Here is a 115,343-nt window from a genome sequence, read left to right on the forward strand (position 1 = left end):
CTCCGAACCCGTGCGCAGCGCGGGGAACAGCGCCGCGATGGCCGGCGCCCGCAGCTTGGCGGCCTTGGTGATCGCGACGAAGTTGGTGACCAGGTTGGTCATCGGGTCTTCGGTGTCGCGCACGATGCCGCCGAGGGTGGCGAGCTGACCGGGTCCGAGGTCGAGGAACGTGCGCACCTCCTGGTCCGCGGCGGTCAACTGCTGGAACAGGGCGCTCGAACCGGTGGTCAGGGTGGTCAGGTCCGGCTGCGCGTGCGCCGTCGTGTCGGCGATCACCTGGAGGTTCTCGATGAGCCGGCGAGTCTGCGGCAGCAGGTCGGTCAACCCGGCCATGGCCCGGCTGATGCCGGAGATCATGTTGCGCAACCGGTCCGGGCCACCGGCCAGCGCCCGGTCCAGCTCGTCGACGATCACGTTGAGCCGCGCCGGATTCATTCCGCCGATCAGCCCGCTCATGCTGCCGAGCACCGACTGCACCGTCACCGGCGCCGTCGTCCGGGCGCGCTCGACCACCGCGCCGTCGCCGAGAAACGGCCCGCTGTCCACGTCCGGCCGGAAGTCGAGATACTGCTCCCCCGCGGCGGAGAGCCGGCCGACAGCGACCGTGCCGCCCACCGGAATCCGCGCCGACTTGTCGATTTCGGCGATCGCCGCGATGCCGTCGCCGGAGATCCGCACATCGCGCACCCGGCCGACCCGGGTGCCGCGGAACGTGACGTCGTTGTTCGCCGCCAGGCCACCGGAATTCGCGAGTTCCACCCGCACCGTGTACGTGTTCGGCAGCAGATTGATGCGGAGCACGTTGGCGCCGAGATAGGACGCCCCGAGCACGAGCACCACGATCAGGCCGATATTGGCCACCGCGATCCGGTGCCGGACCAGCCATTGCCACAACGGAGGATTCATCGCCCACCGCCCTGCAACCGGCCGATGACCTTCTCGATGACCTGCGCGAGGCTGCCGATAAAGGCTGGTACGTCACCGATTTCGGGCGGCCGGCTGCCCTTCGGGTCGGTCAGCGCGCCGACACTGAGGTAGGACACGGTGGCCGCGACCGCGAGCACCGGGCCGTCGAGACTGGCCGAGATCGACGGGTAGATGGCGTGCAGCCCGTCCAGCGCTCCCGCGAGATCGTCACCCATTTGGGCGAATCCGGACATCAGCCGCTGAATGCTGTCGAACAGGCTGAGGAAGTCCGGGCCGGTGGTATCGGTGAAGTCGCCGAGCGCGGCCATGGTCACCGAGACCTTGGCGATGAGATCGGCGATGGCCCTGTTGTTTTCGGCGACCAGGCCGATCAGTGGCGGGAAGGTGTCTGCCGCCGCACCCAATTCGGCCTTGCGCCTGGCCAATTCGCCGGTGAGCGTATTCAGCCCGGAAAGCACGCCGTCCACGTCGGCCGTGCGCCGGTTGAGTGCGGCGAGCACGTCGGTCATCTCGGTGATCAGATGCGACAGCTCGGGCGCGCGCCCGGCGAACATGGAGTTCATCTCGGCGGTGATCCGCGCCGCCTGGTTGAGACCACCTCCGTTGAGCAGCAACGAGACCGACATCATCAGCTGCTCCACCGACGCACCGGTCGCAGTGTGGTCGGGCGCGATGGTGTCGCCCGGGCGCAGCAGTTCGGCGCTGTCCTGCTTCGCGGGCAGGGTCATCGCGACGAACATGTCGCCGAGCGGGGTGGCCTGGCGCAGTTCGGCGGTGGTGCCGCGGGGCAGCTGGATGTCCTGGCGGATCTGCATTTCCACGTCGGCGAGGAAATCGGTGGTGCTGATCCCGGAGACGGTGCCGATGTCGGTGCCGCCGATCTTGACGTGCGCGTTCGCCGGCAGGTTGAGCGCGTCCTTGAACACCGCGTGCAGCGGGTAGCCGGGTCCGCCGATACCGGGTTTGGGCAACGGGACGTTGTCCACCGTTACCGCGCAACCGGACGTCGCGCCGATGGCCGCGGCCACGGCCACGGTGAACAGCATCGCGCGACGATTCCGCGGGGGGCGGTGGGCCGGTATTCGCGTCCTCATTTGGTCAGTCCGAGCAGTGCGGCGGTCAGGCCGAAGTCCGGACCGAAGTCCTGGATCTTGCCGGTCCGGCAGCCGTCCAGGCGCATCTGCACCCGTTCGCAGAACACCGACAGCGCCTCGCCGTCGAGGACCGACTTGTCCAGTAGCCCGTGCAGTCGCAGCGCGCGGTGTTCGCGGCTGGTCGCGTTGGCGAGGTTCTGGAAGAACAGCGGTGTGACGTCGGCGATTTCGGTGACCGATCGCGCATTGGCCCGCATCTGGCTGGTCAGGGTGGTGAATCTGGTCAGCGCGCCGAGTAACTGCTCACGGTTGGCGCCGACCACGGTGGATGTGTTGGTGACGAAGTCGTTGAGCTGGGTCAGCACCGCCTGTAACCCGGGCGCCTGCTCCCCCATCAGCTGCACCATCTCGGTGAGCCGGCCGCTGAAATCGCGCACCGTCTGGTCGTTCTCGGCGATGATCTGGGTGATCTCGTTGAGTTTCACGATGGTGTTGGAGATCTGGTCGCCGTTGGCCAGGCTCACCTCGAACGCCGAGGACATCGCGTCGAGCGTCTCGCGCAGCTTGTCGCCGTTGCCGTCGAGCAGCGGGAAGAGCACGCGACTGGCCATCGGCCCGGACTCGTTGTCCCCCTTCAGCGCTCGGCCGAGCTGATCGAAGTTGTCCAGGATGCGATCGAGTTCGACCGGGGTGCGGGTGTGTTCGAGCGGGATGTGCGCGCCGTCGGCCAGCACCGGGCCGTTGCCGTCGTAGGCGGGCGCGAGTTCGACGTGCCGGTTGGTGATCAGCTGCGGCGACACCAGTGCGGCGATCGCACCGGCGGGCACCTTGACGTTCTTGTCGATGGACATGGTGACCTCGACATAGCTGCCCCTGGCGGTCACCGTGTCGACCTTGCCCACCGGGACGCCGAGGACCGCGACGTCGTTGCCCGCGTACAGGCCGGCCACATTCTCGAAATCGGCGCTGATCCGCAGGTGTTCACCCAGGTATTCGGCCGGTAGCGTGCTCAGGCTGTCCGGCAGCAACGAGCAACCGGAGGCCACCGCGGCGACCCAGCACAACGCGGCGGTCTTGAGCAAAGTACCTATTTTCATCAGTTGCACCCCTGTACCGCACCGGCGAAACACAGCCAGTTGTCCGGGAAGATCCACGGTGCCCACACGTCGCCGTAGGGGCCGTTGCCGAGCGCGTTGTTGAACTGCCGCAGGGCCACCGGCATGATTTCGTAGAGCGAGTCGAGATTGTCCTTGTTCTTCTCCAGGCCCTCGGACATGGTGTTCAAGCTCTGGATCATCGGGCCGAGCTGATCGTTGTTCTCCAGGCCCATCTGCTGCAGCAGCCGGGACAGCTCGGCGACGTTGTCCAGCAACGACTTCAGCATGTTCTGCCGTTGCGCGACCGCGGTGCCGATGGCCTCGCCGCGGGTCAGCAGCAGCAACACGCTGTTGCGATTGTCGGACACCAGTTGCGACACCTGATCCATGCTCTTCAACAGCACATCGACCTCGTCGCGACGGTCGTTGATCACCTTGGCGAGTGCGCCGACGCTGTTCAGCGCCTCGACGGTGAGCTGCGGCGAGTCACCCATCTGCCGGCTGAGCAGATCCAGCGCCTGACGCAGCTTCGCCGGATCGATGCGTTCGATGCGTTCGAACGAGGACTTGTACACCGGATCCTGGATCACCTTGCCGAGGTTGTACGGCACCGAGGTGTTCGGCAGCGCGATCCGGTTGCCCGGCAACCCTTTTCCATTACCCGGCACCAATTCGACATGCAGCTTGCCGAGAATCGTGGTCATCTTGATCGCCGCGTGCGCGTCCGGCCCGAGTCGCAGATCTCGGCGAACCCGCAGGTCGACAACGACTTTCGCGCCGTCCAGCCGCACCGCGCGCACCGTGCCCACCTCGATGCCCGACACGTCCACCGACGCGCCCGCGCGCAGCCCGGCCGCCTGGGCGAACTCTGCCTGAATCGTCTTGTCCCCCAGTCGAGCCTGCGACAGCGCGCTGGACCCGACCAGCAGCAGCACCACCGAGCCCGCCGCAAGCAGGCCCAGCCACAGCAGCCGGTTCCGCGGCACTCGAACCCGCCCGAACAGGGACCGCGCTCGTGTCATCACCGGCATACCTCCGATTGCGAATTGCCGCCGACCTGCGAGAACAGTCCGGGTGGCAGCAGCACACCCCACAGCGAGACATCCAGGCGGCAGATGTAGGCGTTGCCGTAGGCGCCATAGCTGGTGAACCGGGCGATGCCGTTGAGCAGGCTCGGCAGCTCGACCGCCGCCTGATCCAGCGACGCGCCGTTGAGCAGCAGCAGCGCCACCCCGCTCGTCGCATCATTCTGTGCGCGAGCGATATTCGGTTTCACCTGGCCGATCAGTCGCGCCAGCGAGTCGGTCGAGGTGGCCACCTGAGCGACCGACCCCTTCAGCGATTCGCCTTGTGCGTACAGCGACTCGACCAGCGAACGTGCCTGGGTGATCAGCGTTTCCAGCTCGCCGCTGCGATGCGCCAGCCCGGCGATGACGCTACTCAGATTGCTGATCACGTCGCCGAGAATCCGGTCGCGCTGGCCGAAGGTTCCCGCGAGTTCGGCGGCCTGGGTGATCAACGCGCTGAGCGAGACGTTGTTGCCCTGCAGGGCCTGGATCAAGGTCTCCGACAGCGAGTTGATCTGATCCGGTTGCAGCACGCTGAACAGCGGCTCGAACCCGGACAGCAGCGCGGACACGTCGAAGGAGGGTTCGGTGCGCTCGAGCGGTATCGCCGAACCGGCCGCGACCACCTGACCGTTTCCCGCACCGGGCACCAGCGCGATATAGCGCTGCCCGATCAGGTTCTGGTAGCGCACCAAGGCCTTCGTGGCGGTGGTGAGGTGCTGCCTGCGCTGGATGCGGAACTCGACGCGCGCGCGATAGTCACCGTCGAAGTCGATCGCGTCCACCCGCCCGACCCGCACGCCTGCCATCCGGATGTCGTCACCGACGCGCAGGCCGAGGACATCGGAAAAGGTGGCGGAGTACGAGTCGGTATCGCCGGTGACCGAACGCTGCAGGGTGGACCAGATCGTGTAGGTCAGCACGATCGCGACGACCGCGAACAGGCTGAACCCGATCAGTGCCCTTCTCGATTTCATGATCAGCGACCGCCCTTGTCCGCCGGGGTCACCGAGCCGCCGGCCAGCAGCGGCGACAGCAGCAGATACTGCGCGGCGGTCGGCCTGCCGCCGAGGATCGCCGCTACCGCATCCGGACCACGTAATCCGCTGGGCGCTACCGCGTCCGGTTTCGGATCCCTAGCCGCGGCCGGTGCGGTGAGGCCCGGGATCATCGGAATCCCCGGAATGGCCGGCAGTGTGGGCACCACCGGCGCCGGTCCCGCCGACTCCAGCCACTTCGGCGTCAGCTGTGACGGAAACTCTTGTGGTGGTGCGGTTTCCGGAACCGAGGAGCCGCCACAGCGCGGCCCGGCCATACTGCCGTAATGCGGGCAGTCCGCGGCGGTGTACTGCTGGAACGGGGTGAAGGACACGTCCATCTTCCAGACCATCTGGCGGCTCGGCCCGAAGCCGAATACCGAGCGCAAGTTCTGTAGCGCAACATTGAGGTTGGCCGCCGTCTGCTGCAAGGCCCGCGGGTCCTCGGCCAGGCTGCCGAAGAGTTCGTCGAGGCCGGAGACCACGTCCTTGCCCGCGTCGGGATTGCGGGCGAACAGCGAATTCACCGAGTCGACCGCACCACTCGCGTTGGTCAGCAGCGCGACCAGCCGGTCCCGGCGTTCGGTGAGCGTGCGGGCGGTGGTCACCGACTCCGACAGCACCCCGACCAGATCGGGCGCGGACGCGCTCAATGCCGTCGCGGCCCGGCCGAGATTGCCGAGCAGGTCGCCGATCCCCGGAATGGCATGCATCTGGGTGAGCCAGAGATCCAGGCGTTCGATGGTGGATCCGGGCACACGCACGGACGGATCGAGCGCGTCGGCGAGCGTCGCGAGCACCCGGCCGAGCTTCTCCGGCTGAATGTGGTCGAGCACGTCGCGCAATACGCTGAGCGTGGTCTGCAACTGGACCGTGCCCTCGCTGGTGTCCTCGGGGATTTCCGCACCGGCGCGCAACGTCCGGGTGCTCGGCCCGCTGTCGACGAGTTCGATCGCGGTCACACCGAAGATGTTGTTCGGGATGACCCTGGCCGTGACCGCCGCCGGAATCATCGCCGCGACAGCCGGTTTCAGATCGATCTCGGCGCGCTGACGCTCACCCTTGGCCACCACCTGCACGTCGGCCACCGAACCGACGATCATGCCGCGGAACTTCACGTCGGCGTGTTCGGGCAGTCCGTCACCGGTGCTGGTGAGCAGCGCGACCACGCCCACCTTGTCCTCGAACCGGCCGGTGTAGCGCAGCCCGAGCAGCAACAGCAGCAGCAACAGCACCGTGGTGAGCGCGAGGCCGGCCAGCGAGAGCCGGCGTCCGCTCGGCCCGCGGCCACTGGGATCGATGATCATGCGGGCCCCCTATCCCGAGATCCGGAAGCCGGGGTCGATGCCCCAGATCGCCAGCGTGAGAAACAGATTCGCGAACACCATGACGACGATCACCATCTTGATCGCGCGCCCTGCCGCCTGCCCGACCCCTTCCGGGCCGCCGGTGGCGACGTATCCGTAGTAGCACTGGAGGAAGGTCGAAATCATCACGAACACAACCACTTTGAGAACAGAATAGAAAACATCCGTACCGTTGAGGAATTGGAAGAAATAGTGATCGTAGGTGCCCGCCGAGGTGCCGCCGAGGAACAGCACCGACAGCTTGGTCATCAGGTACGCGACGGCGAGCCCGACGCTGTAGAGCGGGACGATGGTCAGCGTCGCGGCGATCATCCTGGTCGTGATCAGGTACGGAAGCGGCCGGATGGCAATGGATTCCAGCGCGTCGATCTCCTCGGAGATCCGCATCGCACCGAGTTGCGCGGTGAATCGGCAACCGGCCTGGATCGCGAACGCCAGAGTCGCCAGGATCGGGCCGATTTCGCGGGTGGTGGCGAATCCGGAGATGGCGCCGGTCAGCGGGTTCATCGTGAGCAGGTTCAGCGCGGTGTAGGACTCCATGCCCACGGTGATCCCACCGAACCCGCACAGGATGATCACCACGCCGACGGTGCCGCCGCCGACGATCAGTGACCCGTTGCCCCAGCCCACGTCCGCGGTGAGCCGCAGTACCTCTTTGCGATAGTGCCTGAGCGCGAACGGTATCGCCGCGATCGCCGCGACGAAGGTGATGGCCTGGTGACCGAGCCGCTGATTGGCCCGCACCGGTCCGCGGACGGCGCCGCCGACGACCTTGAACGGCTGCAACGCCGGTGGCGTATAGCGCGAGCCCATGTCAGAGCACCTTCGCCGGGAACAGGGTGTTGTACACCTGGGTGATGATGATGTTGGTGGCGAACAGCATCAGCGCCGAATTGACCACCGCCGCGTTCACCGAATTAGCCACGCCGCCGGGCCCGCCCCTGGTGTGCAGGCCGATGTCACAGGCGATGATCGCGGTGAGCGCACCGAAGATCGCGGCCTTCACCAACGCGACGATCAGGTCGTTCGCGACGGCGAACGAGGCGAACGTGCTGATGAACGTGCCCGACGTGCCGCCCTGCGCGTAGACATTGAACAGATAGCCGGTGGCGAAGCCGACGAACACCACGAAACCGCACAGCAGCATGCTCACCAGCACCGCGGCCGCGAGCCGCGGCGCGACCAGTCTGCGGATCGGATCCACGCCCATCACCATCATGGCGTCGATCTCCTCCCTGATCGTGCGCGAACCGAGGTCGGCGCAGATGGCCGAGCCGACCGCACCGGCGATCATCAGCGAGGTGACCAGCGGCGCACCTTGCCGAATGATGCCGAGACCGCTGACCGCGCCGATGAAGGTGGTCGCGCCGACCTGACTCACCAACGCGCCCAGCTGGATCGAGACCACGACCGCCACCGGGATCGCGACGAACACCGTCGGCGCGGCGGAGACGCTGGCCATGAACGCGCACTGCTTGACGAATTCCTGGAACGGGAACCGGCGGGTGAGGATCGCGCGCAGCATCTCCAGCACAGCGTCGCGGCCCAGCTTCACCTGCCTGCCCAGCGTCTCCAGCGACCGCTGCGGATGCCGCTGCCACAGGCCCCTGAGGTCGTCGACGGCCCGCTCCAGGTCGGTCCGCTGCGGTGGTCGTTCTGTTGTGGTCACTCGTTACCGCCTCTCCGGGTCACGCGGCGCCGCTCAATTGCCGCTCGAGCAGCACGAGGAGATAGCCGACGACGGCCACGCCGGCCACCACGGTGCTCAGCACGGCCAGCCACAGGCCGAAGCGCAGCACCGGGTTGACCCGCGTGCGTCCACCCAGGACCTTGACGCCGATCACCACGATGTCTATGAGCCAGACCACGATCATCATCAGGTCATGCACACATTCGCGAAGGTGAGCACGGGCCAGCAGACGATCGACCCCAGGAACGAGACCACCACGTCGATGCCGTGCATGCCGCGTAGGTGGCTGGTGTGCGTGAGTGTCCAGATGACACCGATCAGCCCGTACGGGATGCCGAGAATGATCAGCGTCCCGAGGAACTCCGAGACCTTCATCTCGTAGCTGAATATCCGATCCAGCCGCTTGAGCATGCGCGTCCTTTCGCGTGCCGGTCGCACCGACCGGACGCCCACGGCAGGCCCCGAACCGGGATCCGCCGTTGGATCCTTCCCGGACACCTCACGGTCCGGCATGGGCCAGTATGTTACGCACGATTCCGCACATTGCGGAACCCTTTCGCGTACATTCGCAGCCAGAAAGCCAGGAATATTCGCATGCTGAACCGCCCGTTGACGCGGAGGTTCCGCCGGACTTAAGTTATCAATAGTTCACAGTTTGTTCACGCCCAGCGGAGTCGATTCCGGACCCGAAAGGACTCCCCTATGACCGCCGCCGCTCGCCCCTCGCCACCGGCCGTCCCGCTGTCCAAGGACCAGACCCGGATCCACATCGGCACCGCGCACCGCCCGATCACCAAACGCGCGATCAAGCTGACCGACGCGCTGGACTTCTGGTCCTTCGCGGGCGCGGCGGCCAATGTCGCGATGCAGATGGCCCGGCCCGGCGTCGGCTACGGCGTCGCGGAAAGCAAGGTCGAGTCCGGATCCCTGATGCGGCATCCGTGGAAGCGCGCCCGCACCACGACGCAGTACCTGGCCGTCGCCATTCTCGGCACCGACGAGGAGCGCCTCGCCTATCGCGAGGCGGTGAATGTCGCACACCGGCAGGTACATTCGGCGCCGGGCGCACCGGTGAGGTACAACGCGTTCGACCGAGATCTCCAGTTGTGGGTCGCCGCTTGCCTGTACATCGGCTTCGAGGACACCTACCAACTGCTGCAAGGCCGGATGAGCGACGAGCAGGCCGAGGCGTTCTACGTGTCGTCCTCGACCCTGGGCACCACCTTGCAGGTGACCGAGGAGATGTGGCCCGCCACCCGGGCGGAATTCGATCGATATTGGAACGATGCCTGCGCGCAGGTCTCGATCGACGAGTTCGTCGGCGGCTACCTCGACGATCTGCTGAACCTGCGGATGATCCACTGGTATCTGCGGCTGCCGTTCCGAAACCTGTTGAAGTTCCTCACGATCGGGTTTCTCGCGCCGGTATTCCGCGAGCAGCTGCGGGTCGAATGGACCGCCGCCGATCAGCGGCGCTTCGAGCACCTGTTCCTGTTCGTCGCCTTCGTGAACCGGTTCATCCCGCGCTTCCTGCGGCACTGCGGAACCCACAGCTTGATGGCGGATGTCCGACGCCGAATTCGCAAGCAGCAGAACCTCGTCTGAGCGGCATGACACCGCCGTCCGGACGCTGGGCGCCCGGACGGCGGAGACCCCTCGAGGAAAGCCCTACGGGCACAGTGCGTGGCTGAGCATGCCGATCAGGTCGGGCATCGTATCCACCGATTCGGTGAACGTGTAGGTGACCGCGCGCCCCTCCGGCGTCGCGCCGGCGATCGCGTTGTAACCGTAGATACCACCGGAATGCCCGAAATATTCTGCGCCGCAAGACAATGTGGTGTGACCGAGACCCAGCCCGTAGTACATTTTCATGCCCTCGTCCATCAGCACACCGTCGCGCATCTCGCGCAGCTCGGCGTCGGGGACCACCCGGCCGGCGAGCAATGCCGAGTAGAAGCGGTTCAGGTCCGAGCCGGTGGTGACCAGCGCACCGGCCGCCCAGGGCACCGACGGCTCGATCCGCGTCACGTCGGTGAGCGAACCATTCACCACCGCATAGCCTTTCGGATGCGGCCCGCGGATATCCCGATCGCCCGGTGCGGGTAGGTATGTGTCGGCCAGCCGCTGCGGTCGCAGAATGCGCCGGTTCAGCTCATCGGCATATGGTGCGCCAGTGACCTTTTCGACGAGCATGGCCGCGACGTAGTAGTTGGTGTTGCGGTATTCGAAGCGCGCGCCCGGGGCGAAGTCGGCGGGCTGGAGCAGCCCGATGGCCATCACCTCGGCCGGCGTCATGATCCGGTTCTCCAGCGCCGCCTGATACTCGTCGATCCGTGGATCCTTGGTGATCTCCGGCAATCCGCTCTGATGCCGCAGGATCTGCCGCACGGAGATAGCCCGCCCGTCGATCCCCGCGCCCCGCAGCAGGCCGGGCAGGTAGGTCTCGACCGGCTCGTCCAGCCGCACCTTGCCCTCCGCGACGAGCTGCAAGACGATCGCGCTGGTGAAGGTCTTCGAGATGCTGCCGACCCGGACGCGCTGCGGCGGATCGGTGGGAATCTTCGCGCCGGTGGCGATATCGGCGACCCCACTGGTGAGCACGACGGTCTTGCCGTTGTCGGTGACGGTGGCGATCGCCCCGGTGACCCCGGTCGCCACGACGGCGTCGATATCGGCCTGCACGGCGCGAATCCGGTTGTCCGGCATGCCGGAAGGGGCGTTCGACTCCCGGCTCGACGTGCACCCCGCGAGCAGGGCGACCGCGCAGACGGCGACGATGATCGGGGCGAATCGCATAGCCGAAACGCTATTGAGCAGGCCGCCGAGCCACATCGGGGACACACCCCGAGATTTCCCCTGATCTCACCTCCCCTTCAAGGATGAGGCATCCGCCGCACTTGCGCTGGAGCGCACTCCAACTTCTAAGGTCGTGCCATGACCAGCACACAGGACTCCACCGGCCACAACGATCGTTACGAGCGCGGCCTCGCGCTGCTCCGGCAAATCGGCGGGCAGGAGCGTCCGGCCGTGCTGGACAGTCTGGCCGATATCGCTCCGGACCTGGGCCGCCTCACCGTCGAGTTCGGCTACGGCGACATCCTCTCGCGTCCCGGACTGACCCTGCGCCAGCGCCAGCTCGCCACCGTGGGCGCGTTGGCCGCGCTCGGCAATGCCGCGCCGCAGCTGCGGTTCCACATCGACGGGGCGCTCAATGTCGGCGCGACCCGCACCGAGATCGTCGAGGTCATGGTGCACGCGAGCGTCTACGCGGGTTTCCCGGCCGCGCTCAACGGCCTGACCGCCGCCAAGGAGGTGTTCGCCACCCGGACCGACCTGCCCGCCGAACCCGCCCCGGCCGGCACGCCGGACGGTGACCGATTCGAGCGCGGATCAGCCAAGCTGGCCGAGGTCGACGGGCATGCGGGCGAACAGGTGATCGCCGCGTTGCAGGACATCGCCCCGGACTTCGCCCGCATCGTGATCGAGTTCTCCTTCGGGGACATCTACTCCCGGCCCGGCTTGGATCTGCGGACCCGCGAGATCGTGACGGTGGCCATGTGCACCGCCCTCGGCGTCGCGCCCCAGCTCGGTGTGCACATCCACGGCCTGCTGAATGTCGGCGGCACCGAGACCGAGGTCGTCGAGGTGCTGATCCAGATGGCCGGGTATGCCGGATTCCCGGCCGCGCTCAACGGAATCGCGGTGGCACGCGCGGTCTTCGCCGAGCGCAATAGCCATCAGAATTCCGATGTCTGATATCGGCGATCCCATTGGCCACGCTACGGAGACGGTCCTACTGTCGATGACATGGCGAAACTACTTTTTGTCCTGACCGGCGCCGACACCTGGACCCTGGCCGACGGCACCCCGCATCCCACCGGCTTCTGGGCCGAGGAGTTCGCCGTGCCCTACGAGGCGGCGAAGGCCGCGGGCCACGAGATCGTGGTCGCCACCCCCGGCGGCGTCGTGCCGCCGGTCGACCAGGGCAGCCTGGCGCCCGACGTCAACGGCGGCCAGGAGGGCGCGGACCAGCGGGCGGCGGTCTTGGCCGCCAGCACGGAATTGCAGCACCCGATCGCACTGTCCGAGGTCGACCTCGACGACTACGCCGCGGTCTTCTACCCCGGCGGCCACGGGCCGATGGAAGATCTCGCGGTGAACCCCGAGTCCGGCGAACTCCTCACCGCCGCACTGCAATCCGGAAAACCGCTGGCGATCGTCTGCCACGGCCCCGCCGCACTGCTGGCCGCGGTCGGTCCCGACGGCGGCAATGCCTTCGCGGGCTACACCCTCACCGGTTTCACCAACGTGGAGGAGCAGCAGGCCGGACTGGCCGACCGGGCCAAATGGCTGCTGCAGGACCGGCTCGTCGAGTTCGGCGCCGACTTCCAGGAGGGCGAGCCGTGGGCGCCCAAGGTCGTGGTCGACCGCAACCTGATCACCGGGCAGAATCCGGCATCGTCGGCGCAGGTGGCCGCGGAACTGCTGCGCGCGATCGGCTGACCTTTCCTGCGAGCTCGTCCGTTGTCGCGTAATTCCACTCCGGAAGGAACCGAACCCATGAGCACCAACGTCCACGCACGGCCCGCCGAAGCGTCCGGCACCTTCGCACTCGGCGGTGACCTGCCCGTCCACCGGCTCGGTTACGGAGCGATGCAGCTCACCGGACCCGGCGTCTGGGGTGACCCCAAGGATCCCGACGAGGCGGTCCGGGTGCTGCGCCGGGCCGTCGAGCTCGGCATCAACTTCATCGATACCGCCGACTCCTACGGCCCGTTCGTCAGCGAACTGCTCATCCGGAAGGCGTTGCACCCCTACGCCGATGACCTGGTGATCGCGACCAAGGGCGGGTTCACCCGCAGCGGCCCCGGCGACTGGCGCGCGGTCGGCAGGCCCGAATACCTGCGCCAGCAAACCGAACTCAGCCTGCGCCACCTCGGCGTCGAGCAGATCGGTCTCTACCAGTTGCACCGCATCGACCCGCAGGTGCCGCTGGCCGACCAGCTCGGCGAGCTCGTACTGCTGCAGCAGGAGGGCAAGATCCGCCACATCGGGGTATCCCAGGTGAGCGTCGAACAGCTGCGACAGGCCCGCGAGATCGCCACCATCGTCTCGGTGCAGAACCTCTACAACCTGACCAACCGGACCGACGAGGACGTGCTCGACTACGCCGAGCGGGAGAACATCGCGTTCATCCCGTGGTTCCCCATCGCCACCGGCGAACTTGCCAAGCCGGGTGGACCGCTGGACGCGATCGCGAAGGAACACGGCGCGACCCCGGCCCAGCTCGCCCTCGCCTGGCTGCTGCGCCGTTCGCCGGTGATGCTGCCCATCCCGGGCACCTCCAGCGTGGCCCACCTCGAGGAGAACACCGAGGGCGCGCGGATCACGCTCACCGACAAGGAGTTCGAGGCGCTGTCCGCGGCGGCCTGAATCGGCCACCGAACGAGGCGGGCCCGGCTGCGGTCGGGCCCGCCTCGTTCACTTCTCGGCGGCCCGGCGACAGCAGTAGGCCGACGCGCCGAGGTACTGGTGACAACGGGCGCCGTGACCGCCGTGCACGGTGAGGATGAACCGCGCTCGGTCGTAGCTGAGACCCACCGGATCCTGTGTGCAGTCGCGACTCTGTACCAGCCACAATTCTCGAACATCCGAGTGCAATACGTCCATTGTTCACCTCCGAGTAAAGTCAGTGCACCCGGCGCCTGAGCGCCCCACGGAATCACCGCTCGACACGGATGGATCGGGCCGTGTCGGGACCGTGCGTCGGATTCCGGAATGCCGGCGCCCCGGTAAGGGTTTGGGCAGAACCCCGGCGCCGGGTGCTGATTCAGCGTGCATGTTGCGATTCGGTGGATAACAGACCCGAATGCGGTAATTGCGGGTAGTTTCCGTTTGTATCAGCCTGGTGCGAGGAAGCAGGACCTATGGTTGAGATCGACTGGACGGGCGAGGATGTCCGTGCGCTTCGCGCCGCGATGCGGCGAAGTCGGTACGAATTCGCACGTCTGGTGGGCGTCACCCCGCGCACCGTGGTCTTGTGGGAAAACGGCCGGACAACCCGGATGCATGCCGCAAGCCAACGTCTGCTCGACCAGGTCGTGTCAGAAGCCGATCCGGTCGTCGTCGCACGATTCGAGCGTGCCGTCACCGCGGGCCGGGACCCTGGCTTCGACCTCGAAGCCACCGACTCGGCGCCCGAGACGGAAACCCAGCTCGGTAGGGACATCGGGCTCGACAAGGAAGTCGAGGATGACGACGTGAGAAGGCGAGAGTTATTGGCCTGCATCGGGGTCGGCCTAACCGGCACGGCCGCCGACCTGGTCGCGGGCGAGCCGGAGAAGATGCTGGCCACCCTGGATGCCGGGTCTATCAGCGAGCGCAGGCTTGGGCTGCTGGAGCAATCGGCCGAGGCGCTCGGCAAGCGGGTGGTGCAGGTGCCGCCGCACGAGCTGCTGCACACCACACTCGAGCAATTCCGCACTGTCCGTGGCACTCTCGCGCAGCGGCAGGCCACCCACCATCAGGTCCGGCTGGTCCGCACCGCGGGCAGGCTGGCCAACGTGGTCGGCGAAATCCTGTTCAACGAAGGACATTTGGGCCAGGCCAGGATGTGGTACGCCACCGCGATCCACGCCGCGCAAGATATAGGCGATCGCTATTCCGAGGATATCGCGCTGGCCGGTCTCGCATATCTTCCGACATATAGCGACAAACCGGCGGAGGTCTTGAGCCTCCTCGACGGACGTCTCGAAGAAAATCCGGCGCACGGTCCCGCCGCCGCCTGGCTGTGGGGAATGGCCGCACGGGCGCACGCCAGCCTGGGAAATGCTGTCCAGTTTGCCCGGTGTATCGAGAAATCCGGACGCGCATTGGAAAATGTTGGGCCCGAAGAGCTTACGATTGGGATCTTTTCCTATAGACCGGAAAAACTTGCTTTTTATCAGGCGATAGGCAACTCCAATCTCGGCCGGGCGGCGGAAACCGCCAAGGCCGCGGCGCGCGCGCTCAGCCTGTACGACCCACAGGAAACAATGGAGCCCGCGCTCGTCCGGTTCGAGCATGCCACCGCGTTGCTGAGTGCCGGCGAGATCGACGAGGCGTGTTCCATTGCGACACAAGCGATCACCAGCAATCACACATACATCGGGCTGACCGTCACCAAGCGGGCGAGCAAGTTCGACGCGGCACTCACCGGCTTTCGCGGTCGCGCGGTCACGGAGTGGCGCCAGCATGCCCGCGCGGTCATCGAGTCGGCGCGAACCAAGGCATAGCGGACCGGCGCCGCTGTGCCGCTAGGCCTTCGCGGCGTCCTGCGGGTGCTGACGGTGCATCACTCGATCCAGCCAGCCGCTGATCTGTTGCGTCTGTGCGGGTGTCGGCCGTCCGCCCGCCCAGCGACGGGCCGCTTCGATCAACGTCTCCGGCAGCGTGGGGGTGATCCGTTGATTCGTCATAGGTCCATGATGCACTGGGGCGCAGCGAAGTACGAGTAGGGGGCGGGGCGCGGCGGTCAGCAGGGGGGATGTGGACCGACGCGCCCCGCGCATACAGGTGGATTTGGGCGGTTGTCCGGAACCTCAGGGACTTTCGTTGGACATGGCCTCGATGAGTGACTTGGGTCGCATATCGAGCCAATGCGTTTCGACGTAGTGCAGACAGGCCTTACGCGCGGCGGCGCCGTAGGCGATGGTCCAGCCGCCCGGTACGGCGGCGAAGATCGGCCAGAGCGAGTGCTCGCCCTCGTCGTTGATCAGGACGTAGAACTGTGCGCCGTCGTCGTCGAAAGGGTTGTTCATCGGGGTTTCCTTCTTCCTGGTTGGGTCAGGTATGAGGGGCTCAGGTGCGGTCGGCACGCTCCAGGAGGGCGGTGAGGACGTGGCCGATCCTGGCCAGCGCCGACTCGGTGGTCATCCGCCAGTGCGAGGTATGCACGGCGTGGTTGTGCACGGTGCCGTCGACGGCATCCGCCCAGGTTGCGGCCCCGGTTGCACCGGTGGGATCGTCCAGGGCCGCGGTGAAATACCGGAGATCGCCCTTGTAGGGGCGGGGTCGGTAACGCGTGATCAGGTCCACTGCGCGGGTGCCGGCGTCCAGCACCCGGGCGAGGCGGTCGGCGCCGAACGAGGCGAACGGCTCGGGCAGTTCGGTCAGCCGGCGCGTCAATCGGGGTAGATCCAGGTCGGTTTCGCCGCTGTGGTCGCCCAGCAGCCCGCCGAGCAGGTCCGCCACCGGGACGGTCGCGGACTCGTCCACCGTGACCTGCCGCGAGCTGTCCAGCATGGCCAGCAGCGCGACATGCTGGCCGGCGTCCTGCAATTGGACCGCGATCGCGTGCGCGAGCACGCCGCCGAGCGACCAGCCGAGCAGGTGGTACGGACCCTCCGGCTGCACGGCCCGGATCTCCCGCACGTACCGCGCCGCCCAGTCCTCGATCGACTCCGGCAGCGGCGCCGCGGAACTCAGCGCGGGCGACTGGATCCCGTACACGCCGCGCTCCGGGTCGATGTGGGCGGCGAGGCCGGCGAACGACCACGCGACGCCGCCCGCCGGATGCACGCAGAACAGCGGCTCCCGGCAGCCACCGGCCCGCAAGGGCAACAGCACGTCGAACGCCGCCGCCGCGTCGACCCGCCCACGGCCGGACCGATGCTGGGCCAGCTGGGCCACCAGCGCGCCCGGTGTCGGCGCGGAGAACAGCCAGACCACCGGAATGGGCTCGGCGAGTGCCGCGCTCAGCCGGGCGGCCAGGCGGGTGGCGAGCAGCGAATTGCCGCCGTGTTCGAAGAAGTTGTCGTCCAGGCCGATCCGGTCGGCGCCGAGCACCTCGGCGAAGCAGGCACAGCACTGCCGCTCCAGTTCCGTCGCGGGGGCGCGGAACTCGTGGGTGCGCGGCTCCAGCGCGGGCAGCGCGGCCCGATCGACCTTGCCGTTCGCGTTGCGCGGCAGCGTGTCCAATTGCCGCAGCACCGCGGGCACCATGTAGCTGGGTAGCAGGTCCGCCACCGCAGCGCGCAGAACGTCCGTATCGACCGGCTCGGTGGCGGTGAAATACCCGGCCAGCATCGCGTTCTCGTCGCCGGCGTGCTGCGCGACCACGATCGCCTCGGACACCGCGGGCCGCGAGCGCAGGGCGTGCTCGATCTCGGCGAGTTCGATGCGGTAGCCGCGGACCTTCACCTGGAAGTCACGGCGCTCGACGTATTCGAGGTTCCCGTCGGCGCCCCAGCGCACCAGATCACCGGTGCGGTACAACCGGTTACCGTGCGCGCCGAACGGGTCCGCCACGAAACGCTCGGCGGTCAATTCGGGCCTGCCGTGATAGCCGCGGGCCAATTGTGCGCCGCCGAGGTACAGCTCGCCGGTGACGCCGGCCGGGACCGGGTGCAGCCGGTCGTCGAGCACGTAGACGCGGCTGCCGGATTCCGGTGTGCCGATGGGCACCACCGTGTGCAGCGTCCCGGGGACGGTCCGGTAGCGGGTGACCGAGACCGCGGCCTCGGTCGGCCCGTACAGGTTGTCGATCCGGGCGCCGGTCCGGCCGCGCACCTGGTGGACCGTGGTCGCCGGCAGTGGTTCACCGATGACGAGCAGCCAGCGCAGCGAGCCGGGCAGTCGGTCGTCCGCGGCGTCGCCGAGCATGGCCAGTAGCGACGGCACCAGCGTGACGGTGGTGACCGAGGCACGCCGGATCAGGTCGAGGACCCGCGCCGGGTCGCGCTGCGCGGCACCGGGGGCGAGCACGATTCTGGCGCCGGTCCGTGGCGCCCACCACAATTCCCAGATCGACAGGTCGAAGGCGGCCGAGGTCATCAGCAAGGTGGCGTCATCGGCGCCGAGGACATACTCCGATTGCAGCCAATCCAGCTGATGGGCGACGGCGGCGTGCGGAACGGCCACGCCCTTCGGGGTTCCGGTGGAGCCGGAGGTGAAGATCAGGTACGCGGTGTTCGCCGGTGACAGTGGCGCCGAGCGCTCACTGCCTTGCACCGGTCGTGCCTCTATGGACGGATCGATGTTCGAGATATCCAGCACCACAGCGTGATTCGTCACCGTGACCGGCAGCATCGGATGCGCCGCCGAGGTGAGCACCAGCTCCGGGCCCGCGGCGGTGAGTATTCGCACGGTGCGGTCCAGCGGGTGGTCCGGGTCGAGCGGCAGGTACGCGCCGCCCGCCGTGACCACCGCGTACATCGCGACGAGCAGATCGATGCTGCGCGGGATGGCCAGGGCGACAACCGATTCCGGTGCGACGCCGCGGTCGATCAGCACCCGTGCCAACCGGTTGACCCGCGCACCGAATTCGCCGTAGGTGAGGGTCACGGCGCCATCGACGATCGCCACCGCGTCCGGCGTCCGGGCGACCTGCGCCTCGAAACCGGAGGTCAGTGTGGCCGTATCGAATTCACGTCCGGATCGATTCCATGCGACCAGCATGCGCTCGGACTCCGCCCGGTCGAGCAGAGCGAGATCGCCGACCGGCAACCGCGGATCAGCACAGACCGCACCGAGCACTCGTTGCAGCCGGCCCGCGAATCCGGCGACGGTGCTCTCGTCGAACAGTGCGGTCGCGTAGCTGATCGAAGCCGCCATCCCGGTCGGCACACCCTCGTCGTCGTAGCGGTCGGTGACCACCAGATGCAGATCGAATTGCGCGACCTCGGAATCGAAATCCGCAGCGGTGGCGGTCAATCCGTCCAACGCGAAGTCGGCGCCCGCCTGATTGTGGAAGGAGAAGCCGACCTGGAACAGCGGATGCCGGGCCGTCGACCGCTCCGGGTTCAGCACCTCCACCAGCCGCTCGAACGGGACGTCGGCGTGTGCGAACGCGGCGACATCGGCGGCCCGCACCTGCTCGAGCAGGTCGGTGAACCCGGCGGCCGCGTCGACCCGCGCCCGCAGCACCAGCGTGTTCACGAACATGCCGACCACGTCGTCGAGTTCGGCGGCACCGCGCCCGGCGACCGGCGTGCCGACCGCGATGTCCGTGCTGCCGGACAGCCGCGCGAGCAGCACCGCGAACGCGGCGTGCACCACCATGAACAGGGTGGCCCCGGCCGCCCGGCCGAGCGCGACCAGATCGGCGTGCGCCTCGGCGTCGATGGCGAAGTCGACATGGCCGCCGCGGGTGGCCACGATGGCGGGCCGTGGCCGGTCGGTGGGCAGGGTCAGCTGAGCGGGCAGCCCGGCCAGGGTGCGGGTCCAGAACCGGAGTTGGCGCGAGACCAGCGAATCCGGGTCGTCCTCGGTGCCGAGCAACTCGCGTTGCCACCGGCTGTAGTCGGCGTACTGAACCGGCAACGGGGCCCATTCGGGCGCGCGACCTCGCCTGCGCGCGGCATAGGCGACCATCACGTCCCTGGCCAGCGGCGCCAGCGACGACCCGTCCGCGGCGATGTGGTGCACGACGACCACCAGCACGTGTTCGCGCGCCACCGCGGCCGCGGCGACCGGCACGAACAGCCGGGCGCGCACTGGAACCGCTTCGGCGACATCGAATCCACCGCCGACGAAGTCCGCGACCGCGGCGGCGAGATCGTCGGCGGGAACGGCGATGGGCGCGAGCACCGGTGTGCCCGACTCCCCCGCCGGGAGCACCAGTTGCACCGGGCCCGACTCACGCTGCGGGTAGACGGTGCGCAACACCTCGTGCCGCTCGACCACGTCCGCGATCGCGGCATTCAGCGCGGCGACATCGAGTTCACCGGTCAAGCGGACAGCGAGCGGAATGTTGTAGGCCGTCGATTGCCGATCGAGACGATTGAGGAACCACATGCGCTGCTGGGCCAGCGACAGGGGCACCGGTCCGGTGTCCGCGCGCCGCGCGAGCACCGGACCGGACCGCGCCGCGCCGGACGCCGCCGCGGCGAGCGCGCCGACGGTCGGATGCTCGAACACCAGCCGCACCCCGACACCGACCGCGAGCCGGTTGCCGAGCCGCGCGGCGACCTGCGTCGCGGTCAGCGAGTTGCCGCCGAGTGCGAAGAAGTCGTCGTCGAGCCCGATCGGGGTGGCGAGGCCGAGCACGTCGGCGATGACCTCGGCGACGGCCTGCTCGGCGGTGGTCCGCGGCGCGCGGAACGCGGCCACCCGGAATTCCGGAGCGGGCAAGGCCTGCCGATCGAGCTTGCCGACCGGGGTCAACGGCAACTCATCGAGCACCATGACAGCGGCGGGCACCATGTAGGGCGCCAGCGAACGAGCGGCATGGGCACGCAGCTCTTCGGCATCGATCCCGCGACCGACCACATACGAAACCAGCGATGTCACACCCGAGGCCTCCGTGTGCCCCAGGGTCACCGCCGCCTCGACCGAGGCATGAGTCGCGAGAACGGCATCGATCTCGCCGAGTTCGATGCGCAACCCACGTACCTTCACTTGCTGATCCGAGCGTCCAACGTAGTGGACCGCGCCTGTCGTGGTCCACCGCACCAGATCGCCGGCGCGATAGAGCCGCCCGCCCGCCGGACCGTAGGGGTCGGCGATGAACCGCTCGGCCGAAAGACCAGGCCGTGAATGATAACCCCTGGCCAGACCGGGTCCGCGCAGGTACAGCTCGCCGGTGACCCCGACCGGCACCGGTTGCAGCCGGGCGTCGAGGATCACCGCCGACATGCCGTGGATCGGCGTGCCCATGTCGAACGGATCGTCCGGGCGCAGACGCGCGCTGATCGTGGCGATGATCGTCGTCTCGGTCGGGCCGTAGGTGTTGTAGAAGGCGCGGCCGATTCCCCAGCGCCGCACCGTATCCGGGCCGTAGGACTCGCCGCCGACGGTCAGGTGCCGCAGGTCGGGCAGCTCGGCCGGGTCCAGGGTACGCACCACCGCGGGGGTGAGGAAGGCGTGCGACACCCGCTGCTCGCGCAGCAGGGTGGTCAGTTCGGCACCGCCGTAGACGCTGGCCGGTGCGATCACCAGCGCGGCGCCCGCCGACAGCGCCAGCAGCAGTTCGAGCATGGACGCGTCGAAGCTCGGTGAGGCGACGTGCAGGATGCGGGCGCCCGCGGTGATCACGTACCGATCGCGCTGGGCGCGGGCCACTCCGGCGAGGCCGGCGTGGGTCGCGAGCACGCCCTTGGGGGTTCCGGTCGAGCCGGAGGTGTAGATCATCCAGGCCGGATTGTGCACGCGGACCGGGCGGATCAGCTCGTCCGCGGCGATCGGGGTCGCGCTGGTGTGCCGCAGCCGCACCGCGGTCGCGGGTGCGTCGAGGACCAGCCATTCGACGTCGGCCGGCAGCATCCGGTGCGAACGGCTCGTGGTCAGCCCGAGGGCGGCGGCGGAATCCGACAGCATGTGGGTGATGCGCTCGGCCGGGTAGGTCGGATCGACGGGGACGAAGGCGGCGCCCGTCTTGGCGACCGCCCAGACCGCGAGCAGGGACTCGACCGAGCGCTCGATGGCGATGGCGACCACGTCCTCGGCGCCGATGCCATGACCGATCAGCATCCTGGCCAGGCGGGCGGATTGTTCGTCCAGTGCGCGGTAGGTGAGGCTGCGCTCGGCCGAGATCAGCGCGGTAGCAGCGGGATTCATGGCCACGGCGGCGGTCATCAGCTCGGCCAAGGTGCGCGGTTCGACGGGGTGCGCACCGCGCCGGGCGAGCAGTTCGCTGCGTTCTGCCGGGGCGAGCAGGTCCGCGGCGCCGATCGGGCGGTCCGGGTCGGCGGTGAGTGCGCCGAGGAGGCGACCGAACCGGCGGAGCACGCTCGCGGCGGTGACTTCGTCGAACAGATCGGTGGCGTAATCGAGTTCGACGGCGAGGTGGCCGTCGGCATCGGGCTCGGCGGCGACGGTGAACTGGAGATCGAAGCGGGCCACCGGCTCGTCGAATTCCACGGCGGTGAGCGCCAATCCGGGCACCGTGACGGTGCCGGCACCGGTGTCGAGGTAGCTCAGCGCGACGGTGAACAGCGGATGCCGGGCCGGGGAGCGTTCGATGCCGAGCTCGTCGACCACCCGGTCGAACGGCACGGTCGCGTTGCCCAACGCGGCCAAGTCGGCGGTCCTGGTCTGGGTGATCAGGTCGGTGAACGATCGGCCGAGGTCCGGCTGGGTGCGCAGGACGACGGTGTTCACGAACATGCCGACCAGGTCGTCGAGGGCCGCTTCGTCGCGGCCGGCCACCGGGGTACCGATGGCGATGTCGGTGGTACCGGACAGCCGGGCCAACAGCACCGCCAAGGCGGCGTGCACCACCATGAAAGGAGTCGCGCTGTGCTGCCACGCAAGTCGGGCTATGCGCGCGGCGACCTCGCCGCCGATCCGTGCACGCACGCTCGCTCCACGCTCGGTCGCGACCGCGGGACGTGGCCGGTCCGTCGGCAGCGCCAGTTCCGCCGGGAGGTCGCGCAGCGTCTCCGTCCAGTACGAGAGTTGTTCGGATGCAACGGATTCCAGAGCACCGGTCTGCCACAGCGCGTAGTCGGCGTACTGAGCGGGCAGGTCCGGCCAAGGCGGTGCCGCATCCAGTACGCGAGAGTTATAGGCACACAACAGGTCTCGCAGAAGCGGGCTGATCGAAGAGCCGTCAGCGGCGATGTGGTGCAGCACCACGACCAGCACCTGCTCGGCGTCGTGCACCCGCAGCAGCACCGCACGCACCGGCACCTGCGTGGTGACGTCGAAACCGGCGACCAGGAATTCGGCGATCCGCTCGGTTACGGGACGCCCCCCGAGGTCTTCGAGCGCGAGCGGGATCGGCGCCGGTTCGGCGGGCAGGATCACCTGGTGGCCGCTTCCGGTCGCGTCGACGGGATAGACCGTGCGCAATACCTCGTGCCGGGCAACGACATCCGCGAACGCGGCGCGCAGAGCGGCCACATCGAGCTCGCCTTCGATGCGCATCGCCAGGGGGATGTTGTGGGTGGCCGACGCGGGGTCGAGCCGGTTGAGGAACCACATGCCGCGCTGCACCGGCGCCAGCGGAATGACTCCCGGACGCGGACCCGCGATCAGCGGCACCGACTGTTCCAGCGCGGCAGCGTCATTCGTGATCCACCCGGCGAGGGCGCGCACGGTCGGTGCCTCGAATACCAGCCGGACCGGAACGCGACGGCCGAGCCGGGCGCCGAGCCGGGCCGTCACCCGGGTGGCGGTCAGGGAGTTGCCGCCGAGGTCGAAGAAGCTGTCGTCGGCGCCGATCGGCCCGCTCCCGAGCACTGTGCCGAAGGCGTCGGCGACCAGACGTTCGGCCGGGGTGACCGGAGCACGGAAGGCTGCTCGACCGGACACGGGTTCCGGCAGCGCCTTTCGATCCAGCTTTCCGGAGGCGTTGAGCGGGAACGCCGCCAGCACCACGAAGGCCGACGGAACCATGTAGGACGGCAGGTTCTCGCCTGCCGCGCGCCGCAATTCGTCCTCGGCAACCGCATGCCGCGCGGTGACGTAGCCGACCAGCTGGTCACCGGTGCGGGTGGCGACAACCGCGGCGGCGGCCTGGGTCACACCGGGCACAGCGGCCAAGACCGCTTCGATCTCGCCCGGCTCCAGTCGTTGCCCACGGAACTTCACCTGGAAGTCCGTGCGGCCCAAGTACATCAGCTCCGCGGTATCGCCGTCCGCCGCCCAGCGCACCAGGTCGCCGGTGCGGTACATGCGCTCCCCCGGCACGCCGAAGGGGTTGGCCACGAACCGGTCCGCCGTCAGGTCGGGCCGGCCGTGGTACCCGCGGGCCAGCTGCGTACCGGCGAGGTATAGCTCGCCGGCGACGCCGGGCAGGGTCGGGCGCAGCCGCGAATCCAGCACATAGACCCGGCTGTTCCACTCCGGGTTGCCGATCGGCAGGACCGGGCCGCCGACGTCGCCGGTGACGTCGCGGTAGGTGATGCTCACCGCCGCCTCGGTCGGGCCGTACAGGTTGTGCAGCCGGGCCCGGCTGACGGCGCCGAAGGCCCGCACCGTCTCGGCGGGCAGTGCCTCGCCGATCACGAAGACGGTGCGCAGCGAGGCGAGAGCCGCACGCTGCCCGGCGGTTTCGACATGTCCGGCGAACACGCTGAGCAGCGAGGGCACGAAGTCGGTGAGGGTGACGCCGGTGGCCTCGATGACCTCGGTCAGGTAACCGGGATCGCGGTGGCCGTCCGGCGCGGCGAGCACCAGGGCTGCGCCGATGCGCAGGGGCAGGAAGTATCCCCAGAGTGATACGTCGAAGGTGGTGGCCGTCTTCTGCAGGTACACGTCGTCGGCGGTCAGCCGATACTCCGACTGCATCCAGGTCATCTGGTTGACGATCGCGGCGTGGGAAACGCTGACGCCCTTCGGTTTTCCGGTGGAACCGGAGGTGAAGATCACGTACGCCGGGTGCTGCGGGTGGATCGGTGAGCGGCGCTCGTGCACGGCGATCGGGTCATCCGGATAGCCGTCGAGGGTGAGTTCATCGATGCGCGTGATCGGGCCGGCGTAGTCGAGGCCGACCCGCTCGGCCGAGGTGGTGAGCAGCGCCGCCGGTTGCGCGGTGTCGAGGAGGTGCGCGATCCGGCGCGCCGGATGGTCCGGGTCGATCGGCACGTAGGCGCCGCCCGCCTTGAGCACCGCGTACATGGCGACGACGAGGTCCACCGAACGCCGGATCGCCAGCGCCACCAGCGATTCCGGGCCGATGCCCGCGGCGATCAGGTGCCGGGCCAGCTGATTGGTCCGACGGTCCAGCTCGCCGTAGGTCATCGTCGTCGCGGCGGCGCCGTCGTCCGGGACGAAGATCAGTGCCGGCTCGTCCGGTGTCGCCGCGGCCTGCGCCTCGAATTCGTCGAGCAGCATTTCCGCGAGGCAGGCGGTGTGCGCGGAGTCGTTCCACTCGGTCACCACTCGATGCAGTTCGCCGGCGCCGAACAGGTCGATGTCGCCGACCAGCTGTTCCGGATCGGCGGTCACGGCGTCGAGCAGGCGGCGGAACCGGGACCCGAAGGTCGTCACGGTACTTTCATCGAAAAGGTCTGTGGCGTAGGTGAACCGGACCGAATTGCCGGTGACGGTCAGTTGAAGATCGAAGGGCGTTGTCTGGTAGTCCAACTCGTACTCGGCGACGGCGACGCCCGCCATATCGAGGTCGACGTGGGCGAGGTTCTGGAAGAACAGCGCGACCTGGAAGAGCGGATGCCGCGCCGCGGACCGCGGCGGATCGAGCACCTCGACCAGCCGCTCGAACGGCACCTCCGCGTGCGCGAAGGCCTCGAGGTCGGTGTCACGCACTCGCCGTAGCACCTCGGCGAACGCGTCGGCCCCGGCGACCTCGGCGCGCAGCACCAGGGTGTTGACGAACATGCCGACCAGGTCATCGAGCGCGGCGTCGCCGCGGCCCGCGATCGGCACGCCGATGACGATGTCGCCGGTACCGGACAGCCGGGCCAGCACCGTGGCGAGGGCGGCATGCACGACCATGAACGGGGTCGCGTCATAGCGCGCCGCGACAGTGGTAATAGCCTCGCGGACAGCAGTATTCAGCTCTATCGTGGTGCTGGACGCGGCGTGCGTGGCGATCGCCGGACGCGGCCGGTCAGTAGGTAGATCGAGTTGCACGGGCAAGGCCCGCAGCGTTTCCTGCCAGTAGCTCAGTTGGCGCGCGATCACCGATTCCGAATCCGTCTCGGCGCCGAGCACTTCGCGCTGCCACAGCGCGTAATCGGCGTACTGCACCGTCAATTCGGTCCAGGCGGGTGCGGTTCTGGTGGCGCGCGCCGCGTAGGCGGTGGCGATGTCGCGGGCCAGCGGCGCCATCGAGAAGCCGTCGGCCGCGATGTGATGCACGACGAGCGCGAGCAGGTGCGCACGATCCGACAACCGGACAACTCCGATACGCAACGGCACTTCGCTCGTCACGTCGAACGGCGTGGCGACGAACTCCGGCAAGGCGGCGGCCGAATCGAGCGATTGCAGCGACGGCACCTGGCCGGGTTCGAGTATCCGCTGGTAACCGGTGCCGTCGTGGTCCGGGTAGACCGTACGCAGGGTCTCGTGCCTGCCGACCACGTCGGCGACGGCGGCGGCGAGCGTATTCAGGTCGAGGTACCCGGTGAGCCGGACCACCACCGGGATGTTGTGCACGGTGCCGGTGGGATCGAAACGGTTGAGGAACCACATGCGCTGCTGGGCCGGTGACAGCGGTACCCGCTCGGGACGCGGGCGTGCGGTGAGCGGCGGCCTGCCGCCGGTGCCGATCTGCCGAGCCGCCCGCGCCGCCAGCCCGGCGACCGTCGGCGCCTCGAACAGCATCCGCACCGGGATCTCGGCGTCGAAGGCGGCGCCGAGCCGGGCCGCGACCTGCGTCCCGATCAGGGAATTGCCGCCGAGGGCGAAGAAGTCGTCGTCGGCCCCGACCTGGTCGAGGCCGAGCAGCTCGCCGATGATGCCGGCGACCGCGCGTTCGGTGCCGGTGGCCGGTGCGCGATAGGCGGTCGCCTCGAAGACGGGGGCGGGTAGCGCTTTGCGGTCGATCTTGCCGGACGTGTTGAGCGGCAACGCATCCAGCGACATGATCGCCGAAGGCACCATGTACGGGGGCAATTGCGCGCTCAGCGCGGACCGGACCCCGTCGATGTCCAGCGAATGCCCGCCGGCGGCTACCACGTACGCCACCAGCCGGTCACCGAGCCGGTCCTCGGAGTGCACCACCACGACCGCCTGCGCGATCGAATCCACCGTGGTCAGCGCGGACTCGATCTCGCCGAGCTCGATGCGCAGACCACGCAGCTTCACCTGGAAGTCGGTGCGGCCCAGGTACTCCACCTCGCCGTCGGCGTTCCACTTGACCAGATCGCCGGTGCGATACATCCGCTCACCACCGGCGAACGGATTCGCGACGAACCGGTCCGCGGTCAGATCCGGCCGCGCGAGATAGCCGAGTGCCAATTGCGCACCCGCCAGATACAACTCCCCAGGAACCCCGGCCGGGACCGGTCGCATCCGCGAATCCAGCACCAGCAACCGGGTATTGAACACCGGCCTGCCGATCGGCACGCAGACCACATCGGCCGCGGTCACCTCGTGGAAGGTGACGTCGACGGTGGCCTCCGTCGGTCCGTACAGGTTGTGCACCCGCGCTCCGATCACCTCACGCGCCCGCTGCGCGGCCAGCGCGGGCAATGCCTCACCGGAGGCGAATACGTTGCGGAGCGTAATGCACTCGTTTGCCCTTCGCTCGACAATGAACATCGACAACATGGCGGGCACGAAATGGGCCGTGGTCACCCCCTCTTCGATGATCAAGCGGGCTAGATAAGCCGGGTCGCGATGCCCGTCCGGGCGTGCGACGACCAGGCGCGCACCGACCTGCAAGGGCCAGAAGAACTCCCACACCGACACGTCGAAAGTAGCCGGGGTCTTCTGTAGAACCGCGTCGCCGGCGGTGAGGCGGTAGGTCTGCTGCATCCAGTGCAGCCGGTTCACGACGGCGGCGTGCGGCACGGCGACACCCTTGGGGCGGCCGGTCGAGCCGGAGGTGAACAGGACATAGGCGATGTGCGCCGCGGTGAGCACGCCGACGCGGTCCAGGTCGGTCAGCGGGGTCGGCGCGTAGCCGGTCAAGTCCAACCGGTCGATGCGGAACTGGCGGGCCGCGACACCGTCCAGGTCCAGGCCGGAGGTGAGCACGCAGACCGGCCTGGCTGTCCCGAGCACATGGTCGATGCGGTCGGCCGGATGGTCGGGATCGAGCGGCACGTAGGCGCCGCCGGCCACGGTGACCGCGTACATGCCGGTGATCAGATCGATCGAGCGCCGCATACCCAGCGCGACAAAGGAGTCCGGGCCGACACCCTGATCCACGAGCCACCTGGCCAGGCGGTGCACCTTCGCGGCGAAGTCCGCGTACGACAGGCTCGTTCCGTCGAAGGTGAGCGCTGTCGCCTCCGGCGTACTGACTACCTGCTCTTCGAACAGGGAGACCAGTGTCGTTCCGGCCCGCATCGGATGCGTGGTGTCGTTCCACTGATTCAGCACCAGCGCACGCTCTGCGGCGTCCAGCAGCTCGATATCGCCGAGGGCGAGGGACGGGTTCGTGGAAACCGTTTCGAGTACACGCACGAACCGGGCCGCGAACGACTCGACCGTGCGCCGGTCGAACAGGTCTGTCGCATAGCGCAGTACGCCCCGCAGCGCGGCGCCCGTATCGGAAACGTATTCGGCGAGTTCGAGGCTCAGATCGAACTGCGCGATCCGACTGTCGATCGGATACGCCGACACGTCGAGTCCGGGCAGTCGCAGGACGGTGTCGTCCCGGTGCTCGAAGGTGAGCAGAGCCTGCACGATCGGGGATTGAGATTGTGCGCGTATCGGGTTCAGCTCTTCTACGAGTCGCTCGAAGGGCAGATCGGCATGGGCGAACGCGCGGACGTCGGCGTCGCGCACCTCGCTCAGGAGTTCGGCGAAAGTCATGTCCGGTGCTACGCGGGAACGCAAGACAAGAGTGTTCACGAACATGCCGACCAGGTCGTCCAATGCCGCTTCGGAACGTCCCGCGATGGGAGTGCCGATGGCGACGTCGTCCACCCGGGCAAGCCTGGCCAGCAACGTGGCGAAGGCGGCGTGAATCACCATGAACGACGAAACGCCATGTCTGCGGGCCAGGCCCGCGATCGCTCCGGTCAGCTCGGCGGACACGGCGAAGTCGATGGCGGCGCCGCGTCCGGAGGCGACCGGCGGCCGCGGACGGTCGGCGGGCAGCTCGAGCACCGGGGCGAGTCCGGCGAGTTCCGTGCGCCAGTGGGCGATCTGCGCGGCCAGCACCGATTCCGGGTCGTCGGCCGCCCCGAGCACCTCGTGCTGCCACAACGTGAAGTCCGCGTACTGAACGGAGAGCGGTCGCCACTGCGGGGTAGCGCCCGTGGTCCGCGCGGTGTAGGCAACCATGAGATCCCGCGCGAGCGGCGCGGTCGAGACGCCGTCCGCGGCGATGTGATGCACCACGACGACGAGCACGTGGTCGTCTGGCGCGACGCAGAACAGGCCGGCCCGCACCGGCATTGCGGTGCGCAGATCGAACCCGGCGGCGGTCACCGCCAATACCGCTGATGGGAGGTCTATTTCGGTCACATCGACGGGACACAGGTCGAGGGGGGTCACCTCGTCGCCGGACCGGACCACCTGTTTCGGCCCCAGCTGATCCGACGGAAATACGGTGCGCAGAGATTCGTGCCGGTCGATGACGTCACGCAGCGCTGTCCGCAACGCGTCCGTATCCAGCGCGCCGGTCAGCCTGATGGTGATCGGGATGTTGTAGACGGCGGATTCCGGATCGAGCCGATTCAACAGCCACATTCGAGTCTGCGCGAGCGACAGGGGAATACGACTCGGACGCTCCCGGACTGTCAGTACCGGCCGCGGCGGGCCGGTCGGCTGAGCGGAATCCACGACCCGCGTGGCGAGTTCGGCTACCGTCGGCGCTTCGAACACCGCACGCACGGTCAGCGCGCAGCCGAACGCCGCGTTCACCCTGGCGACCAGCCGCATGGCGAGCAACGAATTGCCGCCGCGAGCGAAGAAATCGTCGTCCGCACCGACCAGGTTGCCGGTTATCCCGACCAGATCCGTGATCAGGGCGGCGAGCACCGATTCGACGCCCTCGCGTGGCGCGCGGAATCCCGTTGTCATGCCGGCGAATTCGACGGCGGGCAACGCGGTGCGGTCGAGTTTGCCGACGGTGGTCAGCGGCATCTCGTCGAGGATGACCAGATGCGCGGGAACCATGTACGCGGGCAGCCGATCCCGCAGGTCGTCGAGCACCGCTTCGGGCTTCAACTCGGCGCCGGTGGCATATCCGACCAGGCATTCGTATCCGGCCGTGTCCCGGGCGAGCAGCACGGCGGCGTTCGCGACGCCCGCCGTCCCGGCCAGGGCGGCCTCGATCTCGCCCAGCTCGATCCGCTGGCCGCGCAGCTTGATCTGGAAATCGTTGCGCCCCAGATACACCAGGTCACCGTTGCGGTTCCAGCGCACCAGATCACCGGTGCGGTACATCAGCCGCCCCGGCACGCCGAACGGGTCGGCGATGAACCGTTCCGCGGTCAGTCCGGGCCGCCCCTGGTACCCGCGCGCCAGTTGGTCACCCGCGAGGTACAGCTCACCGGTGACCCCGATCGGCACCGGTCGCAGCCGGGCGTCCAGCACGTACGCGCGGGTGTTCCAGCATGGTCGGCCGATGGCCACGTCCAGGCCGGATTCGGCATCGGCGTCGGCGAACTCGTGGAAGACGGCCGAGATCGCCGCCTCGGTCGGCCCGTAGGCGTTGTGCACCGCACCGCCGAGGATGGATCGGAGCTCCGCGAGCAGATCCGGGGTAAGCGCCTCGCCGCCGCAGTGCAGGTGCCGGAGTGAGCGCAACGCGTCGCCCATCCCCTCGCCGATCAGCGCGGCGAGCACCGACGGAACGTATTCGGCGATGGTGATGCCGTACGTGCGGAGCAGGCCGGCGAGGTAGGCCAGGTCGAGATGCCCACTGGGACGGGCGATTACCAGCGGGGCCCCGACGGCGATCGGCAGGAAGCATTCCCAGACCGACACGTCGAAGGTCAGCGGGGCGCGTTGCAGGATCCGGTCGGCGGCAGTCACCTCGTAGCGGAATTCCAGCCAGCGCAGCTGATTCATGATGGCGCGGTGGGTGACGGCGACGCCCTTCGGGCGGCCCGTGGATCCCGAGGTGAACAGCACGTAGGCCGTATTGTCCTGGCGCAGCGGCATTCTCCGCTGCGCGTCGGTGACCGGAGCGGCCGAGAATTCGCCGAGCGGAAGCTCCGCGAGGTCGACGACGCGCACCCCGTCGAGCTCCGGCAGCTCGGCGCCGCCCGCCGTCAGCACCAATGCCGGTGCCGCGCTGTCGATGACCTGTGCGATGCGATCGGCGGGGTGTGCGGGATCGATCGGCAGGTACGCGCCGCCCGCCCGCACGATCGCGAACATCGTCACGAGCATGTCGACCGAGCGCAGGGTCGCGAGGCCGACGATCGTCTCCGGGCCGACGCCTGCCGAAATGAGCCAGCGGGCAAGGCGATTGACCCGGGACTCGAGTTCGGCATAGGTCACCGCGGCGTCCTCGAAATACACGCCGATCTCGTCGCCGCTCGCCCGGACCCGGGTGGTGAGCAGATCGTCGAGCGTCTCCGGCGACAGCGCCCGGGCGGTGGCGTTGCGATCGCACAGCAGCAGGCCGCGTTCGGCACTCGACATCAGGTCGACATTCGCGACCAGCGTTCGCGGGTCGCGTACCAGCGCACGCAGCACGCGTTCGAAGGCGGCGAGGTAGTCCCGCACGGTCTGCTCGTCGAACAGGTCGAGTGCGTAGTGCAGGTGAACATCGATGCCCGCGGGCGCGCCGTTCGCGTCGTAGCGATCGGTCAGCGTCCAGTCCAGGTCCAGGTGGATCGGCGCCGGGCCGACCTCGAGTGCGGCGATGGTCAGCCGGTGCAGCTGGAAGTCGGGGTCGGCCTGGTTCTGCAAGGTCAGCGCGACCTGGTAGAGCGGTGAGTGCGCTTGCGAACGAACGGGATTCAGCGCGTCGACGAGTTGCTCGAACGGCACCATCGCATGGTCGAAGGCGGCGAGGTCGGCCGCGCGTACGGCGGCCAGCAGCTCGGCCAGAGTCGCGTCCGGTCGAATCTCGGTGCGCAGCACGAGGGTGTTGACGAACATGCCTACGAGTTCGTCGAGGGCGGCGTCACCGCGACCCGCGACGGGAGCACCGATCACGATGTCGGTGGTCGCGGCGAAGCGACTGAGCACCACCGACAGCGCGGCGTGCAGCACCATGAACGGCGTCACGCGGTGTGCCTCGGCCAAATCTCGAATCCCCTGGTGCAGAGCGGGATCCAGGCAATCGATGACGGCGGCACCGCGATTGGTGGCGACCGCGGGCCGCGGCCGGTCCGACGGCAAGGGCAGCACCTCGGGGATGCCCGCGAGCCGGCCCGTCCAGTAGTCCAGCTGACGCGACAGCACAGAGCGCCGGTCGTCGATCGAGCCGAGCACCGTCCGCTGCCAGACCGCGAAGTCGGCGTACTGCACCGGAAGCGGACTCCACGCCGGCGCCGTGTCCGCGCAGCGCGCGACATACGCCGCGGCCAGATCGCGGGTCAACGGCGCGAAGGACCAGCCGTCGGCGGCGATGTGATGGACGACGAACAGCAAGACGTGTACCCGGCCGCCCGGCAGCCCGGGAGATTCGCCATTGTCCAAGCACAGCAGGCGAACTCGCAGCGGCACCGCGGCGGTGACGTCGAACCCGCTCGCCGCCGCGGCGCCGATCAGGTCGGGTAGCTCGGCGGGGTGCACCGGGCGGGCCACCAGGTCGACCAGCTTCGTCTCCGCCGGCAGCACCACCTGGGTTGCGGCACCGTCTTGTTCGGGATAGATCGTGCGCAGCGTCTCGTGCCGGGCGATCACGTCGGCGATCGCCGCCTCCAGGGCCGCGACGTTGAGGGCGCCGGTGAGCCGCAGCGCGAAGGGAATGTTGTAGCCGCTGCCGGTGGTGTCGAATCGGTTGAGGAACCACATGCGCTGCTGGGCGATCGACAGCGGAATCGGGTCGGGACGTTCCTGCGCCGTGAGCGGCGGCAGGACAGTGGGTTCGCCGTCCGCCGATCGGCCGACGGTGAGCCGGCGCGCCAATTCACGCACGGTGGGTGCGTCGAAGATCGTGCGCACCGCAACGGCGGTGCCCGTCGCCTTCCCGAGGCGGGCGGCGAGTTGGGTGGCGATCAGCGAGTTTCCGCCGAGGGCGAAGAAGTCATCGCCGGCGCCGACGCGATCGGCGCCGAGCAGCGCGGTAAATGTCTCGGCGACAAGGGATTCCGCGACCCCGGCCGGTTCCTCGTACTCGGTGGGCGCGAAGACCGGTGCGGGCAATGCCTTTCGATCCAGCTTGCCGGAGGCATTGACCGGAAGCCGGTCGAGCAGCACGAAGGCGTGCGGCACCAGGTAACCCGGTAGTCGCTTCGCCAATTCGGCACGTAGCCGATCGCTGTCGAGCGCGCCCTCCGCCACCAGGTAGGCCACCAGTTGATCACCATTCGAGTGGTCGTCTCGAACCAGCACCACGGCTTGGGCGACGGCGGGCAGGGACAGCAGCGCCGATTCGATCTCGCCGAGCTCGATCCGCAGCCCGCGGATCTTCACTTGGAAGTCGGTGCGGCCCAGGAACTCCAGTTCACCGGCCGGCGTCCAGGCCACGAGGTCGCCGGTGCGATACATGCGGCCGCCCGCAGCATCGAACAGGTCGGCCACGAACCGGTCCGCGGTCAGATCCGCACGGCCCCAATAGCCGCGAGCCAACTGCGCCCCCGCCAGATACAGCTCTCCCGGCACGCCCACCGGCACGGGGCGCAGCCGTGCGTCGAGCACATACATCCGGGTGTTCCAGATCGGCGCACCCATCGGCACCGTGTGCGTGTCGGCGTCGGTGACCTCATGGAAGGTCACCTCGACCGCCGCCTCGGTGGGCCCGTACCCGTTGTGCACCCGGGCGCCGGTCAGCTCGCGCGCCCGCTGCGCGGTGATCGCCGGCAGGGCTTCTCCGGAACAGAACACGTCGCGCAGCGTGGGCACCTCGATCTCGTCCGCGACAAACACCGCCAGCATCGATGGCACGAAGTGCGCGGCGGTGACGCCCTCGCGGCGCATCAGCGCACCGAGATAGGCGGGGTCCTGATGACCGTCCGGCTTCGCGAGCACCAGCCGCGCGCCGACCTGCAACGGCCAGAAGAACTCCGGCACCGACACGTCGAAGGTGGCGGGGGTCTTCTGCACCAGCACATCGCCGGCGTCGAGCGCGACATAGGCGGACTGCATCCACCGAAGCCGGTTCACGATGCCCGCGTGGCTCATCGCCACACCCTTCGGCCGTCCGGTCGAGCCGGACGTGAACAGGACGTACGCGATGTTCGCGGGACGCAGCGGCGCCCGCCGGTCCGCATCGGTCAGCGGTGCGTCCGAGTAGCCGGACACGTCGAGTCGATCGATACGCTGCTGCGCTACCGCGAGATTCAGATCTGCGCCGGCGGTGAGCACGCACAGCGGGGCGGCGGTGTCGAGGATGTGTTCGATGCGCTCGACCGGGTGGTCCGGATCGAGCGGCAGATAGCCGCCGCCGGCGGTGATGACGGCGTACATGCCGACGACCAGGTCGATCGAGCGCCGCATCCCCAGCGCGACAAGCGAATCCGGGCCGGCTCCCTGCCCGACGAGCCAGCGCGCCAGCCGATTCACCCGGCCCGCAAGCTCGGCGTAGGACAGACTCGTGCCCTCGAAGATGAGCGCGACGGCCTCGGGCGTGCGAGCTACCTGATCCGCGAATAGCGCAGCGAGAGTGAATGTCTCGTCAATGTCCTGTGTGGTGTCATTCCACCGGCGCAGTACGAGTTCACGTTCGGTGTCCGCGAGCAGTTCGACGTCGCCGATCTTCTGCTCCGAGTCCGCCGCCGCGGCGTCGAGCATCCGCTGAAAACGGGCCACGAACGATTCGGCGGTCGCCGGGTCGAACAGATCGGTGGCGTAGCGCAGACTGCTGGAGAGCGTCGAGCCGTCCGGTTGCTCGTTGACCACCAGGTGCAGGTCGAATTTCGCGCCACCGTCCTCGACCTCGACCGGCTCGATCGCGAGCCACGGCACCTCCAGCGCGCCGGCGCGCAGCGCCGGCTGAGCCGCACCGAAGCTGAACATCACCTGGAAGAGCGGATGCGCGCCGGTGCGGCGGTCGACCGCCATGGCGTCGACCAACTGCTCGAAGGGCAGGTCGGCGTTGGCGAACGCGGCCAGATCGGCATCCCGTGTGCGTCGGACCAGGTCACTGAACGAGGAGTCCGCGGCCACGGGCGTCCGCAGCGTCAGCGTGTTGACGAACATCCCTATGAGCGCGTCGAGTTCGCGTTCACCGCGCCCGCTGATGGGCGAACCGATCACGATGTCGTCGCTGCCGCTCAGCCGGGCGAGCGTCGCCGCGAACGCGGCATGCAGCACCATGAACAACGTCGCGCCGCAGCGCTGCGCGATGGCGCGCAGACCCGAGACCACCGCGGGCTCGATGGTGAAGTCCACCGCGGAACCGTGATTCGACGGCGCCGCCGGTCGCGGACGATCGGTCGGCAAGCCGGTCTGTGCCGGTGCGCCGTCGAGCACGTCCCGCCAGAACCGCAGCTGCTGATAGGCCGGATCACCCGGGATGTCCGGCTCGCCGAGCAATTCCCGGTGCCACAGGCTGTAATCCGCGTATTGCACCGCCAGCTCCGCCCAATCCGGCGCGTGGCCGGTCGATCGGGCGAGATAGGCGCGCACCAGATCGGCAACCAGCGGCGGCATCGACAGCGCGTCGGCGGCGATGTGGTGCACCACGAACACGAGCACGTACTCGTCGCCGATGACGTCGCGGGCGTCCTCGGCTCGGTCCACCAGCAAAAGCGCTACCCGAGCGGGTAGTTCGGTGGTGACGTCGAATCCCGCGCCGGCGATCGCGGCGACGGCCGACCCGACCTGAGACCGCTCGACCGGAACCGGCGTGAGCGCGAGACCGATATCCGCACCGTCCAGAATCAGTTGGTAGGGGCTGGTTTCGGTCTCCGGGTACAGCGTGCGCAACGATTCGTGCCGGACCAGCACATCGGTGACCGCACGCTCCAGCGCGGCGACATCGAGCCGGCCGGTGAGCCGGAGCACGACCGGCAGGTTGTAGACGCCGGACGAACCATCCTGATGCTCCAGGCGATTGAGGAACCACAACCGTTGCTGCGCGGGCGACAGCGGAATGCGCTCCGGCCGATTCCGCCGCGTCAGCGCCGGCCGGAGCGCCCCGGCGGTGCTCAACGCATCGACGGCCGCCGAGAACCCCTCCACTGCGGGAGCTTCGAACAAGGCGCGCAGGGGAACTCGAACGCCGATCGCCTCGCCCACCCGCGCCGTCACCTGAGTCGCGTCCAGCGAACTGCCACCGAGCGCGAAGAAGTCGTCGTCCAGACCGACCCGGTCGACGTGCAGCACCTCGGCGAATACGGCGGCGACCAACCGCTGCGCCGCGTCGACCGGAGCGCGGAATCGCTCGACCGCCGGCACCGGAACGGGCAATGCCGCACGGTTCAGCTTGCCGCTGCTCCCCAGCGGGAACTCGGTCAGCTCGACGAGCGCCGTCGGCACCATGTAGGCGGGAAGTCGCTGTGCCACAGCCGCTTTGAGTACCGCCGGGTCCAGCTCGGTGCCTGGCGCTCGGACCACGTAGCCCGCCAGGAAGTCGCCGGAGGCACCGGTGACCAGCCGCGCGGCGGCCTGGCCCACTTCGGGCGACGCCAGCAGCGCCGTCTCGATCTCGGCGAGTTCGACGCGCTGGCCGCGGAACTTCACCTGGAAGTCCGTGCGGCCCAGGTAGACCAGCTCACCGTCGTGGCTCCACCGCACCAGGTCGCCGGTGCGGTACATGCGTTCGCCGCTGTTCCCGAGGGGATTCGCGACGAAGCGATCCGCGGTCAGATCGACCCGGCCGTGATAGCCGCGCGCCAGCTGGTTTCCGGCCAGGTACAGCTCGCCCGGTACGCCGATGGCCACCGGCCGCATGCGGTCGTCCAGCACGAATACCTGGGAGTTCCACTCCGGCTCCCCGATCGGCACGATGCCGGTGTCGTCGGTCGTCACCTCGCGGTAGGTGATCGACACCGCCGCCTCGGTGGGTCCGTATAGGTTGTGCAGCCCGGCGTCGCTCACCGCTCGGAACGCCGCCACCGTCTCCGGCGGAAGCGCCTCGCCGATGACGAAAACGTCGCGGAGGGAGTCGAGTTCGCCGGACGCGGCGTGCGCCGCGAAGACGGAAAGCATGGCGGGAACGAAGTCGGTGAGCGTGACGCCATGGTGCGCAATGGTTTCCGCGAGGTAGCGCGGATCGCGGTGCCCGTCGGGCGCGGCGAGCAGCAATGTGGCGCCGGCGCGCAACGGCAGGAAGTATCCCCAGACGGACACGTCGAAGGTGGTTGCGGTCTTCTGCAGGTAGATATCGCCCGTGCGCGGGCGATATTCGGCGTGCATCCAGGCCAGCTGATTGGCGATGGCGCGGTGACTGACCGACACGCCCTTGGGTTTGCCGGTCGAGCCGGACGTGAAAATGACATACGCGGAGTGTTCCGGATGCAACGTGGCGAGCCGCTCACGCTCGCTGATCTTGGCGGCGGAGTACGCCGACAGCTCCAGTTCATCGACGCGGAGCACGGCTACCGTGACGGGAACCGTTGCCGGACGCACAAATCCGGCGGCACGCGTGGTCAGTACGGAGTGCGGACGCGCCGTGTCGAGAATGTGCCCGATCCGCTCGGCCGGATGCGCGGGGTCCACCGGGACATACGCCCCGCCGGCCCGCGCCACCGCGTACATGGCGACGACCAGCTCGATCGAGCGTGGCATCGCCAGCACCACCAGCGATTCCGGGCCCACGCCGGAATCGATGAGCATCCTGGCCATGCGGTTGGCCTGATCGGACAGCTCGGTATAGGTCAGCTGCACCGAATCCGCTTTCACGGCTATGGCATTCGGGGTGCGCCGAACCTGATTGTCGAATCCCTCGTGCAGGAAACGGTCGGGGACCTTGTGACCGCTGGCATTCCAGCTCGCGGTGACATAGTCGAATTCGCCCGCGTCGAGCAGGGTGATGTCGCCGATCGGAAGCTGCGGCTCCGCCACGGCCGCGTGCAGCAATCGCACCAGCTTGGCCGCGAACCCGCGTACCGTCGGCGCGTCGAACAGATCTGTCGCGTAGGTGAATTCGGCGCGGTACGCCGGGCCGGACTCCGAGATCGTCAGTTGCAGGTCGAATTTGGCGAAGCCGGGATCGAAGTCGACCGGATCGGTGCTCAGGTCCGGCAGATCAGGAAGGACCGGCCCTAGGTTCTGCATGAACAATGCCACCTGGAACAGCGGATGCCTGGCCTGGGATCGGGCCGGATTCAACACCTCGACCAGACGCTCGAACGGAAGGTCGGCGTGCGCGAACGCACGGAGGTCCCGTTCGCGGGCATGCGCGACCAGTTCGGCGAACGTGGCCGCGCCGCTGACCTCGGTGCGCAGCACGAGCGTGTTGACGAACATGCCGACCAGGTCGTCCAGCGCGGCGTCGCCGCGCCCCGCTACCGGCGTGCCGATCGCGATGTCGGTCGTACCCGACAGCCGGGCCAGCAGCGCGGCCAGCGCGGCGTGCAGGACCATGAACGGTGTCGCGTGACAGCGGGCAGCGACCTCGTCGATGGCCGCGCGCAGCTCAGCGTCGAGCCGGAACTCATGGGTCGCGCCGCGGTAGGACGCGTGCCCGGGTCGCGGCCGATCGGCGGGCAGATCCAATTGTGCGGGGAGGTCGGCCAATTCGGTCCGCCAGAACGCCAGCTGGCGGGTCGCCACCGACTCCGGGTCGGTCTCGTCGCCCAGCACGCGCTGCTGCCAGAGCGCGTAGTCCGCGTACTGCACCGCGAGCGGGGCCCAGCCGGGGGCGCGTCCGGCGCGGCGCGCGGCATACGCGATACCGAGGTCACGCACCAGCGGACCCAGCGAGACGCCGTCGGCGGCGATGTGATGCACGACCAGCACCAGCGTGTGATCCGCGGTGCCACACCGCAGGAGGCGCACGCGAACCGGGACCTCCTCGGCGACATCGAACCCCTGGGACGCGGCCAGCAGAACCGCGGCCGCCAGCTCGTGCTCTGGTACCTCCGACGGTGTCAGGTCGAACACCGCGTGCACCCGGCGGATCAACTGTGCGGGACCGGCCACCGTGTGCGGGTAGACGGTGCGCAGGACTTCGTGCCGCGCGACGAGATCGGTGATCGCCGCGGAGAGTGCGGCAACGTCGAGCTCACCGCGCAGCCGCAAAGCCACCGGGATGTTGTCCACTGCGGTGGTGTCGAAGGCGCGGGCCGATTCCGCGTCGGTGCCGAATCGGTTCAGGAACCACATGCGCCGTTGCGGCGGCGACAGCGGAATATGGTCCGGCCGTGGCCCGGCCACCAGCGCAGGGCGATCGGCGCCGGGCTGTGCCGATGCCGCGATCGCGCCCGCCGTCGGCCGATCGAAGAAATCTCGGACGTCGATGGTCACGCCGAGCGCGGCCGAGATGCGAGCGACGGCCCGCGTGGCGATGAGCGAATTACCGCCGAGGGCAAAGAAATCGTCGTCGACGCCGATCCGGTCGAGGCCGAGCAGGCCGGCGAAGATCTCGGCCACCGCCGCCTCCGCGGCCGTCTCCGGGGCGCGGTAAAGCGCGGTGCCGGAACCGAATTCAGGCTCCGGCAGCGCACGACGGTCCAGCTTGCCGTTGACGTTCAGCGGCATCGCGTCCAGCACGGTGACCAGCGACGGCACCATGTACTCCGGCAGGTCCCGCCGCACCGTGGTCAGCACCGCCGCCGAATCGAGGACACCGCTGCCGGTCACGTAACCGACCAGATGATCGCCGCTGTGCTGCCGGTGCAGCACAACCGCCGCCTGCCGCACCCCCGGGTGCCGCAGCAGTGCCGCCTCGACCTCGCCCAGCTCGATCCGCAGACCGTGCAGCTTCACCTGGAAGTCGCTGCGGCCCAGATACTCCAGTTCATCCGGTCCGCCGTCGCGACCGGCCACCCAGCGCACGAGATCGCCGGTCCGGTAGATGCGCTCCCCCGGCGGCCCGTCCGGCCCGGCGACGAACCGCTCGGCCGTCAAGCCGGGCCGGGCGACGTAGCCGCGCGCCAGTTGCACACCGGCGAGGTAGAGCTCGCCGACCACGCCGGTGGGCACCGGACGCAGATTGTCGTCGAGCACGAGCAGGTCGGTGTCGTCGGCGGGTGTCCCGATCGGCACGCTGGTCACGTCGGCGCCGGTGACCTCGTGTGCGGTCACATCGACCGCGGCTTCGGTGGGTCCGTACAGGTTGTGCAGCGTCGCGCCGCTGATATCGCGGAACGCGGCGGCGGTCGCCGCCGGAAGGGCCTCGCCGGAGGCGAAGACCAAGCGCAGTACATCCGCCGCCGCGGCCGCAGCCGGCGCACCGGCGAACACCGCCAGCATCGACGGCACGAAATGAGCGACGGTGACCCGGCTTTCGACGATGATCCGGGCGAGGTCCGCGGGGTTGCGATGCGCGTCCGGCGCGGCGATGACCAGCCGGGCGCCGATATGCAACGGCCAGAAGAACTCCCACACCGACACATCGAAGGTGAACGGTGTCTTCTGCAGGACGACATCATCGGCCCGCAGCCGGTATCGGCGCTGCCGCCAGTGCAGGTTGGCCAGGATCGACCGGTGCGAGACGGCTACACCCTTCGGACGGCCGGTCGAGCCGGAGGTGAAGATGACGTACGCGGTGTTGTCCGCGCTCAGCCCCGCGGCGGACGCGGTGGGCGATTCGCTCGTGGTACTGGTGAATTCGTCGATGTCGAGGGTCGCGACCGCACCCAACTCCGGCCGGTCGCGGGTCGTAGTGAGCACCAGCACCGGGCGCGCGACCTCGAGCACGTAGGCGATCCGCTCGGCGGGGTGGCCGGGATCGAGCGGCACATAGGCACCGCCCGCCTTCAGGATCGCCAACATGCCGATCAGGAGGTCGAACGAGCGATGAACGGCCAACCCCACCAGTGCTTCCGGGCCGACGCCCAGCGAAATCAGGTGGTGCGCGAGCGCATTCGCCCTGCCGTCGAACTCGGCATAGGTCAGGGTCGCGCCGGCGTATTCGAGCGCCACCGCGTCCGGAGTGCTGCGCACCTGCCGCTCGAACTCGCTGACCAGAGTCTCGACCGGCGGCAGCTCGACGGACAGCACGCTCCGGGCCGCGGCCAGCGCGTCGTCCAGCAGCTCGGTCAACACCGTGCCCAGCGCCCCGTCGGCCGATTCGAGCAGCGCGGGCAGCCGACTCGACACCACGACCGGCACCAGCGCCGCCGGACCCAGTCCGTCGCCCATGGCCCCGCTCAGCAGCGCCAACTCGTTGGCGAGCGCCTCGTAGGTGACGGTCGTGCCGTCGTGCCGCAATGCGACGCGCTCCGGGTCGAGTCCGGCGACGGTCTCGATCAGCATGGGCAGGTCGTCGACTCCGTACATCAGCTGTTTCCTTCCGAATCGACCACCGACGCCGAGTCGGCGAGCACCCGCGCCTCGACGGGCAGGGTCCGCAGCAAGGCCGCGAGACCACCGCCGCCGAGGGCGGCGAGAATGCCGGGGATCAACCCGGCGAGTGAGATATTGATCAGGGCTTCGGGTTCGGCGGCTGCGCCCATGGCCTTCGCGACGGTAGTCAGCTTCGCGTCGAGTTCGCGATAGGAGATCGTCCGATCGCCGTGGGTGACGGCGATGGCGTCCGGCGCGGCGTGCGCGGCGGCGGAGATGAGCGCGGGCAGATCCGCCGGGGCGGGCCGAGGTTGCCGTTCGGCCGCGGAGCGGAGGTCGATCGCGCGGATCGCGATCGAGGGGTCGGCGACGACCGCGGTCAGTACCCGGATCAACCGTGCGGCGAAGGAGCGGACGGTCGCTGCTTCGAAAATGTCTGTCGCGTAACCGAACCGCATGCTCAGGCCGGTCCGGGCGCCCTCGGCGCCGAACAACTCGACGGCGGTGAGCTGCAGGTCGAACTTCGCCTCGTCGAGACCGAGGTCGAGGGCCTCAACCGCCAGGCCCGGTAGGGAAACCGGGCCGGCCGGCGCATCCTGGAAGGTGAACAGCACCTGGAACAACGGCGGATAGGCGCTGGACCGAGGGCGGCCGATCGCCGCCACCACCTGCTCGAACGGGACGTCCGCGTGCGACAGCGCCGCCCGGTCCCGCTCGCGTGCTCGGCGTAGCAGGTCGCGGAAGCCGGCGCGCGGGTCAACCTCGGTGCGCAGCACCACGGTGTTGACGAACATCCCGATCAGGTCGTCCAGTTCGTCAGCGCCGCGCCCGGCGACCGGGACGCCGATGGTGATGTCGGTGGCTCCGGCGAGTTTGGCGAGCAGGACCGCGAATGCCGCGTGCAGCACGGTGAACAGCGTCGTGTCGTGGTCACGTGCGAGTTCGTCCAGGCGCAGACAGAGTTCGGCGGCGACGTCGAATTCGATGGTCGCGCCGTGCGTGTCACGACGGGCGGGCCGAGGCCGGTCGACCGGCAGGGCGAGCAGCTCGGGTGCGCCGCCCAATTCGCGCTTCCAGTAGGCGAGTTGGCTCGCGGCGAGACTGTTCGGCTCTTGCTCGGAGCCGAGGAGCTCGTGCTGCCAGCCGCTGTAGTCCGCGTACTGGATCGGCAGGGGCGTCCAGCCGGGCGCCTGGCCAGCCGACCGAGCGACATAGGCGCGCACCAGGTCCCGGGTCATCGGCGCCACGGAGTACCCGTCGGCGCAGATGTGGTGCAGCACCACGACGAGCACGTGTTCCTCGGCGGCCACCGCGAACAGTGCCGCGCGAACCGGGGGCGCCGCCGTGATATCGAAAGGGATGGCGACGAATTCGGCGATGCGTCCCGCTACCTCGGCCTGCGCCACCGATATCGGCGTGAGGTCGAAGGACAGGTCGGTGACCGGGAGAATCTCCTGCACCGGTCCGTCAGCCGTATCCGGATACCGGGTGCGCAGAACATCGTGCCGATCGCGGATGTCCTCGATCGCCGATCTCAGCGCCGCCGGATTCAACGCGCCCGTGAGGCGCAGCGCGGTCGGGATGTTGTAGGCCGCGGAATCCGGTGCCATCCGGTTGACCACCCACATCCGTTGCTGCGCGGGCGACAACGCCGCGGGCGCCGGATCGGTCCGGCGCACCAGTGCTGGTCGCGCGCGAGCGCCATCCAGTGTCGTGAGGTGCGCGGCGAGCCTCCCGACCGTCGGTTCCTCGAATATCGCCGAGACCGGCACGTGCACGCTCAACGCGGCGCTCAGTCGAGCGGCCAGGCGCGTGGCCATCAGCGAGTTGCCGCCCTTGGCGAAGAAGTGGTCGTCGAGTCCTGCTGTGCCGGTGCCGATCACCTCGCCGAAGGCCGCCGCGACGACCATCTCCAGCTCGGTGGCCGGAGCGCGGAAGACCACCTCCGCGAACACCGGTTCCGGCAGCCGGGCCCGGTCGACCTTTCCATTCGCGTTGAGTGGCAACGCCTCCAGTACTACGACGACGGCGGGAACCATGTATGCCGGCAGCTCACCCGCGAGGACGTCGCGCAGTTCGGCCGCCCGATCGCCGCGGCCGTTCGAATCGATCTCCGGCACAGCGGCATACGCGATGAGTCGCACACCGGCGCGCTCGTCTTCCTTGGCCACCGCGACGGCGGCTCGCACTCCGGGCAGTCGGCGCAGCGCGGCCTCCACCTCGCCGAGTTCGATCCGGAATCCGCCGATCTGCACCTGGAAGTCGGCGCGTTCCAGGTATTCGAGAGTGCCGTCGGAACGCCAGCGCACGATGTCGCCGGTCCGGTACATCCGCCCGCCGGCGTACGGGTCGGCCACGAACCGGTCCGCGGTCAGGCCGGGTCGGTGCTGGTAACCGCGAGCCAATTGCGCTCCGGCCAAATACAGCTCACCCGCGACGCCCACCGGGACCGGCCGCAGTCGCGCGTCGAGCACGTAGGCCCGGCTGTTCCAGGCGGGTGCACCGATCGGCACCGTGTGCGCGGGGTCGGTCTTCACCTCGTAGGCCGTGATCGACACGGCGGCCTCGGTGGGACCGTAGAGATTGAACAGCCGCGCCGACGTGCGCCGCCGGAACTCGATCGCGGTCGCCGGCGGCAAGGCCTCGCCGATGGCGAGCACCTGACGCAGGGACGCGGGCGGCGCGGGAGCGGCCGAGAGCAGCATGCCGATCAGCGAGGGGACCGCATGCAGAATCGTGACGCCGTGCCGTTCGATGAGTTCGCGCAGTCGGTCCGGATCTCGGTCCGCGCCCGGCTCGGTGATGATCAGGCGGCCGCCGGTCACCAACGGGGACCAGAACTCCCAGACCGAAAGATCGAAGGTGGCGGGTGTCTTCAGCAGCACCCGGTCCGCCGGGCCTTGCGCGAAAGTGGCGGTCAGCCAGCCGAGTTGGTTCACCACCGCCGAGTGCGGGATCGCGACGCCCTTCGGCCGTCCGGTCGAGCCGGAGGTGAAGATCACGTAGGCCGGATGGCCGGGCCGCAGCGGGCGGAGGCGGGCCGCGTCATCGATCGAGGTGGCTGCCGTGCCGGTGAGATCGAGGCGGTCGATCTCCCATGCGGGCACGGACGTTTCGATCGGCAGGCCGTCGCGCGCGGTGGTCAGGATCATCACCGGAGCCGCGGTATCTACGCTGTAGACAATGCGATCCACCGGGTGGTCGGGGTCGATCGGAACGTAAGCACCGCCGGCCCGGATCACGGCACACATGGCGACGACCAGGTGAGCCGAACGTCGCATCGCGAGCACCGTCGTCGTCTCCGGGCCGACACCGGCCGCGATCAGCTTGCGTGCCAGACGATTCACGCGCGCGTCGAACTCCGCGTAGCTGAGCTCGTCCCCGGTTACCGCATCGATCAATGCCACTGCCTGCGGTGTCCGCCCGACCTGCGCATCGATCAGGTCGGCCAGCGTCACCGGCTCGACCGGATGCGAGGTGTCGTTCCATTGGTCCAGCACCCGATTTCGTTCGACGCCGAGCACATCGATATCGCCGACGAGGACTTCGGGCTGCGCCACCACGGATTCGAGCAGGCGGTGCAACTGCGCGACGATCCGCTCGGCGGTCTCGGCTTCGAACAAGTCGGTCGCGTAGCCGAGGGCCAGATCGATACCCCCGGGTGTACCGGCCGCGCCGTAGTGATCGACGGCGAACAGGTGGAGGTCGAATTGGGCCACCTCGCTGTCGAATTCGAGCTCCCGCAGCTCGAGGCCGGGCAGCTCGAAGGTGCCGCGCTCGTGATTCTGGAACGAATAGCCGACCTGGAACAGCGGATGCCGCGCCGTCGACCGGGTCGGGTTGAGTACCTCGACCAGTCGCTCGAACGGCACGTCCGCGTGCGCGAACGCCGCGACATCCACAGCCCGCACGCGCCGCAGCAACTCGTCGAACCGCGCATCGCCCTCGACCCGGGTACGCAATACCAGCGTGTTGACGAACATTCCGATGACGTCGTCGAGTTCGGCCATCCCGCGCCCCGCGATCGGCGTGCCGACGGCGATGTCCCCGGTCCCGGACAACCGCGCGAGCAGGGCCGCGAAGGCCGCGTGTATCACCATGAACAGCGTCGCGCCGTGTCTGCGGCCGAGTGCGACGAGATCGGTGTGCAGCCGGGCGTCGACCGCGAACCGGACCTTCTGGCCGCGCAGGCTCTGGCGAGCGGGACGGGGATGGTCCGTCGGCAGCGTCAGCTGGTCGGGCAAGCCGGACAGCGTGTCCGACCAGAACCGGAGCTGCTGCGCACCAACCGATTCGACGTCGTCGTCGGCACCGAGCAGCGCGTGCTGCCAGAGCGCGTAGTCCGCGTACTGTACGGCGAGCGGCGGCCAGCCGGGCGCGCGCTCGTCCAAGCGTGCGGTGTACGCGACCAGCAGATCGCGGACGAACGGCGCGACCGATGAGCCGTCCGCGGCGATGTGGTGCAGGACCGCGGCCAGGACGAACTCGCCTCGCGCCGCGCCGCCATCGCGGCTTGCGTCGCTGATGCGGAACAGGCGCATCCGCACGGGCACTTCGGTGGTGACATCGAAGGCGGTATCGGCGAGTTCCCGGATCCGCCGCGGCAGCGCGGATTCGGCCACATCGACCGGCGACAGCGATGGAACCGTCTGCGCGGCAGGCAGAATCAGCTGCACCGGCGCGCCGTTGCGCTCCGGATAGCGAGTGCGCAGCGATTCGTGCCGGCCGATCAGGTCGCCGACGGCCGCCCGCAACGCCGCGACATCCAGCTCACCGGACAGACGGAGCGCAAGCGGGATGTTGTAGGCGACGGACTTTCGATCGAATCGGTTGAGGAACCACATTCGCTGCTGTGCGGGCGACAGCGGGATCCCGTCCGGGCGGGCACCGGGCACCAGCGCGGGCCGGGCCGGGCCGGTGGTGGCGCTCACCAAGGCGGCCAGATCCGCGACCCGCGGCGCTTCGAACAGGGCGCGAACGCCGACCGTTCGATCCAGCGCGGCACCGATCCGCGCGACCGTCTTGGCCGCAAGCAGCGAGCTGCCGCCGAGGGCGAAGAAGTCGTCGTCGGCGCCCACCGTGGCGTTCGAGCCCAGCACCTCGGCGAAGACCGTGGCCACGATCTGCTCGGCCATGGTGGCCGGGCGGCGGTAGGCGGTCGACTCGAAGACCGGTGCGGGTAACGCGGCGCGATCGAGCTTTCCGTTGACTGTCAGCGGGATTCGGCGCACCGGGACGATCGCGGCAGGCACCATGTGGTCCGGCAGCCGATGTGCGAGGGCTTGCCGCACTCCGGCGACATCGAGGTCCGCTTCCGCCACCGCGTAGGCCACGATGCGTGGCTCGTCGACCAGATCGGTGCGGACGACCACCGCCACCTCGCGAATCGCCGGCTCGTCGAGGAGTGCGGCCTCGATCTCGCCGAGTTCGACGCGGAAGCCGCGCAGATTCACCTGCTGGTCGGCGCGGCCGAGGTACTCCAGGTCACCGTCGGCGGTCCAGCGCGCGAGGTCACCGGACCGGTAGGCCGGCGCACCGTTGCCGGAGTAGGGGTCGGCGACGAATCGGCTGGCGGTCAGTGCGGGGCGGCCGAGGTAGCCGCGCGCGAGCTGCCCACCGCAGACATAGATTTCGCCGGGCACTCCGACCGGCACCGGACGCAGCCGGTCGTCCAGGACCCGGACCGCCAATCCCGGTATCGCACCGCCGATTACGCTGGTCGATCCGGTATCCACGGTGATCGGTCGGTAGGACACGTGCACCGTGGTCTCGGTGATGCCGTACATGTTCACCAGGCGCGGACCGTCCGGATGGCGGTCGAACCATCCGGTCAGGCGCTGCGGCTCCAACGCCTCGCCACCGAAAATCACCTGCCGCAAAGCGAATTCGGCGGCGTCCTCCGCCTCGAGGTCGGCGGCGATCAGCTGATAGAACGCCGACGGCGTCTGATTGAGCACGGTGACGCGCTCATCGATCAGCAGTTCACGGAACTGCCGCGGCGAGCGGGAGGTGTAGTAGTCGACCACGACGAGGGTGCCGCCGTGCAACAGCGCACCCCACAGCTCCCACACCGAGAAGTCGAAAGCATAGGAGTGGAACATCGTCCACACATCCGACGGGCCGAACTCGAACCGGCGCCGGGTGTTGTCGAGCAGGCGCAGCACGTTGTGATGCGGGACGACAACGCCTTTGGGCTTGCCGGTGGAACCTGAGGTGTAGATGACGTAGGCGACCTGTGCGGGATGCAGTGGTGCGCGCCGGTCGGAGTCGGTGACGGCTGCGCCGTCGAAGGTCGTCGACGGCGTCTCGTCGAGATCGATCACCGGCCCGCCGAACCAGCCGCGCGCCAATCCGGCTGCGGCGCTGGTGATCGCGCAGATCGGGCGGGCGTCGTCCAGGATGTACTCGATGCGATCGGTGGGATAGTTCGGATCGATCGGGAGATATCCGGCGCCCGCTTTGACCACGGCGAGCAGCGCCACCACCAACTCCGCGGACCGTGGCAACGCCACCGCCACCAGCGTTTCCGGACCGACGCCGGCCGCGATGAGCCGCCGAGCCAAACGATTGGACCACTCGTCGAGTTCCGCGTAGGTCAGCGTGCGCGCCCCGGCCCGGACCGCGTCCGCCGTCGGATACGACGCGGCGGCCTGCGCGAAACGATCCGCGACCGTGCCGACCACGGCCGCATCCGCGCCGGTACTCGCCCATTCGTACAGCGCCCGATGCTGCTCCTCGGCACTGAGCAACTGGATGTCGCCGAGCACCACGGTCGGGTCGGCCGCGATGGCGGCCAGCACCTGAGCGAAGCGGCGGCCGAGCACCTCGATCGTCGCGGGATCGAAAAGATCGGTGGCGTAGGTGATCTCGATGTCCATACCGTCCGCCCGCCCACTCCGGTCGATCGCTTCGACCACCGTGAATTGCAGATCGAACTTGGCCGCGGCAGCGTCGAATTCGCAGGGGCGCGCGCTCAGTCCGGCCATCTCCAACCGCGGCAGCGCGAAGTTCTGGAAGGTCAGCGCCACCTGAAACAGGGGGTGGCGGCTCTGGGCACGAGCCGGGGCGAGCAGTTCTACGAGGCGTTCGAACGGAACGTCCACCTGTGCCAACGCATCGATGTCCTGGTCACGGACAGTATCGAGCAAGGTCTCGAATCGGGTCCTGGAATCGACCCGGGTGCGCAGTACCAGGGTGTTGACGAACATACCCACCAGGCGGTCCAGCTCGGCGACGCTACGACCGGCCACCGGGGTGCCGATCGCGATGTCCGCGCTGCCGGAGAGCCGGGCGAGCAGCACGGCGAGTGCGGCGTGCACGGTGCTGAACAGGGTGGTCTCGCGTTTGCGGGCCAATTCGCCGAGCTCGCTGTGCAAGTCGGAGTCGATCCGGAACCGATGCGCGGCACCGCGATGCGATGCCACCGCAGGGCGCGGGCGGTCGGCCGGCAGGTCGAGTTGTTCGGGCAGGCCGTCGAGGGTCTGCTGCCAGTAGTCGAGCTGGCGGTCCGGGTGCGCGAATTCGGCCTGCCACAGGGTGTAGTCGGCGTACTGCACCGGCAGCGCGTCCCACGCGGGGGGCACGCCTGCCCGCCTGGCCGCGTAAGCGGTCATCAGATCATCGGCCAGGGGGGCCAGCGAGAAGCCGTCCGCTGAAATGTGGTGCAGCACGATAGCCAGCACGTGATCCTCGGCAGCGAGGGCGAACAGTGCTGCCCGCATCGGGGTTTCGCGAGTGAGATCGAAGGGGGTGGCCGCCAGCGTGCGGAGCCGTTCGGCCAAGGCTTCCTCGGCGATCCGCTGGGCGGGTAGATCCGGAACCGCCGCTGCCGCCGGGATTATCACTTGCCCGGGACCGTCGGGGCTGTCGGGGTAGACGGTGCGCAATGTCTCGTGGCGCTGCACCACATCGCCGAGTGCGGTGGTCAGTGCGGCGATATCGAGGACCCCGGTCAGGCGGAGCGCGACGGGAATGTTGTCGACGGCGTCGCCGGGACCGGCCTGCTCGTCGGCCAGGAATCGGTTGAGAAACCACATGCGCTGCTGCGCGGGTGCGAGCGGGATCCGCGCAGGCCGGGGTCGCGGTTGTAGTGCCGCACGGCCACCGAAACCGCGGTGTGCCTCGGCGTGGACGGCAAGCGCCGCTACCGTCGGCGCATCGAACAACGCGCGCACGGTCAGGTCCGCGTCCATGGCGGCGCCGAGCCGGGCCACCACCTGGGTGGCGGTCAGCGAGTTGCCGCCGAGGGCGAAGAAGTCGTCGTCCAGCCCGACGTGCTCTGCGCCGAGGAGATCGGCGTAGATTCCCGCGACGAGTCGCTGCACCGGAGTGACCGGTGCGCGGAACTCGGCGATCTCGAATGCCGGTGCCGGCAGCGCGTTTCGATCCAGCTTGCCGGAGGCATTGACCGGCAGTTCGCCCAGCACGACGTAGGCGGTCGGCACCATGTACGCCGGAAGGCGCGCGGCCAGAACGGCTTTCACTTCGTCGATATCGATGGCGGCACTCGCCGTTGCCACAAGGTACGCAACCAACAGAGCGCCCGCCGCATTGTCGTCCCGTAGCACGACGACCGCCTGGGCGATTTCCGCCAGCCCGGTGAGGGTGTTCTCGATCTCGCCGAGTTCGATGCGCTGGCCGCGCAGCTTCACCTGGAAGTCGGTGCGGCCCAGGTAGGCCAGCTCCCCGTCCGGTGTCCAGGTGGCGAGGTCGCCGGTGCGATACATCCGCGCACCAGCGGAATAGGGGTTCGCCACGAAGCGGTCACTGGTCAGGTCCGGACGTCCGATATAGCCACGAGCCAGCTGAGCGCCCGACAGATACAGCTCGCCCGCGACGCCTATCGGCACCGGACGCAGGCGCGAATCCAGCACGTGCGCCTGGGTGTTGAATACGGGCGCGCCGATGGGCACCGTATCCGTATCCAGGTCGGCGACCTCGTGCGAGGTCACGTCGACCGCGGCTTCGGTCGGTCCGTAGAGATTGTGCAACACCGCGCCGGTCAGCTCACGCAACCGGTGCGCGGTCTTCGGCAGCAACGCCTCGCCCGAGGCGAACACCAGGCGTAACGAATCACAGTGCACCGCTGCGTCATCCGCGACGAACACCGCTAGCATCGACGGCACGAAATGTGCGACCGTCACTCGCTCACGGTTGATGGCTTCCGCGAGATAGGCCGGATCACGATGGCCGTCCGGCTTCGCGACGACCAGGCGGGCGCCGATCTGTAAGGGCCAGAAGAACTCCCACACCGAGACATCGAAGGTGGCGGGGGTCTTCTGTAGCACCGCATCGGTAGGTTGCAGCTCGTACTCGGCCTGCATCCACACCAGGCGATTGACAATCGCACCGTGGCTGACCGCCACACCCTTCGGCCTGCCGGTGGAACCAGAAGTGAAGATCACATACGCGGTGTTCGACGGACGCAACGACGCACGACGATCCGCATCGGTCACCAGCGAATCCGAGTAATCCGACAGCGCGAGGCGATCGATCTCCACCGCTGGGGTGGTCCCCGCGTCGAACTCATCCCGCGTGGTGGTCAGCACACAGACCGGTCGCGCCGTCTCGAGCACATAGTGGGTGCGCTCAGCAGGGTGATCCGGATCCAACGGCACATAAGCACCACCGGCGACACTGACCGCGTACATACCCACGACCAGATCGATCGAACGCCGCATACCCAGCGCCACCATCGAATCCGGACCAACACCCAACGAAATCAAATGCCGCGCAAGGCGATTCACCCGCGCCGAGAACTCGGCATAGGACAGACCCGTCCCCTCGAACGTCACCGCGATCGCATCCGGCGTCCGAGCCACCTGCGCCTCGAACATCGACACCAACGTCGCCGACCCATCCACCGCATGCGCGGTGTCGTTCCAGGTGCTAAGCAATGCCCGTTCGCCGGCGGTCAGCAGATCGATATCCCCCACCGCCGTCATCGGGTCCGCGACGACCGCGTCGAGCACAAGGTGCAAGCGGGTCGCGATCCGCGCGACCGTCGCCGCATCGAACAGATCCGTCGCGTACTCGAGCACCGCGACGAGGCCGTCCCGGCCGGCTTCGGCCACGGTCAGCTGAAGGTCGAACTTCGCTGTGTTCGTGTCGATCTCGATCCGCGTCGCTTCGAGTCCGGCCAGCGCGACGGACTCCTGCGCGGTGTTCTGGAAGTCGAGCATGACCTGGAACAGCGGGTGCCGCGCCGCCGACCGTGGCGGTCGCAGCACCTCCACCAGTCGCTCGAACGGGACGTCGGCGTGCGCGAATGCGGCCAGGTCGTCAGCACGAACAGCAGTGAGCAGTGCCGTGAACGGCAGCTCCGGCCGTACCCGGGCACGCAACACCACAGTGTTGACGAACATGCCCACCAGGTCGTCCAGCGCTCGCGCGCCGCGCCCGGCAACCGGCGTGCCGATCGCGATATCCTGCTGCCCGGCAAGTCGCATCAGCAACGTCGCGAAGGCGGCGTGCATCACCATGAACAGCGAGGCGTTCGCGGACTCGGCGATTTCCCGCAACCCCCGGTGCGTCGCCGCGTCGATGGTGAAGGCATGCCGGGCGCCACGCCCCGAGGCAACCGCCGGGCGTGGGCGATCGGCGGGCAGGGTCAACGCGTCCGGCAATCCGTCGAGCTCGGTGGACCAGTACCGAATCTGCGCGGCCAGCAATGACTCTGGATCGTCCTCGGAGCCCAATGTCTCGCGCTGCCACAACGTGTAGTCGGCGTACTGCACCGGCAGCGGGGCCCAGTCCGGTTCCGCACCGGCGCGGCGAGCCGCGTAGGCCCGCATGAGATCCCGGGTCAAGACCGCGATGGACCAGCCGTCGGCACCGATGTGGTGCATCGCGACGATCAACATGTGCTCATCGGAACCGGTGTGCAGCAAGGTCAGTCGCACCGGCGGCTCCCGATCCACCGGGAAAGGCGCCACCGCCGCGGCCTCGAGCCGCCCCGCGAGCTCGGTCGCATCGATCCGCTCGGGCTCCGGGAAGACGGATATCTCGTCGACCGCCCACACCGCTTGGCGCGGAATGCCCTCGGCCGCCGGATAACTGGTGCGCAACGCTTCATGCCTGGCGAACACGTCGGTGACCGCCGCCGCCAATGCCGGGTATTCGAGCACGCCACGCAGTCGAACCCCGGCCACCAGGTTGTTCGCCACCGAGCCTGCGTCGAACTGGTGCAGGAACCACATCCGCTGCTGCGCGTAGGACAACGGCACGTGCTCCGGACGCGCCGCCGCCGTCAGCTCGCGCCGTGCTCTGACCGGACTCGACACGGCCAGGTGTGCCGCCAGCGGCCCGACGACCGGGTACTCGAACAGCATCCGCACCGGCGCGTCGACATTCAGTTCCGCGGCGATCCGGGCCGCGATCTGCGTGGCCACCAGCGAATTCCCGCCGAGCCCAAAGAAGTCGTCGTCCAACCCCACCTGATCGAGCCCGAGCACCTGACCGAAGATCTCGGCGACGACCCGCTCGGTGGCCGTGACCGGCGGTCGAAAGGTCTTGGCGGCAATGACCGGATCCGGCAGCGCCCGCCGATCCAGCTTGCCCGAGGCACTCAACGGCATCGCGGCCAGCGATACGTACGCGGCCGGCACCATGTACGAGGGCAGCACAGCCCGCAGCCGCGCTTCGAGCGCCTGTGCGGGTACCGCCGTCACCACATACGCAACGAGCAATTCACCTGCGGGATGGGCGAATACCCGCACCGCTGCCGCGCGTACCTCGGCCAGCGCCAGCAGCGCGGCCTCGATATCACCCAGCTCGATCCGTTGCCCACGCAGTTTCACCTGGAAGTCGCTGCGCCCCAGATACTCCAGCGCACCCGTCCGGTTCCGCCGAACGAGATCTCCGGTGCGATACATACGCACCCCCGCGGGGCCGTACGGATTCGCCACGAACCGTTCGGCACTCAGGTCCGCTCGCCCGTGGTAGCCGCGCGCCACCTGTACACCCGACAGGTACAGCTCACCGATCACGTTGTCGGGCACCGGACGCAGCCGGGCGTCGAGGACCAGCACATGGCTGCCCAGCACCGGGCCACCGATCGGCACCGGCCCGTGCGCCGCCGGGTCGACCGGCGCATGGGTGGCATGCACGGTGAATTCCGTCGGACCGTACAGGTTGTACAGCTTCGCGCGGCTGACCGCCGCGAAGGCCGCGGCGGCCGCACCGGTCATCGCTTCACCGGCCACGAACACCGTGCGCAGCGACCGGAGCGCAGTTGCCTGGGCGGCAGCGGCGAACACGGTCAGCATCGACGGCACGAACGACGTCATCGTGACCCCGTGGGTAGCAATGACCTTCGCGAGATAGGCGCTATCCCGATGCCCGTCGTGTTCCGCGACCACCACCCGAGCGCCCGTGGCCGGCGGCGCGAACAACTCCCACACCGACACATCGAACGTCGCGGGCGTCTTGAACAACACGACGTCGCGCGGCCCGATGCCGTATTCGCCCGCGATCCAGGTGATCTGGTTCACCGCCGAAGAGTGCTGCACCGCCACGCCTTTCGGCCGCCCGGTGGACCCGGACGTGAAGATGACGTAGGCGGTGTTCGCCGGTCGCAGCGGGGCTCGCCGATCCGCGTCGGTCACCGGCACACCCGGATACCCGGAGTAGTCGAGGGCATCGACCACGATGGCGTCCCGCTCCCCCGCCCACCCATCGACGGATCGGGTCAGCACGCAGACCGGACGAGCCGAGGCGAGGACGTGCTCGATCCGCGCACTCGGCTGATCCGGATCGACCGGCACATACGCACCGCCCGCGGTCAACACCGCGTACGCCGCGATCACCAGCTCGACCGACCGGCGCATACCCAGCACCACAAGCGCTTCCGGCCCGACCCCCGCCTCGATCAGGACCCGCGCCAGCCGGTTGACGTCCGCCGCGAATTCCGCGTACGTCAGCGCACGGTCACCCTCGACAATCGCGATCGCGTCCGGCGTCCGCCGCGCCTGCGCTTCGAAGGCCATGAGCAAGGTGCCGCCACCGGCTTGCCTGGTATCGCGACCACCGTCGATGGCCCGGCGGGCGCCTGCGGCATCGAGCAACGGCAGATCGCCCACCGCGGTGCCGGGGTCATCGATGAACGCCCGCAGAAATCGCACGAGCCACTGCGCATAGTCGGCGATGGTGGATTCGTCGAATAGATCCGTGGCGTAGGTGAATTCCGCCCGGATCCCCGCCGGTGCCGAACCTTCCCTGAGTCCGGCACCGGCGAAGCCTTCCGTGACCGCCGAGCGTGCGGCAACCTCCGAGCTTCCGGTCACCGTCGCTTGCTCGGTCACCGTCAGCAGGAGGTCGAACTTGGTCACTCCGGTGTCCAGGGTACTGGTCAGCACCGACATGTCGGGCAGTTCGAACGCGATTGCCTCCGCATTGTCGAAGGCGAGCATGACCTGAAACAGCGGATGCTGTGCTTGCGAGCGTGCCGGGTTGATGGCCTCGACTAGCTGCTCGAACGGGAGTTCGGCATGTCCGAGGGCGGCGAGGTCGGCTTCGCGGACCCGGGCGAGCAGGGTCGAGACGGGGTCGGCGAAGTCGATCGTGGTCCGCAGCACCAGCGTGTTGACGAACATCCCGACCAGATCGTCCAGAGTCCGGTCGCCGCGCCCCGCGACGGGGGTGCCGATCATGATGTCGGTGCTGCCGGACAACCGCGCCAGCAACGCGGCCAGCGCGGCGTGCAGCACCATGAACGCCGAAACACCGTGGGCGCGGGCAAGGTCTGCGAGACCGGTGTGCACCGGGCCGGGCAACTCGAAGCCGAACACCGCGCCCCGCCCGGAACTCACCGCGGGCCGCGGCCGGTCGGTGGGCAGGTCCAGCTGGTCCGGCGCGCCGGCCAGCGTCTCGGTCCAGAATGCCAACTGGCCGGGATAGACCGATGATTCGAGCAGTTCCCGCTGCCAGAGGCTGTAGTCCGCGTACTGCACCGGCAGCGGCGTCCAGTCCGGCACGACGCCCTGCTGCCGGGCGGTATAGGCGACCATCACGTCGCGCGCGAGCACCCGCAGCGAAAGACCGTCCGCGGCAATGTGGTGCAGCACCAGCGCCAAGGCACAGCTGCCGTCGTCCAGCACGAACACCCGCGCCCGGATCGGGATCTCGCGTTCCACATCGAAGCCGCGCGCCGCGAAGCCGGCCAGCTCGCCGTCGAGTTCGTCCGCGCCGATCGACTCGGGCGCCGCGCTCACCTCGGCGACCGACAACACCACCTGCCGCGCGGCGGCGCCGGTGCCCGCACCGGGCAGCAGCGCGGGGAATATCGTGCGCAGCACCTCATGTCGCGCGACGACATCGTCGAGCGCGCGCCGCAGCGCCGCGATATCGACCGTGCCGCGCAGCCGGACCACGAACGGCATGTTGTACGCCGCACCCGCCTGCTCGAATCGGTTCAGGAACCAGATCCGTTGCTGTGCGGGTGAGAGCGGAACCAGCGGCGGCCGTGGCCGTGCCCGCAGCTGCGCGACCACTGGCGCGCCGCTGGATCCACCCGCCCGCTCGATCAGTTCCGCGAGGCCGGACACCGTCGTGGCGGTGAACACCTCGCGAACCCCGAGCAGGCAGCCGAGGTCGGTGCCGAGCCGGGCGGCGACCTGGGTCGCCACCAAGCTGTTGCCACCGAGGGCGAAGAAGTCGTCGGTGCGCCCGACCCGCTCGCGGCCGAGCACCTCGCCGAACACGCGGGCCACCGCCTGCTCGGTGGGCGTCGTCGGCGCCTGATACTCCGGGCCGGACCGAACCGGGGCCGGCAACGCGGAGCGGTCCAGCTTGCCGGAGGCGTTGACCGGCAGCGCGTCGAGCACCACGTAGGTCGCGGGCACCATATAGCCGGGCAACGCACGCACAGCGGCGGCGCGCAACTGCGCGGAATGCACGGTCCCGGGCTCGGATTCGACGACGTAGGCGACGAGCTGCTCGCCGGCCCCGGCGTCGTCGCGCACCACGACCACCGCGCGGACCACCGAATCGACCGCGCCGAGCACGGATTCGATCTCGCCGAGTTCGATCCGCAGCCCGCGCAGCTTCACCTGGAAGTCGGTGCGGCCCAGATATTCGAGCTGCCCGCGGGTGGTCCAGCGGACCAGATCCCCGGTGCGGTACATGCGACTGCCGGTCGCCGGCCCGCCCAATGGATCGGCGACGAAGCGCGCCGCCGTCAGTCCCGGCTGAGCCACGTAGCCCCGGGCGAGCTGTACCCCCGACAGATACAGCTCACCCGGCGCCCCGACCGGAACCGGCCGCAGCCGCGAATCGAGGACATAGAGCCTGGTATTGAATACCGGCGCGCCGATCGGCACCGAGAGGGTATCGGTGTCGGCCACTTCGTGAAAGGTCACGTCGACCGCGGCCTCGGTCGGACCGTACAGGTTGTGCAGGCGGGCGCCGGTCGACACCCGCAGCCGCTGGGCGAGCGCGGCGGGCAGCGCCTCACCGGAGGCGAACACCGAGCGCAGCGTGTTCCGGCGGCCGAAATCGTGCTGCGCCAGGAACGCCTCCAGCATGGACGGCACGAAATGTGCTGTGGTGACGCCGTACTCGGCGATCACCCGGCGGAGGTAGGCCGGATCGCGATGACCGTCGGGGTGCGCGAGCACCAGCGTCGCGCCGATCTGCAACGGCCAGAAGAACTCCCAGACCGAGACGTCGAAGGTGGCCGGAGTCTTCTGCAGCACAACGTCTTCGGCGCTCAGCCGGTAGGTGCTCTGCATCCAGACGAGCCGGTTGACGATCGCCCGATGGGTGATCGTCACGCCCTTCGGCAGGCCGGTGGAACCGGAGGTGAAGATCACATACGCGGGGTGCTCCGAACGCAGCGCGGCGGTGCGCTCGCGATCCCACACGCGGCCCGCGGGATAGGCGGCCCCGAGCTCGTTCAGGCGGAGTACCGGCGCCGCGGCGACCACGTCGTCCTCGGTGATCAGCACGCACATCGGGCGGGCGAGCGCCAGGATGTGCGCGGTGCGCCCGGCCGGATGGTCCGGGTCCAGCGGCAGGTAGGCGGCGCCGGCCGCGAGAATCGCGTAGATCGCGACCACGAGTTCGGGTGAGCGCCGGATGTGCAGCGCGACCAAGGTCTCCGGCCCGGCGCCATGCGCGATCAGGTGTCGAGCGAGTTGGTTACTGCGCGCGGACAACTCGGCGTAGGTCAGATCCGCGGCGCCCGGGCAGCGCACGGCGATCGCGTCCGGAGTGCGCGCCGCCTGAGCCTCGAACATCGCGACCAACGTGGCCTTGGGCGCGCCGCCCGAGCAGCGATCCGACAGCACCGCGTCCACGTCGAAGGCGGTGGCGTTCCAGATCCGGGTGCTGACCTCGAGCTCCAGCTCGGTCGCGACCGGGACCTCGCTCATCGGCGTCGTCGCGTCGGTGACGAGCAACCGTTCGAGGTAGCGGAGGAAACGGGCGTGGTGCCTGGCGAGGTCGTCGGCGCTGTAGAGATTCGGGTTGGCCTCGAAATCCACGTGCACGCCGTCGCGTTCGCCGTAGTAGACGTTCAGGCTGAGGTCTTCCACCGGGCCGGTGGAAAGCACGCGGTAGTAGCCGACGGTATCGCCGAGGGTCAGGTCGTTGCGGAACAGCATGATGTTGGCCAGCGGTCCGAACAGCGCGCGCCGCGCCGAGCCGCCGGCCTGCTCGGCGTCGCGCCGGATGTCCTCGTGCCGGTACCGCTGGTGGCGCAGCGCGCCGGTCACCTCGACCCTGGTCGCGCGCAGCAGCGCACCCCAGGTGGTCGCGCCGACCGGCAGCCGCAGCGGCACGATGTTCGACAGCATGCCCGCCGAGCGTCGCAGCGCCGCCGTGGTGCGCGCGGTGACCGGAAGGCTGAGCACCGCCTCGTCGCGATCGGCCAGCCGGGCGAGGTACCCGGCGAACGCGGCGAGCAGCACTACCGCGGGCGTCGAATCCTGGCTTTCGGCAAGCATATTCAGTCGGGCTACCTGCGTCGCCGGCAGCGGTCGACCGGCGATCAGGTTGCTCGCCGCGGGCCTCGCGGTGCGGCCGTCGAGGCTGGTCGCGCCGTCCAGCCCGGCGACTCGTCCGGACCAGTGCGTGCGGTCGGTCGCCTGGCGGGCGCTGTCGCGGTAGTCGAGTTCGCCGGCGACCAGGTCGACCAGCGGGCTCGGCCGCACCGGCGTGGGCTCGGCGCCGCGCAGTCGCGCGGTATACAGCTCGGCGATCCGCGTCATGTTGGTCAGCGCGCCGTATCCGTCCAGCACGATGTGGTGCACCCGCAGGTACCAGAAGTATCGATGCTCGGCGATCCGCAGCACCGCGCCCGCGAACAGCCGATCGGTCAGCAGGTCGACCGGCGTGCTCGCGTCGGTGCGCATCCATTCGTGCGCGGCGAGTTCGGGATCGGGCTGGGTGCGCAGGTCGAGCAGCGGGATGTCGATCGAGAGCGCCGGATCGACGCATTGGTATGGCACACCGCCGGATTCGCCGAGCCGCACGAGCACCGATTCGTACTCGCGGCCCGCCTCCGCCGAGACCTGTTGCAGCAAGGCGGCATCCAGCTCGCCGCGCACGTCGACGTACTGCGCGATGGTGATCGGCACGTCCGGATCGAGCAGCTGCGCGTACCAGACGCCGAGCTGCGCCGGGCTGAGCGGAAACGACGCGGGGACCGCGGCCGCCGGCGGCCGCGCACTGAACCGGCCCAACTCCGTACCGTGCACCAGAGCCTCCTAGATTTGCGAAACAACAGCTGGCCGAATGGTTTTGGGCAGCGCGAATAAGCCATGGCAGGGACGGGACGAACCCGGATGCATGGCATCGACCAGCACAGGCGATTCAGTGAATGCGCGTAACGCGAAGCGTCACCGCGAGATCCGACAGATTTCCCGCCGTCGGCCCAACTCTTGCTCGTTCCTCCAAATTCACTGCCGCTCGGCGGGCGTCGCGGCCATGTCGGTTACATCACACGAAGCCGATCCGTGCAGTGCGAACACTAGGCGCTCGGTTAATAAAAAGGAACTATTTCCCTTAAAAACTTCTGGTCACTTGACCAGTGCAACTACCAGGGCCGACGCGGCTGGACAGAAGTGTGTGCGCGACCACATCAAGGTCACGTTTGTGAGCTACCACACGTTCGGAAGTGCAGACTATGAGCCGGAACGTTGCATCCACGTTGCATCGGCGCCGAGCCGTCGATCGAGCACCCGGATCTTGGCCTCGATCTGCGCATACAGGGGTGAATCACGATCGACCGTCGCCCGGTAGGCGGCCCACGCCGCGGCGTCGTCGCGCCCCTCGGCGCCCGCGGTCCAGCGGCGCAGAACCCCGGAATCCCCGGAACTCAGGACCGCGGTGCGCAGTCGCACGCGCAGTTCGTCGCGAATGTCGATGATCCCCGGCGCGGTGGAGCGCGGGAGCACCGGTCCGGCATAGAGCCGCAATGCCGCATCGACATCACCGGAGTCGAGCGCGGCCCGCAGCGCCTCCACGTCGGTTGCGACATGGACGCGCAAACGGTATGGGCGCGAACCGAATACGGTCGGGCCCACCACGCTGCGCAAGCGCGACACCGCGGCCCGGATGGTGCCGTTGTCCAGATCCGTGTCGTCGAGCAGCAGCGCGAGGTGATCGGCGCCGAGGCCCTCCAGGTGTTCGGTGAGCAGCAGCAGGATCTCGGCGTGCCGCTGCGACAACGGAACCCGGTCGCCCGCCACGCTCAATTGCGGCTGCCCCAGACCGAGCACCTCCAGGCCGAGCCGGCCCGACGCAGGCGCGTCCAGCGCGTGGCCGCCCGCAGCGCCGTGCCGGGTCGAACGCATCGCGGCCAGCAGCAGATCCATCTCCGCGGCGGTCGCGGCGGCCTTCACCAGGGCGAGGATCTCCGGCTGGGCGACTCGCACGCCGCCGGCGATCATCAGCACGCCGACCAGCCTGCCGTCCGGATCATGGACCGGCGCGGCGGCTCCGGTGACCAGGTGCATCCGGTGCAGGAAGTGTTCGGGGCCGTGGATCCAGGCGGCCCGGCCGGTGCGCACCACCAGGCCCACCGCGTTCGTGCCGATGCGGCGCTCGCTCAGATCGTCACCGGCCCGCAATCCGATCTCGGCGGCCGCGCCGACCTGATCCGGATTGCCGTGCACGGAGAGCACCCGGCCGAACTGGTCGGCGACCACGACGATCAAACCCGTTCTGGCCGTGTCCTGTACGAGCAGCTTGTCGATCAACGGCATCAGCGTGGCGATCGGATGCGCCTCGCGATAGCGCTGCAAATCGGCGCCGCGCAGACCGCGCCCGTCCAGCGGATCGAGCGGATCGACGCCGCCGCGCACGCTGCGCAACCAGGATTCGAGCACGACAGGGCGCAACAATCCGGCAAGCTGGGTAAGCTGATCGCCACCCGCGCTAAGGTATCCGTGGGCCTGTGCGGCATAGGCCTCGAGCGCGCCGAGTTGCGTGCCGGGCTCGACGCCGTGCTGCGGGGGCCGCCCACCTGCAATGTTGCTGACCATTTGCCTTTCTTTCCGACCCAAACTGTACCGGCGGTCATACCGCGGCAAGGGCGGATGCCTGGCTTTGTCCGCCAGGTCACACCGTGTTTGTACCCCTCACAAATGTGACCTATCCGTCTTCCACATCACCGCCCGAGGTACTCGGCCACGTTTTCCGCGATCATCACCGTGCTCGCCTGCGGGCCGCGGCTCAGCGGCACCGGGACCACGGAGAGATCGACGACCGACAAGCCGGTCACGCCGTGCACTCGGCACAACTCGTCCACCACCGCCCGGTCGTCGGCGGCGGGCCCCATTCGGCAGGTTCCGGACAGGTGTTGCGAGGTAGCCAGATTCGCGTGCAGCCAGGCATCGGCGGCTTTCGGCCGCGGCGGCAACGAATCGGTGACCGGTTGCGCGGACATCCGGTGCAGCACCTCCGACGCCGTCGCGACAGCGGCGCGTAGCCGGGTCCGATCGTGCTCGGCCGAGAGATACCGGTGCTCGATCACCGGCGGCTGTGCGGGGTCGGCCGAACGCAGCCGCAGCACGCCGGCGGACTGTGGGCGCATGAGGGCGACCCCGAGGCGTTGCCGGCCGGCCCGGAAAGCGACCGTGTACGGCCGGATCTCGATGTCGTCCAGCTCCAGCACGTATTCCAGTGGGACGGTTGCCTGTTCGCCGGCCTCGAGCCGGTATTCGAGGCCGATTTCCGGGTGGTCGGTAAACCAGGAGCCGACCGGCGCGTCCTGGACGACCGGGATATCCAGGGCACGAAGGTGTTCGGCGGTGCCGATGCCGGAGCGCAGGAGCAGCGCGGCGGATTCGATCGCACCCGCGCTGAGCACGATGCGGTCGGCCCAGACCGTTTCGGTCCGGTTGTCCCGCACTACGTCGACACCGATGGCGTGCGCGCCGCGAAAACGGATGCGTAGCACCGATGTTGCGCCCTGAACGGTGAGGTTCGGTCTGGACAACGCGGGCAAGAGATATCCGGATGCCGCGCTGACCCGCTTACCGTCCTCGATATTGCACGGCACCGCGCCGATGCCGACGACCGCGCCGTGCGCTTCGTTCAGATCAGGTATGGCCGGAAACCCCAGGGCCGCACAGGCAGTCGCGAATCGCGCACTCGACGCGACCGGATTCGTGCTGCGGCACACCGGGATCGGGCCGGACCGCCCGTGCCACGGACGATCACCGAAATCGACATCATGCTCCGAACGGCAGTACGCGAGCAGCGCCGAATCGAACGACCACAGCTTCGACGGACCGAGCTCGCTGCTCCACGCGGCGAAGTCCGCGGCGGTGCCCCGCACGAAGTAGCTGCCGTTGACCGCGCCGGAGCCGCCGATCACCTTGCCGCGCACGATGTTTGCGCTCACCGCGACGCCGTCGTCGGCCAGCGTGACCGGATAGCGCCACAGCCATGGCGCGTCCGCGCCGACCGGCAGGCGGGTGGCGTCGAGCAGCTCCGCCGGGAATCCCTGCGGCCCACGCCACATCCGCCCTGCCTCGAGCAGTCGGACGGTGTGGTCCGGATTCTCACTCAGCCGGGCCGCGAGCACGCAGCCCGCGGTACCGCCTCCGACGATGAGCGTGTCGGTCATCCGAACCCTGTCCGATCAATGTGACCGCGCCGATCAGTGTGACGGCGCAGTAGGTTTCAGCGATTCCGGGCTGCGCGCGCGGAACGCGCCCACCCAGAGGCCGGTGCCGTAGGCGATGTCGTCGAGCCGCTTGTAGGCCACGTAACGCACCGGGTCGAGGCCACCGGCATCACGATGGGTGAACCAGTCGGCCAGGCCGTCCGCGACGGCCATGGTGATCGCGATGCGCCGAATGCGCCGCGAGGCAAGCATCGCCACCAGCGTCACCGGCCAGTAGTGCCGGCACATCGCCGAGGCCAGCCGCCACAGTCCGGCGAAGAAGCCCCGGGACAGGTAGATCGCGGCGATCCGCGTGGGGTTGTCCAGCTCGGCGAAGACCCGGCGTAGTCGGACCAGCGCGGTGACCAAGGTGATCACCCCGCCGATCAGTCCCCACTTCGACAGCGTGGCGAACAGGAACGCGGCCAGCATGGTCCAGGAGGGCAGCGACAGCGGCGAGACCATCCCCGGATGGCGCTCGCCGAGCGGCGCGGCACCCGTGCCGTAGAACATCTTTCGGCCGAACCAGGCACGGAACGAGACGCGGTGATCGTGCGCGACGTGCGCGGCAGGCTCGTAGCGCAGCCGCCAGCCTGCCTGCTCGAGCCGCCAGCACAGATCGACGTCCTCGGCGACCAGCATCGACTCGTCGAAGCCGTCCTGCGCCAGCAGCGCCCGGCGGCGCACCAGCAGCGCGGCGCTCGGCACGTAGGAGACCAGACCGTGCGACTGCACGGCGGCCTCCCGCCGGCCCAGATCCAACGAGGACCGGGTGTGCTCGTAGCGGGCGAGCGCATTGGACTCCGGATCCAGCGCGACGATCCTGGGGGCGACCAGCGCCACCTCCGGGTCGCTGAAGTGCCCGAGCATCACCTCGAGCCAGCCGCTGCGCGGCACCACGTCGGAATCGAGGAACGCGACGAAGTCGGTTGTCGCGGCCTTCAATCCGGCGTTGCGCGCGGCGGCGGGGCCCTGCTTCTCGTCGTGACGCAGCACGGTCACCCGGCAGCGGGTGCCGCGGTCGCGCGGGATCTGCACCGGCTGGTCCGAGCCGTCGTCGACGACGATGACGTTGTGCCCGCGCAGTGCCGCGAGCAACCGGGCCAGCCCGTCGGGATTGTTGTGCAGCGGCACGATGACGGTGACGTCCTCGGGGGACGGGAGCAGCCGGGGACGCGGGTTGGCAACTCCGGAGTCGAGCAGCCGTCTGGCAACGGTCGCGGACTTCGGGCCGGTCACCTCGAGGTACCCGTCGCCGATCATCTCGGCGGCCTCCGGGGCAAGTCGCAGCAACCGAGCGGGCGAGCCGCCGATCAGCACCCGCCCTCCGGAGTATGCGCGTACCCGTGGATCAATCCGCACCCCGAATCCGTCGGGCAGGCGATCATGGCGCATTCCTGGCATGCTAGGCGGAGATTCGCGCACAAGCATCATCCGTCCGGTTTAAAGGACAGAATTCCGCACGAATCCGGCACGCCGAGCGCCGCGACAGTCGTTGCGGCGGACGGCGAAGCGCCGACTTCCGTGCGATTCCAGCATCCGGCAACGCGACGGCAATCGGCCGGTCGTGACCGGAAGACCGCCGCCGCGCGGGCGGCAGCATACGACTGGCTACTGCCGTGCATCAGGCCAGCGGACTCTCGTCGCAGGCGCGCGCCGGCGGACGTTCAGGCGGAAATACGCTCGGGCGCGTCACGGACAGGGTGAGCGGAACCGGCGCGGGCTTGCGCGCCGCGGCGCGCGGCGTCACCCGCCGGGAGTGATCGACCGACGAGCGCGGGATCAGCCGCGCGGTGTCGGCCAGCGCGGCCTCGCCGTAGCCCTGGACGCATTCCGGGTCCGGTCCGTCCGCGGGCAGGCCGGTGAAGAACTTGGCCGCCATGCAGCCGCCGCGGCAGGAGTCGTAGTGACTGCACGAGGCGCACGCGCCGCCGCCGCTCGGCTCGCGGAGTTCGGCGAACAGCGCCGACTCGTGCCAGACCGTGCGAAAACCGCCGTCGGACACCACATTTCCGGCATGGAACCGGTCATGGATGGCGAACGGGCAGGCATACACGTCGCCGAGCGGATCGACCAGGCAGACCACCCGGCCGGCGCCGCACATGTTCAACCCGGGCAGCGCCTCGCCGAACGCGGACAGGTGGAAGAACGAGTCACCGGTGAGCACGCCCTCGCCGTTGCGCACCAGCCAGTCGTAGAGCACCCGCTGCTGCTCCTGGGTCGGATGCAGCTCGTCCCAGACGTCCGCGCCGCGACCGGACGGCCGCAACCGGGTCAATCGCAGGGTGGCACCGTACTTTTCGGCGATCGCCCGGAACTCGTCGAGCTGACCGATGTTGTGCCTGGTCGCCACGACCGACAGCTTCGCGTCGCGGAAGCCCGCCGCCGCAAGGTTTTCCAGTGCGCGGATGGCCATGTCGTAGGAGCCGGGCCCGCGTACCGCGTCGTTCACCGCGGCGTCGGCGCCGTCCAGCGAGATCTGTACGTCGACATAGTCACTCGCGGCCAGCCGGGCGGCGACCTCCGGGGTGATCCGAACTCCGTTGGTGGAGAACTTCACCCCGACATGATGCTCGGTCGCGTAGTCGACCAGCTCCCAGAAGTCTGGGCGCACAGTCGGTTCGCCGCCGCCGATGTTCACGTAGAAGATCTGCATGCGCTCGAACTCGTCGATCAGCGCCTTGCACTGCTCGGTGCTCAGCTCGCGCGGATCGCGGCGACCGGACGAGGACAGGCAGTGCACGCACGACAGGTTGCAGGCATAGGTGAGTTCCCAGGTCAGGCAAATCGGTGCGGCCAGACCTGTTTCGAACCGATCGATGAGCCGTACCGCCGCGTCGGACGACGGAACCACCCCCGTCGCCGACGATGCCGCGGCCGAGCGCACCGCTGCGGGCGCCCGCGGAGCGTCCGCGGGCGCACCGACGATCATGTCCGAATCGACCAGCTGGGTCAGCGCTTTCACGTATTGCGCGGAATTCGCGTCGGTGACGCCGGCCGCGCGCATGGCCGTGCGGGCCGAGGTGTGCTCCGGCAGCGACCGCACGATCTCGACGATCCGCGGGCTCTTGAGGAAGGAGAGCTTGCGGGTGCCGAAGTGGTAGAGCAGCGCACCGAACGGTTCCGGCCGCAGGGCCACCCGGGGATGCAGCTGCCATCGGGTATCGAGATCGAGCATGGTCTCCACCGCCTTCGTCAGTACACGCCGCACATGCCGTCGATGGACACCTCTTCGATGAGGGTCTCCTCGATCAGCGGCGCCGCGTCCTCGCGTGCCTCGACCGTGCCGACCGTTCCCGAGTGGTCGGTGTCGGTGTGTCCGTTGGATCCGTATTCCGGCATCTCTACCTCCGAGCGAGCGATCCGTGCTGCGACCGCCAGCTGGTGGCCGCCGTCACACGATAACGTCATTCGATGACAAAATGGAACAGGTTCTACCAACTGGGGGCAGATCTGGACAGATACCGCTGGTCGCCGGTTCCGCCCAGTCGTACGCACACCGAACCCGCGGCGGCCGCGCCCTCTAGACTTCGGATGGAAAGCAGCTGAACAGGACGTGACGGGCGACACGCGCCCGCGGTGGTAGAGGTGGCATGGGAGTCGGACGAATGCAGGCGAGCGGAGGCGGCAATACCCTCTCGGAATCCGAGATCGTCGAGGCCGCGCTGCGGGTGGTCCGCGAGGACGGTGTGGAGAAGCTGTCGATGCGACGACTCTCCCGCGAGCTCGGGGTCTCGCCGATGGCGCCGTACTACTACGTCGCGGACAAGCGCGAACTGCTCGACCTGGTCGCCACCGCCGCGCTGACCGGAGTACGCACGCCACCAGCGGAATCCGGTTCGTGGCAGCGCCGGCTGCGCGACCTGATCGATCAGATCGACGACAAGCTGCGCAAGCACCCCGGCCTCGGCGACGTGCTGATCGAGCAGATGCTCGGCAAACAACTCGACCTGATCGCGGCCATCATGGAGATCCTGTTCGAGGCCGGCTTCACCGATCGCAATGTGCTGGCCGCGTACGCGACCATCCACACCTACCTGTTCGGCCGTAGCCGGGTGAATCCGCGCGACCGGGCGCCGCTGTCGGACGTCGCGCTGCCCGAGGCGGTCGAGCGCGCCACCAAGTACATGGCCGACCTGCGCGGTAAGTACGCCTATGACTTCGGCATGGAGGTGCTGATCTCCGGTCTGGAGGCTCAGCTTGTCCGGCAGCCGGAGTCCGACGTACGATAAAACTGCAACACGTTCTAGTTTTGCCCGCGCGCAGCGCACGTACCAGGTTCGAGAGGACGACATGACCACAGTCGAGGTTCCACACGGCTCGCGCTCGGTCGTACTGCGGGTAGCCGCGGTCATCACCGAGACGACCGATACCTGCTCACTGGTCTTCGATGTCCCGGACGAACTGGCCGAGCGTTTCCGCTACCAGCCCGGCCAGTTTCTCACGCTGCGCATCCCCAGCGACCGGACCGGCTCGGTGGCGCGCTGCTACTCGCTGGCCAGTTCGCCGTTCACCGACGACCGGCCGAAGGTCACCGTCAAGCGAACGGTCGACGGGTACGGCTCGAACTGGTTGTGCGACAATCTGAAAGCGGGTGACTCGCTCGAAGTCCTGCCGCCCTCAGGCGTTTTCACGCCCAAGGATCTCGACGCCGATCTGCTGCTGTTCGGCGCGGGCAGCGGGATCACGCCGGTGATGTCGATCCTGAAGTCGGCGCTCGCGCGCGGCAACGGCCGAATCGTGCTGGTGTACGCCAATCGTGACCACGAGTCGGTGATCTTCGCCGCCGAACTGCGCGAGCTGGCGGACAAGCATCCGCAGCGGCTGACCGTGATCCACTGGCTCGAATACCTCCAGGGCCTGCCGACCGCCGACGCGCTCGCCACCCTGGTCGCGCCGTATCAGGCGTACGAGGCGTTCATGTGCGGGCCGAAGCCGTTCATGGATCGGGTGCACGACGCGCTCGGCCGGCTCGGGGTGCCGCGCACCCGCACGCATGCCGAGGTGTTCAATTCCCTTGCCGGAGACCCGTTCGCGGATCAGGCGCCGGTCGAGGTGTCCGACGAGGAGGCCGCCGGCGCGGCGACGGTCGAGGTGGAACTCGACGGCGAAGTGCACGAGCTGAAGTGGCCACGCAAGCAGACCCTGGTGGACATCATGCTGGCCAAGGGGCTCGACGTGCCGTATTCCTGCCAGGAGGGCGAATGCGGGTCGTGCGCGTGCACGGTACTCGAGGGCAAGGTCGAGATGGACAATGCCGAGATCCTCGACCCGGAGGACATCGAGAACGGTTATATCCTTGGCTGCCAGGCACATCCGGTGACGGATCACCTGAAGATCCAGTTCTGAGCCGGGGTTACCGCGCGCGATAGTGGGCGCGCAGTCCGGGGTCGAGGTGTTCGGTGGCGTAGCTCAGGGCGGTGCGGCCCAGGTTCGCCGCGTGCTTGTCCAGGAAGCCGGTCAGCAGTCGCTGATCGATGCGTTTGCCGACTTCGCGCAGCATCCAGCCGAGCGCCTTCTGGATGAGGTCGCGGCGGTCGTCGAGCAGGCGCTCGGCCAGCTCGAAAGTGGTTGTGGCGTCACCGGATTTGATGAAAGCGAAGGTGGAGAGCAGGGCAACTCGGCGCTCCCACAGCGAATCCGCGCCGGCCAGTTCGAAGAGCAGGTCGCGCGGCTTGTCCAACAGCCATGGGCCGATGATGTTCTCGGCGGAGACGTCGACCAGATCCCAGTTGTTCACCCGGCCACGGCGCACCGCGGCGAGATAGCGATCCACCAGCTCCGCGCGGGCAGCGTCGTCGAAGGTGCTCGGCTTGGATGCCCTGGCGAACGCGGCGTTGAGGATGACCAGCCCGGCGAACCGGTCCTCGTGCACGGCGCTGTCCAGCAGCACGTCGATCTCGTCGAGCGACAGTGCCGCACAACGTTTCGCGATACCGCGGGCGGCGGGTACGCGCACGCCGATGAAGACGTCGCCCTCGCCGTACTCCCCCGGACCGGTCTTGAAGAACCGCTGAAGATGGATCGCGTCCGCCGGGCTCGCCACCGCACGGAGTGCGGCCTGCACGTCCGCCGCGGTCAGCTCAGGAGCCCCCTCCGGGCGCGGTGGCGTCAACCCTGCGCACCCAGGATTCGGCCGGATTCGAAACTGGCCGCGCTGGTGGGCAATTCGCCGGGCCGCCCGCTGTTGCGCACGATCACCTCGCCGTTGCCCGGGGTCGGGCGGCCGAGCGCGTCCATCCGCCGAATGGTCTGCGCGGCAACGGCTTGCGCGCTGTCGAAGAGGCGGACGCCGTCGGGCAGCGCGGCGACGATCGAGTCGATCACCAGCGGGTAGTGGGTACAGCCGAGCACGACGCCCTCGACATCGTCCGGGGTCTGCTCGGCGGCACGCGCGATGGACTCGCGGGCCGCGACCAGGTCGCCCCGATCGATCGAGTCAGCGAGGCCGTGGCAGGCCACGCCGACCACGTCCGCGTCGCCGCCGAACTTGGCGATCAGATCCGCCTGATACCGGCTGGCGGTGGTCGCCGCGGTAGCCCAGACCGCCACCGAGCGGCAGACGGCGGCCGCGGGTTTGATCGCGGGCACGGTGCCGATGACCGGGACGTCGGGGCCGACCTCCACGCGCACGTGCTCCAGCGCGGTGACGCTCGCGGTGTTGCACGGGATCACGATCACCTCCGCGCCCAACTGGATCGAGGTGCGGGCGGTTTCGACCACGCGGTTGATCGTCCACTGATCCGGCTTGGGCCCCCACGGTGCGCCGTCCGGGTCCAATTGCAGCAGCAGATCCACGTCCGGCCGCAGCTTGCGCAGCCAAGCGGATGTGGGCAGCAGCCCGAGACCCGAATCGATGAGCGCGACGATCACAGGGTCAACCGTATTACAGTGCCCCGACGCGAATTGCGCGGCAGCGGTTCGACCGGCGGGCGCGCGCCGCCGCACCACCGGCGAACAGGCTCGATTCGGGTCGCGGACGGCCGGGAAGCGCGGCCCGGCGGCTGAACTCAGCTCGGCGTGAGCAGTTCCGCGACCGGGACGCCCGCGGCGATCTTGGCTCTGGTCTTCATCACCTGGGCGGTCAGGCCCGCGCCGACGACACCGGTGAGTTTGCCGTCCTGGGCGTAGTAGGCGAGGAACTTGTGACCGTCGGCGACGACGAGGTGCACGTCGTCGGTGGCGCTCGGGGTGCCGAGGGCCTGGATCTTCACGTCGTACTGGTCGCTCCAGAAGTACGGGACCCTGGTCGCGGTCGGCGGGGCGGCGCCGAGCAGCGCGCACGCCACCAAGCGAGCCTGTTCGCCGGCGTTGGTCCAGTGTTCCACCCGCTTGCGGTGGCCGGTCTCGTGCAGCCAGGCGGCGACGTCGCCGACCGCCCAGACCCGTTCGGCCGAGGTGCGACCGACCTCGTCGGCCAGCACCCCGCCGCCCTGCGCGGGGTCGGCGAGGGCGATGCCGGAATCGTTGAGCCATTCGGTCACCGGGCGCGAGCCGACGCCGATCACCACCAGATCGGCGGCGACCTCGGTGCCGTCGGACAGCAGGGCCCCGCGGACCCGGTCACCGTCGGCGAGCAGGGTGTCCAGCCCGGTGCCGCAGCGCAGGTCGACGCCTTCGTCGCGGTGCAGCCCGGCCACCAGCGCGCCGACCTGTTCGCCGAGGACCGCGGCGAGCGGGGTCGGCTGCGGCTCGACCAGCACCACCTCGACGCCGCGGGCGCGGAAGCTGGCCGCGAGCTCGCAGCCGATGAAACCGGCGCCGACCACGAGTGCCGTTGTGGCCTCGGCCAATTCGGCGCGCAGCGCGGTGGCGTCGGCGTGGCCGCGCAGCACATGCACGCCCTTCAGTTCGGGCAGGCCCGGCAGCCGGCGCGGGCGCAGGCCCGTCGCGAGGATCAACTGGCCGTAACCGAGGGTCGAGCCGTCGGCGAGGCGGATCTCGCGCGCATCGGTGTCGACGCCGGTCGCCGCCTGGTCGAGGCGCAGGTCGATCTGCTTCTCGGCGAAGAACTCGGCGGGCCGCAGGGTGGTGTCGTCGGTTTCGCCGCGGACGAATTGCTTGGACAGCGGCGGCCGGTCGTACGGCAACCGGCCTTCGTCGCCGAGCAGGATCAGTTCGCCTTCGTAGCCGGCGCGACGCAATTCCTCGGCGGTGCGCAGACCGGCGAGCCCGGCGCCGACGATCACGATCGGCGCGGAATCTGTTGCTGAAGGTGCCACGCGGCTCACCCTAACGTCTGCTTGGTTCAGTACCCGAGTGAACCCGATCACTCGGCCATGGCGGTGCAATCGTAGCCGTTTCGATATTGATCGGGCGGTCAATCAGGTCTATACCGAAAACAGGACATATTCCTAAGCCCATAGGAGGCACACCATGTTCACCGAAAGTCGCGCACAGGATTTCCTGGCCGTAGTACTCGGAGTCTTCGCCGCGCTCTCACCCCTGTGGCTGGAGACCACCGACAAGGCGATGTGGTCACTGGTCGTGCTCGGCGTGCTCATCGCGCTTACCGGCTTGGCGCAGATGTACCGGCCCGCCCTCGGAGCGAACGCCGACTACGCCATGGGCCTGTTCGGCGTTTTGCTGTTCATTTCGCCCTGGGCGATGGACTTCACCGATTACCGCGGCGCATCCTGGACCGCATGGGTAGTCGGGGTAGTGACGGCGGTAGTCGCGGTGGCGGCGCTGCCGACGGTGTCGGGACGTCTGCACGGCGCGGCGACACACCACTGATGCAGATGCCGAAACCCGGTCGCCGGGCAGCCGAGCGACCGGGGAAGGAGCCGCGAGCCGGGCGCCGGCGCAGCGCGAAGGTGGACGGCGACGCCCGGCAACTCATCCTGGATGCCGCCGAAAAGTTGTTCGCGGCACAGGGATTCGACGCCACCGCGACGGCCGCCATCGCCGGTGCGGCCGACGTGCCGAAAGGTCTTGTCTTCTATTACTTCCCGACCAAGGATTCGATTCTGTCGGCGTTGATGGACGAGCGGGTGCCCGCGCATCCGATCGATGACATCGATACCGTGGTCGCGCCCGGCGATCCGGCGGCCAGTCTGGTGGCGCTCGACGCGGCGCTCAATCTGCGCGATCATCATTCCTCGGTGCTGCGGGTGATCATGTGGCGCGAGGCCGATACCCATCCCGATGTGCGGCGCCAATTGCGGCAGTTGCGTGATCAATTGCTGGACGTCACGGCGCGGGTTTTGCAGGCGAGTGCGACGGCGCCCGTGCGGCCGGGAACGCTGCGGGCCTGTGCCGCCGCGTGGGTGTCTGCCATGTTCGCCATCGCGAGTACCGATCGGCTGCACGCGCTGGACGGTGTGCCGATACCCACCGCCGAAGACCTGCTGAATGTCGCGCAGGTGGTCGCCGCGGGGATGACTCAGCTCGGCTGAGGGCTTCGCAAAGGGCTTTGGTTCCTCGCACACCATATTGGTTCTTCACATACCGATTTGATGGTTGAGGCATGTGTGGAGAACGACCGCAGTCTGCGAAGCCGAGTCCAGAGTTATCCACAGGCGGCGTGTTGTGCACAATCGGCGGGGCAGGGGTGGCGTCGGGCCTGGGGGCTGGAGAACGATCGGGGTATGGATGCACCGCAGCTGATTTCGCGCCGTCAAGCGTTGGCCTGTGGGATTTCGGATACGGATCTGCGGAGGTTGTGCCATAGCGGAGCGTGGCAGCGGGTACGGGCGGGGCAGTATTTGCGGACGCCGCAATCCGAGTTGACTGCGGTGGGGCGTCATCTGATGCTGGCCCTTGCCACCGGCGAGGCAATGTCCGATGCGGCGGTGGCGAGCCATTGTTCAGCGGTGGTGATCCATGGCGCGCCGGCCTGGGCGCTGCCGCTGGACCGGGTGCATATGACGCGTGATCGGATAAATGGCGGACGCAGAGGCAAGCAGCTTGTCGTCCACTCGGCGCAAATAGAGCCTGATGAAATCACCATCGTCAACGGAATTCGGGTTACTACCCCGGCTCGGACGGTCATCGATATCGCCCGCTCGGAAAGCTTTGAGCAATCGGTCGCTGTCGCCGACTCGTTCCTTCACCAAGGGCTGACCACCGCTGACGAATTGCGTGCACACCTGCTGAGGGCGCGATATCGGCCGGGCAGTCGGAAAGCTGCGCAGGTTGTCGGCTTCGCCGACGGCCGCAGTGAAAGCGTTGGCGAGTCCCGCAGCAGGATAGCCATTCGTCGTGGCGGGTTACCCGCAGCCGAACTGCAAGCCCGCGTGTTCACCGACGACGGAGTCTGCGTTGGGCGGGTCGATTTCCTGTTCGCGGAGCTTGGGGTAGTCGGTGAATTCGATGGGCAGGTGAAGTACCAGAGTGAACTGCGCGGTGCGCGTGGGCCTGAGCAGGTGGTGATCGCGGAGAAGATCCGCGAGGACAAGCTGCGCGCGCTGGGCTGGATGGTGGTCAGGTGGACCTGGAACGACCTGGACCATCCAGACCAGTTGATCCGGCGCATCCGCGCTGCCGCCGCGGCAGCGGCACATGCCCGACGCGTCGGTTGCTGGACGCCGACACCCACCATCTGAGCTTCGCACGGCAGGTGCGCCTTTCACACAGCTGGCAACAGCCCGATAGATGTGTGAAGCACCAGGTAGGTATGCGAAGTTCAGGTGAGCGGGTCTCCGGCGGTGAGGAATTCGGTGACGTCGGCGGCGAAGTGCGGGTGTTTCGGGACGCCCATATGACTGGTGCCGGGGTAGATGAGCAGGCGGGAGCCGGGGATGCCGTGGGCGGTGTAGCGGAAGTTCTCGGTGCTGTAGGCCGCGTCGCGTTCGCCGCCGATGACCAGGGTGGGTGCGGTGATCTCGCCGAGCCGGCCGGACAGGTCGAAATCGTCTTCGGCGCGGACGAAGGCGAGGGTGTCCGCGGGATTCTTCGGGCGGGCGAGCGGATCGATCAGCCACATCGCGGCGCCGGCCACGCGGGCCAGCAGCGGCGACGAGACGGTGGTCGACGCCATATGGTGCAGTGCGCGGCGACCCGCGAATGCCGCTTCGCCGTAGCGGATCTGGCTCTCCTTGGCCAGCGGATCCAATCGGTAGCCGGACGAGGCGACGACCAGGCGCCGGACCGCGTCCGGATGATCGGCCGCGAGCTGCAAGGCCACCGAGCCGCCCGAGGAGACGCCGAGCACGTCCACCGGCTCGCCGAACTCGGCCTGCAACGCGTCCGCGTGCTCGGCCGCGATATCGGTCATCGTGGTGCCCTCAGCCATCCCCGGCGCGCGGTTGACCGCGTAGACCCGGAAGTGCCGGGCCAGCGGCGCCAGCAGCTTGATCTCCGATTCGCGCATCCAGCCGCGCGGATTCGCGTGATCCGGGGTGAACCAGCGCAGGAACACCAGCGGGCGGCCGGCGCCCATCGCCAGGTAGGGCATCCCGTGGCGCAGCGCGCCGGAGGTGACGCCGAGTTCGGTGGCGAGGGGGGACTTACGCATCTGTTCTCCGCATCGTCTGGTCGCGTTCTCGTTTCCGACGCTAACGGAGCGGTCCGCTCCGGCGCGATAACCTCGGAGGTCATCGAATCACGCCGCCGGCAAACCACCACCGGATTGCGTTGCGACACAACGACTAGTGTGGTGCGCATGCGAATCGCGGCACTCGCTGCCCTAGTCCTGGCGCTGAGCGCCTGCTCCCAATCCACCTCCGGTCGCCCCCAGCCCAGCGCGGACCAACCGCGGGCGACGACGACCTCGACCCCTGCGGCCACCACCTCACAGAGCCCGGAAAGCCAGCTGAAGGACCGGATCGCCTGGGCACAGTCCGGCACCGCGGCCGACGTGAACCGCTACCACTCCGCGAGCACCGGCACCGGGGCCGCCGCCGATCTGAAGAGCGACATCGCCTTCGTCAGTCCCTCCGGGAAGATCAGCTGCATCACCGGAACCGAGTACCACATCGACGGATTCAACTGCACGGTCAAACTGAAGAACCCGATCCCGAAGCCCGGCGCGGGTTTCGGCAACTGGGACGGCGGGTTCGTCAACTACTCCGGACAGAATCTGATGGTCGGCCAATTCCGTGGCGACCCAGGCCTTTTCATCCACGGCGAGGGACAGACCCTGCCCTACGACAGCAAACTGACCTTCGGCGACTACGTGTGCCGCATCGCGACCAGCGGCCTCACCTGCGTCAACCCGGCCAGTCGCACCGGCGTGCAGATGAGCGACGACGGCATCGTCCCGTTCGGCTGCCTCCGGGAACTCTCGGACGCGCAGCGCGAGCCGACCGTCGGCCGCGCTTTCAGCTGCTGAGCGACACCGCGCCGAACCCGGCGCAAACCCGGCGCGCGGGTCTAGTGTGGCCACATGCGCGGCATTGCATTGGTCCTTCTCGCTGCGGCACTACCCCTGACCGCATGCGGCACCTCTACCCGGGACCCATCGACCACGGGCACCACCCCGCCCGCGGCGGCGTCACTGTCTCAGCGAACGCCGCCGCTCGCCAGCACGCCGACCACCCCCGTGTCCAATCCCGGTGGCGTACCCGCTTGCGCCCCAACCGATCTCACGATTTCCCTGGGCAAGAACAACGGAGCGGCAGGCTCCATCTACGTCCCCATCGTCTTCACCAGCACCGCCCCCGCCCCCTGCACCCTCGCCGGCTACCCCGGCGTCTCCCTCGCCGTCGGCACCCCACCCACCCCACTGGGCCCACCCGCCGAACCCGACACCGCCTCCGCCACCCCCCAACCGGTCACCCTCGCCCCCACCGAATCAGCCCACGCCGCCCTCCGCTACTCCCAGGCCGGCAACTACGACTGCGAACGCACCCCCGCCCAATTCCTCCTCATCACCGCCCCGAACCAACCAACCCCCACCCCCCACCCCTTCACCGCCGAAGCCTGCACCAAACCCGCCTACCTCCTCCTCCACGTCGACTACATCAAACCCGGCAAGGAGATCTAGACAGGTGCCGACGCTGAAGCAACTCCGAAAAGACGGGTACACCGAACCCCGCAGGTCCCAAAACAACCCGCACCCGAACCAGTCCGAACGCATGGCACCCTGAGCGGCCCCATAGGGCAACAACACGGTCACCAATAACCGCAGGTCCAGGAGTTACCTCGATCAGTCACCAGCTATCGGGTTCAAAATGTCGACAGTATTCATGAACGGCCGGTCGTCCTCAAAGCAGGGGCACCGGCTGAATTGTCCTCTTCGATAACGTCGCGCCGTCCAATAGTAGACTTAGCTCGCACTTCGGAGGCGGGCCACGCCACATCTGGACGATATAGGATACGCTGCTCTTTATCGACGAGACCGCGACCGCTCTTGATGGCTTCATGCCTTGAATCGGCATCAATTATTTGCGCAAGTGCATTCGAATACTCTGGCCTCCGCGCCGCTTCGATGAGTAATCCTCGGTATGGCCGCCCTTCCATATACTTCAATATCAATGCCAGTGCCATGAGCGATCCGCTTAGCGCCGCCAAGCCAACAGAAAAAGCGAGCATCCCCAGTGACACACCACTAGCCGGACCTCGCTGCACCATAACCAGCAGGTTGGTTACACTAATTACACCGGTAGTCGCCCCCGCTCCGATGGCCGCCCTCCCGAGCGAGATATTCAACGCCATTCATATCACCGTCGGGCAATCGACCACCGACCGTGGTGCACCTAACTTTGACAATGAAAACACGTAATTCTCTTTCGAAGATAGTTATGAGCGACCCAACTGAATGAACGCTCGGATTAAGGAATTCTCATAGCGCTGCCCCGACCACGAACTCGATCAAAAGATTGCGATGCTGGATCTTCCAGCGCGGTCGCAGTCTTGGAACCATTGTCTTTCACACCGCCCGCAAGTGACAGCGCACCTGAGGTAGTGGTTTTTCCAGCTATTCCGTCCCAGACAACCGGCATGCGCGCCCAGATGACATCCGCAAGTAATAATTCCAGCTCACCCAAAGGCCGACGCGGCTCGTCACTCCATGGCATGCACCTGTGAGCCACAGCACCCAATGCAGCCAGTACTGCCGGAGCAGCAATTACAGTAGCTGACCGATTTTTAAACTCGTCGGCGAACCAATAAAACAGCGCCTCTGCCACCCTCGCAATGGCAGATTCAACTTCCGATTTCCCGTATCCAACGGGCAAGTCCTCAATACCTACCGCACCACTGGTCTTCTCAAACCCGGACCGCCCAAAGATCGCGGTGATAGTAAATGAGCGTAATGTCGATAATGTCAGCCACTCCGGATCGCTAATCTTCAGTTGCCGCTTGTTTGTTGAAACAACAGTCTTCAGTGGAACGTTTTCCCCTCTCACACCGCTAGGCACCTTAACGTGATCCATCAAACCAAAGGTAATGCTCGTCGCAGCATCGTTAGAGTCTGAATTCAGAGCTACATTTTTGTTAGGAATAACACCGAGCAAATTTCTATCGTGGAATATCTGGCGCGCAGCCGTCAGCGAGATGCCATGATAGATCTCAACACAAACCAGCCGTGAACCGATCTGATCACGAGTAATACCATAATGCGCCGGACTTTCTGCCAAATGAATATGAGCGAGGTGCTGTGTTTCGGCATCCATCAGCACGCCGCTCGCATCAAATGGGAGGTATGCGATATAATCAGTCCCGAAAGGGCCATCTGCCGATGCATGCTCCAACTCGTCAGGGATCCACAATGCAAAGGGCGGGGTCGCCCAGGCTTCGCCTCGGGTACCACGAATCCCGTCCGCGATGTAACGGGCATAGTCCTTGGCATTCTCACGCTTCTTTGTGCCTTGGATCATCCGCTGAATCTCGTTGCGGATCTCCGCCTGCTCCCGTTCCGCGGCTGATAGATACGGCAGAGCTTTGGGGTCCTCGGCACGCCGCGGATCGGGAACAATCCGTGACAGATGCGCCCAAGTTATCGTGGCAAGTGAAAGGTGATCCCTGACCGGCATCACTCGTATCGGATGCCCCTTGCCGACCTGAATATGGGGGGCGAAGTTTGAACTGCTTGTGGATTCAGACAAGGCGCTCCTGACTGCGGGGTTCGTCAAACCCGTGATTACGGGCCGAACACCTGCAACAGTACAGCCGCGGATGAGATGATGGCAAGCCGCGGATGGCGATCTGGCGAAAAATGTCGACCTCGGGTCACATACGGGCTACCGCGGATGACACGCACGAACGGTTCAAATCGGATCCCGTAACAGCCCGCACCCGAGGCGGTCCGAACACCTAACGTGGTGACCGTATATCTGATCAGTCGGTGGCTTTCGGATGCCCCGTGCCCGCATAGACGATCCACACCGTCTGCTGATCATCATCGATGAGGTACCAGATTCGGCCGCTACCTGTGACCTCGTATTGCCAGCGCTCCAGCACGATTCCCTTCCAAGTGGCCGAGCTGAGAGAGCCCTTGAGCCGATGTTGCCGGTCGGGATTCGTCCGCGCCCGCGGATCGGCTCTGACCGCTTCGAATGCCCTGCGCAGATTGGTCGGCGCCTGAGCTGCCAATTGCTCCCATCCGACACAGGATTCGCTGGTAGCCAGGCGAATCTCGAATTCGCCGACGACTGCGAGAGGCGCGGCACGGTCGCCGCGCTTCGGGCTCACCGGTCGTGCTCGGTCGGATCGGGCATCGGGGCAGGTCCGAAATCACCCTCCGGTTCATTCGTGACCAGCTCCAGCAATACCGGGTCGGCATAGACCTCCGCGGTATGCCGCCATTGGGTCAGTAAGCCTGCCAGGGGAGCAAGATTCTCCAATGCCGCCGCACCTTGCGCCACTGCGACGAGTTCGCTCAGAAACTTGTCGACATCCGCTGCGGGGAGGAACGTGACCCAGGGAACCGCGTCGGGCAGCGCCTCCCGGACGGTTTCCGAACCGATACGGCGGACTAGCCCGGCAAGCAGGCGCGCGGTGAAATCGACCACCGCGCCTTCGGCATCCAACTGCTCGATCCGCATCAACGCGAGATCGCCCGCATCTCGGCGGCGCAGGCGGACGGCCCGTACCTGATCGAGAAGCCCTGCGGTGACGGCAGGCCGATGTAGCAGATCGCTGAACGGCACTACGTCATAGGCTGCACTAATGACATCCACACTACCTTGGATGTCTTCGGGTTCTCTAGCCTTTTCGGCGGCCAGACCTCCCGAAACGCCGAACGGCGCCGCTCCTTTCGGAGCGGCGCCGTTCGGTTCAGTGATTCAGGAAATCACTTGATGATCTTCGTGACGCGACCGGCGCCGACGGTGCGGCCACCCTCGCGGATCGCGAAGCGCAGACCCTCGTCCATGGCGACCGGCTGGATCAGCTTGACGGACATCTCGGTGTTGTCACCGGGCATGACCATCTCGGTGCCCTCGGGCAGGGTCACAACGCCCGTCACGTCAGTCGTACGGAAGTAGAACTGCGGACGGTAGTTGTTGAAGAACGGGGTGTGCCGACCGCCCTCGTCCTTGGACAGGATGTACGCCTGGCCCTCGAACTCGGTGTGCGGGGTGGTGGTGCCCGGCTTCACGACAACCTGGCCACGCTCGACATCTTCGCGCTTGATGCCGCGAACCAGCAGACCGACGTTGTCGCCGGCCTGGCCCTGGTCGAGCAGCTTGCGGAACATCTCGATACCGGTGACGGTGGTCTTGGTGCTCTTCTCGCGGATGCCGACGATCTCGACTTCCTCGTTCACGTTGAGGATGCCGCGCTCGATACGACCGGTGACGACGGTGCCACGACCGGTGATGGTGAACACGTCCTCGACGGGCATGAGGAACGGCTTGTCGGTCTCACGAACCGGCTCCGGAATCGACTCGTCGACGGCGTTCATGAGCTCGACGATCGAGTCGACCCACTTCGCGTCGCCCTCGAGCGCCTTCAGACCGGAGACGCGCACGACCGGCGCTTCCTCGTCGAATTCCTGCGAGGCCAGCAGTTCGCGGACCTCCATCTCGACGAGCTCGAGGATTTCCTCGTCGTCGACCATGTCCGACTTGTTCAGCGCGACCAGGATGTAGGGCACGCCGACCTGACGGGCGAGCAGCACGTGCTCGCGGGTCTGCGGCATCGGGCCGTCGGTTGCGGCGACAACGAGGATGGCACCGTCCATCTGCGCCGCACCGGTGATCATGTTCTTGATGTAGTCAGCGTGACCCGGAGCGTCGACGTGCGCGTAGTGGCGCTTTTCCGTCTGGTACTCGACGTGGGAGATGTTGATCGTGATACCACGAGCCTTCTCCTCCGGCGCCTTGTCGATCTGATCGAACGCGAACGCCGCGTTCAGATCCGGGTACTTGTCAGCCAGCACCTTGGTGATCGCTGCAGTCAGCGTGGTCTTGCCGTGGTCGACGTGACCGATGGTGCCGATGTTGACGTGCGGCTTCGTCCGCTCGAACTTCGCCTTCGCCACTGTGGTGTCCTCCTGGACTTGTTGGTGCGTGCAGTTGCAGCAGTGCGGTTATTACTGGGGTCGTGCTGACTCCCGGCTGATGTGGGGCAAGTGTCGCACCTGCCCCGGCATCGGTGTTATTCGCCGGTCGCCTTGGCGATGATCTCCTTCGACACGTTGGCCGGAACCTCCGCGTACGAGTTGAACACCATGGAGTAGTTCGCCCGGCCCTGGGTCTTCGACCGCAGGTCACCGATGTAGCCGAACATCTCCGAGAGCGGAACCAGCGCCTTGACGACACGGGCACCACTGCGTTCCTCCATGGCCTGAATCTGGCCACGGCGGGAGTTCAGGTCGCCGATCACGTCGCCCATGTAATCCTCGGGCGTGATGACCTCGACCGCCATGAGCGGCTCGAGGATCACCGGACCGGCCTTGCGAGCCGCTTCCTTCAGGGCCTGGGAACCGGCGATCTTGAACGCCATTTCCGACGAGTCGACGTCGTGGTACGCGCCGTCGAGCAGGATCATCTTCAGGTTCACCAGCGGGTAGCCCGCGAGCACACCGTACTGCATGGCATCCTGCGCACCGGCGTCCACCGAAGGGATGTACTCGCGCGGAACGCGACCACCGGAGACCTTATTCTCGAACTCGTAGGTCGCGCCGTCCTCGCCGACGAACGGCTCGAGGGCAATGATGACCTTCGCGAACTGGCCGGAGCCACCCGTCTGCTTCTTGTGGGTGAACTCGAGCTTCTCGACCTTCTTGGTGATCGTCTCGCGGTAGGCCACCTGCGGCTTACCGACGTTCGCCTCGACCTTGAACTCGCGCTTCATGCGGTCGACGAGGATGTCGAGGTGGAGCTCGCCCATGCCGCCGATGACGGTCTGGCCGGTCTCCTGGTCGAGCTTGACCGAGAACGTCGGGTCTTCGCGCGCCAGCTTCTGGATCGCGGTGCCGAGCTTCTCCTGGTCGGACTTGGTCTTCGGCTCGATCGAGACCTCGATGACCGGGTCCGGGAACGTCATGGACTCGAGCACGACCTGGTTCTGCGCGTCGCTGAGGGTGTCACCGGTGGTGGTGTCCTTCAGCCCGATCACGGCGTAGATGTGACCGGCGGACGCGGTCGCGACCGGCATCTCCTTGTTGGAGTGCATCTGGAACAGCTTGCCCAGACGCTCCTTCTTGCCCTTGGTCGAGTTGACGACCTGGGCGCCGGAGGCGACCTGACCCGAGTACACGCGCACGTAGGTGAGCTCACCGAAGAACGGGTGCACCGCGATCTTGAACGCCAGCGCCGAGAACGGCTCGTCGACGCTCGGCTTGCGGGTCAGCAGCTCGTCTTCCTTGCCGGGAACGTGGCCGGTGGTGGCCTCCACGTCCAGCGGCGAGGGCAGGTAGTCGATGACCGCGTCGAGCATGGGCTGGACGCCCTTGTTCTTGAACGCGGAACCACAGAGCACCGGGTACAGCTCGGAGTTGACCGTCATCTTGCGGATGGCGGCCTTGATCTCCTCGACCGAGAGCTCCTCGCCACCGAAGAACTTCTCCAGCAGCGCCTCGTCGGACTCGGCGACGGTCTCCAGCAGTTCCTGACGGTACTGCTCGGCGCGATCCTTGAGATCGGCCGGGATCTCGACGACCTCGTACTCTTCGCCGAGCTTCGTCTCGCCCTTCCAGACCTTCGCGTTCATCTCGACCAGGTCGACGATGCCCTCGAAGTCGTTCTCCGCGCCGATCGGCAGCTGGATGACCAGCGGCTTGGCGCCGAGACGATCCTTGATGGTCTGCACGGTGAAGTAGAAGTCCGCGCCGAGCTTGTCCATCTTGTTGACGAAGCAGATTCGCGGCACGTCGTACTTGTCGGCCTGACGCCACACCTGCTCGGACTGCGGCTCGACGCCTTCCTTGCCGTCGAACACCGCAACGGCGCCGTCGAGCACGCGCAGCGACCGCTCCACCTCAACGGTGAAGTCGACGTGCCCGGGGGTGTCGATGATGTTGATCTGGTTGTCTTTCCAGAAGCACGTGGTAGCCGCGGAGGTGATGGTGATACCACGCTCCTGCTCCTGCTCCATCCAGTCCATGGTGGCCGCGCCATCGTGGACTTCACCGATCTTGTAGGTGATACCGGTGTAGAAGAGGATGCGTTCAGTTGTGGTCGTCTTGCCCGCATCAATGTGGGCCATGATGCCGATGTTGCGGACCTTGTTCAGGTCGGTGAGCACGTCCTGTGCCACGGAAATCTTCCCCGCTCGTAGCTAGATGGGATTTTCGGGGACGACCCTGTGGTCGTCTCTGTTCAACGCCGGCTGCGGCAGGTTGGTGCCGCGGCCGGCTGTGCCTCCCGACCCGGAACACCGGGCCGGGCAGACGTCACCAGCGGTAGTGCGCGAAGGCCCGGTTCGACTCGGCCATCTTGTGGGTGTCCTCACGACGCTTCACCGAGGCGCCGAGACCATTGCTGGCATCGAGCAGCTCGTTGGCGAGGCGCTCGACCATGGTCTTCTCGCGGCGAGCGCGGGAGTAGTTGACCAGCCAGCGCAGGGCCAGCGTGTTGGAACGGCCCGGCCGAACCTCGACGGGCACCTGGTAGGTGGCGCCACCGACGCGGCGGGGCTTCACCTCGAGGGCGGGCTTGACGTTGTCCAGCGCGCGCTTCAGGGTGACGACCGGATCGGTGCCGGTCTTGTCGCGCGCCTGCTCCAGCGCGCCGTAGACGATGCGCTCGGCGGTGGACTTCTTGCCGTCCAGCAGGATCTTGTTGACCAGCTGAGTGACCAGCGGGGACCCGTAGACCGGGTCGTTGATCAGCGGACGCTTGGGTGCGGGGCCCTTGCGTGGCATATCAGCTCTTCTCCTTCTTGGCGCCGTAACGGCTGCGGGCCTGCTTGCGGTTCTTCACACCCTGGGTGTCGAGCGAGCCACGGATGATCTTGTAGCGGACACCGGGAAGGTCCTTCACACGGCCGCCACGAACGAGCACCATCGAGTGCTCCTGCAGGTTGTGGCCCTCACCGGGAATGTACGCCGTGACCTCGACCGCGCTGGTCAGGCGAACGCGCGCGACCTTACGCAGCGCGGAGTTCGGCTTCTTCGGGGTCGTGGTGTACACGCGAGTGCACACGCCACGACGCTGCGGGCTGCCCTTGAGCGCCGCGGTCTTCGTCTTGGAGACCTTGTCGCGGCGACCCTTGCGGACCAGCTGGTTGATGGTTGGCATAGACCGGCTTTCCTTTTTAGTTACGCGGTGTCTGAAACTTCATGTCTGTGTTCAGTGGCAGCGTTCACGGGACCCTTCGTGGTCACGCAAGCTACCGCCTCCGGGTCCGTCGTTCACGCTGCTGTCATCGAGCTTTCACTCGCACGTCCGGCCACGTTTTACGTGCCCCGAGGTCGGGCGTGTCGCACGCGGCGTAGGGCCCGAATCGCGGGCACGCTGGAGGTGTCAGCCGCTTTCGCTGGCCTACAGTCACGCACGAACTTGCCCGTATGCTTCCGGGCACAGCGATCCACGATACTCGTGGTCGCGACACAGGGTCAAAGCGGGGTCGGTATCGACCTCGCTACCTGGCCAGGTTCAGCGTCAACTCTACGAGTTTCTTCGCGCCCGCGCACGGATCCGGATGCGCCGACCCCTGCCGATAGTTGATCCAGAACCCGATCACCCCTTGATCCGCCGCGCCCGCACTGACCCCGCAGGAGTCCGGATCGTTCGGCCGCCGCGTCTCCAACCCACGCCGGCCCTGCACAGTGATGTTGTTCGTCGAGTACCCCAGCTTGTCGTTGTTGGCCTTCTCATTGTTCAGCGAGCCGATCTCGTACCAGTTCAAGGTGACCATGGCACCGCCGCCGGGTGCGCCGAGCGCGTACCACATGCACACCGCACCGTAGAACGACGGCTCCGGAGCGGTTCCCTTGGCGCCGACCGCATCCGCGATGTCGGCGAGCGAAACGATTTCGCATTCGCGCAAGAGCTTGTCGAAGTTGGTATTGACCGTGTCGCCGGTCCCCGAACCCGCGGGCTTCGCCGAACCGCTCACCGTCTGCCCGCAGCCGGAAGAGCCAACCGCAATCATCAACACGGCGACGGTGGACAGTATTCCGCGAATCGAGCCACGAAGAGGTTTCATCCCGCGCCCTTCCTACTGCAGCCGTTGCACGGTCAACTCGGCCATTTTGCGAACTCTGTCACACGGATTGTCATGAGAAGAGTAGGGCGGAAAGGACATGGACCACTCGAAGAAGTCATCACCGAGCTGCACCGCCAGGTCACATACGTCGCCACTAGGGTCGAGCGCCTGCCACCCAGAGCGCCCACCGACGTCGATCGTCTGCGGATTGCGCCCCTGGGTGGACACCCAGGCCTTCTCCCGAGCGATCGGGCTGCCCCGATAGGACGCGAAGGTGACGCCGATCGAACCGACCCCGGCGGAGAGCCAATTGCATCCGACCGAATTCCGCAGCACCTGAGATACCTGGCCGAGGCCGCCGAGGTCGCGTACCTCATCGTCGGTGACGTGCCCGCACTCGCCCGCGAACGGGCCGAGCGTGGCGACCTTCGGCGGCGGGCGCAGCGGAGTGCTGGCGTTGTCGGAGTCGCCGCCGGAACCGCACGCGGAGAGCAGCAGCGTGAAGACCGTGCCGGTAACGATCGCCCACTTGGTCCGCATGCCCGAGACTCTACCGGCGCGACAGGGCGGTCGGCCGGAACGAGGGATCAGCCCGAACGGCCCCCGTCGTCAGCCCGGCAAAGACTGTGCGGCGCAACGGGGATCGACCCTTGCCGCGGGTACGTCTCCGGCTTATTCTGACGGTGTCGGAAGAAATGGCCGGACGGCCGCGATTCCGATACAGGGGGTTCATTATGGGGGGAATCGACAGACAACAGGCGTCTGCCATTCAACGTGCCTGAACACTTCGGGACTATCGATCCATAGCCGCGAACCTCGATTGCGAATCATCTGCGTAGCCGGATGAGAGACCATGGAGGAAGCACATGAAGCTGGTCGCCAAGTCGACTTTTATCGCCGTGACTGTCACGCTCGGTTTGCTCAGCGCTGCGGGGCAGGCAACGGCGTCGAATCCCGTCATCGGGTTCTATCCAACGCTCGTCGAGTGCCTCAAGGCAGGCGATGCGCTCGAATCCGGCCCGCTTGCTGGCCACTGGCACTGCCATGCTGAAACCGACGACTGGACCGGACCCAACTCCCTCTACGCCGGCCGGTAATTCCCGCTCGGCTACCCGCCGGGGACCCGCAATTCGTAGCCGCCGATCGCGTCGATATAGGTGCACTGGGCGGGGCCGGTTTTGTATTTCGACATGGCTACGAGGCAGGCGTCGAGGGTGGGGTAATAGGTGGGTGGGGGGTCGGCGTGGGCCGTCGCGGTCAGGGGGAGGGTGAGCGCGACGGCCAGTGCGAAGGTGGCGGCAGATCTCTCGAGCACTGCGGCAGTCCCCTAAGCATCCGGCGAATCCAAGCAGCGTACTGCCGGATACTCAGGGCCACAACCGATCACAGGTTGCCGCGGGCCTCCTGTTCACGCTCGATCGCCTCGAAGAGTGCCTTGAAGTTGCCCTTGCCGAAGCCGAGCGAGCCGTGCCGCTCGATGAGCTCGAAGAACACGGTGGGACGGTCGGTGATGGGCTTGGTGAAGATCTGCAGCAGATAGCCGTCCTCGTCGCGGTCGACCAGGATGCCGCGGCGCTGCAATTCCTCGACCGGCACGCGGACGTGGCCGATGCGGGCGCGCAGTTCCGGGTCCTCGTAGTAGGAGTCGGGGGCGTCGAGGAACTCGATGCCCTCGCGGCGCAGCGCGTCGACACACGCCAGGATGTCACCGGTGGCGAGCGCGATGTGCTGCACGCCGGGACCGCGGTAGAACTCGAGGTACTCGTCGATCTGCGACTTCTTCTTGCTCACCGCGGGCTCGTTGAGCGGGAACTTCACCCGGTGGTTGCCGTTGGCGACGACCTTGCTCATCAGCGCGGAGTACTCGGTGGCGATGTCGTCCCCGACGAACTCGGCCATGTTGGTGAAACCCATGACGCGGCGGTAGAACTCGACCCACTCGTCCATCTGACCGAGCTCCACGTTGCCGACGACATGGTCGATCGCCTGGAACAGCCGGTTCGGCGCGCCCTCGCGCGGCTGGTAACCGGCGCTGCGGGTGATGTAGCCGGGCAGGTACGGCCCGTTGTAACGGGAACGGTCGACCAAGGTGTGCCGGGTCTCGCCGTAGGTGGCGATGGCGGCGGACCGGACGGTGCCGAATTCGTCTGTCTCGTCATGTGGTTCGACGACGACGGTCGCGCCGTGGGTGCGCGCCCATTCGATGCAGCGGTCCACATCGGGCACCTCGAGCGCGATGTCGACGACGCCGTCGCCGTGCCGATCGTGGTGCGCGACCAGCGGGCTGTCCGGGTCGACCGCGCCCTTGACCACGAACCGGGCGCCGCCGCTGCGCAATACATAGGACTTGTGGTCGCGGTTGCCGGTCTCCGGACCGGAGTAGGCCTCGAGGCGCATACCGAAGGCGGACTCCAGGAAATGCGCGGTCTGGGTGGCGTTGCCGACGACCCACACGAGGGCGTCCCAACCGGTCACCGGGAAATTGTCGACGCTGGTGTCATGGTCCACGAGACCGACGAGCTTGCGCAGCTCAGTGTCGGTGGGGGCGGTACTTGGCGCCGTGCTGGACCGGGCATTCGGCATCTGCTCGATGGTCATGCACCAAGTAATCGTCAGGGTCGACGGTTAGGCAACAGCGGCGATTTTCGATAGACACTCTGGCGAATTCGGCTAGGAAGTGCGGTTGAATGCTGGACAATTTGAATAGCATCAGCTGGCTGGTGCTATCCATGGCTGGGATCCCAGCCTGTGCTCGGAACGGAGGCCGCCATGTCACGAACGCCGGCGAAACTTGACGAACTCGATCTCGCGATCCTGACCGCGATGCACGAATACCAGAAGGCGGGCATTCTCGAACTGTCCCGCCGCACGCGGGTGGCCAGAGCCACCGTGCAGTCCAGGATCGGCCGGATGGAGGAGTCCGGCGTCATCGCCTCCTACGATCCGCAGATCGACGTCACCGCAGCGGGTTTCGATGTGCAGGCCTTCGTCACGCTGGAGATCGCGCAGGGCGCGCTGGACGCGGTCGCGGCCGAATTGGACACGATCCCAGGTGTTTTGGAGGCCTACGCGACCACCGGCACGGGCGACGTGTGGTGCCGGATCGGCGCGGACTCGCACGCCGGATTGCAGTCGGTGCTGCTGAGTATCGATCGGACCTCGTCGGTGGTGCGGTCGCACAGCGTGATCGTGCTGTCCACCGTGGTGCCGTTCCGTACGCTGCCGCTGCTGCGCACCCTGGATCCCGCGGGGAACACGAAGGCCCCGGCCTATCGCGCGGCGCACGAGCGTTGATCGGCTCATCGCCGGCCCAGGCGGGTGACCAGTCCGTGCACGTGTGCCTGCGCGGCGGCACGTGCGGCCTCGGCGTGGCCTGACTCGAGCGCCTCGACGATCTGCCGGTGCTCGCGCAGGGCGACCCGGCGGTTGAGGTCCGAACGCCACAGATCACCCCGGTAGAGGTGGGTCTGGGCTTCGAGCCGGGCCAGTTCCTCGGCGAGCGGCCGGTTGCCTGCCCGCTCGCGGATGAGGGTGTGGAATTCGACGTCGAGCTCGGTGTCGCGGGCGGTGTCCGGGCCGGCCAGCAGGTTCTCCTCCTGGGCGGTCAGGATGGCCGCCAGCTTGGCCAGATCGGCCTCGGACAGCCGGGTCGCCGCCTCCGCGGCGGCCAGCCCGTCCAGCACGGCACGGACCGCGAGCACGTCGCGTACCTGCTCGTCGCCGAGCGCGGCGACCCTGGCCCCGGCGTGCCGCACAGTGACCGCCAGCCCCTCGTAGATGAGCTGCTGAACGGCCTCGCGAACCGGGCTGCGGCTGACCCCGAGCCGGGCCGCCAGCGCGGGCACGCTGAGCGGGTGTCCCGGCTCGAGTTCGCCGGTGAGCACCAGTTGCCGGACCTGCCGGTGCACGGACTCGCCGAGCAGGGCGGAGCTCGTCGGGTCGTCGTCGGGCATCGCGTGGGTCCTTTCCGTGTCCGGAGGTGAAGTTACTCCTGGGGGCGGTAGTTGGCCTGTACCCGCTGGGTGAGGAAGTCGGCCGCGGTCACCGGCGGGTACTTGCCCTGCGGTCCCTGGATGACGGCGTCGCGGTCGGCCTGCGCGAAGTAGGCGACGCTGTAGCGGTCGCCCTGGTATTCCCCCTCGCCCGGGCTGCGCACGCGATGAAAATTCGACGGCAGCAGGTCGTCGCTCCAGCGGGTGAGCATGTCGCCGATGTTGCAGGTGATCAGGCTCGACGACGGGGTGATCGAGGTCCACTCCTGCTCGGCCATCTCCCGGCCGGGGCACACCTGCAGGCCGCCCTGCCCGTCGCGCTGGAAAAGCAATGTCAGACAATCGAAATCGGTGTGCGCGCCGGCCCGCCAGCGGCCTTCGACGCCGCGCAGTTCCGCGGGCACCGCGAAATAGTGCAGCAGGCGCAGCGTGCTCTGGTACTGCGCGGAACCCGGGTCGTGTGCCTTGGTGAAGTGGTCCCGGTCCATGGCGAGCCGATCGGTGAAGCAGGACAGCACCCGCATCGCGACCGACCAGGCCTGATGTTCGAAATCCAGTACGACATCGCGGAATCCGGCGAGTTCCCGCTCGCTCGGCCACAGCTCGGCCATGTGCGGGCGGGTGACCTGATAGGACTCCTTCAGATCCGGGACGCCGATGGACGGGCGCACCTGACTCAGGCTCTCCCAGCCCGCGTTGTTCGCTTTGACCAGTGGATATTTGGCCTTCACCGGCTCGGGCAGCGCGAAAAACCTTGCGGTGAGCTCGAAGACGGTGTCGATCCGGTCCTGCGCGATGCCGTGGCCCGCGAGCTGGAAGAAGCCGATCTCGGTTGCGGCCGACCATAATTCGTCGGTGATCTCGGCCCGGCGGCCGGCGAAATCGGTCAGGTCGATCACCCGGATCTCCCGGTCGGTCTCCCGGCCGAGGCCACCCATCTGCTGCTCGCGGGAAATTTCGGACAGGTCGTAGCTGGCGTTCATGATGTCCGTCCTTGTCTGCGTGGGGAGTTCACCCGGCGACGCTGATCGCCGGGTCCAGGAATTCTTTGGTGACGAGGTCGCGCGCGGTCAGTCCGGCGGGGACGGCGGCGCCGCCGCGGCGCAGGATGGGCGCGAACTCGTCGATGACGCGCTGCACCCTCGCCTCGTCGAAACTGCCGAGCACGCCGTCGGTGTCGTTGCCGATCAGGCCGCCGTCGATCAGGGCCGTGGACCCGTAGGCGGCCAATTCGGCGCTGTACGGGGCGAAATTGGCGCTCTTGGAAACGACATCGACGACCGTGTCATCGACGTGGCCGGGGTCGGTCCGGAATTGTGCTGTCGCCCTTTGGATCATCGGAACGAGCCGTTGCAGGCACGGGCGCAGCTCGGCCAGCTTGTCCGCGCGGACGTTCACGGTGCGCGCGTAGCCCTCGTAACCGACATCGCGCAGCAGTTGATAGGCGACCGGCTTGCCCCAGGCGCGCACCTCGTGCTCGTAGACGTACGGTTCGGAATTCAGGAAACCCTGCTGCGCGAACGACGGTCCGGCGACGAAGCGCGACGGCGCGTTGTCGTAGGACGTGTCGATCTGCTTCGCGCCGACCAAGCCGCGTGAGACCAGCCAGTCCGGGTAGAGCTGGCCTTGCGAAACCACTATGGGCGCACCGGATTTCCCGATGTCGGCGATACCGTGCCAGTCCGGGTGGGTCTTCGGATCCCACATGAGCAGCTGGGGACTGTCGCGCAGCAAGGTCGTCACGGCGACGATCGGCTGCGCGCCCGCGGCGGCGATGGCGTGCTCGGAGTGCGCCAGGCCGAGGGTGATGCTCTGGTCGACATACATCTGCGACGGCACCGTCTGGAAGCCGATGGCCGGCCCGCCCGCCCGGATCTCCAGCCGCACGCCGGTGTCTTTGCCGTCGGTGACCAGCGGACCGGTGACCTTGTTGTGGTCGGAATCGACCCGATACCCCGGACCGAGCAGACCGAAGATCGGGCCGGAATCGGTCTCGGGTTCCCACTGCAACTGCACCACGACGGTGTTCGGGCAGACTCCGGACAATTGCTGTTCGGCCGGCGCGGCAGGGAGATCTACTGCGGCGGTGTCGGATTCGCCGCTGGTGCAGGCCGCACCGGACGCGACGACGAGGGTCGCGATGGCGGCTATGCCGAGCCGGCGGAGGGGTATGCTCATGAGATTCTCCAAGGACTAGCGGCCGGACGCGTGCCAGCGGCTGACGGTGAGCTTCTGGGCGGCGGTGAACAGGGCGAAGACGAGCACGCCGAACAGCGCGGCCAGCAGGAGCGCGGCGATCAGATCCTCGGATTGCAGTCGCGCGCGGTAGTTGTCGAGCAGGGTGCCGATGCCCGGCCGCCCCTGCGCGAAGAACATGTCGCCGATGATCGCGCCGGTCACGGCCAGTCCGGCGGCGGTGCGCAGGCTGGTCATGATCGACGGCAGCGCGGCGGGCAGTTGCAGCGCCCAGAGCCTGCGCCAGCGGCTCGCGCGCCCGAGGGTGAACAGCTCCTGGAGATTACGATCGACGGACTGGATCCCGAACAGAGTCATGGCGATGATCGGATGGATGGCGATCAGCACGCAGACGATGGTCCGCGCGGCGGTACCGTAACCGAACCACAGCCCGATCAGGGGAACCACGGCGAGCACCGGAATTGCTTGAAGCACAACGGCATAGGGGTAAACCACGCGTTCGATCGGCTTGGCCTGGCTCATCAGCACCGCGATCGCGACGCCGAGCACCGCCGACACCGCGAGCCCGCTCACCGCCACCTTCGCGGTCACCGCCAGCGCCCGCAGCATCAACTCGAGCTTCGCCGGATTCGCCAGTGACTCGGCGAATACCGCGTGCGGGGGCGGCAGCAGGAAACGGCGGTCCGGGCCGAGGAGCACCATCGAAACCAGGTACCACATGGCGATCGCCAGGCCGAAAGACACTGCGGGCGCACCGAGTTTGGCGACCGCGGCGCGGGGCCGGACCACGACCCGGCGGATCGGCCGGACCAGCGTGACGGGTGCCGCGATACTGACCATCAGCAGGCCTCCTTCAGGGAATGCGAAGCGCGCGAGACCAACTCGGTGAACGCCGGATCGAAGCGCAACTCCCGGTCGCGCGGGTAGGGCAGGTCCACGTCGATCACCTCGTGCACCCGGCCCGGCCGCGCGGACATGACGACCACGCGGGAAGCGAGGAACACCGCCTCCGACACCGAATGCGTGATGAACAGCGCGGTGAACGTGTTGTCCCGATACAGCCGCAGCAGCTCCTCCTGCATGTTCAGCCTGGTCAGCTCGTCGAGTGCGCCGAACGGCTCGTCGAGCAGCAGCAGTTGCGGCTCGAGCGAAAGGGATCTGGCCAGCGACACTCGCATCCGCATGCCGCCGGACAGCTGACTGGGCAGGCTGTTCGCGACGTCGGCGAGACCGACCGCGGCCAGCGCGCGAAGTGCGCGCTGCCGCCTGGTCTTTCGATCGATGCCGCGCAGCTCCGCGGACAGCTCCACATTGCGCAGCACCTTGCGCCACGGCAGCAGCGTGGCCTCCTGGAAGATGAAGCCGATCGAATCCGCCTGCACCGCAACGGCTCCCGACGTGGCCCGGTCCAGCCCCGCGGCGAGCCGCAGCAGGGTGGATTTTCCGCAGCCGGATGGCCCGACCACCGCGACGAACTCGCCCGCGCGCAGCTCGAGGCCGATGTCGGCCAGCGCCTCGGTTCCCGCCGGCCCGCCGAATCGCTTGTGCACGTTGACGAACGAGACCGCCGGGCCCGAGAGCCGAGTCCTCGCACCGACTTCCGGCAGTGTCTCCGCATAGCCCGTCATGGTTCGCACCTCTCTCACTATTGCGTGCAACTTGTGCACCACTTCAGTCTTATCGAGAGGGATTACATGCAATCGCTGATTGATTTCCGTCTGATTAACTTCATCGCATGTTGCTCAGCCGACGTGCGAGCAGTTCGGCATCGACCCGGGTACTGCGGCCGTCGCGGATGACGGCCTCACCGTCCACCCACACCGTGTCCACCACCCGGGGCGAGCCCGTGGTCAACAGCGTCGCGCTTGGATCGAGGACCGGAAGACAGGCGAAGTCCCGGTCGAACCGGATGAGGGTGAGGTCGCCACGATCGCCGATCGCGACCCCCGGCTCGGCGGTGCCGCGACCGAGGACCCGATCCGCGCCTCGCGTCGCCATGCGCAGCATCGCGTCGAAGCCCAAGAGGTCGGCGCGTTTTCGCGTGGCCCGCTGCAAGTAGGAGCCCATCCGCAGGGTCAGCAGCATGTCCTGGGTGTCGTTGCTGGCCGCGCCGTCGACGCCGAGCCCGACGTCGATCCCCGCCGCCAGCATTTCCAGCACGGGCGCGACGCCGCTACCCAAGCGCATATTGCTCAGCGGGTTGTAGGAGACGGATACGCCACGGTCGGCGAAGACCGCACGGCCCGAGCTGTCGAGGTGGCAGCAGTGCACCGCCAGGGTGCGATCCCAGAGCAGGCCGCCCGCGTCGAGATAGTCGACCGCGCCCCGGCCCGCATGCAATCGGCACATTTCCTCGTCGGTCGAGGTCTCGAGTACATGTATCGATACCGTCTTGCCGGTCCGCTCGGCGTACTCGCGCGCGGCGGCCATGCCGTCCGGGGTGAGGCAGCGCGGATTCGGCACGGCCAGGGCGGTGCCGATCCGCGAGCCGGCCAGCCGGGTGTCCAGATCATCGATGTGGGCGAACGCGTCCGGCAGCGGCTGCATCAACCGCGGATCGAGACCCCAGCGCCGGGTGGGATCGGCGCGGTCGGCGATCCCGCGACCGAGCACGACGCGGATGCCGAGCTCGGTCAGCGCGCGAATCATCGCGTCGTGCACGGCTTCCGAGCGGTTCGGCCACATGTGCTCGACCACCGTGGTCACGCCGCCGCGCAGCAGTTCGAGCCCGCCGGCCAGCGCGGACAGATACGTCAGCTCCGGGGTCGCGGCGACCGTGCGCTCCCCCACGCAACGCAGCCATTCGAGCAGCGGCAGGCCTTCGCCGATCCCGCGCAGCACCGCCTGTTGCAGGTGGGTGTGGGTATTGACGAAACCGGGGATGAGATAGCCGCCGCTGCCGTCGACGTACGGAAGGGCGCGATGGTCCACGCCCGCGGCCGGACCCAGTGCGATGACCGCGCCGTCCCGCACGACGACGTCGTAGCCGGGCTGCCAGGCACCTCGGGCGTAGACGGTGGCGGCACCGATGACGACGGAATGAGGCCGATTCTCGAACACGCGGCATTCCTCCTGGAAATGCGGCTGGTTCGCCCGCTCGATCCGGCGGCTCGCGTCGCCCGTTGCAGCCATGAGCGACGTGTCGGGCAGCCTACCGAGCGCGTATTGCGACGCGGTTAAACGTCAGGGGCGCAGGTCGGCGCCGACCTCCAGGATCTCCACGCGCGGCTCCTTGTCCGCCTCCAGGAAACCGAGCAGGGCCTGTGATTCGGCCTCCACGGCGGCGCTTTCCGCCTTCGTCCACTTACGTGTCGGGCTGATCCGCAGGCGCGCGACGCCGGCTTCCGGGAAGATCTTGTAGAGACCGGCGAGATAACCGTCGACCAGCACCGGGGCGACCGCGGCGGCGAACGCACGCAGGTGCGGGGCGTTACCCTCCGGCACGATCCGGGTTCGATCCTGGTGCGACAGAACGGCATTGTCGTACCAGCCGAGGAGGCGGACCGGCGCCGGAAGGTCCGGATCGGCCGGCTCGGCATCGGCGGCGTCGTAGAGGGTGCGGCCGCGCTCGTCGGTGTAGGTGCGCACGCGGTCGCCGAGCTGTTCGATCGCCTGCTTCATGCCGAGCAGCTTCGACCAGGTCTGCATGTCCATGGTGGAGGCAGGCCCGAACGCGCGCAGATAGCGAAGCAGCAACTCGCTCAACGGATACGAGGCGTCGAGCGGCGCACCGAGCCACGGCTCGACCCGGGACCAGATCGGCCTGCTGCTGTCCTTCCACTTACCGCGCGGCGGCGTTTGCAGCACGGGCAGCTGGTAGAGCCAGGTCTGCACGACCATGCTCGGATTGCGGTCGGGGTAGATGGCGGCGGCGTGCTCGCGCAGCGCGGCGGCCGACATCGGCTCGTCGCCGAGAACGCGCTCGCCATGCGCCCGCACCTCGTCGGCATCGAGACCGACCATCGCGCCGTAGTTGAAACCCTTTCGGAAGGGGATCTTTTCGAGCTCCGGCTGGATGTGCGGCGCGATCCGTAGCGCGTCCGGCGGGGTGACCAGGTGAATGGTGCCGCGCATCAGGGTGATGCGGACCAGCGACCGGTCCTCCAGCGCGTCCGACACCGTCGACGGATCGAAATCCGTTATGCGGCTCCACAATGCGACGAACGGCGGTGGCGAGTCCTGGGCTTGCAGGCCGACCAGGTGGTCACACATCTCGTGCACCGTGCGCCGCGAGCGCTCCAGCAGGTGCTGGCGTGCCAGCAGCGTCCGGTTCAGCGTTCGATTGGACAGCTTCATGTTTCGGTCAGCGGAGAGTGACCACGACTTTGCCGGTCGCCGTGCGGTTGTCCAGCGAGGCGATCGCCTCGGCGGCGCGCTCCAGCGGGTACAGCACCGGCTTCGGCGCCGCGATCTTGCCCGCGGCCAGCAGCGGCGCCACCTCGTCCCACTGCTCGGTCAGGTAGCCGGGGTGGGTCATGACCCATTCGCCCCAGGCCGCGCCGATCACCTCGACGTTCTTCAACAGCAGCCGGTTCACCTTCACGGTCGGGATCTCGCCCGCGGTGAAGCCGACCACCAGCAGGCGGCCGGCGGACGCGAGGGAACGGATGCTGTCGGTGAACCGATCGCCGCCGACCGGGTCCAGCACGATGTCCACACCGCGGCCACCGGTCAGTTCCTTCACCGCCGCGAGCCAGCCGTCGGCCAGCACCACGTCGGTCGCGCCATTGGCGCGGGCCACCTCGGCCTTCGCCTCGGTGCTGACCACCGCGATCACCCGGCCCGCGCCGAGCGCGCCCGCCATCCGCAGCGTCGAGGTGCCGATGCCGCCGGCGGCGCCGTGCACGAGCACCGTCTCGCCCTCGGCCAGCCTGCCGCGCTTGCGCAGGCAGAACTGCACGGTCAGATCGTTGAACAGGATGCCGGCGCCTGCCTCGAGGGAGACGTTGTCCGGCAGTTTGAACACCATCTGCGTCGGCGCGACTGCCACTTCTGCCATGGCATTGCCGAGCAGCGTCAGCGCGACCACCCGGTCGCCCGCCGCGACGTGGGCGTCGGCCGGCGCCTCCCGCACGATGCCTGCCACCTCGCCGCCGACGACGAACGGCAGTTCCGGCTTCATCTGGTAGAGCCCGCGGGTCATCAGCACGTCCGGGAACGCGACACCGGCCGCGTGCACGTCGATCACCACGCCCCCGGGGTATCCCTTGGGTTCCGGGAGATCGACGATCTCGACCGACTCCGGTCCCTCCAGCTTGCTGACCTGGGCTGCGCGCATCTGCCGACCTCTCTGTCGTGGCGCCGGCCTTTCTCCACGCCGGCGCCGCCGTGATCAACGTAACCCGCATCGAATCGGCGTGCGCACCCTGTCTACGTTTGCGCGCACTGCCAGACCGGTCCGACGCCCCTGTTCGGCTGCCCTCGTTTTGCTATGCTGACCGCGACCTATGGTCGGGCGTGAAGGGGGACTCATGGTCGAGCGAAATCAACCGGCGTCGACAAGTGTGCAGGTAGATCCGGGCGCACTGCGATCGTTCGCGCAAACCCTCGGCACCGAGGCCGGGGAGGTGACCGGGCTGAACGCGGGGGGAGCGCTTACGGCCGCGGCGGGCGCGCTACCCGGCACCGAATTCGGCACCGCGGCAAACCAGGCCAACGATGTGGTCAACCGCTGCCTGCAGCGAATCGGCGGCCGGCTGACCACCATCGCCGACAATCTGCACAACGCCGCCGGGAAATACGAACTGGCCGAGGACGATTTCGCCGCGAAACTCCGCGCGATCGGATTGACCGCATGACCCTCAGCATTCCCGACGTGGAGAACTGGAAACCCGAACAGCTCACCGCCGCAGGCGAACAGGCCGGGACGATGTCGCAGGGCCTCGATACCGCCGTGGGCAAGGGTTCCACGCAGACGAAGTCGCTGGAAGACGGCAAGCAGTGGTCCGGAACGGCGGGCGCCGCCGCGAACGCGCGGATGGACACCGAGAAGACCCGCGCCTCCGCCGTGAGCGCCGCCCTGCTGGAACTGAAGACCGCCTTCACCGCCCAGACGCAGAACCTGGTCGAGGCGAAGAACAAGGTGATCCAGCTGCGCGACGACGCGATCAACCAGACGCCGCCGTTCGACGTGGAGCCCAACGGCAAGGTCAACGCCACCACCCGGATCGCGGCACTGCGGGAACACTCGGACAAGGCGAACGTGGAGGGACTCGTTTTCCAGGAGTCGCTGCTGGCCGCGTCGCGCACCTGGGAACTGACCAACGCGCTCAAGACCGCGGAAACCGTGGCCGGTCAAGCGAAGACGCAGGTGGACACGGCGGTCGGCAAGCTGGAGCAGGCGTTCACCGGGCTCGGTGACCCGAACGCGAACGTGGCGCCGCCGGCCAGCACGGTGCCGGCCGCCGTCAGTTCACCCGCCGCGGTGAACAACGGCAACGGCAGTCCGTCGTCGAGCAAGCCCAATTACGCGATGGGGAACCACTACAACTCCGGATCGGGCACCCCGTACAACAGCGGAAGTTACAGCGGTTCCGGCAGTCCCAGTTCGTCGGCGCCTACCGGGCCGATGCCGAGCGGGGATATGGCGAAATGGATCGCGGAGGCGAAACAGAAACTCATCGAAATGGGGTACGACCCCAAGGATATCGATGAGCGCGCCATCGCCATGATCATCGAGCACGAATCGGCGGGTAACCCGTATGCCGAAAATCAGTGGGACAGTAACTGGGTCGCCGGACATCCGTCGAAGGGGCTGATGCAGACGATCGACAGCACCTTCAACGCCTACAAGGCACCGGGTCACGATGACATCTGGAACCCGGTGGACAACATCATCGCGGGCGTTCGCTACTCGATCGATACGTACGGATCGGTCAACAATGTGCCCGGTGTGGTCGCGGTCAATTCCGGTGGCGCATACCAGGGTTACTAACGCTCACCACTTTCGTTGGCGAGCAACGCGTACTGCGCGGCCGCGCGCTGCTGGGTTTCCCACAGGCGGCTGCCGAGCACCAGGGCCGCGTATCGCCGGTAGGAAACGAAGCACCTGAACTGTGCCTCCTTCGGTGCGACATAGTCCTGCACACACGCCGCGCCGGGCACATCCGCCGGCGGATCCACCGCGCGCCTATCGACCGCATTGCCGAGTTCGGCGGACTCGGTGACGAATCGCGCCGCGGCAGCGTCATCCGCGGTCCGGAACCCGAACGCATTGGGCGTCACCGCGATCCGATCGACCCCAGCTTTCCGCAGGACCGGAAGGCGGCCCGATTGATCCTGCACGTAGTTCAGATAGCCGCGCAGGGTCAGGACCACCTCGCCCTGTCCATCCGGCGCGGGGACAACGCCTTTGTCCTGGATGATTCGGACCAGCAAGCCATCCGGGTCCTGACGCAGAGTGTTGAATTTGCCGATCGGTGTCGCGCTGAACTTGTCGAGTTCGGCGACCTCCGCGGCGAGATACTTCTGGGTCGCGTCGACCAGTCGATCGATATCCGCGGTCCGCGTTTCCGCCAGCACACTGATCACATAGTTTCCGTGCGGGGTCGTGCTGCCGAGCGTGGGAAAGGCCGGACGCCAGTGTGCGCGCGAGTCAGGGTATTTGGGCAGACCGACGGCGACATTCTCCGGGTTGAGGCCGAGGTCGACGGCGTCGAGTTCGGCCGCCGCCGCCTTCGCCGCTGCCGCGTCCGGGAATCGCGACACCGTCACGGTCAGGCCGTCCCGCTGACGAGGGCCGGCCGTGGGATCGGTGAGCGGCGGCACGTCCTCGGCCGAACCGGCGGAGAACCCGAGCACGAAACCGTGATTCAGCAGCACCGGTATCGCCGGCTCCGCGAGGTACTGCGCCACCGACTGAGCGTCGGTGTGTACCCGCGCCGACGCACCGACGGAGTACTTCGGCTCTACCTCGTGGGGACTCAGGACCGCATCGGCCAGGCGCGCGGCCTCCAATCGCGCGTAGCCGAGATCATCGAGGCGGCTCGCGATCTTGGGCGGCGTGGTCGGAAATTTGCCGGTGTCCAGCGCACGCACATCGATCTCGCTGGAAACGCTGGTTCCCTGTACTTCCGATGCGCAGCCGCCCGCTCCGACGGTGGCGAGGACGACGAAGAGTGCCGTGGCGACTCGTGGATTCCAGTTCATCAACTCACCTGTGGGAGGTTGTCCAGGACGTTCTGCAACACCTGCTGTGCTGCCAGACACCTGAATTCGGGATGTTCGGCGAGGGTGGGATTGTCGACCTGCACGGTCACCACTTCTGCATCGCCGCCGTCGATGCTCCGGTACTGGGCACGCCGCACGCAGGTCGGCGAGCCCAATTCCGCCTCGTCCAAGAAGACGAAATTGCCGCCGCCGAGATCGAACGGTATCGGCTTCTCGGTCGGCGCCAACGCCTTCGAGCGTTCGAGGGCGACGGTGACCGTGCCGGTCGAAATCCATTTGCAGGTGTGCAGCTGATCTGGAGCACCGCGAACCTGGTCGCCGATATTCAGCTTCACCACGACCGAATCGACCAGCGCGCACGGATCGTGCCGGGCCAGCGAGGTACGAATGTTCGGAAGTTGCGGTGGCCCTGCGGCTATCCGATGGGCGAGTTCGGTGGCCGCCTTATCCGCGACGTCGCACAGTTTGTCCGACTGCGCGCCCTTCACCCGTACCGCGATGCCGAATTGCGGATCGGTTCTCGCGGGGAACAAGGCCCGGCCACAGCTGTCTTTTCCGCTGGTCACATCCTCCAGTACCGGGACACCCGCGACCTTCTTACCGTTGTCCCGGTAGCCCTCGACGCGCTTGATATCGAAGTCGAACTGGTATCCGCCCGATTCGCCCGCGCAGGTGCCCCATTGCGCAGAACTCGGCGCCTTCGTCCACTCCCCCAGGGACGAGACCAGCGGCTCTTTCGCCGCGCCGCACAGATCGATCGACCGTAGCTTCGTGAGATTCAGTGCCGCAAGCGGATTCACCGCCGGCGCGGCCGGCTCCTCGTCGTCGCCGCCGAACAGCGCCGTGCCCGCGACCACGGCGACGATCAGGGCCACCACCGCCGACGCGCCGATCAGGGCACGCTTGCGCCGCCTGCGCAGCGAACTTTCCCGCTGGATCTCGACGAGTGCTTGCAGCCGCCGCTCGAAGGCGTCGACGCTGGGCGAGTCCGCGAAGCGTGCGGGTTCGGCGCCGATGATCTGCGTGGCGTCCGGGTCGGCGAGCAACGCCGACATCTGCGCCTCCTGTTCGCCGATCGCCTTGTGCACCTGAGCCGACCAGGGCCGGTGCTGCGGCGGCAGCGGGCCGAGGAAGTCGAGGAGCTGGGCGGGCGTCGGCCGGTCCTTCGGGTCCTTGCTCAGGCACGGCGACACCAATTCCCTTACCTCGGAGGGTAATCCGCTCAAATCGGGATCGGTGTGCACGATGTTGTAGAGGGTGTGCGGCAGCGACGACCCGGCGAACGGACTCGACCCGCCCGCCGCCATCGCGAGCACGGCACCGAGGGAGAACATGTCGCTGGCCGGGGTGAGCGGCAGCGATTGCGCCTGTTCCGGGGACATGAACGCGGGCGAACCGATGATCGAGCCGGTGTGGGTGAGCTCGGAGCGGCCCTCGACCGCGCGCGCGATCCCGAAATCGATCACCCGCGGGCCGTCCTCGGCCAGAATCACGTTGGCGGGCTTGAGATCCCGGTGGATCAGTCCGACGCCGTGAATGGCCTGCAGCGCCGACGCGAGTCCGATCGCCAGCTTGTGCAATTCGTCCTGGGTGAGCGGGCCGTACTCCTTGACCGCCCTGTCCAGCGGTACACCAGGCACGAAAACAGAAGCGAGCCAGGGATTTTCCGATTCGACGTCGAAGTCGACCACGGCGGCGGTGAAGGCGCCCGAGACCTGCGCGGAGGTCCGCACCTCGCGGCGGAACCGGGGCAGGAAGTCCTCCTCGGTCACCAGGTGCTGGTGCACCTGTTTGATCGCGACCAGGCGGCCATCCGGGCCGACGCCGAGCAGGACGCGGCCCATACCACCGGAGCCGAGCTCGCCCAGCAGCCGGTATCTGCCGATCTGCTTGGGCTCGACGGGGTCGAGGGGAGTCACCATCACAGGCTCCTCAGTCGAGCCACGACACCGCCGAGGACTGATTCGGTAGCGGCGCAGGCTGCCTCGGCAGCGCCGGGGGCGGTCGGTCGCGCGGTCACGGCGATCTGTTCTCCTCGATCTTCGATGGTCGGCCGCACCAAATGGTAGGTCGCACACGTGCCGTCGGAATCTATACGGCGGGCAGCGGGTAAGTCACCCAGTGGGCCGCTGTTTACCAGGAACCTGGTGTATTTCGGGTCCAGATCGACGCGTTTGCCCTCGGCGGTGTGCACCGTGACAACAAAGGGCACACCCGCCCATGTGCAGGTGTGCGCGTCGATCGGCGCAGCGGGTACGGCCGCGCCCACCCGCGAGTCGAGCACATTCCGATCCGGGGACTCACACGGAATCAACCGCACCACAGACTGTTTCGGCGGGTTCACGCTCGGCGCATTCGTGACGAGCCTGGTAACGATGGCGGTCAAGGCGTCGGTGGCCGGCGTGCAGGTGTCCCCGTCCGCGTCGCTGATCCGCACTTCGACGCCGAGTGCCGGTTGATCGCGGACCGCGACGGCCCGCCCGCACGATCGCGGGCCGGCCGTGGTGTCCAGCATCGATCGACCCGCGACCCGCTCGCCGAGTGGCTTTCCGGCGACCGCGGTCCCGACCGCCACGGTCAGCTGCGCCTGCCGTCCGTCGGTGGCGACGAATTTCGTGCCACACACCGACGAGTCCGCCAGCTCCGGTTTGACCGGCTGGCCCACTTTCCCGACGACATCATTGCCGAGCAACGCGCAGGTGTCGGTGAGCCGCAACTGTTCGTCGGTCAGTTCCAGCGTGCGGTTCGCCAGCGGGTCGGCGGGCGGGTCGCCGCGGCCGAGCAGAAAGGCGGTGATCGAACCGGCCACCACCAGCAGCGGAACCACCACTGCGGCAACCCATCTCACGGTATGCCGAGGCGATTCATCCGGCACCGCGCCGCCGGCCTCCACCCAGCGCTCGGCCTCCGCCCGATCCCGGGCAACCTGCTGACGGATTTCCGTCGGCCACCCGGAGCGGCCGCTGATCGACACCACCGAGTCGATCAACTGCCTCGGGTCCGGACGACGCGCGGGATCCTTGTCCAGGCAGGCATCCACGAGGGGTCGCAGCGGCGCGGGCACGCGACTCGTGTCCGCGTGGTTGTGCACAACGTTGTACAAGGTCTGCGGCGCCGACGCGCCCAGGAACGGGCTCTCCCCGGTCGCCGCCATGACCAGCATCGCGCCGACCGAGAAGACGTCACTGGCCGCGCCGAGTTCGTGCCCGGACGCCTGCTCCGGTGACATGAAGGCCGGCGAACCCACGAGTGTTCCGGTGCTGGTGATCTGCGGGTCGGCTTCCAGCGCACGGGCGATGCCGAAATCGATGACGCGCGGACCATCCTGCGCGAGAAGAACATTCGACGGTTTCAGGTCCCGGTGGATCATGCCCGCCCGATGGATTTCCACGAGCGCGGAACCGAGACCCGCGGTCAGCAGGCGCAATCCGCCGAGCGGCAGCGGACCGTACTGATCGACGGCGGCACGCAGCGACGGCCCGGGGACGAAAACCGAGGCCAGCCAAGGCTCTCCGGCTTCCGGATCGGCATCCATCACCGCCGCGGTGTAGGCGCCGGTAACGCGTTGGGAGGCTTGCACTTCCAGCCGGAAGCGGGCCCGGAACTCCGGATTCCGCGCCAGGTGACGGTGAATCATCTTGACCGCCACCAGACGTCCGTCGGGCGAACGTCCGAGCAGCACCCGCCCCATCGCACCCTGACCGATGAGCGCGATCAACTGGTGCCGGCCGGCCGCGCGCGGGTCGTGTCGGCCGAGCGGCTTCACCCGTGTTCCTCCCCTGTCATGCCTGTTCCGGGGATCGTACCGGGGTACATGTGACACGTCTTGACGGTGACCGGAATCCGGTGCGGCGGTCAGGCGAAGGTTTGGTTGCGCGCGGCCAGGGCGGCGCGGAGTTTGGTGACGGCGATCGGGCCCACCCCGTGCAACGCGGCGAGATCGCGCTCGGTCCAAGAGGTGAGGTCGTCGAGGTCGCGGATGCCTGCCGCGGCCAAGGCCCGTTCAGCGGGTTTGCCGAGTTTGCCAGGCAGATCCGAATCGGTCATGGCGTCCATGATGCCTGGTAGCGGCGTTGTTCGCGGACATACCGGCGGCTACCTACGCACTCGGCGCGATGGTGTGACGTACGACCCGTAAAGTCGTCTCATAACAGCACCACACGAAGAACGCGGCACACCGTGCAGCGCGAGGAGCACCAGTGTCACTCGATCAGCCACTCGCCCCGCTTCCCCAGGAGGGCATGGGCTTTGCTTCGGCGTGGCCCATCCGGGCTGGCGATGTGGACCCCTACGACCGGCTGCGTTTCGATGCCATCGCCCGCTACCTGCAGGACATCGCCTGGGAGAACCTGCACAAGACGTTCCTGAACCGGACCGATCCGAACTGGATCGTGCGGCGCACGGTGATCGACGTGATCCGGCCGATCCTGTGGCCGGACGAGGTGCAGTTGCTGCGCTGGTGCTCGGCGATGTCGACCCGCTGGACGAATATGCGAGTGCGGGTGACCAGCTCGAACGGCGGGTTGATCGAGACCGAGGGGTTCTGGATCAACATCAGCGAGTCGACCGGGATGCCCGCGCGGATCAGCGACGAGGGCCTGGCCTACCTGGCGCAGACCACGCAGGAGCATCGCCTGCGCTGGCGCCCGTACCTGACCGACACCTCGCCGTCCGAGTCGGACACGGACATGCCGTTTCCGGTGCGCGCGACCGACATCGACCAGTACAACCACGTCAACAACGCCTGTTACTGGCAGGCGGTGGAACAGTTCATGGTCGACTACCCGAAGCTGCTCGCCGGTCCGCATCGCGCGGTCATCGAGTACGTCGCGCCGGTGCTCGCGCGCCAGCACGTGACCGTCCGCAGCCGGTTCGAGCCGGGTGATCGCACGGGACGGCCGGTGCTTCGACTGTGGTTCGTGGTCGGCGGGACGACCACCACCGTCGTCCGCATCATGCCGCTGCCGCCCGAATAGGCAACGGTCGGCCGGAACCTCGCAGATCCGGCCGACCGGCTCGGTCAGCCGCGGGCGGCCTTCAGCAGGTCCTCCCGCGTGGTGAACTTGACCCGCGGCCGCCCCGCGGACTTGCCCGCGGCCTTCTCGGCCTGGTCGATCGCCCGCCAGCCGTCCCGATCCACCAGATCGCCCTGCCGCTCGCCGAGCAACGCCTTCAGCGCCGCGCGATTCGCCTCGGGCGCACCGAGTTTGCCGCTGGTGAAGTCCGCGATCAGGTTCTCCACCGTTTCCTCGGCGTCGGTCCGGTTCGAGCCGATGACGCCGCGCGGGCCGCGCTTGATCCAGCCGCTGGCGTACACGCCGGGCAGCGGGGTGCCGTCGGTGCCGAGCACCCGGCCGTGCTCGTTCGGCAGGACGCCGCGCCGCTCGTCGAACGGGAGGTCGGCGACGGCCGCGCCGCGGTAACCGATGGAACGCAGCACCAGCGCGGCCTCGATCCGCTCGGTGCGCTCGGTCGCCCGGGCCACCAATTGGCCGTTGTCCTCGAACAATTCGTTGTGCGCGAACTCGATCGCCTCGACGTGCTCGGTGCCGGTGAGCGCGGTCGGCGAGGCCAGGTAGCGGAAGACGATCCGCTTGTGGCTCGGGTCGCGCGGCGCGCCGGCGTATTCCTCGGCCAGGGTGTACTTGAGCTTCAGCGACGGTTCGATGTCCGGGTCGTCGAGCAGCGCCTGGCTGGCGTGATCGAGCGCGAGGTCGGACTCGTCGACGACGACGTCGATGCCGTCGAGGTGGGCCAGTGCCAGGAATTCCGACGACGTGTACGCCGCCTGCAGCGGACCGCGGCGGCCGAGCACGACCACCTCGCGAATATTGCTGCGCCGCAGGGCGTCCAGCGCGTGGTCGGCGATGTCGGTCTTGGCCAGCTCGTCCGGGTCGACGGTCAGCACGCGGGCGACGTCCAACGCGACGTTGCCGTTGCCGACGATCACCGCCCGCTCGCCGGACAGGTCGAACTGCCGGTCCGCGAAGTCGGGGTGGCCGTTGTACCAGGCGACGAACTCGGTGGCCGAGTGGCTGCCCGGCAGATCCTCGCCCGGCACGTCGAGGCGGCGGTCGGTCGACGCGCCGACCGCGTAGATCACCGCGTGGTGGTGCTTCAGCAGCTCCTCGTGCGAGATGTGCGTGCCTACCTCGACATTCAGGTAGTACTGCAGGGTCTCACGCCGGAACGCGGACTCGAACAGGCTCGACACCGTTTTCGTGCCGGGATGATCGGGAGCCACGCCCGCCCGGACCAGACCCCACGGGGTCGGCACCCGGTCGAACATCTCGATCTCCACGTCGGCCCGGCGGAGCAGCTCGTCGGCGGCGTAGCAGGCCGCCGGCCCGGCTCCGACGATCGCGACCCGCAGGGTGCCGAGTTCCTTCGGCGGCCGGGGCGGGGTGATGATCGGGTCGAAGTTCGACTCGAGCGGATGCCGTTCGAAATAGGCGGCATTGATCTCGCGGTATCTGGCCAGCGATGCGGTCAGGTCGTCTTCGGAGAAGATCGCCTCGACCGGGCACGCATCGACGCACGCACCGCAGTCGATACAGGTGTCGGGGTCGATGTAGAGCATCTCGGTCGTCGCGAACTCCGGTTGATCCGGGGTCGGACGGATGCAATCGACAGGGCACTCGGAAACGCAGCTGGCGTCGTTGCAACAACGCTGCGTGATTACGTAGGCCATATTGTGCAGATCCTCGAAGATGTACGTGGGCTGTAGGCCACCCGGTGGGCAGAGGTGGACAAAAACGGCACGCCGCGGAACCACCGCGATGTGACGCCGCTTTCAGTTTGCCTCGAGTGTGTTCGAGGCCATGCGACCGGAGGCCTTACGGTATCTCCATGGTGCGGACTCTGATCCTCATGCGGCACGGCAAGTCGGCCTATCCCGACGGTGTCGGTGACCACGAACGACCGCTCGCGCCGCGCGGACAACGCGAGGCCGGGCTGGCCGGCGCGTGGCTGCGCGAGACGCAACCGCCGATCGACGCGGTGCGCTGCTCCACCGCGACGCGCACCCGGGAAACCCTCGCCGCCACCGGGATCGACGCGCCGGTGGTCTACGAGGCGGGCATCTACGAGGCGTCCCCGCAGAGCCTGATCGAGCTGGTCCAGCTCAGCGACGACGACGTCGCGACCCTGCTGGTGATCGGGCACGCGCCCGGAATGCCGTGGACGGCATGGGAATTGGCGAGCAATCGAAGTTCGGCGCCCGCCATCGAGCTCAGTCGCAAGTTCCCCACCTCGGCGCTGGCCGTACTCGAATTCGACCGGCCGTGGGCACAGGTCGATCCGGGAACCGGAGAGCTGGTGCGTTTCCACATCCCCCGCTGAAGGCGCGCTCAGCGCAGCAACTTGCCGCCGACCACCACGACCGCGCCGAGCACGACCAGCAGCACGAACGCGGCGAACCCGCCGAGCAGCCACCACACGACGGCGAGTGCGAGTACCACCGGCGCCACCGCGATGGCGGTGATCACCGGGCTTTCCTTGACCGTTGCCAGAGCCGAGCGGGCCCTGATCCGGTTGACGTCCTTACCAGGCATGTCCCCAGGGTAGGCCGGAACCCAGGACTTTGTCGGTGACCGGTGAGATGCTCGGGCGATGGATTGGAAAATCGAGCTCATCGCGATTCCCGTCACCGACGTGGATCGCGCGAAAGACTTCTACACCAAGATCGGATTCAACGCCGACCACGATCACCGGGTGAATGAGAACCTGCGTTTCGTCCAGCTCACGCCGCCGGGGTCGGCGTGCTCGATCTGCATCGGGGAGGGCATCACCGAAGCCGCGCCGGGGAGCGTGCGCGGGATGCAGATTGTGGTCTCCAGCGCTGAGGAGGCCTATCAGCAATTGGTCGCCGCCGGTGTCGACGCGAAGCCGGTGGAAACGCTGAGCTGGGGCAACTTCACCTACTTCGCCGATCCCGACGGGAACCAGTGGGCGGTACAGGAATTGCCGAAGAAGGAGTGAGGGCGGACGTTCGACCCGACGCGACTCTACGATTCCGCGGGAACTAGCATTGCCGGGCTCGAGCGCGACGCAATCAGTCCAACTCGTTCAACTGGCTCAATTGGATTGTCAGCGGGCACGGCGAGGTGGTCTTGAACTCGTCGGTCACCTCGCCATCATCGACGTAACCGAGTTCCTCGGTCAGCCGGAACGCCGCCAGGCTGAGCGGCGGATTCAGATCGATGATCCAGTAGTGCGGTATTCCGGCGTCGGCGTACTCGCTGTGCTTCATGACGTAGTCCGTTCGCCGTGAGCCCGGCGAGACAATCTCGACGACAAGATGGGTTGCGGACGCTCGAAGGATTCCACCTTCGGAATGGACACGTTTGCGTTCACTTCGTTCGACCACAACAAGATCTGGCCGACGGACTGTGGCGGGCCCGTCCTCAGGAACCAACTGCAAATTGAGGTCGACATCCTGCACGGCGACCAAGTCAGCGGGCAGCTGAGGTTTCACCTGGGCATACAGATCACCGCTGGCAATGTTGTGGTCCGGCGTCGGCGACGGCGTAATGGTGAGTACCCCCTCTTGCAGCTCCCTACGGCAACGCTCGTCGTCTTCCCCGAGCGCCATGTAGTCGGCAATCGTCAGCAGCTGCCCTGGTTCCGGAAGTGCCGTCACCCTCGCTCCTCAGCTCGTCCCACCCCTGGTCAGCTCCCAGTGTCCCACGCAAGATACAGAGTCAGCCGGAGGCCGACCATGGTTTTTACGTACATTGGAGTTGCTTGGAGTGGACTCCAGGTGGGTAGCGTCGTCGGTGTTCTACGGGAAGGTGAGTGTCGTGGGTGAAGCCGCGTTGAATCAGCGGGGTGCGGAGTGGGAGCAGCCTCGATATTCGATCGGCGAGGTGGCCGAGCGGTCGGGGCTGAGCCGGGACACGTTGCGCTGGTATGAGCGGATCGGGCTGATGGATTACATCGGGCGCGATCACGCGGGAAAGCGGCGGTTCAGCAATCGCGACCTGGAGTGGCTCGCGCTGATCGGGCGGTTGCGAACCACGGGGATGTCGGTGGCCGACATGGTCCGCTACGCCGAGCTGGTGCGCGAAGGGGAATCGACGTTCCCCGAGCGGCTGGAGATGTTCCGCAAAACCCGCGCCGAGGTGCTCGCCAAAATCGACGAACTGCGACAGACCGTGGCCGTTTTGGACTACAAGATCGACATCTACGAGGGCAAGGCACAGCTGGCCCGGCCCGCCACGATCACCGTGCGGGACAGCGAAGAGATCAAGGTTTAGCAAGCACCACAACAGATCAGGAGTTCCACCGTGTCCACGTTGACGCTCAATGTCCGCTTCACCGCCAAGCCCGGCCACGAGGCCGAGCTGCGCGAGGTGTTGCAGAACATGATCGAGCCGACCCTCGCCGAGAGCGGCTGCCTCGCCTATGAGCTGTACCTGCACCCGACCGATCCGAGCCGGGTGGTGTTGCTCGAGGAATGGGTCGACGCCGAGGCCTTGGCGACGCATTTCGAGACCCCGCATCTGAAGCAGTGCGCGGCGGCGCTGGATCAGATTCTGGTCGAGCCGTTCAATCTGCGGCGATTCGCCGAGATCTAGACATGCGCACGCGGCCCCGGCGACCCGAGTTCGGATCGCCGGGGCCGCGGCGGGTCAGTGGAACGTGCGCCCGCCCAGCGAGGCGCTGATAATGGCCGGCGGGGTCCAGCCGACCATGAGATTCGCGCGCTCCTGCGGGGTGAGATCCTGCCTGGCCCAGATGCGGTGCGCGCTGCGGCGGCAGGCGGCGACCAGGGTGGGGGCGGTGCGGTTGCGGAACCTCATGACGTTTTCTCCTTCGACGGATCTCCATATTTGCCCCGCGCGCGGGCCCGCGACAGCAGTCGCGGACGATCTCTACGAGTTCTGTATGCCGCCGTAAATGGACTCGGACCCCGGTCCGTTTAAACCCGACCCCACCGGGTGTCCCCCCGCTCGGGCTACTACCATCCAATGGAGTGAAGCCCGATGCCCCGCACGACCGCGTCTGGATCGACAAGCAGACGCCCGCCGCGTTCCGCGCCCTCATCCGGGTCGCGAACGAAGTACACGCCGCGGCCGCCGCGGCCGGCCTTGATCGCAAGCTCATCGAGCTGGTCAACCTGCGGGTCTCCCAGATCAGCGGCTGCGCCTTCTGCCTGGACACCCATCATCGCGCCGCGCTCGCCGCCGGGAATACCGAACAGCAAATCGCCGTGCTGCCCGCGTGGCGGCGCACCGAGCTGTATTCACCACTGGAACAGGCCGCGCTCGGGCTGGCCGAGGCCACCGCGACGCTGCCGGACGAGCACACGCTGGAGCGTGAGTACGCGCTCGCCCGCAAGGTTCTCACCGACGACCAACTCTCTGTGGTCGTCTGGGCCGCCACCACGATCGGCGCGTTCAATCGCGTGTCGGTCCTCAGCAGACATCCGGTACGCGCATCGAAGGAGAAGTCGACCATGACCACAGCCGCCTCGGAATCCAAGGTTGTCCGCAACGACGAGAAGCACCGGTACGAGGTGTTCTACGGCGGCGACCTGGCCGGGTTCGCCGAGTACGAGGAGCGCGACGACGAGACGGTGTTCACCCACACCGAGATCGACGGCGCGTTCTCCGGCAAGGGGCTCGGCAGCGTCCTGGCCAAGCAGGCCATCGAGGACGCGGTCGAGCGCAAGCGGGCGATCCGGCCGCTGTGCCCGTTCATCCGGACCTACCTGGACAAGCACCCGCAGTACGACGCGCATGTCATCGGTAAGGGCATCACCCGGTGAGCGACCTGGATCCGCATCCGGCGGAGGCGCTGTGCGAGCCGGCGCCAGGCCCGGGTCCGGTCGCGGAGCTCTATCCCTCGCGTGAGGTGCCGCTCGGCGGCGTGCGCGGCGTCTTCGTGGAACGGGTGCTGCCGCAGCGAGATCTGCCGACGGTCGGGGCGTGGTGCTTCCTGGATCACTTCGGGTCGCCGACGGTCACCGATACCGGGGCGTCGCCGGATATCGATCCGCATCCGCACATCGGCCTGCAAACGGTGACCTGGCCGTTCGACGGGCGGATCCGGCACCGCGACTCGGTGGGCTCCGATGTGGAGATCGAGCCGGGGCAGCTGAATCTGATGACCTCGGGGCGCGGCATCGCGCATTCCGAATACAAGGTCGCGGGTGCGCACGCGGGACACGGTTTGCAACTGTGGATCGCCTTGCCCGGCAACAAGACCGGGATCGATCCGCACTTCGAGCAGCATCGTGAACTGCCGGTCTATTCGGCGCCGGGCCTGCGCGCCATCGTGCTGATCGGCACGCTGGCCGGAATCACCTCGCCCGCAACCGCATACACGCCGATCGTCGGCGCGGACGTGCGGCTGGAGCCGGGCGAGGCCACCCTCGCGCTGGAGCGCGGGTTCGAGCACGCGTTGATGGTGATCGAGGGTGAGGTGATGGTCGACGGCACGCCGCTGAGCGCGGGTCCGCTGCTCTACCTCGGCACCGATCGCGACGAGATCTCGCTGAGCAGCAGTGCCGGAGCGCATTTCGCGCTCATCGGCGGCGCGCCGTTCGGCGAGGAACTGGTGATGTGGTGGAACTTCGTCGGGCGCAGCCACGAAGAGATCGTGGCGGCCCGAAACGACTGGGAGAATCACGATCTCGGGCGCTTCGCCGATATCGCGGGTCACCCGCCCGAGCAGCGCATCCCCGCCCCGCCGCTGCCCGGACTGCATCTCAAGCCGCGCAAGCGCCGGATCGGTCCGGCCAGAACCTGATTCGGACGAGGGTTACGGGACGGCGGTGAACAGCTCGTAGCTGTGACCGTCGGGGGCGTGGACATAGACGCCGCGGCCCCCGCCCAGATGGTTGACGGCCCGGTCCCAACCGTGTTGCGGACCGGAGCCGTAGTCGACGGCGGGCCACCGGTTCAGCCGTTCGAGTACCGCGTCGAAGGTCTCGTCGTCTACGAGGAACCCATAGTGGCCCGGCTCGACGCGGCCACGGTCGTCGAAGTCGAGGGTGAGATCGGCGTTCACCTGTACCGGCGTGAACGGCCCGGTGGGTGCGCCCACTTCGAGACCCAGCAGGTCGGCGAAAAACGTTGCGGCAGTTCGCCGGTCCACCGCGGGCACGATCGTGTGATTCAAGACGACGGTCACGATTACCTCCTGATACATGCGATTCGCATACAAATATACATGCGTATCGCATACGATTGCTCGCGACCGGTTAGGCTGACGGCATGAGCAGACGGGCAACCGCCAAGCCTGGAGCCGCCGCCGACGGCGGACCGGCACTGTTTCGGCTGGTTCGATTCTGGTCACGGCGCTGGATCAACCGAACGTCGGCAGATCTCCCCGACGAGCTGCGGCACGCCCAGCACGTCCAGGTGGTCGAGGCGGTGGCGGCCACCGTCGAACAGGCCGCCGAGGCCACCATCACCTCGGTGTCACACCAACTGGGACTGGACCATTCGGGCGCGAGCCGGATGGTGCGGGATGCGACGGCGGCGGGCTTTCTCTCCCGCGCGGAATCCGAACACGACCGGCGCCGAACGGCATTGACACTGACCGCCAGCGGCGAGCGCCTGCTCGCCGAGGCCCGCGACTGGCAACGCCAGGTCTTCACCGAGCTCACCGCCGACTGGGACGACGTCGATCGGCAGCGATTCGCCGGATATCTGCGTCGATTGAGTAACGAACTCGAGCTCTGAGCCGAGTTGTCTTGCGCCCGAACGACGAGCCGTACTCGTCCGCGCCTGATACTGTCGCCGACGAACACACTGCGCAGGGGGCAGCGCTACCGAAAGAGCACGATGAGATTCTCCAGAATCACCGCGACCGCACTGCTGGCCTTGGCGGCCACCGTCATCAGCACGAGCGCCACGCACGCGGATCCCGCCACCGCCACACCCGACACCGCACTCGACGTGCGGGGGTCGTTCGCCGACATCGCCTACCAGGTCGCCGCATCCGAGGATAGGCGCGCCGCGGTGACGACGATCCAGGACGGACGCTTCGAACTGATCCACGACGGCCGGGTGGTCACGCTGACCGATCGCGACGGCAGCGTCGTCGCCGCCTTACCGATGGCCCTGCGCGTCGGCGACAAGCGGGTGGCGCTGAATCCGGTCATCGAGGAGGCCGGTCATCGGCTCACCCTGGTGCCCGACCACATGTCGCAGGCGCCGCTGCGCGACGTGAGCAGCCAGGAACGCTTCTTCGCCGAGGTCGAGAAGGCGATGCCGATCGTGCTGGCGGGCGCGGGAATCGGCGCCGCGATCGGCTTCGTGGTCGGGTTCCCGCTCGGGCTGTTCGTCATCGACTTCATCACCGTGCCGATCACCACGCTGCTGGGCGCGGCGATCGGCGCGGCGGCCGGACTCGCGATGGCCGGCGGTCAGCCGGCGATCGACGCGGCGCTCGATTACGTCTCCGGCGCACCCTGATCCGGGAGCGGCAGGCGTCCGCTAGCCGCGACGCGAAGCGATCGAGACCACCGAGTCACCGGCGGGGTGCGCGATCCTCGATTTCGACGGCGGAGTCCAAGGTCTGGGTTCCGATGACGCGCAGCAGGTCCAGTTTCTCGGCGGCGTCCGTGCCCGGCTGTGGCAGGTAGACCAGCAGGCGCTGAGCGGCGTTCGGAGTGAGCAGCGTTTCGCAGATCGTGTCCACCAGGCCGACCTGGGGATGCTGGATTCGCTTGGTGTCCGAAAGGCGCACCGCCACTTGGTGTTCGTCCCAGAGCACGTCGAATTCCGTACTGACCGAACGAAGTTTCGCGATGTATTCGGTGATGTCCGCGTCGCCGGCCCGGCGCGCGGCGGTCGCACGCAGATCGGCAACGTGCTTGCGGCCCAGCCGATCCCAGTCTTCCTCGGGGAAGGCCGCGCGCGACTCGACGTCGGTGAACCAGCGGAAGGCGTAGAAGCGTTCCCAGCCGCGCCGATTCGCCAGGTCACCGAGCAGCAGGGTGTGCATGCGGTTCTGCACGAGCACCTCACCGAGGTCGGTGATCACGGTGGCGGCGGTGTCGTCCAGCTTGGCCAGCAGGTGCATCAGCCCGGGCCCGACGTGCTTGTCGGACTGCTCGCGGACCGGCGCCGCGTGGTCGCACAGATGGTAGAGGTGATCGCGTTCGTCGCTGCTGAACCGCAGGGCACGGGCCAGCGACGCGAGCACCTGGGTGGACGGCCGCGGGCCGCGGGACTGTTCCAGGCGGGTGTAATAGTCCGTCGACATACCGGCGAGCAAGGCCACCTCGTCCCGGCGCAGACCAGGGGTGCGCCGCCGGGCACCGGGTGGCAACCCCACGTCGGCCGGGGTCAGCTGCTCCCGGCGGCGACGGAGGAAGTCGGCGAGCTCGGTGCGGTCCATGCCTCCACTGTCCCCCGGATCGGGCCGCGGAGCCAGGGATCGGCAGTCCCCCGATCGGCGATCTCTGCCGGATCCGCCGCGGGAGGTTCAGGCTTGTCCTATGACGACATCGAAGATCTCCACAGTTCAGCTCGGTAAGACCGGCCCGGCCGTCGGCCGGATCGGGCTCGGGGCGATGGGAATGTCCGGCATGTACGGCGCGGCGGACGACGCCGAATCCACCGCCACCATCCACGCCGCGCTCGATTCCGGCGCGAACCTGATCGATACCGGCGATTTCTACGGCGCCGGACACAACGAGCTACTGATCGGCAAAGCGATCGCCGAGCGGGCGCGCGAGGATGTGGTGCTCAGCGTGAAGTTCGGTGCGCTGCGCGGACCCGGGGGCGCCTGGGGCGGCGTGGACACCCGGCCCGAGGCCCTGCGCAACTTCCTCGTCTACAGCATGCAGCGGCTCGGGGTCGACTATGTGGATGTCTACCGGCCGGCCCGGCTCGATCCGAACGTCCCGATCGAGGACACCGTGGGCGCGATCGCCGAACTGATCGAGGCGGGGTATGTCCGGCACGTCGGGCTGTCCGAGGTCGGCGCCGACACCATCCGGCGGGCCGCGGCGGTGCATCCGATCGCCGATCTGCAAATCGAGTACTCGCTGATCTCGCGCGGCATCGAGGCGCAGATCCTGCCGCTGTGCCGGGAACTCGGCATCGGCATCACCGCCTACGGCGTGCTGTCCCGCGGGCTGCTCAGCAGCTCGGTGCAGGCGGGAACCACGTTCGCCGCCAACGATTTCCGGGCGCACAGCCCGCGCTTCCAAGGCGAGAACCTCAGCCGGAATCTGAAGCTGGTCGACGCGCTGGCCGAAATCGCCGCAGGCAAGGATGTTTCGGTCGCCCAGCTGGCCATCGCGTGGGTGCTGACCCGCGGCGCGGACATCGTGCCGATCGTCGGCGCGCGCCGGCGCGCACGCTGGGCCGAAGCCGCAGGCGCGCTGGATGTCTCGCTGAGCACGGACGAGTTGGCGACCATCGAGGCCGCGGTGCCCAGCGATCAAATCGCCGGGGAACGGTATGCCGCCGAACAGATGGCCATGCTCGACAGCGAGCGCTGAGCGATGGGTGCGCTCGGTCGCCGAGCGCACCACCTATCTGCGCGGGCGGATGACGGCGGTGAATGCCGCTGCGGCGACGGACTTTCCGGCGTGGTCGGTGATGTTCACCGGAACTTCCAGGTCGATCGATGCCTGTGCCGCGATATCCGCGCGCACCTGTCGCAGTACCTCGCCGGACAGCTCGGACGTCGCGAGATACGGTCCCGCGTCGCCTTTGGCCCGCGCCCGGTATTCGATTCGGCCGTCCCTGGCCACGATGAAGGTCTCCCCCATCAGGTCGACGATGCCCGAGACCGCCGCGCCCATGGCGGCGGTTTCGGCCAGCCCGAACAACACGGCCGCGTGCAGGTCACCGTTGTGATTCAGATGCTCGGGCCGCGGCGCCATCCGCACCACGTTGCGGCCCGCGTCGAACTCCACGCCCTCGATCCCGGTGTACTGGATGAACCCCAGCTTCTGGAACCCTGCCATCACCAATTCGCCCATGGCCGCTGTGTCCATCGCATCTCCCACCAGTAACTGAAACGTGTTCTAATTTCATACCGTGTGGCGTGCGGGTTGTCCATGCGGGGGACTCAAGGCCGGGCGTAGGCCTTCGGCAGTTGGTAGCCGCGTTCGGCGAGGATGGTGCGCAACAGGTCTGGGCGGTTGGTGATGAGGCCGTCCACGCCGAGGTCCAGCAGTGCCGCCATGGTGGGCCGATCGTCGACGGTCCACGGCACGACGCGCATTCCGTGCTGGTGGGCGGCTTGGACCAGAGTGCCGGTGGTGAAGGGCTGGTAGCCGGGGTCCTCGACGCTGCCGCCTTGTGGGTCGCCGTGCACCGGTGACACCGCGTCGGCGCCGAAAGAGGCTGCCGCGCTGACGAATTTCTGCTGCAGCGAACCGGGGAAGTCATCGATGTCGATGCCGCCCAACCACGGGGAAGCGCCGGGCCGGCCTTCCTGGAGGAATTGCTGTCCGTTGGTCAAGGCGACGAGGGGCAATTCCGGTGCCACCTCGCGCATGCGCATGAGCGAGCCCCAGTCGAAACTTTGGATGGTGACCTGGTTTTCGAGACGTGCGCGTCGCACTTCCGCGGCGATCACTTGCACGAACTGCTCACGCGGCGCGGTTTGTTCCGGCGCTCCGGCTTCGACCTTGGATTCGACATTCAGCATGACCTCATCGGCGTGATAGGCGTGCACAAGGTCGAAAACCTCGGACAGCAAGGGCATTCGGGCGCCCGGCGCCGTCCGTTGCTCCGGAAAGGCGGCTGATCGCTTCGAACCGCAATCGATGGTGCGCACCTGCGCCAAGGTCAGATCTCTGATGAACCTGGTGCCCGGCACATACGGGAACTTCGGGTCACCCAGGAAGGCGGGCAGCGTATCGACACACTTGTCCGGACTCGGGTCACGGTCATGGGTCACCACCGCGAACCCGTCCTCGGTGATCTGCACGTCCAGTTCCAGCGTGCTGACGCCGAGCTCCAGGGCATTCGCGAAGGCGGGCAACGTGTTCTCCACCACCAGCGCTGCTCCACCACGATGCGCCTGGAGATCGAACGGCGCCGGCGGCCCGTCCGCCGACGCCGCACCCACGTTCAGGACACCGGCCAGCAGGATCGTCGCGACGCCCACCGCATA

81 protein-coding genes and 2 pseudogenes (2 of these 83 running past the window's edge) are annotated in these 115,343 nt (G+C 67.8%); 26 read left to right on the plus strand and 57 right to left on the minus strand.

The features are described 5' to 3' along the window. The 10 genes in view from ACFYO1_RS20125 to ACFYO1_RS20170 are tightly spaced (at most 44 nt apart) and all read right to left on the minus strand, a layout consistent with a single transcriptional unit that may run on beyond the window. A protein-coding gene (locus tag ACFYO1_RS20125) for an MCE family protein (protein ID WP_387232952.1) crosses the window boundary here: on the minus strand, positions 1 to 906 show its 5' portion. The gene continues 273 nt to the left of window position 1, outside the view; 906 of the gene's 1,179 nt are visible here — the first part of the coding sequence; it begins with the start codon at positions 904 to 906; its stop codon lies off the left edge, out of view. Beyond that, entirely contained in the window at positions 903 to 1,973 is a 1,071-nt protein-coding gene (locus ACFYO1_RS20130) for an MCE family protein (protein ID WP_387232955.1), read from the minus strand. The genes ACFYO1_RS20125 and ACFYO1_RS20130 overlap by 4 nt, the downstream gene beginning before the upstream one ends. A gap of 44 nt (positions 1,974 to 2,017) precedes the next feature. After that, positions 2,018 to 3,118: an MCE family protein gene (locus tag ACFYO1_RS20135; RefSeq protein ID WP_387232958.1), complete on the minus strand. Its 1,101-nt coding sequence runs from the start codon at positions 3,116 to 3,118 to the stop codon at positions 2,018 to 2,020. Then, a complete protein-coding gene (locus tag ACFYO1_RS20140) occupies positions 3,118 to 4,140 on the minus strand; it encodes an MCE family protein (RefSeq protein WP_387232961.1) in 1,023 nt (340 codons plus the stop codon). The genes ACFYO1_RS20135 and ACFYO1_RS20140 overlap by 1 nt, the downstream gene beginning before the upstream one ends. Further along, positions 4,140 to 5,162: an MlaD family protein gene (locus ACFYO1_RS20145; RefSeq protein WP_387232964.1), complete on the minus strand. Its 1,023-nt coding sequence runs from the start codon at positions 5,160 to 5,162 to the stop codon at positions 4,140 to 4,142. Before ACFYO1_RS20145 ends, ACFYO1_RS20140 begins: the two co-directional genes overlap by 1 nt. Positions 5,163 to 5,164: 2 nt before the next feature. Next, entirely contained in the window at positions 5,165 to 6,529 is a 1,365-nt protein-coding gene (locus ACFYO1_RS20150; protein WP_387232967.1) for an MlaD family protein, read from the minus strand. 9 nt (positions 6,530 to 6,538) lie between these two features. Continuing rightward, on the minus strand, positions 6,539 to 7,402 hold the full coding sequence (locus ACFYO1_RS20155) for an ABC transporter permease (protein ID WP_387232970.1): 864 nt from the start codon (positions 7,400 to 7,402) through the stop codon (positions 6,539 to 6,541). A gap of 1 nt (position 7,403) precedes the next feature. Further along, on the minus strand, positions 7,404 to 8,258 hold the full coding sequence (locus tag ACFYO1_RS20160) for an MlaE family ABC transporter permease (protein ID WP_387232973.1): 855 nt from the start codon (positions 8,256 to 8,258) through the stop codon (positions 7,404 to 7,406). Between the two features lie 19 nt (positions 8,259 to 8,277). Further along, a complete protein-coding gene (locus ACFYO1_RS20165; protein ID WP_387232976.1) occupies positions 8,278 to 8,466 on the minus strand; it encodes a hypothetical protein in 189 nt (62 codons plus the stop codon). Continuing rightward, positions 8,466 to 8,690, minus strand: a complete 225-nt coding sequence (locus tag ACFYO1_RS20170) for a hypothetical protein (protein ID WP_387232979.1) — start codon at positions 8,688 to 8,690, stop codon at positions 8,466 to 8,468. Before ACFYO1_RS20170 ends, ACFYO1_RS20165 begins: the two co-directional genes overlap by 1 nt. A gap of 291 nt (positions 8,691 to 8,981) precedes the next feature. Between ACFYO1_RS20170 and ACFYO1_RS20175 the strand changes: the two genes are divergently transcribed. Beyond that, a complete protein-coding gene (locus ACFYO1_RS20175) occupies positions 8,982 to 9,884 on the plus strand; it encodes an oxygenase MpaB family protein (RefSeq protein WP_387232981.1) in 903 nt (300 codons plus the stop codon). Between the two features lie 63 nt (positions 9,885 to 9,947). Here the strand turns inward: ACFYO1_RS20175 and ACFYO1_RS20180 are convergent, their stop codons facing one another. Then, entirely contained in the window at positions 9,948 to 11,075 is a 1,128-nt protein-coding gene (locus ACFYO1_RS20180; RefSeq protein WP_387232984.1) for a serine hydrolase domain-containing protein, read from the minus strand. A gap of 138 nt (positions 11,076 to 11,213) precedes the next feature. Here ACFYO1_RS20180 and ACFYO1_RS20185 point away from each other — a divergent pair, with 138 nt between their 5' ends. Genes ACFYO1_RS20185 through ACFYO1_RS20195 form a run of 3 tightly spaced genes read left to right on the plus strand, consistent with a single transcriptional unit; the run spans position 11,214 to position 13,712 of the window. Further along, a complete protein-coding gene (locus tag ACFYO1_RS20185) occupies positions 11,214 to 12,035 on the plus strand; it encodes a carboxymuconolactone decarboxylase family protein (protein ID WP_387232986.1) in 822 nt (273 codons plus the stop codon). Between the two features lie 51 nt (positions 12,036 to 12,086). After that, positions 12,087 to 12,782: a type 1 glutamine amidotransferase domain-containing protein gene (locus ACFYO1_RS20190; RefSeq protein WP_387232990.1), complete on the plus strand. Its 696-nt coding sequence runs from the start codon at positions 12,087 to 12,089 to the stop codon at positions 12,780 to 12,782. Between the two features lie 57 nt (positions 12,783 to 12,839). Continuing rightward, positions 12,840 to 13,712, plus strand: coding sequence for an aldo/keto reductase (locus ACFYO1_RS20195; RefSeq protein ID WP_387232992.1), 873 nt, complete (start codon positions 12,840 to 12,842; stop codon positions 13,710 to 13,712). Between the two features lie 48 nt (positions 13,713 to 13,760). Here the strand turns inward: ACFYO1_RS20195 and ACFYO1_RS20200 are convergent, their stop codons facing one another. Next, complete coding sequence (locus tag ACFYO1_RS20200; RefSeq protein ID WP_387232995.1) at positions 13,761 to 13,949, minus strand: hypothetical protein; 189 nt, start codon at positions 13,947 to 13,949, stop codon at positions 13,761 to 13,763. 257 nt (positions 13,950 to 14,206) lie between these two features. On the opposite strand from ACFYO1_RS20200, the gene ACFYO1_RS20205 reads away from it, so the two are divergent. After that, positions 14,207 to 15,553, plus strand: a complete 1,347-nt coding sequence (locus ACFYO1_RS20205; RefSeq protein WP_387232998.1) for a helix-turn-helix domain-containing protein — start codon at positions 14,207 to 14,209, stop codon at positions 15,551 to 15,553. Between the two features lie 21 nt (positions 15,554 to 15,574). Here ACFYO1_RS20205 and ACFYO1_RS20210 read toward each other — a convergent pair whose 3' ends face one another. The 9 genes and pseudogenes from ACFYO1_RS20210 to mftA all read right to left on the minus strand — a co-directional run. Then, positions 15,575 to 15,736 carry a hypothetical protein gene (locus ACFYO1_RS20210; protein ID WP_375912064.1) on the minus strand — a complete coding sequence of 54 codons (162 nt, stop codon included), beginning with the start codon at positions 15,734 to 15,736 and terminating at the stop codon, positions 15,575 to 15,577. Positions 15,737 to 15,859: 123 nt separating this feature from the next. After that, positions 15,860 to 16,078 carry an MbtH family protein gene (locus tag ACFYO1_RS20215; protein WP_150408068.1) on the minus strand — a complete coding sequence of 73 codons (219 nt, stop codon included), beginning with the start codon at positions 16,076 to 16,078 and terminating at the stop codon, positions 15,860 to 15,862. Positions 16,079 to 16,118: 40 nt separating this feature from the next. Continuing rightward, a pseudogene (locus ACFYO1_RS20220) lies at positions 16,119 to 41,294 on the minus strand (non-ribosomal peptide synthase/polyketide synthase); the annotation flags it as partial. Continuing rightward, the gene (locus ACFYO1_RS20225; RefSeq protein WP_387233001.1) at positions 41,294 to 58,996 is read right to left on the minus strand and encodes a non-ribosomal peptide synthase/polyketide synthase; all 17,703 of its coding nucleotides are present in this window, start codon (positions 58,994 to 58,996) and stop codon (positions 41,294 to 41,296) included. The gene ACFYO1_RS20225 and the pseudogene ACFYO1_RS20220, both read right to left, overlap by 1 nt. Before the next feature lie 426 nt (positions 58,997 to 59,422). After that, positions 59,423 to 60,784, minus strand: a complete 1,362-nt coding sequence (locus ACFYO1_RS20230; protein WP_387233004.1) for a GAF domain-containing protein — start codon at positions 60,782 to 60,784, stop codon at positions 59,423 to 59,425. 125 nt (positions 60,785 to 60,909) lie between these two features. Further along, positions 60,910 to 62,373: a mycofactocin system GMC family oxidoreductase MftG gene (gene mftG, locus ACFYO1_RS20235; protein ID WP_387233007.1), complete on the minus strand. Its 1,464-nt coding sequence runs from the start codon at positions 62,371 to 62,373 to the stop codon at positions 60,910 to 60,912. A 33-nt stretch (positions 62,374 to 62,406) separates the two neighbouring features. Then, positions 62,407 to 63,807, minus strand: a complete 1,401-nt coding sequence (gene mftF, locus ACFYO1_RS20240) for a mycofactocin biosynthesis glycosyltransferase MftF (RefSeq protein WP_364723268.1) — start codon at positions 63,805 to 63,807, stop codon at positions 62,407 to 62,409. A gap of 229 nt (positions 63,808 to 64,036) precedes the next feature. Next, positions 64,037 to 65,590: a mycofactocin radical SAM maturase gene (gene mftC, locus ACFYO1_RS20245; protein WP_387235243.1), complete on the minus strand. Its 1,554-nt coding sequence runs from the start codon at positions 65,588 to 65,590 to the stop codon at positions 64,037 to 64,039. Positions 65,591 to 65,607: 17 nt separating this feature from the next. Then, a pseudogene (gene mftA / locus ACFYO1_RS20250) lies at positions 65,608 to 65,667 on the minus strand (mycofactocin precursor MftA); the annotation flags it as partial. A gap of 353 nt (positions 65,668 to 66,020) precedes the next feature. Between mftA and mftR2 the strand changes: the two are divergent. Together mftR2 and ACFYO1_RS20260 are read left to right on the plus strand one after the other, a co-directional pair. Continuing rightward, positions 66,021 to 66,644 (plus strand): mycofactocin system transcriptional regulator MftR2, encoded by a 624-nt coding sequence (gene mftR2 / locus ACFYO1_RS20255; protein WP_387233011.1) that lies wholly within the window; start codon positions 66,021 to 66,023, stop codon positions 66,642 to 66,644. Between the two features lie 61 nt (positions 66,645 to 66,705). Beyond that, positions 66,706 to 67,761 carry a 2Fe-2S iron-sulfur cluster-binding protein gene (locus ACFYO1_RS20260; RefSeq protein WP_387233016.1) on the plus strand — a complete coding sequence of 352 codons (1,056 nt, stop codon included), beginning with the start codon at positions 66,706 to 66,708 and terminating at the stop codon, positions 67,759 to 67,761. Positions 67,762 to 67,768: 7 nt separating this feature from the next. Here the strand turns inward: ACFYO1_RS20260 and ACFYO1_RS20265 are convergent, their stop codons facing one another. The 3 genes from ACFYO1_RS20265 to ACFYO1_RS20275 form a co-directional block, all read right to left on the minus strand. After that, a complete protein-coding gene (locus tag ACFYO1_RS20265; RefSeq protein ID WP_387233019.1) occupies positions 67,769 to 68,527 on the minus strand; it encodes a DNA alkylation repair protein in 759 nt (252 codons plus the stop codon). Beyond that, positions 68,524 to 69,285 (minus strand): glutamate racemase, encoded by a 762-nt coding sequence (locus ACFYO1_RS20270; protein WP_387233021.1) that lies wholly within the window; start codon positions 69,283 to 69,285, stop codon positions 68,524 to 68,526. The genes ACFYO1_RS20265 and ACFYO1_RS20270 overlap by 4 nt, the downstream gene beginning before the upstream one ends. A 137-nt stretch (positions 69,286 to 69,422) precedes the next feature. Further along, positions 69,423 to 70,634, minus strand: coding sequence for an NAD(P)/FAD-dependent oxidoreductase (locus tag ACFYO1_RS20275; RefSeq protein WP_387233024.1), 1,212 nt, complete (start codon positions 70,632 to 70,634; stop codon positions 69,423 to 69,425). Between the two features lie 154 nt (positions 70,635 to 70,788). On the opposite strand from ACFYO1_RS20275, the gene ACFYO1_RS20280 reads away from it, so the two are divergent. The 3 genes from ACFYO1_RS20280 to ACFYO1_RS20290 all read left to right on the plus strand — a co-directional run bounded on the left by ACFYO1_RS20280 (position 70,789) and on the right by ACFYO1_RS20290 (position 72,959). Continuing rightward, a complete protein-coding gene (locus ACFYO1_RS20280; RefSeq protein ID WP_364723282.1) occupies positions 70,789 to 71,148 on the plus strand; it encodes an SPW repeat protein in 360 nt (119 codons plus the stop codon). Next, complete coding sequence (locus ACFYO1_RS20285) at positions 71,148 to 71,810, plus strand: TetR/AcrR family transcriptional regulator (RefSeq protein ID WP_387233028.1); 663 nt, start codon at positions 71,148 to 71,150, stop codon at positions 71,808 to 71,810. The genes ACFYO1_RS20280 and ACFYO1_RS20285 overlap by 1 nt, the downstream gene beginning before the upstream one ends. Positions 71,811 to 72,002: 192 nt before the next feature. Next, entirely contained in the window at positions 72,003 to 72,959 is a 957-nt protein-coding gene (locus tag ACFYO1_RS20290) for a type IV toxin-antitoxin system AbiEi family antitoxin domain-containing protein (protein WP_387233031.1), read from the plus strand. An 80-nt stretch (positions 72,960 to 73,039) separates the two neighbouring features. Here the strand turns inward: ACFYO1_RS20290 and ACFYO1_RS20295 are convergent, their stop codons facing one another. After that, positions 73,040 to 73,870 (minus strand): alpha/beta fold hydrolase, encoded by an 831-nt coding sequence (locus tag ACFYO1_RS20295; RefSeq protein ID WP_387233034.1) that lies wholly within the window; start codon positions 73,868 to 73,870, stop codon positions 73,040 to 73,042. Between the two features lie 147 nt (positions 73,871 to 74,017). On the opposite strand from ACFYO1_RS20295, the gene ACFYO1_RS20300 reads away from it, so the two are divergent. Next, positions 74,018 to 74,686: a hypothetical protein gene (locus ACFYO1_RS20300; RefSeq protein WP_387233037.1), complete on the plus strand. Its 669-nt coding sequence runs from the start codon at positions 74,018 to 74,020 to the stop codon at positions 74,684 to 74,686. Positions 74,687 to 74,740: 54 nt separating this feature from the next. Further along, the gene (locus ACFYO1_RS20305) at positions 74,741 to 75,340 is read left to right on the plus strand and encodes a DUF4232 domain-containing protein (RefSeq protein WP_387233039.1); all 600 of its coding nucleotides are present in this window, start codon (positions 74,741 to 74,743) and stop codon (positions 75,338 to 75,340) included. 200 nt (positions 75,341 to 75,540) lie between these two features. Here ACFYO1_RS20305 and ACFYO1_RS20310 read toward each other — a convergent pair whose 3' ends face one another. The 10 genes from ACFYO1_RS20310 to ACFYO1_RS20355 all read right to left on the minus strand — a co-directional run bounded on the left by ACFYO1_RS20310 (position 75,541) and on the right by ACFYO1_RS20355 (position 84,432). Beyond that, complete coding sequence (locus ACFYO1_RS20310) at positions 75,541 to 76,011, minus strand: hypothetical protein (protein WP_387233041.1); 471 nt, start codon at positions 76,009 to 76,011, stop codon at positions 75,541 to 75,543. Between the two features lie 116 nt (positions 76,012 to 76,127). Further along, the gene (locus tag ACFYO1_RS20315) at positions 76,128 to 77,402 is read right to left on the minus strand and encodes a hypothetical protein (RefSeq protein ID WP_387233044.1); all 1,275 of its coding nucleotides are present in this window, start codon (positions 77,400 to 77,402) and stop codon (positions 76,128 to 76,130) included. Between the two features lie 232 nt (positions 77,403 to 77,634). After that, on the minus strand, positions 77,635 to 77,988 hold the full coding sequence (locus ACFYO1_RS20320; RefSeq protein WP_387233047.1) for a hypothetical protein: 354 nt from the start codon (positions 77,986 to 77,988) through the stop codon (positions 77,635 to 77,637). Continuing rightward, a complete protein-coding gene (locus tag ACFYO1_RS20325) occupies positions 77,985 to 78,476 on the minus strand; it encodes a hypothetical protein (protein WP_387233050.1) in 492 nt (163 codons plus the stop codon). Before ACFYO1_RS20325 ends, ACFYO1_RS20320 begins: the two co-directional genes overlap by 4 nt. A 113-nt stretch (positions 78,477 to 78,589) precedes the next feature. Continuing rightward, positions 78,590 to 79,780, minus strand: coding sequence for an elongation factor Tu (gene tuf / locus ACFYO1_RS20330; RefSeq protein ID WP_387233052.1), 1,191 nt, complete (start codon positions 79,778 to 79,780; stop codon positions 78,590 to 78,592). 116 nt (positions 79,781 to 79,896) lie between these two features. After that, the gene (fusA, locus tag ACFYO1_RS20335; protein ID WP_387233055.1) at positions 79,897 to 81,999 is read right to left on the minus strand and encodes an elongation factor G; all 2,103 of its coding nucleotides are present in this window, start codon (positions 81,997 to 81,999) and stop codon (positions 79,897 to 79,899) included. Positions 82,000 to 82,135: 136 nt separating this feature from the next. Continuing rightward, positions 82,136 to 82,606: a 30S ribosomal protein S7 gene (rpsG, locus tag ACFYO1_RS20340; protein WP_150399709.1), complete on the minus strand. Its 471-nt coding sequence runs from the start codon at positions 82,604 to 82,606 to the stop codon at positions 82,136 to 82,138. A 1-nt stretch (position 82,607) separates the two neighbouring features. Continuing rightward, positions 82,608 to 82,982, minus strand: coding sequence for a 30S ribosomal protein S12 (rpsL, locus tag ACFYO1_RS20345; RefSeq protein ID WP_019049359.1), 375 nt, complete (start codon positions 82,980 to 82,982; stop codon positions 82,608 to 82,610). A 343-nt stretch (positions 82,983 to 83,325) separates the two neighbouring features. Next, entirely contained in the window at positions 83,326 to 83,838 is a 513-nt protein-coding gene (locus ACFYO1_RS20350) for a DUF3558 domain-containing protein (protein WP_387235246.1), read from the minus strand. Between the two features lie 66 nt (positions 83,839 to 83,904). Beyond that, the gene (locus ACFYO1_RS20355; protein WP_387233059.1) at positions 83,905 to 84,432 is read right to left on the minus strand and encodes a DUF3558 domain-containing protein; all 528 of its coding nucleotides are present in this window, start codon (positions 84,430 to 84,432) and stop codon (positions 83,905 to 83,907) included. A gap of 326 nt (positions 84,433 to 84,758) precedes the next feature. On the opposite strand from ACFYO1_RS20355, the gene ACFYO1_RS20360 reads away from it, so the two are divergent. Further along, positions 84,759 to 84,989, plus strand: a complete 231-nt coding sequence (locus ACFYO1_RS20360; RefSeq protein ID WP_387233062.1) for a hypothetical protein — start codon at positions 84,759 to 84,761, stop codon at positions 84,987 to 84,989. A gap of 11 nt (positions 84,990 to 85,000) precedes the next feature. On the opposite strand, the gene ACFYO1_RS20365 is transcribed toward ACFYO1_RS20360, so the two are convergent. Both ACFYO1_RS20365 and hppD read right to left on the minus strand, forming a co-directional pair. Further along, complete coding sequence (locus tag ACFYO1_RS20365) at positions 85,001 to 85,207, minus strand: hypothetical protein (protein ID WP_387233065.1); 207 nt, start codon at positions 85,205 to 85,207, stop codon at positions 85,001 to 85,003. Between the two features lie 68 nt (positions 85,208 to 85,275). Next, a complete protein-coding gene (gene hppD / locus ACFYO1_RS20370; protein ID WP_378722334.1) occupies positions 85,276 to 86,475 on the minus strand; it encodes a 4-hydroxyphenylpyruvate dioxygenase in 1,200 nt (399 codons plus the stop codon). A 186-nt stretch (positions 86,476 to 86,661) separates the two neighbouring features. On the opposite strand from hppD, the gene ACFYO1_RS20375 reads away from it, so the two are divergent. Then, positions 86,662 to 87,186: an Lrp/AsnC family transcriptional regulator gene (locus tag ACFYO1_RS20375; RefSeq protein WP_387233068.1), complete on the plus strand. Its 525-nt coding sequence runs from the start codon at positions 86,662 to 86,664 to the stop codon at positions 87,184 to 87,186. A 5-nt stretch (positions 87,187 to 87,191) separates the two neighbouring features. On the opposite strand, the gene ACFYO1_RS20380 is transcribed toward ACFYO1_RS20375, so the two are convergent. The 8 genes from ACFYO1_RS20380 to ACFYO1_RS20415 all read right to left on the minus strand — a co-directional run bounded on the left by ACFYO1_RS20380 (position 87,192) and on the right by ACFYO1_RS20415 (position 95,358). After that, on the minus strand, positions 87,192 to 87,845 hold the full coding sequence (locus ACFYO1_RS20380; RefSeq protein ID WP_387233071.1) for a GntR family transcriptional regulator: 654 nt from the start codon (positions 87,843 to 87,845) through the stop codon (positions 87,192 to 87,194). A gap of 32 nt (positions 87,846 to 87,877) precedes the next feature. Further along, a complete protein-coding gene (locus tag ACFYO1_RS20385) occupies positions 87,878 to 88,867 on the minus strand; it encodes an isopenicillin N synthase family dioxygenase (RefSeq protein ID WP_387233074.1) in 990 nt (329 codons plus the stop codon). A 28-nt stretch (positions 88,868 to 88,895) separates the two neighbouring features. Beyond that, entirely contained in the window at positions 88,896 to 90,062 is a 1,167-nt protein-coding gene (locus ACFYO1_RS20390) for a nitrate ABC transporter substrate-binding protein (protein ID WP_387233077.1), read from the minus strand. Positions 90,063 to 90,077: 15 nt separating this feature from the next. Further along, complete coding sequence (locus ACFYO1_RS20395; protein ID WP_387233080.1) at positions 90,078 to 90,920, minus strand: ABC transporter permease; 843 nt, start codon at positions 90,918 to 90,920, stop codon at positions 90,078 to 90,080. Beyond that, positions 90,920 to 91,708 carry an ABC transporter ATP-binding protein gene (locus ACFYO1_RS20400; protein WP_387233082.1) on the minus strand — a complete coding sequence of 263 codons (789 nt, stop codon included), beginning with the start codon at positions 91,706 to 91,708 and terminating at the stop codon, positions 90,920 to 90,922. Before ACFYO1_RS20400 ends, ACFYO1_RS20395 begins: the two co-directional genes overlap by 1 nt. 100 nt (positions 91,709 to 91,808) lie before the next feature. Continuing rightward, positions 91,809 to 93,140 carry an amidohydrolase family protein gene (locus tag ACFYO1_RS20405; RefSeq protein ID WP_387233085.1) on the minus strand — a complete coding sequence of 444 codons (1,332 nt, stop codon included), beginning with the start codon at positions 93,138 to 93,140 and terminating at the stop codon, positions 91,809 to 91,811. A 123-nt stretch (positions 93,141 to 93,263) separates the two neighbouring features. Further along, positions 93,264 to 94,376 carry a winged helix DNA-binding domain-containing protein gene (locus ACFYO1_RS20410; protein WP_387233088.1) on the minus strand — a complete coding sequence of 371 codons (1,113 nt, stop codon included), beginning with the start codon at positions 94,374 to 94,376 and terminating at the stop codon, positions 93,264 to 93,266. 7 nt (positions 94,377 to 94,383) lie between these two features. Beyond that, the gene (locus ACFYO1_RS20415; protein ID WP_387233091.1) at positions 94,384 to 95,358 is read right to left on the minus strand and encodes an NADPH:quinone oxidoreductase family protein; all 975 of its coding nucleotides are present in this window, start codon (positions 95,356 to 95,358) and stop codon (positions 94,384 to 94,386) included. 193 nt (positions 95,359 to 95,551) lie between these two features. Between ACFYO1_RS20415 and ACFYO1_RS20420 the strand changes: the two genes are divergently transcribed. Continuing rightward, entirely contained in the window at positions 95,552 to 95,878 is a 327-nt protein-coding gene (locus ACFYO1_RS20420; protein WP_387233093.1) for a type VII secretion target, read from the plus strand. Next, positions 95,875 to 97,014 carry a transglycosylase SLT domain-containing protein gene (locus ACFYO1_RS20425; protein ID WP_387233096.1) on the plus strand — a complete coding sequence of 380 codons (1,140 nt, stop codon included), beginning with the start codon at positions 95,875 to 95,877 and terminating at the stop codon, positions 97,012 to 97,014. The genes ACFYO1_RS20420 and ACFYO1_RS20425 overlap by 4 nt, the downstream gene beginning before the upstream one ends. Here ACFYO1_RS20425 and ACFYO1_RS20430 read toward each other — a convergent pair. The 4 genes from ACFYO1_RS20430 to ACFYO1_RS20445 all read right to left on the minus strand — a co-directional run bounded on the left by ACFYO1_RS20430 (position 97,011) and on the right by ACFYO1_RS20445 (position 102,296). Then, positions 97,011 to 98,228 carry a hypothetical protein gene (locus tag ACFYO1_RS20430; protein ID WP_387233099.1) on the minus strand — a complete coding sequence of 406 codons (1,218 nt, stop codon included), beginning with the start codon at positions 98,226 to 98,228 and terminating at the stop codon, positions 97,011 to 97,013. The two genes, ACFYO1_RS20425 and ACFYO1_RS20430, sit on opposite strands and share 4 nt — an antisense overlap. Beyond that, positions 98,228 to 100,171: a serine/threonine-protein kinase gene (locus tag ACFYO1_RS20435; protein WP_387233102.1), complete on the minus strand. Its 1,944-nt coding sequence runs from the start codon at positions 100,169 to 100,171 to the stop codon at positions 98,228 to 98,230. The genes ACFYO1_RS20430 and ACFYO1_RS20435 overlap by 1 nt, the downstream gene beginning before the upstream one ends. After that, the gene (locus tag ACFYO1_RS20440) at positions 100,171 to 102,015 is read right to left on the minus strand and encodes a serine/threonine-protein kinase (protein ID WP_387233105.1); all 1,845 of its coding nucleotides are present in this window, start codon (positions 102,013 to 102,015) and stop codon (positions 100,171 to 100,173) included. The genes ACFYO1_RS20435 and ACFYO1_RS20440 overlap by 1 nt, the downstream gene beginning before the upstream one ends. An 89-nt stretch (positions 102,016 to 102,104) precedes the next feature. After that, positions 102,105 to 102,296 (minus strand): hypothetical protein, encoded by a 192-nt coding sequence (locus ACFYO1_RS20445; protein WP_387233109.1) that lies wholly within the window; start codon positions 102,294 to 102,296, stop codon positions 102,105 to 102,107. Positions 102,297 to 102,448: 152 nt separating this feature from the next. On the opposite strand from ACFYO1_RS20445, the gene ACFYO1_RS20450 reads away from it, so the two are divergent. Then, positions 102,449 to 103,225 carry an acyl-[acyl-carrier-protein] thioesterase gene (locus ACFYO1_RS20450; RefSeq protein WP_387233112.1) on the plus strand — a complete coding sequence of 259 codons (777 nt, stop codon included), beginning with the start codon at positions 102,449 to 102,451 and terminating at the stop codon, positions 103,223 to 103,225. A gap of 44 nt (positions 103,226 to 103,269) precedes the next feature. Here the strand turns inward: ACFYO1_RS20450 and ACFYO1_RS20455 are convergent, their stop codons facing one another. Then, positions 103,270 to 104,940 carry an FAD-dependent oxidoreductase gene (locus tag ACFYO1_RS20455; RefSeq protein WP_387233115.1) on the minus strand — a complete coding sequence of 557 codons (1,671 nt, stop codon included), beginning with the start codon at positions 104,938 to 104,940 and terminating at the stop codon, positions 103,270 to 103,272. Between the two features lie 158 nt (positions 104,941 to 105,098). On the opposite strand from ACFYO1_RS20455, the gene ACFYO1_RS20460 reads away from it, so the two are divergent. Then, entirely contained in the window at positions 105,099 to 105,590 is a 492-nt protein-coding gene (locus ACFYO1_RS20460) for a SixA phosphatase family protein (RefSeq protein ID WP_387233119.1), read from the plus strand. 8 nt (positions 105,591 to 105,598) lie between these two features. Here ACFYO1_RS20460 and ACFYO1_RS20465 read toward each other — a convergent pair whose 3' ends face one another. Further along, positions 105,599 to 105,802, minus strand: coding sequence for a hypothetical protein (locus ACFYO1_RS20465; protein ID WP_150399729.1), 204 nt, complete (start codon positions 105,800 to 105,802; stop codon positions 105,599 to 105,601). A gap of 58 nt (positions 105,803 to 105,860) precedes the next feature. On the opposite strand from ACFYO1_RS20465, the gene ACFYO1_RS20470 reads away from it, so the two are divergent. Next, positions 105,861 to 106,229 carry a glyoxalase superfamily protein gene (locus tag ACFYO1_RS20470; protein WP_387233122.1) on the plus strand — a complete coding sequence of 123 codons (369 nt, stop codon included), beginning with the start codon at positions 105,861 to 105,863 and terminating at the stop codon, positions 106,227 to 106,229. A gap of 73 nt (positions 106,230 to 106,302) precedes the next feature. On the opposite strand, the gene ACFYO1_RS20475 is transcribed toward ACFYO1_RS20470, so the two are convergent. Continuing rightward, the gene (locus ACFYO1_RS20475; protein ID WP_387233125.1) at positions 106,303 to 106,890 is read right to left on the minus strand and encodes a Uma2 family endonuclease; all 588 of its coding nucleotides are present in this window, start codon (positions 106,888 to 106,890) and stop codon (positions 106,303 to 106,305) included. A 160-nt stretch (positions 106,891 to 107,050) separates the two neighbouring features. Here ACFYO1_RS20475 and ACFYO1_RS20480 point away from each other — a divergent pair, with 160 nt between their 5' ends. Continuing rightward, entirely contained in the window at positions 107,051 to 107,506 is a 456-nt protein-coding gene (locus ACFYO1_RS20480) for a MerR family transcriptional regulator (protein ID WP_387233128.1), read from the plus strand. 30 nt (positions 107,507 to 107,536) lie between these two features. Continuing rightward, positions 107,537 to 107,827, plus strand: coding sequence for a putative quinol monooxygenase (locus ACFYO1_RS20485; RefSeq protein WP_387233131.1), 291 nt, complete (start codon positions 107,537 to 107,539; stop codon positions 107,825 to 107,827). A 54-nt stretch (positions 107,828 to 107,881) separates the two neighbouring features. Here the strand turns inward: ACFYO1_RS20485 and ACFYO1_RS20490 are convergent, their stop codons facing one another. Continuing rightward, entirely contained in the window at positions 107,882 to 108,052 is a 171-nt protein-coding gene (locus tag ACFYO1_RS20490; RefSeq protein WP_375912535.1) for a hypothetical protein, read from the minus strand. 173 nt (positions 108,053 to 108,225) lie between these two features. Here ACFYO1_RS20490 and ACFYO1_RS20495 point away from each other — a divergent pair, with 173 nt between their 5' ends. Together ACFYO1_RS20495 and ACFYO1_RS20500 are read left to right on the plus strand one after the other, a co-directional pair. Next, a complete protein-coding gene (locus ACFYO1_RS20495; protein WP_387233134.1) occupies positions 108,226 to 109,020 on the plus strand; it encodes a GNAT family N-acetyltransferase in 795 nt (264 codons plus the stop codon). Continuing rightward, positions 109,017 to 110,003 carry a pirin family protein gene (locus tag ACFYO1_RS20500; protein ID WP_387233136.1) on the plus strand — a complete coding sequence of 329 codons (987 nt, stop codon included), beginning with the start codon at positions 109,017 to 109,019 and terminating at the stop codon, positions 110,001 to 110,003. Before ACFYO1_RS20495 ends, ACFYO1_RS20500 begins: the two co-directional genes overlap by 4 nt. A 12-nt stretch (positions 110,004 to 110,015) precedes the next feature. Here ACFYO1_RS20500 and ACFYO1_RS20505 read toward each other — a convergent pair whose 3' ends face one another. After that, positions 110,016 to 110,387 carry a VOC family protein gene (locus ACFYO1_RS20505; RefSeq protein ID WP_387233139.1) on the minus strand — a complete coding sequence of 124 codons (372 nt, stop codon included), beginning with the start codon at positions 110,385 to 110,387 and terminating at the stop codon, positions 110,016 to 110,018. 83 nt (positions 110,388 to 110,470) lie between these two features. On the opposite strand from ACFYO1_RS20505, the gene ACFYO1_RS20510 reads away from it, so the two are divergent. Continuing rightward, on the plus strand, positions 110,471 to 110,941 hold the full coding sequence (locus ACFYO1_RS20510; protein WP_387233141.1) for a MarR family winged helix-turn-helix transcriptional regulator: 471 nt from the start codon (positions 110,471 to 110,473) through the stop codon (positions 110,939 to 110,941). Positions 110,942 to 111,043: 102 nt separating this feature from the next. Then, entirely contained in the window at positions 111,044 to 111,676 is a 633-nt protein-coding gene (locus ACFYO1_RS20515; protein WP_387233144.1) for a hypothetical protein, read from the plus strand. 55 nt (positions 111,677 to 111,731) lie between these two features. Here the strand turns inward: ACFYO1_RS20515 and ACFYO1_RS20520 are convergent, their stop codons facing one another. Next, positions 111,732 to 112,604: a helix-turn-helix transcriptional regulator gene (locus ACFYO1_RS20520; RefSeq protein ID WP_387233146.1), complete on the minus strand. Its 873-nt coding sequence runs from the start codon at positions 112,602 to 112,604 to the stop codon at positions 111,732 to 111,734. 100 nt (positions 112,605 to 112,704) lie between these two features. Between ACFYO1_RS20520 and ACFYO1_RS20525 the strand changes: the two genes are divergently transcribed. After that, positions 112,705 to 113,715 carry an aldo/keto reductase gene (locus ACFYO1_RS20525; protein WP_387233149.1) on the plus strand — a complete coding sequence of 337 codons (1,011 nt, stop codon included), beginning with the start codon at positions 112,705 to 112,707 and terminating at the stop codon, positions 113,713 to 113,715. Positions 113,716 to 113,748: 33 nt separating this feature from the next. Here ACFYO1_RS20525 and ACFYO1_RS20530 read toward each other — a convergent pair whose 3' ends face one another. Both ACFYO1_RS20530 and ACFYO1_RS20535 read right to left on the minus strand, forming a co-directional pair. Beyond that, a complete protein-coding gene (locus ACFYO1_RS20530) occupies positions 113,749 to 114,216 on the minus strand; it encodes a PaaI family thioesterase (protein ID WP_387233152.1) in 468 nt (155 codons plus the stop codon). Positions 114,217 to 114,290: 74 nt separating this feature from the next. Then, positions 114,291 to 115,343 carry the 3' portion of a glycerophosphodiester phosphodiesterase family protein gene (locus ACFYO1_RS20535; protein ID WP_387233155.1) on the minus strand. It continues 12 nt past the right edge of the window, so only the last 1,053 of its 1,065 coding nucleotides appear in the window; its start codon lies beyond the right edge, outside the window; it ends in the stop codon at positions 114,291 to 114,293.

It is taken from the genome of Nocardia sp. NPDC006044 (genome assembly GCF_042871115.1).
Classification (GTDB): Bacteria; Actinomycetota; Actinomycetes; order Mycobacteriales; family Mycobacteriaceae; genus Nocardia.

Coding starts and splice junctions, on each gene's coding strand:
- ACFYO1_RS20130 (WP_387232955.1), bottom strand. CDS start 1,973: ATGCTGTTCACCGTGGCCGTGGCCGCGGCCATCGGCGCGACGTCCGGT.
- ACFYO1_RS20135 (WP_387232958.1), bottom strand. CDS start 3,118: ATGAAAATAGGTACTTTGCTCAAGACCGCCGCGTTGTGCTGGGTCGCC.
- ACFYO1_RS20140 (WP_387232961.1), bottom strand. CDS start 4,140: ATGACACGAGCGCGGTCCCTGTTCGGGCGGGTTCGAGTGCCGCGGAAC.
- ACFYO1_RS20145 (WP_387232964.1), bottom strand. CDS start 5,162: ATGAAATCGAGAAGGGCACTGATCGGGTTCAGCCTGTTCGCGGTCGTC.
- ACFYO1_RS20150 (WP_387232967.1), bottom strand. CDS start 6,529: ATGATCATCGATCCCAGTGGCCGCGGGCCGAGCGGACGCCGGCTCTCG.
- ACFYO1_RS20155 (WP_387232970.1), bottom strand. CDS start 7,402: ATGGGCTCGCGCTATACGCCACCGGCGTTGCAGCCGTTCAAGGTCGTC.
- ACFYO1_RS20165 (WP_387232976.1), bottom strand. CDS start 8,466: ATGATGATCGTGGTCTGGCTCATAGACATCGTGGTGATCGGCGTCAAG.
- ACFYO1_RS20170 (WP_387232979.1), bottom strand. CDS start 8,690: ATGCTCAAGCGGCTGGATCGGATATTCAGCTACGAGATGAAGGTCTCG.
- ACFYO1_RS20175 (WP_387232981.1), top strand. CDS start 8,982: ATGACCGCCGCCGCTCGCCCCTCGCCACCGGCCGTCCCGCTGTCCAAG.
- ACFYO1_RS20180 (WP_387232984.1), bottom strand. CDS start 11,075: ATGCGATTCGCCCCGATCATCGTCGCCGTCTGCGCGGTCGCCCTGCTC.
- ACFYO1_RS20185 (WP_387232986.1), top strand. CDS start 11,214: ATGACCAGCACACAGGACTCCACCGGCCACAACGATCGTTACGAGCGC.
- ACFYO1_RS20190 (WP_387232990.1), top strand. CDS start 12,087: ATGGCGAAACTACTTTTTGTCCTGACCGGCGCCGACACCTGGACCCTG.
- ACFYO1_RS20195 (WP_387232992.1), top strand. CDS start 12,840: ATGAGCACCAACGTCCACGCACGGCCCGCCGAAGCGTCCGGCACCTTC.
- ACFYO1_RS20200 (WP_387232995.1), bottom strand. CDS start 13,949: ATGGACGTATTGCACTCGGATGTTCGAGAATTGTGGCTGGTACAGAGT.
- ACFYO1_RS20205 (WP_387232998.1), top strand. CDS start 14,207: ATGGTTGAGATCGACTGGACGGGCGAGGATGTCCGTGCGCTTCGCGCC.
- ACFYO1_RS20210 (WP_375912064.1), bottom strand. CDS start 15,736: ATGACGAATCAACGGATCACCCCCACGCTGCCGGAGACGTTGATCGAA.
- ACFYO1_RS20215 (WP_150408068.1), bottom strand. CDS start 16,078: ATGAACAACCCTTTCGACGACGACGGCGCACAGTTCTACGTCCTGATC.
- ACFYO1_RS20230 (WP_387233004.1), bottom strand. CDS start 60,784: ATGGTCAGCAACATTGCAGGTGGGCGGCCCCCGCAGCACGGCGTCGAG.
- mftG (WP_387233007.1), bottom strand. CDS start 62,373: ATGACCGACACGCTCATCGTCGGAGGCGGTACCGCGGGCTGCGTGCTC.
- mftF (WP_364723268.1), bottom strand. CDS start 63,807: ATGCGCCATGATCGCCTGCCCGACGGATTCGGGGTGCGGATTGATCCA.
- mftC (WP_387235243.1), bottom strand. CDS start 65,590: ATGCTCGATCTCGATACCCGATGGCAGCTGCATCCCCGGGTGGCCCTG.
- mftR2 (WP_387233011.1), top strand. CDS start 66,021: ATGCAGGCGAGCGGAGGCGGCAATACCCTCTCGGAATCCGAGATCGTC.
- ACFYO1_RS20260 (WP_387233016.1), top strand. CDS start 66,706: ATGACCACAGTCGAGGTTCCACACGGCTCGCGCTCGGTCGTACTGCGG.
- ACFYO1_RS20280 (WP_364723282.1), top strand. CDS start 70,789: ATGTTCACCGAAAGTCGCGCACAGGATTTCCTGGCCGTAGTACTCGGA.
- ACFYO1_RS20285 (WP_387233028.1), top strand. CDS start 71,148: ATGCAGATGCCGAAACCCGGTCGCCGGGCAGCCGAGCGACCGGGGAAG.
- ACFYO1_RS20290 (WP_387233031.1), top strand. CDS start 72,003: ATGGATGCACCGCAGCTGATTTCGCGCCGTCAAGCGTTGGCCTGTGGG.
- ACFYO1_RS20295 (WP_387233034.1), bottom strand. CDS start 73,870: ATGCGTAAGTCCCCCCTCGCCACCGAACTCGGCGTCACCTCCGGCGCG.
- ACFYO1_RS20300 (WP_387233037.1), top strand. CDS start 74,018: ATGCGAATCGCGGCACTCGCTGCCCTAGTCCTGGCGCTGAGCGCCTGC.
- ACFYO1_RS20305 (WP_387233039.1), top strand. CDS start 74,741: ATGCGCGGCATTGCATTGGTCCTTCTCGCTGCGGCACTACCCCTGACC.
- ACFYO1_RS20310 (WP_387233041.1), bottom strand. CDS start 76,011: ATGGCGTTGAATATCTCGCTCGGGAGGGCGGCCATCGGAGCGGGGGCG.
- rpsG (WP_150399709.1), bottom strand. CDS start 82,606: ATGCCACGCAAGGGCCCCGCACCCAAGCGTCCGCTGATCAACGACCCG.
- rpsL (WP_019049359.1), bottom strand. CDS start 82,982: ATGCCAACCATCAACCAGCTGGTCCGCAAGGGTCGCCGCGACAAGGTC.
- ACFYO1_RS20350 (WP_387235246.1), bottom strand. CDS start 83,838: ATGATTGCGGTTGGCTCTTCCGGCTGCGGGCAGACGGTGAGCGGTTCG.
- ACFYO1_RS20355 (WP_387233059.1), bottom strand. CDS start 84,432: ATGCGGACCAAGTGGGCGATCGTTACCGGCACGGTCTTCACGCTGCTG.
- ACFYO1_RS20360 (WP_387233062.1), top strand. CDS start 84,759: ATGAAGCTGGTCGCCAAGTCGACTTTTATCGCCGTGACTGTCACGCTC.
- hppD (WP_378722334.1), bottom strand. CDS start 86,475: ATGCCGAATGCCCGGTCCAGCACGGCGCCAAGTACCGCCCCCACCGAC.
- ACFYO1_RS20375 (WP_387233068.1), top strand. CDS start 86,662: ATGTCACGAACGCCGGCGAAACTTGACGAACTCGATCTCGCGATCCTG.
- ACFYO1_RS20380 (WP_387233071.1), bottom strand. CDS start 87,845: ATGCCCGACGACGACCCGACGAGCTCCGCCCTGCTCGGCGAGTCCGTG.
- ACFYO1_RS20385 (WP_387233074.1), bottom strand. CDS start 88,867: ATGAACGCCAGCTACGACCTGTCCGAAATTTCCCGCGAGCAGCAGATG.
- ACFYO1_RS20390 (WP_387233077.1), bottom strand. CDS start 90,062: ATGAGCATACCCCTCCGCCGGCTCGGCATAGCCGCCATCGCGACCCTC.
- ACFYO1_RS20395 (WP_387233080.1), bottom strand. CDS start 90,920: ATGGTCAGTATCGCGGCACCCGTCACGCTGGTCCGGCCGATCCGCCGG.
- ACFYO1_RS20400 (WP_387233082.1), bottom strand. CDS start 91,708: ATGACGGGCTATGCGGAGACACTGCCGGAAGTCGGTGCGAGGACTCGG.
- ACFYO1_RS20410 (WP_387233088.1), bottom strand. CDS start 94,376: ATGAAGCTGTCCAATCGAACGCTGAACCGGACGCTGCTGGCACGCCAG.
- ACFYO1_RS20415 (WP_387233091.1), bottom strand. CDS start 95,358: ATGCGCGCAGCCCAGGTCAGCAAGCTGGAGGGACCGGAGTCGGTCGAG.
- ACFYO1_RS20420 (WP_387233093.1), top strand. CDS start 95,552: ATGGTCGAGCGAAATCAACCGGCGTCGACAAGTGTGCAGGTAGATCCG.
- ACFYO1_RS20425 (WP_387233096.1), top strand. CDS start 95,875: ATGACCCTCAGCATTCCCGACGTGGAGAACTGGAAACCCGAACAGCTC.
- ACFYO1_RS20430 (WP_387233099.1), bottom strand. CDS start 98,228: ATGAACTGGAATCCACGAGTCGCCACGGCACTCTTCGTCGTCCTCGCC.
- ACFYO1_RS20435 (WP_387233102.1), bottom strand. CDS start 100,171: ATGGTGACTCCCCTCGACCCCGTCGAGCCCAAGCAGATCGGCAGATAC.
- ACFYO1_RS20445 (WP_387233109.1), bottom strand. CDS start 102,296: ATGACCGATTCGGATCTGCCTGGCAAACTCGGCAAACCCGCTGAACGG.
- ACFYO1_RS20455 (WP_387233115.1), bottom strand. CDS start 104,940: ATGGCCTACGTAATCACGCAGCGTTGTTGCAACGACGCCAGCTGCGTT.
- ACFYO1_RS20460 (WP_387233119.1), top strand. CDS start 105,099: ATGGTGCGGACTCTGATCCTCATGCGGCACGGCAAGTCGGCCTATCCC.
- ACFYO1_RS20465 (WP_150399729.1), bottom strand. CDS start 105,802: ATGCCTGGTAAGGACGTCAACCGGATCAGGGCCCGCTCGGCTCTGGCA.
- ACFYO1_RS20470 (WP_387233122.1), top strand. CDS start 105,861: ATGGATTGGAAAATCGAGCTCATCGCGATTCCCGTCACCGACGTGGAT.
- ACFYO1_RS20490 (WP_375912535.1), bottom strand. CDS start 108,052: ATGAGGTTCCGCAACCGCACCGCCCCCACCCTGGTCGCCGCCTGCCGC.
- ACFYO1_RS20510 (WP_387233141.1), top strand. CDS start 110,471: ATGAGCAGACGGGCAACCGCCAAGCCTGGAGCCGCCGCCGACGGCGGA.
- ACFYO1_RS20515 (WP_387233144.1), top strand. CDS start 111,044: ATGAGATTCTCCAGAATCACCGCGACCGCACTGCTGGCCTTGGCGGCC.
- ACFYO1_RS20520 (WP_387233146.1), bottom strand. CDS start 112,604: ATGGACCGCACCGAGCTCGCCGACTTCCTCCGTCGCCGCCGGGAGCAG.
- ACFYO1_RS20525 (WP_387233149.1), top strand. CDS start 112,705: ATGACGACATCGAAGATCTCCACAGTTCAGCTCGGTAAGACCGGCCCG.
- ACFYO1_RS20530 (WP_387233152.1), bottom strand. CDS start 114,216: ATGGACACAGCGGCCATGGGCGAATTGGTGATGGCAGGGTTCCAGAAG.